General features: G+C 72.3%; 108 protein-coding genes (2 of these 108 cut by a window edge). 32 read left to right on the forward strand and 76 right to left on the reverse strand.

Annotated elements, in window-relative coordinates; translation table 11 throughout:
• Both AOM03_RS02110 and AOM03_RS02115 read left to right on the forward strand, forming a co-directional pair.
• Nucleotides 1-998, forward strand: partial view of an HNH endonuclease signature motif containing protein gene (locus tag AOM03_RS02110; protein ID WP_162197255.1) — the 3' portion only. It extends 502 nt beyond the left edge of the window; only the last 998 of its 1,500 coding nucleotides appear in the window; its start codon lies off the left edge, out of view; it ends in the stop codon at nt 996-998.
• A 22-nt stretch (nt 999-1,020) separates the two neighbouring features.
• Nucleotides 1,021-1,389, forward strand: a complete 369-nt coding sequence (locus AOM03_RS02115; RefSeq protein ID WP_062377818.1) for a hypothetical protein — start codon at nt 1,021-1,023, stop codon at nt 1,387-1,389.
• A gap of 78 nt (nt 1,390-1,467) precedes the next feature.
• Here AOM03_RS02115 and AOM03_RS02120 read toward each other — a convergent pair whose 3' ends face one another.
• Nucleotides 1,468-2,943: a helix-turn-helix transcriptional regulator gene (locus AOM03_RS02120; RefSeq protein ID WP_227589850.1), complete on the reverse strand. Its 1,476-nt coding sequence runs from the start codon at nt 2,941-2,943 to the stop codon at nt 1,468-1,470.
• Nucleotides 2,944-3,077: 134 nt separating this feature from the next.
• On the opposite strand from AOM03_RS02120, the gene aceA reads away from it, so the two are divergent.
• Nucleotides 3,078-4,388 carry an isocitrate lyase gene (aceA, locus tag AOM03_RS02125; protein ID WP_227589851.1) on the forward strand — a complete coding sequence of 437 codons (1,311 nt, stop codon included), beginning with the start codon at nt 3,078-3,080 and terminating at the stop codon, nt 4,386-4,388.
• 23 nt (nt 4,389-4,411) lie between these two features.
• Entirely contained in the window at nt 4,412-6,031 is a 1,620-nt protein-coding gene (aceB, locus tag AOM03_RS02130; RefSeq protein ID WP_062377822.1) for a malate synthase A, read from the forward strand.
• Here aceB and AOM03_RS02135 read toward each other — a convergent pair.
• Nucleotides 5,998-6,711, reverse strand: coding sequence for a Pr6Pr family membrane protein (locus AOM03_RS02135; protein ID WP_062377824.1), 714 nt, complete (start codon nt 6,709-6,711; stop codon nt 5,998-6,000). The genes aceB and AOM03_RS02135 overlap by 34 nt on opposite strands.
• 152 nt (nt 6,712-6,863) lie before the next feature.
• Here AOM03_RS02135 and AOM03_RS02140 point away from each other — a divergent pair, with 152 nt between their 5' ends.
• Complete coding sequence (locus AOM03_RS02140; protein ID WP_227589853.1) at nt 6,864-7,931, forward strand: tRNA-dihydrouridine synthase; 1,068 nt, start codon at nt 6,864-6,866, stop codon at nt 7,929-7,931.
• Nucleotides 7,932-8,016: 85 nt separating this feature from the next.
• Here AOM03_RS02140 and AOM03_RS02145 read toward each other — a convergent pair whose 3' ends face one another.
• Complete coding sequence (locus AOM03_RS02145) at nt 8,017-9,687, reverse strand: M15 family metallopeptidase (RefSeq protein WP_156157577.1); 1,671 nt, start codon at nt 9,685-9,687, stop codon at nt 8,017-8,019.
• A gap of 368 nt (nt 9,688-10,055) precedes the next feature.
• Between AOM03_RS02145 and nrdD the strand changes: the two genes are divergently transcribed.
• The 3 genes from nrdD to AOM03_RS02160 all read left to right on the forward strand — a co-directional run bounded on the left by nrdD (nt 10,056) and on the right by AOM03_RS02160 (nt 14,285).
• Entirely contained in the window at nt 10,056-12,338 is a 2,283-nt protein-coding gene (nrdD, locus tag AOM03_RS02150) for an anaerobic ribonucleoside-triphosphate reductase (protein ID WP_227589854.1), read from the forward strand.
• A gap of 5 nt (nt 12,339-12,343) precedes the next feature.
• Nucleotides 12,344-12,907 (forward strand): anaerobic ribonucleoside-triphosphate reductase activating protein, encoded by a 564-nt coding sequence (gene nrdG / locus AOM03_RS02155; RefSeq protein WP_062377830.1) that lies wholly within the window; start codon nt 12,344-12,346, stop codon nt 12,905-12,907.
• Between the two features lie 217 nt (nt 12,908-13,124).
• Nucleotides 13,125-14,285: an aminotransferase class I/II-fold pyridoxal phosphate-dependent enzyme gene (locus tag AOM03_RS02160; protein ID WP_062379099.1), complete on the forward strand. Its 1,161-nt coding sequence runs from the start codon at nt 13,125-13,127 to the stop codon at nt 14,283-14,285.
• Here the strand turns inward: AOM03_RS02160 and AOM03_RS02165 are convergent, their stop codons facing one another.
• From AOM03_RS02165 to AOM03_RS02190, 6 genes are all read right to left on the reverse strand, one after another.
• On the reverse strand, nt 14,286-15,251 hold the full coding sequence (locus tag AOM03_RS02165; protein WP_062377831.1) for a glutaminase: 966 nt from the start codon (nt 15,249-15,251) through the stop codon (nt 14,286-14,288). It lies immediately after the preceding gene.
• Between the two features lie 97 nt (nt 15,252-15,348).
• A complete protein-coding gene (locus tag AOM03_RS02170) occupies nt 15,349-17,100 on the reverse strand; it encodes an AMP-binding protein (protein WP_227589855.1) in 1,752 nt (583 codons plus the stop codon).
• On the reverse strand, nt 17,100-17,642 hold the full coding sequence (locus tag AOM03_RS02175) for a thioesterase family protein (RefSeq protein ID WP_227589896.1): 543 nt from the start codon (nt 17,640-17,642) through the stop codon (nt 17,100-17,102). Before AOM03_RS02175 ends, AOM03_RS02170 begins: the two co-directional genes overlap by 1 nt.
• Before the next feature lie 2 nt (nt 17,643-17,644).
• A complete protein-coding gene (locus AOM03_RS02180) occupies nt 17,645-18,499 on the reverse strand; it encodes a MaoC family dehydratase (RefSeq protein WP_062377838.1) in 855 nt (284 codons plus the stop codon).
• The gene (locus AOM03_RS02185; protein WP_062377840.1) at nt 18,499-19,860 is read right to left on the reverse strand and encodes a 3-oxoacyl-ACP reductase; all 1,362 of its coding nucleotides are present in this window, start codon (nt 19,858-19,860) and stop codon (nt 18,499-18,501) included. The genes AOM03_RS02180 and AOM03_RS02185 overlap by 1 nt, the downstream gene beginning before the upstream one ends.
• Nucleotides 19,860-21,128, reverse strand: a complete 1,269-nt coding sequence (locus AOM03_RS02190) for an acetyl-CoA C-acetyltransferase (RefSeq protein WP_062377842.1) — start codon at nt 21,126-21,128, stop codon at nt 19,860-19,862. The genes AOM03_RS02185 and AOM03_RS02190 overlap by 1 nt, the downstream gene beginning before the upstream one ends.
• 77 nt (nt 21,129-21,205) lie before the next feature.
• Here AOM03_RS02190 and AOM03_RS02195 point away from each other — a divergent pair, with 77 nt between their 5' ends.
• On the forward strand, nt 21,206-21,838 hold the full coding sequence (locus tag AOM03_RS02195) for a TetR/AcrR family transcriptional regulator (protein WP_062377844.1): 633 nt from the start codon (nt 21,206-21,208) through the stop codon (nt 21,836-21,838).
• A gap of 44 nt (nt 21,839-21,882) precedes the next feature.
• Nucleotides 21,883-23,832, forward strand: coding sequence for an acyl-CoA dehydrogenase family protein (locus AOM03_RS02200; protein ID WP_082092028.1), 1,950 nt, complete (start codon nt 21,883-21,885; stop codon nt 23,830-23,832).
• A 281-nt stretch (nt 23,833-24,113) separates the two neighbouring features.
• Here AOM03_RS02200 and AOM03_RS02205 read toward each other — a convergent pair whose 3' ends face one another.
• A complete protein-coding gene (locus AOM03_RS02205) occupies nt 24,114-24,593 on the reverse strand; it encodes a glutathione peroxidase (RefSeq protein ID WP_062377846.1) in 480 nt (159 codons plus the stop codon).
• A gap of 62 nt (nt 24,594-24,655) precedes the next feature.
• On the opposite strand from AOM03_RS02205, the gene AOM03_RS02210 reads away from it, so the two are divergent.
• Nucleotides 24,656-25,948 (forward strand): DUF2254 domain-containing protein, encoded by a 1,293-nt coding sequence (locus AOM03_RS02210; protein ID WP_082092029.1) that lies wholly within the window; start codon nt 24,656-24,658, stop codon nt 25,946-25,948.
• Complete coding sequence (locus tag AOM03_RS02215) at nt 25,945-26,844, forward strand: NUDIX domain-containing protein (protein WP_062377850.1); 900 nt, start codon at nt 25,945-25,947, stop codon at nt 26,842-26,844. Before AOM03_RS02210 ends, AOM03_RS02215 begins: the two co-directional genes overlap by 4 nt.
• A gap of 40 nt (nt 26,845-26,884) precedes the next feature.
• On the opposite strand, the gene AOM03_RS02220 is transcribed toward AOM03_RS02215, so the two are convergent.
• The gene (locus AOM03_RS02220; protein WP_062377852.1) at nt 26,885-28,267 is read right to left on the reverse strand and encodes a DUF2252 domain-containing protein; all 1,383 of its coding nucleotides are present in this window, start codon (nt 28,265-28,267) and stop codon (nt 26,885-26,887) included.
• A gap of 93 nt (nt 28,268-28,360) precedes the next feature.
• Nucleotides 28,361-28,981, reverse strand: a complete 621-nt coding sequence (locus tag AOM03_RS02225) for an alpha/beta hydrolase (RefSeq protein WP_062377854.1) — start codon at nt 28,979-28,981, stop codon at nt 28,361-28,363.
• A gap of 71 nt (nt 28,982-29,052) precedes the next feature.
• On the opposite strand from AOM03_RS02225, the gene AOM03_RS02230 reads away from it, so the two are divergent.
• The gene (locus AOM03_RS02230; protein WP_062377856.1) at nt 29,053-29,259 is read left to right on the forward strand and encodes a hypothetical protein; all 207 of its coding nucleotides are present in this window, start codon (nt 29,053-29,055) and stop codon (nt 29,257-29,259) included.
• Between the two features lie 31 nt (nt 29,260-29,290).
• On the opposite strand, the gene AOM03_RS02235 is transcribed toward AOM03_RS02230, so the two are convergent.
• Nucleotides 29,291-30,367 carry an excalibur calcium-binding domain-containing protein gene (locus tag AOM03_RS02235; RefSeq protein WP_062377858.1) on the reverse strand — a complete coding sequence of 359 codons (1,077 nt, stop codon included), beginning with the start codon at nt 30,365-30,367 and terminating at the stop codon, nt 29,291-29,293.
• A gap of 129 nt (nt 30,368-30,496) precedes the next feature.
• Between AOM03_RS02235 and AOM03_RS02240 the strand changes: the two genes are divergently transcribed.
• From AOM03_RS02240 to AOM03_RS02250, 3 genes are all read left to right on the forward strand, one after another.
• The gene (locus AOM03_RS02240; RefSeq protein ID WP_062377860.1) at nt 30,497-31,345 is read left to right on the forward strand and encodes a Cof-type HAD-IIB family hydrolase; all 849 of its coding nucleotides are present in this window, start codon (nt 30,497-30,499) and stop codon (nt 31,343-31,345) included.
• Between the two features lie 107 nt (nt 31,346-31,452).
• Entirely contained in the window at nt 31,453-31,905 is a 453-nt protein-coding gene (locus AOM03_RS02245; RefSeq protein WP_062377862.1) for a hypothetical protein, read from the forward strand.
• 110 nt (nt 31,906-32,015) lie between these two features.
• Nucleotides 32,016-32,444 carry an OsmC family peroxiredoxin gene (locus AOM03_RS02250; protein WP_062377864.1) on the forward strand — a complete coding sequence of 143 codons (429 nt, stop codon included), beginning with the start codon at nt 32,016-32,018 and terminating at the stop codon, nt 32,442-32,444.
• Nucleotides 32,445-32,453: 9 nt separating this feature from the next.
• Here the strand turns inward: AOM03_RS02250 and AOM03_RS02255 are convergent, their stop codons facing one another.
• Complete coding sequence (locus AOM03_RS02255) at nt 32,454-33,935, reverse strand: amidohydrolase (RefSeq protein WP_062377866.1); 1,482 nt, start codon at nt 33,933-33,935, stop codon at nt 32,454-32,456.
• A gap of 41 nt (nt 33,936-33,976) precedes the next feature.
• On the opposite strand from AOM03_RS02255, the gene AOM03_RS02260 reads away from it, so the two are divergent.
• The gene (locus tag AOM03_RS02260; RefSeq protein ID WP_062377868.1) at nt 33,977-34,780 is read left to right on the forward strand and encodes an EI24 domain-containing protein; all 804 of its coding nucleotides are present in this window, start codon (nt 33,977-33,979) and stop codon (nt 34,778-34,780) included.
• A gap of 58 nt (nt 34,781-34,838) precedes the next feature.
• Here the strand turns inward: AOM03_RS02260 and AOM03_RS02265 are convergent, their stop codons facing one another.
• Nucleotides 34,839-35,723: a LysR family transcriptional regulator gene (locus AOM03_RS02265; RefSeq protein ID WP_062377870.1), complete on the reverse strand. Its 885-nt coding sequence runs from the start codon at nt 35,721-35,723 to the stop codon at nt 34,839-34,841.
• A 100-nt stretch (nt 35,724-35,823) separates the two neighbouring features.
• Between AOM03_RS02265 and AOM03_RS02270 the strand changes: the two genes are divergently transcribed.
• Nucleotides 35,824-39,234, forward strand: a complete 3,411-nt coding sequence (locus AOM03_RS02270) for a proline dehydrogenase family protein (RefSeq protein WP_062377872.1) — start codon at nt 35,824-35,826, stop codon at nt 39,232-39,234.
• Nucleotides 39,235-39,247: 13 nt separating this feature from the next.
• Here AOM03_RS02270 and AOM03_RS02275 read toward each other — a convergent pair whose 3' ends face one another.
• The gene (locus AOM03_RS02275) at nt 39,248-40,336 is read right to left on the reverse strand and encodes an NAD(P)-binding domain-containing protein (protein WP_062377874.1); all 1,089 of its coding nucleotides are present in this window, start codon (nt 40,334-40,336) and stop codon (nt 39,248-39,250) included.
• 83 nt (nt 40,337-40,419) lie between these two features.
• Between AOM03_RS02275 and AOM03_RS12605 the strand changes: the two genes are divergently transcribed.
• The 9 genes from AOM03_RS12605 (at nt 40,420) to AOM03_RS02315 (ending at nt 49,040) form a co-directional block, all read left to right on the forward strand.
• The gene (locus AOM03_RS12605) at nt 40,420-40,569 is read left to right on the forward strand and encodes a hypothetical protein (RefSeq protein ID WP_156157578.1); all 150 of its coding nucleotides are present in this window, start codon (nt 40,420-40,422) and stop codon (nt 40,567-40,569) included.
• Between the two features lie 20 nt (nt 40,570-40,589).
• Nucleotides 40,590-41,240 carry a CDP-alcohol phosphatidyltransferase family protein gene (locus AOM03_RS02280; RefSeq protein ID WP_062377876.1) on the forward strand — a complete coding sequence of 217 codons (651 nt, stop codon included), beginning with the start codon at nt 40,590-40,592 and terminating at the stop codon, nt 41,238-41,240.
• Nucleotides 41,237-41,659 carry an FHA domain-containing protein gene (locus AOM03_RS02285; RefSeq protein WP_062377878.1) on the forward strand — a complete coding sequence of 141 codons (423 nt, stop codon included), beginning with the start codon at nt 41,237-41,239 and terminating at the stop codon, nt 41,657-41,659. Before AOM03_RS02280 ends, AOM03_RS02285 begins: the two co-directional genes overlap by 4 nt.
• Before the next feature lie 5 nt (nt 41,660-41,664).
• Nucleotides 41,665-42,393, forward strand: a complete 729-nt coding sequence (gene ftsR, locus AOM03_RS02290) for a transcriptional regulator FtsR (protein WP_062377880.1) — start codon at nt 41,665-41,667, stop codon at nt 42,391-42,393.
• Nucleotides 42,394-42,467: 74 nt separating this feature from the next.
• Nucleotides 42,468-43,031 carry a MerR family transcriptional regulator gene (locus AOM03_RS02295; RefSeq protein ID WP_156157579.1) on the forward strand — a complete coding sequence of 188 codons (564 nt, stop codon included), beginning with the start codon at nt 42,468-42,470 and terminating at the stop codon, nt 43,029-43,031.
• Nucleotides 43,032-43,236: 205 nt separating this feature from the next.
• Complete coding sequence (locus tag AOM03_RS02300; protein ID WP_062377884.1) at nt 43,237-44,229, forward strand: DUF4349 domain-containing protein; 993 nt, start codon at nt 43,237-43,239, stop codon at nt 44,227-44,229.
• 126 nt (nt 44,230-44,355) lie between these two features.
• A complete protein-coding gene (locus AOM03_RS02305) occupies nt 44,356-47,763 on the forward strand; it encodes a pyruvate carboxylase (RefSeq protein WP_062377885.1) in 3,408 nt (1,135 codons plus the stop codon).
• 80 nt (nt 47,764-47,843) lie between these two features.
• The gene (locus AOM03_RS02310) at nt 47,844-48,341 is read left to right on the forward strand and encodes a flavodoxin domain-containing protein (RefSeq protein ID WP_062377887.1); all 498 of its coding nucleotides are present in this window, start codon (nt 47,844-47,846) and stop codon (nt 48,339-48,341) included.
• A gap of 240 nt (nt 48,342-48,581) precedes the next feature.
• Nucleotides 48,582-49,040 (forward strand): hypothetical protein, encoded by a 459-nt coding sequence (locus tag AOM03_RS02315; RefSeq protein ID WP_062377889.1) that lies wholly within the window; start codon nt 48,582-48,584, stop codon nt 49,038-49,040.
• A 229-nt stretch (nt 49,041-49,269) separates the two neighbouring features.
• On the opposite strand, the gene AOM03_RS02320 is transcribed toward AOM03_RS02315, so the two are convergent.
• The 3 genes from AOM03_RS02320 to AOM03_RS02330 all read right to left on the reverse strand — a co-directional run bounded on the left by AOM03_RS02320 (nt 49,270) and on the right by AOM03_RS02330 (nt 51,808).
• Nucleotides 49,270-50,094 carry an SH3 domain-containing protein gene (locus AOM03_RS02320; protein ID WP_082092033.1) on the reverse strand — a complete coding sequence of 275 codons (825 nt, stop codon included), beginning with the start codon at nt 50,092-50,094 and terminating at the stop codon, nt 49,270-49,272.
• Nucleotides 50,095-50,177: 83 nt separating this feature from the next.
• The gene (locus tag AOM03_RS02325) at nt 50,178-51,167 is read right to left on the reverse strand and encodes a hypothetical protein (protein ID WP_062377893.1); all 990 of its coding nucleotides are present in this window, start codon (nt 51,165-51,167) and stop codon (nt 50,178-50,180) included.
• 65 nt (nt 51,168-51,232) lie between these two features.
• Nucleotides 51,233-51,808 (reverse strand): hypothetical protein, encoded by a 576-nt coding sequence (locus AOM03_RS02330; protein ID WP_062377895.1) that lies wholly within the window; start codon nt 51,806-51,808, stop codon nt 51,233-51,235.
• Between the two features lie 125 nt (nt 51,809-51,933).
• On the opposite strand from AOM03_RS02330, the gene AOM03_RS02335 reads away from it, so the two are divergent.
• Both AOM03_RS02335 and AOM03_RS02340 read left to right on the forward strand, forming a co-directional pair.
• The gene (locus tag AOM03_RS02335) at nt 51,934-52,455 is read left to right on the forward strand and encodes a hypothetical protein (protein WP_156157580.1); all 522 of its coding nucleotides are present in this window, start codon (nt 51,934-51,936) and stop codon (nt 52,453-52,455) included.
• A gap of 129 nt (nt 52,456-52,584) precedes the next feature.
• Nucleotides 52,585-52,821: a hypothetical protein gene (locus AOM03_RS02340; protein ID WP_062377904.1), complete on the forward strand. Its 237-nt coding sequence runs from the start codon at nt 52,585-52,587 to the stop codon at nt 52,819-52,821.
• A 208-nt stretch (nt 52,822-53,029) separates the two neighbouring features.
• Here the strand turns inward: AOM03_RS02340 and AOM03_RS02345 are convergent, their stop codons facing one another.
• Nucleotides 53,030-53,530 (reverse strand): MarR family winged helix-turn-helix transcriptional regulator, encoded by a 501-nt coding sequence (locus AOM03_RS02345; protein ID WP_062377906.1) that lies wholly within the window; start codon nt 53,528-53,530, stop codon nt 53,030-53,032.
• A 454-nt stretch (nt 53,531-53,984) separates the two neighbouring features.
• Here AOM03_RS02345 and AOM03_RS02350 point away from each other — a divergent pair, with 454 nt between their 5' ends.
• On the forward strand, nt 53,985-54,317 hold the full coding sequence (locus AOM03_RS02350) for an RNA polymerase-binding protein RbpA (RefSeq protein ID WP_062377908.1): 333 nt from the start codon (nt 53,985-53,987) through the stop codon (nt 54,315-54,317).
• Nucleotides 54,318-54,398: 81 nt separating this feature from the next.
• On the opposite strand, the gene AOM03_RS02355 is transcribed toward AOM03_RS02350, so the two are convergent.
• From AOM03_RS02355 to aroQ, 36 genes are all read right to left on the reverse strand, one after another.
• Entirely contained in the window at nt 54,399-55,136 is a 738-nt protein-coding gene (locus AOM03_RS02355; RefSeq protein WP_439645025.1) for a polyprenol monophosphomannose synthase, read from the reverse strand.
• On the reverse strand, nt 55,136-56,659 hold the full coding sequence (gene lnt, locus AOM03_RS02360) for an apolipoprotein N-acyltransferase (RefSeq protein WP_062379108.1): 1,524 nt from the start codon (nt 56,657-56,659) through the stop codon (nt 55,136-55,138). Before lnt ends, AOM03_RS02355 begins: the two co-directional genes overlap by 1 nt.
• A gap of 92 nt (nt 56,660-56,751) precedes the next feature.
• The gene (locus AOM03_RS02365; protein ID WP_062377910.1) at nt 56,752-59,502 is read right to left on the reverse strand and encodes a DEAD/DEAH box helicase; all 2,751 of its coding nucleotides are present in this window, start codon (nt 59,500-59,502) and stop codon (nt 56,752-56,754) included.
• A 9-nt stretch (nt 59,503-59,511) separates the two neighbouring features.
• Complete coding sequence (locus AOM03_RS02370) at nt 59,512-60,435, reverse strand: diacylglycerol/lipid kinase family protein (RefSeq protein ID WP_062377912.1); 924 nt, start codon at nt 60,433-60,435, stop codon at nt 59,512-59,514.
• Nucleotides 60,432-61,214, reverse strand: a complete 783-nt coding sequence (tatC, locus tag AOM03_RS02375; RefSeq protein WP_227589857.1) for a twin-arginine translocase subunit TatC — start codon at nt 61,212-61,214, stop codon at nt 60,432-60,434. The genes AOM03_RS02370 and tatC overlap by 4 nt, the downstream gene beginning before the upstream one ends.
• Nucleotides 61,198-61,446, reverse strand: coding sequence for a twin-arginine translocase TatA/TatE family subunit (gene tatA, locus AOM03_RS02380; RefSeq protein WP_062377916.1), 249 nt, complete (start codon nt 61,444-61,446; stop codon nt 61,198-61,200). The genes tatC and tatA overlap by 17 nt, the downstream gene beginning before the upstream one ends.
• A 33-nt stretch (nt 61,447-61,479) precedes the next feature.
• On the reverse strand, nt 61,480-62,394 hold the full coding sequence (locus AOM03_RS02385; RefSeq protein WP_062377918.1) for a helix-turn-helix transcriptional regulator: 915 nt from the start codon (nt 62,392-62,394) through the stop codon (nt 61,480-61,482).
• Nucleotides 62,387-63,361 carry a helix-turn-helix transcriptional regulator gene (locus tag AOM03_RS02390; RefSeq protein ID WP_062377919.1) on the reverse strand — a complete coding sequence of 325 codons (975 nt, stop codon included), beginning with the start codon at nt 63,359-63,361 and terminating at the stop codon, nt 62,387-62,389. Before AOM03_RS02390 ends, AOM03_RS02385 begins: the two co-directional genes overlap by 8 nt.
• Entirely contained in the window at nt 63,361-64,203 is an 843-nt protein-coding gene (gene hisG / locus AOM03_RS02395; protein ID WP_062377920.1) for an ATP phosphoribosyltransferase, read from the reverse strand. Before hisG ends, AOM03_RS02390 begins: the two co-directional genes overlap by 1 nt.
• A 14-nt stretch (nt 64,204-64,217) precedes the next feature.
• Nucleotides 64,218-64,481: a phosphoribosyl-ATP diphosphatase gene (locus AOM03_RS02400; RefSeq protein WP_062377921.1), complete on the reverse strand. Its 264-nt coding sequence runs from the start codon at nt 64,479-64,481 to the stop codon at nt 64,218-64,220.
• 25 nt (nt 64,482-64,506) lie between these two features.
• A complete protein-coding gene (gene ribH, locus AOM03_RS02405; protein ID WP_062377923.1) occupies nt 64,507-64,971 on the reverse strand; it encodes a 6,7-dimethyl-8-ribityllumazine synthase in 465 nt (154 codons plus the stop codon).
• On the reverse strand, nt 64,968-66,218 hold the full coding sequence (ribA, locus tag AOM03_RS02410) for a GTP cyclohydrolase II (RefSeq protein WP_082092035.1): 1,251 nt from the start codon (nt 66,216-66,218) through the stop codon (nt 64,968-64,970). Before ribA ends, ribH begins: the two co-directional genes overlap by 4 nt.
• Nucleotides 66,215-66,844, reverse strand: coding sequence for a riboflavin synthase (locus AOM03_RS02415; RefSeq protein WP_062377926.1), 630 nt, complete (start codon nt 66,842-66,844; stop codon nt 66,215-66,217). Before AOM03_RS02415 ends, ribA begins: the two co-directional genes overlap by 4 nt.
• The gene (ribD, locus tag AOM03_RS02420) at nt 66,845-67,858 is read right to left on the reverse strand and encodes a bifunctional diaminohydroxyphosphoribosylaminopyrimidine deaminase/5-amino-6-(5-phosphoribosylamino)uracil reductase RibD (protein WP_227589858.1); all 1,014 of its coding nucleotides are present in this window, start codon (nt 67,856-67,858) and stop codon (nt 66,845-66,847) included.
• 13 nt (nt 67,859-67,871) lie between these two features.
• Nucleotides 67,872-68,540 (reverse strand): ribulose-phosphate 3-epimerase, encoded by a 669-nt coding sequence (rpe, locus tag AOM03_RS02425; protein ID WP_062377930.1) that lies wholly within the window; start codon nt 68,538-68,540, stop codon nt 67,872-67,874.
• A 9-nt stretch (nt 68,541-68,549) separates the two neighbouring features.
• Nucleotides 68,550-69,464, reverse strand: a complete 915-nt coding sequence (locus tag AOM03_RS02430) for a carbohydrate kinase family protein (protein ID WP_062377933.1) — start codon at nt 69,462-69,464, stop codon at nt 68,550-68,552.
• Nucleotides 69,461-70,714 (reverse strand): AGE family epimerase/isomerase, encoded by a 1,254-nt coding sequence (locus AOM03_RS02435; RefSeq protein WP_062377935.1) that lies wholly within the window; start codon nt 70,712-70,714, stop codon nt 69,461-69,463. The genes AOM03_RS02430 and AOM03_RS02435 overlap by 4 nt, the downstream gene beginning before the upstream one ends.
• A gap of 4 nt (nt 70,715-70,718) precedes the next feature.
• Nucleotides 70,719-71,696, reverse strand: a complete 978-nt coding sequence (locus AOM03_RS02440; RefSeq protein WP_062377937.1) for an acetylxylan esterase — start codon at nt 71,694-71,696, stop codon at nt 70,719-70,721.
• An 11-nt stretch (nt 71,697-71,707) separates the two neighbouring features.
• Complete coding sequence (locus tag AOM03_RS02445) at nt 71,708-73,051, reverse strand: RsmB/NOP family class I SAM-dependent RNA methyltransferase (RefSeq protein WP_156157582.1); 1,344 nt, start codon at nt 73,049-73,051, stop codon at nt 71,708-71,710.
• On the reverse strand, nt 73,048-73,983 hold the full coding sequence (fmt, locus tag AOM03_RS02450; protein WP_062377941.1) for a methionyl-tRNA formyltransferase: 936 nt from the start codon (nt 73,981-73,983) through the stop codon (nt 73,048-73,050). The genes AOM03_RS02445 and fmt overlap by 4 nt, the downstream gene beginning before the upstream one ends.
• A 44-nt stretch (nt 73,984-74,027) precedes the next feature.
• Nucleotides 74,028-76,076, reverse strand: coding sequence for a primosomal protein N' family DNA-binding protein (locus tag AOM03_RS02455; protein WP_062377944.1), 2,049 nt, complete (start codon nt 76,074-76,076; stop codon nt 74,028-74,030).
• Nucleotides 76,077-77,237, reverse strand: coding sequence for a methionine adenosyltransferase (gene metK / locus AOM03_RS02460; protein ID WP_062379112.1), 1,161 nt, complete (start codon nt 77,235-77,237; stop codon nt 76,077-76,079).
• A gap of 48 nt (nt 77,238-77,285) precedes the next feature.
• Nucleotides 77,286-78,515: a bifunctional phosphopantothenoylcysteine decarboxylase/phosphopantothenate--cysteine ligase CoaBC gene (coaBC, locus tag AOM03_RS02465; RefSeq protein WP_062377945.1), complete on the reverse strand. Its 1,230-nt coding sequence runs from the start codon at nt 78,513-78,515 to the stop codon at nt 77,286-77,288.
• 3 nt (nt 78,516-78,518) lie between these two features.
• On the reverse strand, nt 78,519-78,791 hold the full coding sequence (gene rpoZ / locus AOM03_RS02470) for a DNA-directed RNA polymerase subunit omega (protein WP_082092151.1): 273 nt from the start codon (nt 78,789-78,791) through the stop codon (nt 78,519-78,521).
• Nucleotides 78,792-78,826: 35 nt separating this feature from the next.
• Complete coding sequence (gene gmk, locus AOM03_RS02475) at nt 78,827-79,381, reverse strand: guanylate kinase (protein WP_062377961.1); 555 nt, start codon at nt 79,379-79,381, stop codon at nt 78,827-78,829.
• Nucleotides 79,378-79,692, reverse strand: coding sequence for an integration host factor, actinobacterial type (gene mihF / locus AOM03_RS02480; protein WP_062377964.1), 315 nt, complete (start codon nt 79,690-79,692; stop codon nt 79,378-79,380). The genes gmk and mihF overlap by 4 nt, the downstream gene beginning before the upstream one ends.
• A 20-nt stretch (nt 79,693-79,712) precedes the next feature.
• Nucleotides 79,713-80,552 (reverse strand): orotidine-5'-phosphate decarboxylase, encoded by an 840-nt coding sequence (pyrF, locus tag AOM03_RS02485; RefSeq protein WP_062377965.1) that lies wholly within the window; start codon nt 80,550-80,552, stop codon nt 79,713-79,715.
• A gap of 84 nt (nt 80,553-80,636) precedes the next feature.
• Nucleotides 80,637-83,927, reverse strand: a complete 3,291-nt coding sequence (carB, locus tag AOM03_RS02490) for a carbamoyl-phosphate synthase large subunit (protein ID WP_062377967.1) — start codon at nt 83,925-83,927, stop codon at nt 80,637-80,639.
• Nucleotides 83,924-85,033 (reverse strand): glutamine-hydrolyzing carbamoyl-phosphate synthase small subunit, encoded by a 1,110-nt coding sequence (carA, locus tag AOM03_RS12935; RefSeq protein ID WP_439645026.1) that lies wholly within the window; start codon nt 85,031-85,033, stop codon nt 83,924-83,926. The genes carB and carA overlap by 4 nt, the downstream gene beginning before the upstream one ends.
• Nucleotides 85,034-85,038: 5 nt before the next feature.
• Nucleotides 85,039-86,349, reverse strand: a complete 1,311-nt coding sequence (locus tag AOM03_RS12940) for a dihydroorotase (protein WP_062377971.1) — start codon at nt 86,347-86,349, stop codon at nt 85,039-85,041.
• Nucleotides 86,346-87,401 carry an aspartate carbamoyltransferase catalytic subunit gene (locus AOM03_RS02505; RefSeq protein ID WP_062379114.1) on the reverse strand — a complete coding sequence of 352 codons (1,056 nt, stop codon included), beginning with the start codon at nt 87,399-87,401 and terminating at the stop codon, nt 86,346-86,348. The genes AOM03_RS12940 and AOM03_RS02505 overlap by 4 nt, the downstream gene beginning before the upstream one ends.
• Nucleotides 87,401-87,943, reverse strand: a complete 543-nt coding sequence (gene pyrR, locus AOM03_RS02510; protein ID WP_062377973.1) for a bifunctional pyr operon transcriptional regulator/uracil phosphoribosyltransferase PyrR — start codon at nt 87,941-87,943, stop codon at nt 87,401-87,403. The genes AOM03_RS02505 and pyrR overlap by 1 nt, the downstream gene beginning before the upstream one ends.
• Nucleotides 87,944-88,208: 265 nt before the next feature.
• Nucleotides 88,209-89,624, reverse strand: a complete 1,416-nt coding sequence (locus AOM03_RS02515) for an HNH endonuclease (RefSeq protein WP_062377975.1) — start codon at nt 89,622-89,624, stop codon at nt 88,209-88,211.
• Between the two features lie 235 nt (nt 89,625-89,859).
• Nucleotides 89,860-90,282: a transcription antitermination factor NusB gene (gene nusB / locus AOM03_RS02520; RefSeq protein WP_062377977.1), complete on the reverse strand. Its 423-nt coding sequence runs from the start codon at nt 90,280-90,282 to the stop codon at nt 89,860-89,862.
• Nucleotides 90,282-90,845, reverse strand: coding sequence for an elongation factor P (gene efp / locus AOM03_RS02525; protein ID WP_062377979.1), 564 nt, complete (start codon nt 90,843-90,845; stop codon nt 90,282-90,284). Before efp ends, nusB begins: the two co-directional genes overlap by 1 nt.
• A 44-nt stretch (nt 90,846-90,889) precedes the next feature.
• Entirely contained in the window at nt 90,890-91,333 is a 444-nt protein-coding gene (aroQ, locus tag AOM03_RS02530; protein WP_062377981.1) for a type II 3-dehydroquinate dehydratase, read from the reverse strand.
• Between the two features lie 127 nt (nt 91,334-91,460).
• Between aroQ and AOM03_RS02535 the strand changes: the two genes are divergently transcribed.
• Together AOM03_RS02535 and AOM03_RS02540 are read left to right on the forward strand one after the other, a co-directional pair.
• Nucleotides 91,461-91,745 carry a type II toxin-antitoxin system Phd/YefM family antitoxin gene (locus AOM03_RS02535; protein WP_227589859.1) on the forward strand — a complete coding sequence of 95 codons (285 nt, stop codon included), beginning with the start codon at nt 91,461-91,463 and terminating at the stop codon, nt 91,743-91,745.
• Nucleotides 91,742-92,017: a type II toxin-antitoxin system RelE family toxin gene (locus tag AOM03_RS02540; protein ID WP_062377986.1), complete on the forward strand. Its 276-nt coding sequence runs from the start codon at nt 91,742-91,744 to the stop codon at nt 92,015-92,017. Before AOM03_RS02535 ends, AOM03_RS02540 begins: the two co-directional genes overlap by 4 nt.
• A gap of 55 nt (nt 92,018-92,072) precedes the next feature.
• Here AOM03_RS02540 and aroB read toward each other — a convergent pair whose 3' ends face one another.
• The 20 genes from aroB to AOM03_RS02640 form a co-directional block, all read right to left on the reverse strand.
• On the reverse strand, nt 92,073-93,170 hold the full coding sequence (gene aroB, locus AOM03_RS02545; protein WP_062377988.1) for a 3-dehydroquinate synthase: 1,098 nt from the start codon (nt 93,168-93,170) through the stop codon (nt 92,073-92,075).
• The gene (locus AOM03_RS02550; RefSeq protein WP_369345436.1) at nt 93,167-93,724 is read right to left on the reverse strand and encodes a shikimate kinase; all 558 of its coding nucleotides are present in this window, start codon (nt 93,722-93,724) and stop codon (nt 93,167-93,169) included. Before AOM03_RS02550 ends, aroB begins: the two co-directional genes overlap by 4 nt.
• A gap of 8 nt (nt 93,725-93,732) precedes the next feature.
• Nucleotides 93,733-94,920: a chorismate synthase gene (gene aroC, locus AOM03_RS02555; protein ID WP_062377990.1), complete on the reverse strand. Its 1,188-nt coding sequence runs from the start codon at nt 94,918-94,920 to the stop codon at nt 93,733-93,735.
• Between the two features lie 110 nt (nt 94,921-95,030).
• Complete coding sequence (locus tag AOM03_RS02560) at nt 95,031-95,870, reverse strand: hypothetical protein (RefSeq protein ID WP_062377992.1); 840 nt, start codon at nt 95,868-95,870, stop codon at nt 95,031-95,033.
• A 28-nt stretch (nt 95,871-95,898) separates the two neighbouring features.
• Nucleotides 95,899-96,639 (reverse strand): PilN family protein, encoded by a 741-nt coding sequence (locus tag AOM03_RS02565; RefSeq protein WP_062377994.1) that lies wholly within the window; start codon nt 96,637-96,639, stop codon nt 95,899-95,901.
• Nucleotides 96,636-97,667, reverse strand: coding sequence for a pilus assembly protein PilM (gene pilM, locus AOM03_RS02570; protein ID WP_062377996.1), 1,032 nt, complete (start codon nt 97,665-97,667; stop codon nt 96,636-96,638). The genes AOM03_RS02565 and pilM overlap by 4 nt, the downstream gene beginning before the upstream one ends.
• Nucleotides 97,668-97,757: 90 nt before the next feature.
• Nucleotides 97,758-98,552 carry a prepilin peptidase gene (locus AOM03_RS02575; RefSeq protein ID WP_062377999.1) on the reverse strand — a complete coding sequence of 265 codons (795 nt, stop codon included), beginning with the start codon at nt 98,550-98,552 and terminating at the stop codon, nt 97,758-97,760.
• 3 nt (nt 98,553-98,555) lie between these two features.
• Nucleotides 98,556-100,406: a pilus assembly PilX N-terminal domain-containing protein gene (locus AOM03_RS02580; protein ID WP_062378001.1), complete on the reverse strand. Its 1,851-nt coding sequence runs from the start codon at nt 100,404-100,406 to the stop codon at nt 98,556-98,558.
• 37 nt (nt 100,407-100,443) lie between these two features.
• Nucleotides 100,444-101,055, reverse strand: coding sequence for a PulJ/GspJ family protein (locus AOM03_RS02585; RefSeq protein WP_062378003.1), 612 nt, complete (start codon nt 101,053-101,055; stop codon nt 100,444-100,446).
• Nucleotides 101,052-101,513, reverse strand: coding sequence for a PilV family protein (locus AOM03_RS02590; RefSeq protein ID WP_062378005.1), 462 nt, complete (start codon nt 101,511-101,513; stop codon nt 101,052-101,054). The genes AOM03_RS02585 and AOM03_RS02590 overlap by 4 nt, the downstream gene beginning before the upstream one ends.
• 93 nt (nt 101,514-101,606) lie before the next feature.
• Nucleotides 101,607-102,053: a prepilin-type N-terminal cleavage/methylation domain-containing protein gene (locus tag AOM03_RS02595; RefSeq protein WP_062378007.1), complete on the reverse strand. Its 447-nt coding sequence runs from the start codon at nt 102,051-102,053 to the stop codon at nt 101,607-101,609.
• 84 nt (nt 102,054-102,137) lie between these two features.
• A complete protein-coding gene (locus AOM03_RS02600) occupies nt 102,138-103,385 on the reverse strand; it encodes a type II secretion system F family protein (RefSeq protein WP_062378009.1) in 1,248 nt (415 codons plus the stop codon).
• A 5-nt stretch (nt 103,386-103,390) separates the two neighbouring features.
• Nucleotides 103,391-104,701, reverse strand: coding sequence for a type IV pilus twitching motility protein PilT (locus AOM03_RS02605; protein WP_304524055.1), 1,311 nt, complete (start codon nt 104,699-104,701; stop codon nt 103,391-103,393).
• Between the two features lie 92 nt (nt 104,702-104,793).
• Nucleotides 104,794-106,458: a GspE/PulE family protein gene (locus AOM03_RS02610; RefSeq protein ID WP_062378012.1), complete on the reverse strand. Its 1,665-nt coding sequence runs from the start codon at nt 106,456-106,458 to the stop codon at nt 104,794-104,796.
• A gap of 109 nt (nt 106,459-106,567) precedes the next feature.
• Complete coding sequence (locus AOM03_RS02615) at nt 106,568-107,413, reverse strand: shikimate dehydrogenase (protein ID WP_062378014.1); 846 nt, start codon at nt 107,411-107,413, stop codon at nt 106,568-106,570.
• Nucleotides 107,406-108,548, reverse strand: a complete 1,143-nt coding sequence (gene mltG / locus AOM03_RS02620) for an endolytic transglycosylase MltG (RefSeq protein ID WP_062378017.1) — start codon at nt 108,546-108,548, stop codon at nt 107,406-107,408. The genes AOM03_RS02615 and mltG overlap by 8 nt, the downstream gene beginning before the upstream one ends.
• On the reverse strand, nt 108,541-108,996 hold the full coding sequence (ruvX, locus tag AOM03_RS02625; RefSeq protein WP_227589860.1) for a Holliday junction resolvase RuvX: 456 nt from the start codon (nt 108,994-108,996) through the stop codon (nt 108,541-108,543). Before ruvX ends, mltG begins: the two co-directional genes overlap by 8 nt.
• Nucleotides 108,997-109,019: 23 nt before the next feature.
• Nucleotides 109,020-111,686 (reverse strand): alanine--tRNA ligase, encoded by a 2,667-nt coding sequence (gene alaS, locus AOM03_RS02630; RefSeq protein WP_062378020.1) that lies wholly within the window; start codon nt 111,684-111,686, stop codon nt 109,020-109,022.
• Between the two features lie 138 nt (nt 111,687-111,824).
• Complete coding sequence (gene rpsD, locus AOM03_RS02635; protein ID WP_062378023.1) at nt 111,825-112,451, reverse strand: 30S ribosomal protein S4; 627 nt, start codon at nt 112,449-112,451, stop codon at nt 111,825-111,827.
• 649 nt (nt 112,452-113,100) lie between these two features.
• Nucleotides 113,101-113,400, reverse strand: partial view of a replication-associated recombination protein A gene (locus tag AOM03_RS02640; RefSeq protein WP_062378025.1) — the 3' portion only. 1,047 nt of this gene lie beyond the right edge of the window; the window shows 300 of its 1,347 coding nt (coding positions 1,048-1,347); its start codon lies beyond the right edge, outside the window; its stop codon occupies nt 113,101-113,103.

The raw sequence follows: 113,400 nt of genomic DNA on the forward strand, positions 1-113,400 counted from the left end.
CCGTGGATGCCGCGTCGAGGGTGCGTCTGACGCTGACGCGATTGCAGCCGGTGCTCGACGGGGGCGCGCTGTGGCAGGTGGAGCTGCGGCTCGTGAGGAAGGCGCAGGTCATGACGCTGCGGGATCTGTGGCAGGCCTGCCTGTGGGAGGAGGCGCACGGCGACCCTGAGGGGTGGAAGCAGAAGGAGGCACGCCAGCGCAAGGAGAGGTACCTGTCGATCCAGGCCGATCGCGACGGGATGGTGCAGGTGCGCGGCCAACTCGATCCCGCATCGGCCGCGCCCTTCATCGCGTACCTCGACGCGGCCCGTCGCCAGGCGTTCCAGCAGGCCCGGCGCGCCGGCGAGAACGAGGAGCGCACCGCCGGCCAGCTGAACGTCGACGCGCTCGCGGTGCTGGCCTCCCACGCGACAGGCTGCGAGGCGGGCGGCGGCGTGAGGGCGACCGTGACCGTGACCATGACGCTCGATCAGCTCACGGGCGGGGGCGGGCTCGCGTCCTGCGACCAGGCGGGTGGACCGGTGTCGGCCGGGTTGGCGCGGCGCCTGGCCGCGGACGCGCAGGTGATACCGGTGGTGCTCGGGACCCGGTCGGAGGTGCTCGACGTGGGTGCCGCCGCGAGGTTCTTCACCCATGCGCAGCGGCGGGCCCTGGCGGTGCGCGACGGTGGCTGTGCCTGGTGCCATGCGGCGCCGTCGTGGTGCGAGGCCCACCACATCCTCCCCGTCAGCGCCGGAGGCCCCACGGATCTGTCCAATGGCGTGCTCCTGTGCCGGTCGTGTCACATGCGGCTGCACGACACCGACTGGACCATCGAGGTTCACGACAACACCGTCTGGTTCCGTCCGCCCGGGAGCCACGATCCCGCGCGCACGGCCGTCCTCGGCGGTCGCCATCGCTTCGACGCCGCCGCACTCCCTGATCCACCTCCACCACCGCCTGCCGGCACGGGCGTGCGTGGCGGCACAGGCGAGGCTCATGCGCCCTTGCGCACATGACCACGCGGGCTAGGGTCGAACCATGAGCATCGGGGCAGGCAAGGACGGGCGGCGCTCGTGCCGCAAGGACGCATCGACGCAGGCGCCCGCGGAGGCGGGTCCTCGGCCGCGCTGGAAAGGCGGGGCCACGAGGGGCGTCGAGAAGTGCGCCAAGAACTCCGCGCCGCCCACCTACTCGGGGAGCGTCACGATCGAGGGTGGTGCGGGAGCGGCGATTCTGCTCGGTGGCCTGGCGATCATCGTGGCCGGGTTCGTGACTGCGGTGGCCGCGACGACCGCCATCCGGGCGCGGGCGCGCGCCGCCGCGGCGGAGGACGCGCTGTGGGGAGACGACGTGCTTCCGGAGGGCTGGGTGGCTGACGACGTGCTGCCCGAGGACCTGTCGGAGTAGACCCGCGCTGGGACGGGCGGGGTCCGCCGTCTACCTGGCCACTCGTTGTCTGCTCGGTCCCGGCTGCTCGATCTCGGCCTACTCGATCACGGCCGGCGCGTGCTCCTGAAGGAACTCGTAGACCGCCACCCGGTCGATGCCGGTGGCGGACTCGGCGGGCGTGGCCGCGAGCAGCGACGAGTTGATCCTCGCGGACGGCAGCGACAGCCCGTCCCAGCGGGTGGCAAGCTCCGGCCGCGGCGCCTTGCAGCAGGCCGGCTCCGGGCAACTCGAGTAGCGTCGCGTGGTGGTGTCTCGACCCCGGAACCACTTCGAGTGCGCGTACTGCGTGCCCACCGAGACGGAGAAGTCGCCGGTGGTGTCCGTCTGCACCGCGGAGGTGCACCAGTAGGTCCCGTTGGGCTTGTCCGTGTATTGGTGGTAGATGCCGTAGCGGTCGGACCGCTCGAACACCTGCCGGGCGCTCCACTGGCGACAGACGCGCTGGCCCTCGACGTGGCCGAGCGGATCCTGCGGAAACTTGACCCCGTCGTTCTCGTAGACCTTGGTCACCACCCCGGAGGCGGAGACCTTGAGGAAGTGCACCGGCAGGCCCAGGTGCTCGGTCGCGAGGTTGGTGAAGCGATGCGCGGCGGCCTCGTAACTCACCGCGAACGCGTCGCGGAGATCCTCGACGGAGAGGTCCCGCTCGGCCTTGGCGCGCCCCAGCATCTCCGCCGCCGACTGCTCCGGCATCATCAGGGCACCGGCGAGGTAGTTGGCCTCGACCCGCTGGCGCAGCAGATCCCCGTAGTCGCGGGGCTCCTCGTGCCCGAGCACCGATCCGGCGATGGCCTGGAGCAGCACCAGCCTGCGCCCGCCGCCGGAGCCCCGGATGGGCAGGTAGATCCGGCCGTGGCGCGCGTCGGTGACGGAGCGGGTCGTGACCGGGAGGTCGTGGACGTAGTGGAGGTCGAAACCGAGGTGCCCGGCCAGGCGGGAGACCGCGGAGTGCGACAGCGGGCCGCCCCGGTGGTCGATGGCCTCGAGCAGCTCCCGGGCCCGGGCCTCGAGGTCCGGGTAGTAGTTGTGACGCTCGCGCTGGTCGGCACGCAGTTCCGTGTTGGCCCGGCGGGCCTCCTCGGGGGTGGCGGCGCGTCGCTCGTGGAGCCTCACCAGTTCCGCATGCAGCGCGAGGATCGTCTCGATGGCGGCATCGGGCAGGGACTTGCGAGCCGCGAGCGCGGGAAGCTCGAGCGACGCATACAGCGGCCCGTCCTGAATCTGCGCAAGCTCGATCTCGAGGGCATCGCGCCTCGAGGGCGGGCGCGGATCCAGCAGATCGTCGAGCGTCGCGTCGAGCGCCTCGGCGAGCCGCTTGAGCTCGCCCACGCGGAGCTCGCGTCGCCCGTTCTCGATGACGGAGATCTGGGAGGCGGCCCTCCCGATTGCCTCGCCCAGCTGCTGCACCGTGAGTCCGCGCGCGAGTCGGAGCCGACGCACCTGCCGGCCGATGGTCAGGGGAGTGGGCCCGGCCTCGTCCTCGAGGCGCGTGCCGTGCATCGGCGTCTCCATGACCCCACCCTGGCACGAGGGAATTGCGAGCGCCAGAAAACGGGCGGAAATTCTTGGTCACGGGCCCCGAAAAGGCGCCCGCGCGTTGCCTACGTTCGAGGTGTCACCCACCGATGCACGCGAAGGAGCACCGAATGTCCCCCATGATCCGCCCCGGCGACCAGACCCAGACCGCGGCCGACCTCGAGGCCGAATGGGAGTGGAGCCCCCGCTGGGCCAACGTCCGTCGCGACTACTCGGCCCAGGACGTCATCGCCCTGCGCGGGCCGGTCCGCGAGGAGGCCACCCTGGCCCGCCGCGGCGCCGAGGCGCTGTGGGACATGGTCGAGACCAACCGCGACCGCCGCGACGAGTGGGTCGCCGCGCTCGGCGCCCTCACCGGCAACCAGGCGGTCCAGCAGGTCCGCGCCGGCCTCAAGGCCATCTACCTGTCGGGATGGCAGGTGGCCGCCGACGCCAACCTGTCGGGTCAGACCTACCCCGACCAGAGCCTCTACCCGGCCAACTCGGTGCCCGCGGTGGTGCGTCGCATCAACAACGCGCTCAGCCGCGCCGCCCAGATCGAGTTCGCGGAGACCGGCACCACGTCGCGCGAGTGGATGGCGCCCATCGTGGCGGACGCGGAGGCCGGCTTTGGCGGACCGCTCAACGCCTACGAGCTCATGCACGGCATGATCCAGGCCGGCGCCGCGGGCGTCCACTGGGAGGACCAGCTCGCCTCCGAGAAGAAGTGCGGCCACATGGGCGGCAAGGTGCTCGTCCCGACCGGCCAGCACATCCGTACCCTGAGCGCGGCCCGGCTCGCCGCGGACGTCGCCGACGCTCCGTCCGTGATCATCGCCCGCACCGACGCGCTCGCCGCGACCCTCATCACGTCCGACGTCGACGAGCGCGACAAGCCCTTCCTCACCGGGGAGCGCACCGCCGAGGGATTCCACGTGATCCGCAACGGGATCGAGCCGGTCATCGCACGCGGCCTCGCCTACGCGGAGTACGCGGACATGCTGTGGGTCGAGTCGGCCGCGCCCGACCTCGAGCTCGCGCGCCGCTTCGCCGACGCGATCCACGCGAAGTTCCCCGACCAGCAGCTGTCCTACAACTGCTCGCCCAGCTTCAACTGGCGCCGTCACCTGGACGACGACCAGATCGCCAAGTTCCAGCGCGAACTCGCCGCGATGGGCTACGCCTTCCAGTTCATCACCCTGGCCGGCTTCCACTCGCTCAACCACGGCATGTTCGAGCTCGCTCAGGACTACGCGGCCACCCAGATGAGCGCGTACGTCCGGCTCCAGGAGGCCGAGTTCGCCGCCGAGCCGCGCGGCTACACGGCGACCAAGCACCAGGCCGAGGTGGGCACGGGATACTTCGACCGCGTCGCCACCGCGCTCAACCCCGCAGCGTCCACCCTCGCGCTGGTGGGATCCACCGAATCCGAGCAGTTCTAGCAGGCCGCCGAAAGGAGCCCGCCATGTGCAACACCCACATCGAGATCGCCGCGCCGATGGGCGAGCGGTACCACGAGGTCCTCACGGACGAGGCGCTCGAGTTCCTCGCGAAGCTGCACCGCCGCTTCGCCGGCACGCGCGCCGACCTGCTCCAGGCCCGCCACGAGCGCGCCCGGGCCGTGTCCGACGGCGCCGACCTGGGTTTCCTGCCCGAGACCCGCGCCGTGCGCGAGGACCCGGACTGGCGCGTGGCGGGCCCCGGCCCCGGCCTTCACGACCGTCGCGTCGAGATCACCGGCCCCACCGACCGGAAGATGACCATCAACGCCATGAACTCCGGCGCCAAGGTGTGGCTCGCGGATCACGAGGACGCCAACACGCCCACGTGGGAGAACGTCATCGAGGGCCAGCTCAACCTCGCGGACGCCATCCGTCGGCGCATCGACTACGTGAGCCCGGAGGGCAAGGAGTACCGGCTCGGCCGGACGACGCCCACGATCGTCTTCCGCCCGCGCGGCTGGCACCTCACCGAGAGCCACCTGCTCCACGTGGACCCGCACGGCCACCGTCACCCCACGTCCGGCGCGCTCGTCGACTTCGCCCTCTACTTCCTGCACAACGCGGAGGCGCTCATCGCGACCGGCACGGGGCCGTACGTCTACCTGCCCAAGATGGAGAGCCACCTCGAGGCGCGGCTGTGGAACGACGTGTTCACCTTCGCCGAGGAGTTCACCGGGCTGCCGTACGGCACCATCCGCGCGACCATGCTGATCGAGACCTACCCGGCCGCCTTCGAGATGGAGGAGATGCTCTACGAGCTGCGGGACCACTGCGCCGGGCTGAACGCCGGCCGCTGGGACTACATCTTCTCGATCATCAAGACCTACCGGGAGCGGGGCGAGGCGTTCGTGCTGCCGGACCGTGCATCGGTCACGATGACCGTGCCGTTCATGCGGGCCTACACGGAGCTGCTGGTCTCCACGTGCCACCGCCGCGGCGCGCAGGCGATCGGCGGCATGAGCGCCTTCATCCCCAACCGCCGCGACCCCGAGGTGACCGAGCGGGCCCTCGCCCAGGTGGCCGCGGACAAGCGGCGCGAGGCCGGCGACGGCTTCGACGGATCCTGGGTGGCGCACCCGGGCCTGGTCGCGGTGGCGCAGGCGGAGTTCGACGCGGTGCTGGGCGACCGGCCCCACCAGATGGACCGCCGACGGGACGACGTGCACGTCACCGCCGCGCAGCTGCTCGACGTCGCCGTGCCCGGGGGAAAGGTGACCGATGCGGGGGTCCGGGCCAACGTGCTCGCGGGCCTGCGCTACCTGGAGAGCTGGCTGCGGGGCACCGGGGCGGCCGCGATCGACAACCTCATGGAGGACGTCGCGACCGCGGAGATCAGCCGCTCGCAGCTGTGGCAGTGGGTGCGCAACGGCGTCGAGACCGCCGACGGCACGCGGGTCACGGCGACCTATGTGGAGGCGGTCCTGACGGACGTCCTCCAGCAGGCGCCGCGCTTCGACGGCGACCGGCTCGAGGAAGCGGCCGAGCTGCTCCGTGAGGTGGCGCTGGGGGAGGAGTTCCCCACGTTCCTCACGGTGCCGGCCTACACGCGCTACCTGCCGCGCGAGGAGCCGGTGGCGGTCTGAGCCGTCACGGCGGCGACGGGGGTGGCGCCGCCGCGGGGGGACGATGCGGGAGTCGCCGCACGCACGGCGCGGAGCGGGGCCGGGAACGGCCTCATCCGCGCCGTGCCGTGCAGCACGGCCGCGACCGCCAGGCCCGCGGCGGAGATGGCCGCGAGCGTCGCGGTGATCGCCAGGACTCCGCGCGCCGGGTCCAGGAAGGGATACGGCACCCAGCCGTCGAGGAAGGCCCGCACCATCAGGTAGGACACCCACACGGCCGGCAGCGACAGCACGCTCCACAGGCTCGACAGCGGCAGGCGGACCCGCGGCCGCACGAGCAGCCAGTCGGCGGCGAGCATCACCCCGGCGCCGCCGTGGAGGATCGCGTTCGCCCACGGGAACAGCGGCTGCGCGTACGAGGCGAGCATGGCCCAGTACACGGCGCCCACGATCACCAGATACGTCGCGGCGTTCACCCGGAGGAGCGCGACCCACCGCGGCTCACGCCCGCCCACGACCGCGGCGGCGACCAGCGCCACGATGCCCGCGAGGTTCGCCAGCGGCGTGAAGTAGCCCGGCAGCTGACCCCACGTGAACGTGCCGTACGTGAGGTCCGCCCAGGCCTGGACGGCGAGGGCGAACGTGATGATGGCGGCTCCGAGGAGTCGCAGGATTCTGGTGAAGGTGGCTTCGTTGCTCACCCCACGGACTTTACGCTTCCTTGGCGCGAGCAAGGCTCAAGCGCGCATATTTTGTGACTTTCCCGACACGATCTGCGCGCGAGGAGGCCCGCGACACGTGGGACGGGCACGGGGCGGCGCGGACGGGGTCGCGCGCGATATCTTTGATGCTCGTGCGCTGGTTCTACGATCCCACCCTGACCTACGAGGACAACTACGCGAACGGCCCCTTCGGCGCCTTCGCCGGGGACGATGCGGTCCTTGCCGCGGACTCGCCGCACGAGGTGTTCCTGGGTCACCCCGTGCATCGTCCCTTCGGAATCCCCGCGGGGCCGCTGGTGAACGCGGCGTTCTGCGAGGCGGCCTTCCGGCAGGGCTTCGACGTCAACGTCTACAAGACGGTGCGCACCGGCGCCTACCCGTGCCACCCGTTCCCCAACGTGCTGAATGTGCACGTGGAGGGTCAGCTCACCCTCGACAAGGCCGGGGCGCCGCTGCTCGCGGACGGCGACCTGAGCCGGGCGACCTCGATCTCCAACTCCTTCGGCGTGCCCTCGCGCGATCCCGACGTCTGGCAGCCCGACATGGCCGCCGCGGTCGCGGCCGCGGGGGAGGGGCAACTGCTCGTCGGCTCCTTCCAGGGCACCCACCCCGCGCCCGGCGTCGCCGACCGTGCCGCCGCCTACGTCGCCGACCACGTGACGGCCGCCCGCCTGGCCGCGGAGACCGGCGCGCGCGTGCTCGAGGTCAACCTCAGCTGTCCCAACGAGGGCACCGGCAACCTCCTGTGCTTCGACACGGAGTCCGTGGTGCGCATCGCCGCGGCCATCAAGGAGGAGATCGGCGACCTTCCGCTCCTGCTCAAGATGGCCTACTTCAGGGACGATGCGGCGCTCGCCGGGTTCGTCGAGGCCACCCGGGGGATCGTGGACGGCTACGCCGCGATCAACACCATCCCCGCGCGCCTGGTCGATGCCGACGGCGCCCAGGCGCTGCCCGGCTCCGGCCGTGAGGTGGCCGGGGTGTGCGGCGGCGCCATTCGCTGGGCGGGCCTCGAGATGGTCGAGCGGCTCGCGCGGCTGCGCGAGGCCGGCGACGGCTTCACGATCGTGGGCGTGGGCGGCGTGCTCACCGCGGACGACTACTCGGCCCTGCGCGCGGCGGGCGCCGACGCCGTGATGAGCGCCACCGGCGCCATGATCGACCCCGCGCTGGGCGCCAAGGTTCGCGCGCTCGGCTGAGCGGCTCGCGCGCTGCCGCCATGAAACCGCTCGGTCGCGCGTACTCGCTCGGTTGTGCTGAACCCGCTCGGCAGGGGCGCCCAGGTCAGCCGAGGACGTTCTCGACCGGGTCGAGGAGCTCCGGCTCCGCGGGGACCTCCGCGGCCGGGACGTGCGGGGCAACGTACTCGAGGTGCCACGACTCGGGCTTCGAGCCGCCGGGCCGCGCCCACCTCGGGTGGACCCAGCCGTAGTCCTCGCCGTGCGCGCGCAGCCATGTCGCGGAGGCCGCGTCGAGGTCGACCGCGAGGCCCCATCCGTGGTTCGAGGTGCCGGGGACGGCGGCGTAGCCGCCCCGTCGCGCGCGGGTGGTCACCTGCGCCGCGTACGAACGGTACGAGCTGATGAGTCCCAGGTGGCGCCCGGACTGTGCGAGGTACGCGGCGTCGGCGTCGGCCAGCGCCTGCGCGGCCGCGCACTCCAGCTGGTGGGCGGTCGCGAACGGGACGGCGCAGAGCTCGTGAGCGGGCAAGCGACCGTTGCGGTAGCGGGTCCCAGGAGGGGCACCCTCCCAGCCATCCTGGTGCTCGGCGACGGCCTCCGCCAGCGCCGACCGACGCCCGGCCCTGGCGCGGGCGACCGCCTGGCGATGCGCCTCGGTGCGGGCCTCGTTCTCCGCCTCGCGGCGCGCATTCTCCTGCTCCACCCATGCCTCGTGCGAGTCCGCCACCGCCTCCTCGGCGGCCACGAGCGCCTCATGCGCGTCGCCCAGCTCCGCGGCGAAGGCGGAGACGTTCTCGTGGTCGGTGCGGTCGGCCTCCTCCTCGGCGACCTTGACGAGCGCCTCTCGCGCCGCGTCGAGACGATCGACAGTGCCCTCCTGCGCCACCTCGCCGGCGACGGCGGCGATCGTGTCCGTCGCGCCTGCGGCGGAAGCGGCGGCGGCGTCCAGCAGGTCGTCGAGTTCGACGACGGCGCGCTCCAGGAGCGCCCCCGCTGCCGCCTCCTCGAGCGCGGCCGCCGAGCCCTCGACGTTGCGCGCCTCCTGGTCGAGCGCGACGGCGGCGTCCTGCAGCTGCGCGAGGGCCTCCCTCGCGGTGGCGAGGTCGGTGTCGCCCGCCAACACCTCGCGCAGCGTCTGGTCGGCCAGGATGGCGGCGGGGCCCTCCTCCTCGTCGGACGATGCGCCGGTGGCCGTCTGCTCGACCGTGGGGAACGGCGTGGCGGCCGCGGGCGTCGTCGCGGTCCCGCCGAGCGTGGCGGTGGCCGTGGCGTTGGGGGAGGCCGGCGCGGCCGACGGCGAGGCGGAAGCGGTCGGCGAGACGGATGCGTCCGGTGAAGCGGCGGCGCCCGGTGAAGCGGCGGTGGCCGGCGAGGCGGAAGCAGCCGGTGAAGCGGATGCGGCCGGCGAGGCGGTCGTCTCGACGGTGCGGCTCGTCAACGAAACCGGTGCGTCGATGACCACCGCGTGCGCGGTCGCCGTGCGGGCGGCCTCCGAGGCGGCCGTCTCGAGTTCGGCCGCCGCCTCCGCGACGGCGTCGTGGCCGGTGACCTCGACCGCGTCGTCGGCGGCCTGGCGCGCGCGGGCGAGCGACAGCTCCAGGCTGGCCCGGCTCTCCGCGACCGCGGCCGCGAGCACGCGGGCCTCGGCCACCGTCTGGTCCACCCGGTACCGGTGGACGCTCGCCGGCAGGCCCACGCCGAGCCCGAAGCACGTGGCGATGGCGATGGCGGCGGCCACGGGCGGGCTGGGGCGGCGCGGAAGGCGTGAAATCATCGAGGCTCTCGGTCGTGGGCGGGGCGCGGACCGGGAGCCTGCGGGCGCGGGACTCCCGCGCCGGCGCGAAACTGCATCGACGGTAACGCCGCTATCGCGCCGGACGTCGGGACCTCGGACCATGGCGAGGTCGCGACACGCCGTGGGGTGCCGGATCTGGCGCGACGCCCGGCTCGTTCGCGAGGGCTGCAACACGCCAGGGTCGCCCGGAGTGTCGGGCGCGCCGCCCGCACGCCAGGGACCAAGGTCCCAGAATGCCGGAACCCCCGCATCTAGTGTTCTCGGGACCGGGCTGGCACTAGATATAGTGGTTGAGGGCCTTGGCGAGGGAAGAGGAGCGCGGCCGAGGCCGCAGGAGGAGGAGACCCGTGAGCACCACCGAGATCGACCCGACGACCGAAGCCCCTGGACAGGCGGCGTCTGAGGCGACCACCGCATCGGCCCGTGCGACCGAGCGTCCGCACCTCGCCGTCATCAAGCGCGACGGACGCACGCTCACCTTCGACGATGCGCGCATCCGCAACGCGATCACCAAGGCGTTCGCCGACGTCTACGGGGACCTCACGCCGCTGCACACGAGCACGATCGACCGGCTCGTGGCCGAGATCGACGCGGAGCTCGACGCCCGCTTCAGCGAGACCGTGAAGATCTACGAGATCCAGTCCGTGGTCGAGCACATCCTGCTCGACTCGGGGGAGTACGACGTCGCGCGCTCCTACATCGACTACCGCGTCCAGCGCGACTTCGCGCGCTCGAAGGCGACGGACATCAACCACACCATCGGCAAGCTCCTGGGCAAGGACTCGTCCGTGGTGAACGAGAACGCGAACAAGGACGCGGACGTGTTCAACACGCAGCGCGACCTCACCGCGGGCATCGTGGGCAAGTCGATCGGCCTCAAGCTGCTGCCGCCGCACGTGGCGAACGCCCACCAGAAGGGCGACATCCACTACCACGACCTCGACTACCACCCCTATTCGCCCATGACGAACTGCTGCCTCATCGACTTCAAGTCGATGCTGTCGGCCGGCTTCCGCATCGGCAACGCCCAGGTGGAGCCGCCCAAGTCGATCCAGACCGCCACCGCGCAGATCTCCCAGATCATCGCCAACGTCTCCTCGAGCCAGTACGGCGGCTGCACCGTCAACCGCATCGACGAGCTGCTCGCGCCCTACGCCGCCGCGAACTTCGCGAAGCACGAGGCCGACGCCGCGCAGTGGATCGACGACCCCGCCAAGCAGCAGGCCTTCGCGGAGGAGAAGACCCGCAAGGACATCTACGACGCGATGCAGTCGCTCGAGTACGAGATCAACACGCTCTTCACCTCGAACGGCCAGACCCCCTTCACCTCCGTGGGCTTCGGCCTGGGCGAGGGCTGGTACGAGCGCGAGATCCAGAAGGCGATCCTGCAGATCCGCATCCGCGGCCTGGGCCGCGAGAAGCGCACCGCGATCTTCCCCAAGCTCCTGTTCACGGTGAAGCGCGGTCTCAACCTCGAGTCCGAGGACCCCAACTACGACATCAAGCAGCTCGCCGTCGAGTGCGCCACCAAGCGCATGTACCCGGACATGCTCAGCTACGACAAGATCGTCGAGATCACCGGCTCGTTCAAGGCGCCCATGGGCTGCCGCTCGTTCCTGCAGGGCTGGACCGACGGCGACGGCAACGACGTGGTCGACGGCCGCATGAACCTGGGCGTCGTGACGCTCAACCTGCCGCGCATCGCCATCCAGTCGAAGGGCGACCTGGGCGCCTTCTGGAAGCTGCTCGAGGAGCGCCTGGACATCATCCACGACGCGCTGACCTTCCGCATCGAGCGTTGCAAGGAGGCCAAGCCCGGCAACGCGCCCATCCTGTACCAGTACGGCGCGTTCGGAAAGCGCCTGGAGAAGGCCGACGACGTCGACGAGCTGTTCCGTGACAAGCGCGCGACCGTGTCCATGGGGTACATCGGCCTCTACGAGGTGGCGACCGTGTTCTTCGGTCCCGCGTGGGAGTCGAACCCCGAGGCCAAGGCGCTGACCCTCCGGGTGCTGGGCACCATGAAGGCCAAGGCCGCGCAGTGGGGCGACGAGTCCGGCTACCACTTCTCCGTGTACTCGACGCCGTCCGAGTCGCTCACCGACCGCTTCGCCCGCATGGACAAGGAGCAGTTCGGGTCCATCACGGACATCACCGACAAGGACTACTACACCAACTCGTTCCACTACGACGTGCGCAAGAACCCCACGCCGTTCGAGAAGCTCGACTTCGAGGCCGAGTACGCCCCCTTCACCTCGGGCGGGTTCATCCACTACGTCGAGTACCCCGTCCTGCGCCAGAACCCCAAGGCGCTCGAGGCCGTCTGGGACTACGCCTACGACCGCATCGGCTACCTGGGCACCAACACGCCCATCGACCGCTGCTTCGAGTGCGGCTACGCCGGCGACTTCGACCCGACGGCCCGCGGCTTCGCGTGCCCCGCGTGCGGCAACGCCAACCCCGCCACCTGCGACGTGGTCAAGCGCACCTGCGGCTACCTGGGCAACCCCCAGCAGCGGCCCATGGTGCACGGCCGTCACCAGGAGATCGCCTCGCGCGTCAAGCACCTGCCGGGTGACGTGCGCGTGCCCCCGGCCCTGGTCGACCGCATCGCGACGCCGGAGGCCTGAGGCCTATGCACCGCGCGCCCGAGCCGACCTGGCTCGCCGACAGGGTGAGCCAGGGATACGTGGCGGACTACAAGCCGTTCACGTTCGTCGACGGCGAGGGCGTGCGGTGCAGCCTCTACGTGAGCGGGTGCCTGTTCGCGTGCGACGGGTGCTTCAACGAGGACGCGTGGAGCTTCCGCTGCGGGGCGCCCTTCGACCGGGAGCTCGAGGATCGGATCCTCGCGGACCTCGCGCACCCGGGCGTCCAGGGGCTGTCGCTCCTGGGCGGCGAGCCGATGCTCAACACCGGCGTGTGCCTCGCGGTGGTGCGGCGCATGCGCGCCGAGCTGCCCGGCAAGGACGTGTGGTGCTGGAGCGGCTACCGGTTCGAGCAGCTGCTGGCGGACAGCGCGGACAAGCGCGAGCTACTCGAGCAGATCGACGTGCTGGTCGATGGGCCGTTCAACATCGCTCAGCGGGACCTGACGCTGGCCTTCCGCGGCTCGCGCAACCAGCGAGTGGTGGACGTGAAGGCGTCGCTGGCCGCCGGCGAGGCCGTCGAGTGGGCGGGGCTGGCGCAGCTGGGCTGACTCCCCAGTCACCTCTCCACACGTGTGCGACAACCAGCTACCCCTGGCGCGCGAGCATCTGCTGAGAGCGACCAACAGATGCCCATTCCGGTGGGGGCGTGTGGAGAGGTGACGTCCGAGGGTCGAGCGGTGGACACGCACCCGGCCGCGGGGTGAGCATGGCCCGAGGGGCGGCATCCTCCCGCCTCGCAAGGGGGCGGTCGGGGTGGAGCTGTCGATGCGGGCGCGCGGCGCGCAGGAGGACATCGCGAAGGTCACGGCCTTCTTCGACGAGGTGGCGGCCGCGACGCAGAGACCCGGCGTCGTCGACCTCACGTTCGGCAATCCCCACGAACCCCCGCTGGAGGGTCTCGTGGGCGCGATCCGAGCGGCGGTGGAGCCCCGCACCGACGAGTGGTTCGCCTACACGACGAGCCAGCCGTCCGCGCAGGAGGCGATTGCCGCCGGGCTGACCCGGGAGCTGGGCGCGCCCTTCGCGCCCGCGGACATCGCGCTCACCCAGGGTGCCTTCGGCGCGATCGAGCTGGCGCTCCACCTGCTCACGGAGCCGGGCGACGAGGTGATCATCCCCGTGCCGGGGTGGTTCTGCTACCCGCCCATGCTGCGCACGGCTGGGCTCACGCCGGTCGCGGCGGCCCTGGAACCGCCGGACTTCGACCTCGACGTCGAGGCGATCCTCGCCGCCGTCACGGCCCGCACGCGCATCGTGATCGTCAACTCGCCGCACAACCCCACGGGCCGGGTCTACCCGCGGGCCCAGCTCGAGGCGGTGGCGAGGGCGCTCGACGAGGCCTCCGCGCGCATCGGCCGACGCATCTGGCTGCTGTCCGACGAGCCGTACCGGCGCCTCGTCTACGGCGGTACCTCGTTCGTGAGCCCGGCCACGGTGTACCCGTGGTCGCTCATCGACTACAGCTACGGCAAGGTCCTGCTCGCGCCCGGACAGCGGCTGGGGTATCTGGCGCTCGGGCCGGCCCTGCCCGACGAGGATCGGGCAGATCTCGCAGGCGCGCTCTTCACCACCCAGCTCGCGATCGGGTGGGGATTTCCCGACGCGGTCATGCAGTACGCGGTGCCCGAGCTCGAGCACGTCTCCATCGACGTCGCGGCACTCGAGCGCCGGCGCGACCTCGCCGTGCCGGCGCTGCGCGCGGCCGGCATCGACGCGATGACGCCCGAGAGCACCTTCTACGTGTGGGCGCGGGCGCCCCGCGACGACGGCGACGCCTTCGCGCGGGAGCTCGCCGCCCGCGGCGTGCTGGTCATGCCCGGCAGCCTGTTCGAGCGCCCGGGCTGGTTCCGCATTTCGCTCACCGCGACGGCGGACATGCTCGAGCGCGCGCTGCCGGTCATCGCGGAGGTGGCGGCGGAAGCGTAGTCAGGCGATCGGCGCGCGCAGCGCGGGCGCCACGGCCCGCGCGATCGCCTGCGCTCCCACCGGGTTGCCGGCCACGTCGAGCGGCGGCGAGTACGCCGCGAGCGCTCCCACGCCGGGGGAGACCATGACCAGCCCGCCCGCGATGCCGCTCTTGGCGGGCAGGCCCACCGTTCCCCGCCACGACGCCGAGGCCTCGTACAGGCCCGCGAGCGTCATCGCCGCGAGCGCCACCTCGGCCGCCTCCGCCGACACCACCCGCGCACCCGTGACCGGATCCATCCCGCCGCCGGCGAGCACCGCGCCCATCCGCGCCAGGTCCTCGACCGTCACCTCGACGCAGGACTGCAAGGTGTACAGGTGGAGCGCGTCCTCGAGGTCGCAGCCGAGCAGCCTGCGCTCGGCGAGCAGTCCCGCCAGCAGCCGGTTGCGGTGGTTGGAGGCGTGGATCGCGTCGACCATCGTCTCGTCGGCGTCCAACGAGCGCCCCGCGAAGCGCGACAGCCCGTCGAGGATCCGGCGTTCCCCGAGCGCCACGGATCCCCGGCCCAGCAGGCTCGCCACCGTGATCGCCCCCGGATTGACCATCGGGCTGGTGCGCCCGTCCGGGCTCGCGGTGATGGCGGCCGGGTCGTTGAACGCGTAGGGCGACTCGGCCATGCCGGTGAGCGCCTCGACCGCGTCGGCGCCGAGCGCGTCGACCGCGAGCGCGAGCGTGAGGGGCTTGGCCACGGACATGAGGATGAAGGGTGCGTCCGCGTCACCGGCCGTCGTCGAGGCACGCACCGCGGCCGGCACCGCGGGTCCCTCGCCCGCCGCGGAGGACAAGGGTCGCGCCCCGCACATCGCGGCAGCCCGCAACCCGGGATTCACGCGCGACAGCGCCGGGTAGACGTCCGTGACGCGCCCGTCCCGCGTGCCCCGGGACGCGCGGACGGCATCGCGAAGGCGGGCGGCGAACTCGGACACCCACGCATGGTGCCACGGAAGACCGGCCCGGACGTGCATCGTCCCCCCGAAGGTGGCCTTCGAGGGGACGATGCGACGCGCACGGGGCGCGGACCGGTCAGGACGAGGCGGGAGCCTCCGCGGTCGCCTGCGCCTCGCGCTCGCGCAGCGCGCGGCGCAGGACCTTGCCCACGTTGGTCTTGGGCAGCTCGTCGATGAACTCGATGTAGCGGGGGCGCTTGTAGCCGGTGAGACGCTCCTTGAGGAAGGCCTTGAGCTCGGCCTCGGTGAGCGACTCGTCGCGGCGCACCACGAAGAGCTTGGGCACCTCGCCGGCGCGCTCGTCGGCGATGGGGATGGCGCCCGCCTCCGCGACCTTCGGGTGCAGCGAGGCGACGTCCTCGATCTCACCCGGGTACACGTTGAAGCCCGAGCAGACGATGATCTCCTTCTTGCGGTCCACGATGGTGAGGAAGCCGTCCTGGTCCAGCGTCGCGATGTCGCCGGTGAGGAGCCAACGGTCGTCGGTGATGACCCGGTGCGACTCCTCCTCGTTGTTCCAGTAGCCGCGCATCACCTGGGGGCCCCGGACCCACAGCTCGCCGGGCGTGCCCAGGGCGACGTCGTTGCCGTCGTCGTCGCAGATGCGGATGTCCGTGGACGGCAGCGGCACGCCGATGGTGCCCACCCGCGGCGGCATGTGGGTCGGGTTGACGCTCACCACGGGCGAGGCCTCGGTGAGGCCGTAGCCCTCGGTGATGTCCGAGCCGGTGACCTCGCGCCAGCGCTTGGCGACCGCCGTGCGCACGGCCATGCCGCCCGCGACCGTCAGCCGCATGCGCCCGAAGTCGAGGTCCTTGAAGCCCGGGGCGTCGAGGAGCGCGGCCGCCAGCGTGTTGACCAGGATGAGGCCGTCGGGCTGCACCTTGCCCAGCGTCTTGACGAAGGCGGGCAGGTCGCGCGGGTTGGTGATGAGCTCGTTGCGCGCGCCGAACCGGAAGAAGCCGATGAGATTCACCGTGAGCGCGAACACGTGGTAGAGCGGCAGCGCGGCGATGATGGTCGACTGCTTCTCCTCGCCCAGCGTGTTGCGGATCTGGGCCATGAACTGCTCCTGGTTGGTGAGCAGGTTCCCGTGGGTGAGCACGGCCGCCTTCGCGCCGCCGGTGGTGCCGCCGGTGTACTGGAGGAACGCGACGTCGTCCTTGGTGAGGCCGGGGTCGGTGACCTGGTGGCGCTCGCCCCGGGCGAGGGCGTCCGGGAAGCGGATCTCGCCCGGGATCGAGTACTCCGGGACCATCTTCTTCACCTTCGCGGCGAGGAAGTTGATGAGCGCGCGCTTGGGCTGGGGGAGCATGTCCGCCACCTGGGTGACGATGACGTGCTCGATGGTGGTCTCCGGGAGGACCTCCTCGATCTTGTCCGCGAAGTTCGCGAGCACCACGATCGCCTTGGGCTTCGCGTCGCGGAAGACGCCGGCCAGCTCGGTCACCGTGTACAGCGGGTTGGCGTTGACCACGATGAGTCCCGCGCGCAGCGCGCCGTAGAGCGCCACCGGGTACTGCATGAGGTTGGGCATCTGGATGACGATGCGCTCGCCCTTGGCCAGCCCCAGGTCGTGCTGGAGGAAGGCAGCGAACTTGCTCGCGAGCCGGTCGACATCGTTGAACGTGAGCTGGCCGCCCAGGTTGGTGAAGGCCACCTTGTCGCCGTGGCGGGCCGCGGTGTGCGCGACCATCTCGCCCAGCGACGCCTCGGGCGGCACCTCGATGACGCGGGGCACCTCGGGGGGATAGAACGCGTACCAGGGGCGGTCGGCGCCGTTCACGGGGTCGCCGATGGGGGGCAGGGAGTCATTCATGCTTCTCATCACTCATCTCCGTTGATGTGCGAATTCCGGGTATTCGGCACGCGGGTCCATCTGGTCCACTCTGCCACCCACGAGGGCACCTCGAGGTGATCCGGGATCTCACCGGCGAGTCGCGCGAGCTCGGCGGTGTCGACCGTGCCTCCGCCGCGGCGGAGGAAACGGGCGCGGATGACGGCGTGGGCGTGCACCGCATCGTCCACCCGGAACTGCTGCTCCAGGTAGCACCACCGGTCGTCGAAGCCGACCACCGCGGTGTGGACGTCGTAGCGCTGGCCCAGCTCGAGCGAGCGGCGGTAGGTGATGGTCTGTCCGGCCACGACCGGATACCAGCCCGCCTGCTTGAGCCGCTGCCACAGGCCGGACCGGACCATGAGGTCCAGCCGGCCCAGGTCCAGGATCGACAGGTAGCGCCCGTTGTTCATGTGCGCGTACACGTCGAGATCGGTCGCGTGGACACGGAACGGGGTCACCGCCGTGTCCCACAGGCCGAGGCGCGGGCGCAGGGCGGCGGTCAGCCGCACCCACAGGACCCGCCACAGCATGTTCACCGGCCCACGGCCTCCACGGTCATGAGCATGTGAGGCTTGGAGCCGTCGCGGTTGGTGACGGCGGTGCTGAATCCGCGCTCGGTGGGCGCGGCCGCGAACCCGACCGTGCCCGGGAGCAGGACGGGCTTCGCGAAGCCGACGGTCGCCGTGTAGGCGTCCGGCAGCCGGCCCTCCAGCGCCGCGAGGGCCCGGGCGTGGGTCCACATCCCGTGGATGATGGGCCGCTGGAACCCGAACGCCTTCGCGGCGAGCCTGTTCGTGTGGATGAGGTTGGGATCGCCCGACACGTCGCGGTAGCGCCGGCCCAGGTCGGACGGCAGGCGCCACAGGGCCTGGGGCTGGCCCGGCTCGAACGGCAGCCGCTCGACGGGCTGCGGCTCGCCCGCGACCTTCGCGGAGCTCGACAGGTACGTGCTGACCCCGTCCCACACGGGCTCGTCGCCCACCCTGACCTGGCCCACCAGGTCGATGAGCGCGCCCTTCGCGTGGGCGCGGGGGTTGCCCACGCCCACCTCGAGCGTGAGCGTCTCGTCGAACCGCACGGGCCGGTGCAGGGTCATCGCGTTGCTCACGTGCACCGCGCCCATGAGCCTGATCGACGACGCCTTGTCGCCCAGCAGATGGATGTGGAGCGGGAAGGTGAGGACGTGCAGCCACGTGGGGGCGACGTGATCGCGCAGCGTGAAGCCGCACACCCGGTTGTAGGCGGCGAGCCGCACCGGATCCTGGTCCACGCGCGAGATCACGATCGAGTGCTCGGGCAGGCGGACCGCCGCACCCCGCGTGGGCACCATGGCGCGCGCGAACGCGGCGCCCAGCGGGGGAATCTCGGACAGGACGACCTGCGCCATCACTGCCCCATGAGGTTCTGACCGCACACGCGGATGACCTGCCCCGTGACGCCGGCGGCGCGGGGGTCGAGGAAGTACCCGATGGTCTCCGCGACGTCGACCGGCTTTCCGCCCTGGTCGAGGCTGTTGGTGCGGCGCATCACCTCGCGCTTGACGAACGGGATCAGCTGCGTCATCTCCGTCTCGATGAAGCCGGGGGCGACCGCGTTGATGGTGATGCCGCGCGCCGCGAGGTCCGGGGCCATGGCCCGGACCAGGCCGATCACGCCGGCCTTGGAGGCCGCGTAGTTGGTCTGTCCCGCGTTGCCCCCGAAGCCCACCATCGAGGACACGCCCACGATGCGTCCCCCGTCGACCAGGCCGCCCTGGGTGGCCGGGTCGAGCAGGACCTTGTTGATGCGCAGCTGCGCCGCGAGGTTGATGTCGAGCACCTGGGCCCACTTCTTCTGGTCCAGGTTGGCGAGCATCTTGTCGCGGGTGACGCCGGCGTTGTGGACGATGCCGTGCAGGCTCCCGCCCCGGCCCGCCACGAGCGCCGCGATCCTCTCGCCCGCATCGGGCGCCGTGATGTCGAGCTGCAGCGCGACGCCGCCGATGTCGTTGGCGACGTTCGCGAGCGCCTCGCCCGCGGGCGGGATGTCGATCGCGATGATCTCCGCGCCGTCGCGCGCGAGGGTGCGGGCGATCGCCTCGCCGATGCCCCGGGCCGCGCCCGTGACGGCGATGGTGAGCCCCGCGAGCGGGCGCTCGGCGGGCCCTCCCACCGTGTCGGCCTCCTCGAGGCCGGCCGCGCGCACGGTCCACGCCTGGCCATCCACGAAGGCCGAGCGGCCCTCGAGCAGGAACGCGAGCGTGGGCAGCAGGTCCACCGCCGTGACGTCGGGGTCGACGTAGACGAGGTTGGAGGTGGCGCCCTTGCGCAGCTCCTTGGCCACGGTGCGGTTGATGCCGTCGAGGGCCTGCGTGAGCGCGAGCCGCTCCCAGTCGCCCTCGGGGGACGAGCCGACGATGATGACGCGGCCCGAGCCCTCGATCGCCCGCATCGCGGGGCGCAGCACCTGGCGGAGTTCCTCGAGCTGGGTGAGATCGGTCAGTCCCGTGGCGTCGAGCACGACGGCGCCGATGCGGTCGCCGTAGCCCGGCGCCTTGTCGCCGCCCGTGTCGAGCACCGGCGACTCCGAGGTGCGGCCCAGCAGTTCGAGCGCCTCGGCCACGAGCGTGGATCCGGCCGGGGCCGCAAGCACCACCGGGCCGCGCGGGTAGTCGCGCCCCCGACGCAGCCGCGGCGGCTCGGACAGGCCGGCCTTGGCCGCGACCTTCTTGCCGACGGGGGAGTAGTACGCCTTCTCGATCACCTTCATCACACAGCCTCCAGAATCGCGACGACACCTTGACCGCCCGCGGCGCAGACGGAGATCAGACCCTTGGACCCCGGTCCCCTGGCCGCGAGCATCTTGGCGAGGGAGGGGACGATGCGCGCGCCGGTCGCCGCGAAGGGGTGACCGGTGGCGAGCGACGAGCCGTTGACGTTGAGACGGGACGTGTCGAGCGTCCCGATGGGGCCGTCGAGGCCCAGCGACCGGCAGTAGTCTGCGTCCTCCCAGGCCTTGAGCGTGGCGACCACCGTGGCGGCGAAGGCCTCGTGGATTTCCACCAGGGCGAAGTCGTCGACGGTGAGCCCCTGGCGGGCGAGCAGGCGGCCGGTCGCGCCCACGGGCGCCATCAGCAGGTCCGAGCCCCCGGGGTGGTCCACGGCGGCGACCTCGGCGTCGACCACGCGGGCGAGGACGGGCAGGTGGTTCTCCTCGGCGTACTCGGCCGACGCGAGCAGGACGGCCGCGGCGCCGTCCGACAGCGCCGTCGAGTTGCCCGCCGTCATGGTGCCCTCGGGCCCGCCGAACGCCGGCTTGAGCTTCGCGAGCTTCTCCATCGACGAGTCGGGCCGCATGATGCCGTCGCGGGCGAGGCTCAGGTACGGCGTGACCAGGTCGTCGAAGAAGCCCTCGTCCCAGGCCCGGGCGAGGTTGCGGTGCGACGCGACCGCGATCTCATCCTGCTGCTCGCGCGTGACACCCCAGCGCTTGGTGGTGATCGCCTGGTGCTCGCCCATCGTCAGCCCGGTCCGAGGCTCGGAGACGCGGGGCGGCACGGGGGCCAGGTGCGAGGGGCGGATCTTCGCGAGGATGCCGATGCGGTCCTTCGCGGTGCGCGCGCCGCTCGCCGCGTGGAGGATGCGGCGCAGGGAGTCGGAGACCGCGATGGGGGCGTCCGACGTGGAGTCGACGCCGGCCGCGATGCCCACCCGGGCCTGGCCGAGCGCGATCTTGTTCGCGATGTACATGGTGGTCTCGAGGCCGGTGGCGCAGGCCTGCTGGAGATCCACCGCGGGGGTCTCGGGCGCGAGCGCGGAGCTCAGCACCACCTCGCGCGTGAGGTTGAAGTCGTTGGCGTGCTTGAGGACCGCACCTCCCGCGACCTCGTCGAGGCGGGTGCCGGCGAGGCCGTAGCGGGCGACGAGCCCGTCGATCGCGGCGGTCAGCAGGTCATGATTCGAAGCCTCGGCGTAGTGCGTGCCTCCCTTGGTGAAGGGCACGCGGTTGCCGCCGACGACCACGACGTCGTGGTTCATTGTTCCTCCGGGGACGTTGAGGGGACTAGCCGATACCGAACGTAGCAGATACCCCGAGTATCGGGTAGTGTCCGGATATGGCCACTTCCGACGGTCGCGACACGCGCTGGGAGCAGCACCGGCAGGACCGCCGGCGCGAGCTCGTGTCGCACGCGCTGCGGGCCATCCGGAGCCAGGGCGCCGGGGTGGGCATGGAGGAGATCGCCGTCCGGGCGGGCACCTCGAAGACCGTGATCTACCGGCACTTCGGGGACCGCGCCGGCCTCTACGCGGCCGTCGTCGAGTCGGTGCACGACTACATCCACGCGCGCATCTCGGAGCGGCTCCTGCTCGCCGACGCCGCGGACCTGGGCAAGCTGGTCGCGGACCTCGCCGACGCCTACCTGGGCCTCGTCGAACGCGACCCCGAGATCTACCGGTTCGTCCTCGCCCGCCCGGCCACCGCATCGTCCCCCGAGACGGACGCCACCGTGTCCCTGGTGGACATGATCGGCAACCACGTCACCGCCGCGATCGCCGGCCACCTGGCCGCTCGCGGGCTCGACGACACGGTCGCGACCACGTGGGGGCACGGGCTCACGGGCTTCATCCGCGCGGCCGCGGACCACTGGATGGCGTCGCCCGAGCGGCCGCCGCGCGCGCAGGTGGTCCAGCACATCTCCAGTGTCTTCACCCCGGGATTCGCGGGAGCGATGACCGGCGACACGTAGTACCGCAGTAACCACCCGGCAGTCCCCAACCCGAAGGAGCAACGATGACGTTGACCGACCACGGTGCCTCCCCGCTCGCCGAGGAGCGCCTCACGACCCTGGGCAGCCGCCTGCGCACCGCGCTGGACGGCCGCTTCGCCGCGGAGCGAGCCGTCGCCCGCGCCACCTTCCCGTCCGAGAACCTCCACCGCGACCCCGAGATGGGCATGCATGAGGCCCGCGAGTGGACGCTCGAGCGCCTGGTGGAGGTGGCCGGGGCCGGCTTCGGGTCCTCGGGAGTGCCCGAGCGCGCCGGGGCCCCCGCCGACCCGCTGGCCGCGGTGGTGACCTTCGAGATGCTCGCGCACGGCGACCTGTCGACCACGATCAAGTCGGGCGTGCAGTTCGGGCTCTTCGGCGGCGCGATCACCAACCTGGGCAACGACTGGCATCACGACACGTTCCTCCCCGGGGTGTGCGACATGTCCCTGCTGGGCGCGTTCGCGATGACGGAGATGGGCCACGGCTCCGACGTCATGAACGTCGAGACGACCATCACCTACGTCCCCGAGACCGACGAGTACGAGGTCGACTCGCCCACGCCGGGCTCGAAGAAGGCGTACCTGGGCAATGCGGCCAAGCACGGGACCATGGCGGCGGTGTTCGGCCAGCTCATCGTCGACGGCGAGCGTCACGGCGTCCACACCATCCTGGTCCCCATCCGCGACGGCGAGGGCAACGACCTGCCCGGCGTCACCACCGGGGATCACGGTCACAAGGGCGGCCTGCTGGGCATCGACAACGGCACCATCGTGTTCGACCACGTGCGCGTGCCCCGCACCTGGCTGCTCGACCGCTTCGGCGGCGTGGGCGAGGACGGCACGTACCGCTCGCCCATCAAGAACCAGAACGCGCGCTTCTTCACCATGCTGGGCACGCTGGTGCGCGGCCGCGTGTGCGTGGGTGGTGCGGGCGCCATCGCCGCACGCCGGGCGCTCTCGATCGCGACCCGGTACGCGCTGCAGCGGCGCCAGTTCCCGGCCGCGGGCCGGCCCGACGGCGTGCTGCTGCTCGACTACTCGGTGCACCAGAAGCGGCTGCTGCCGCGCATCGCGCGCTCCTACGCCCTGGGCTTCGCGCAGGACGAGCTGGTCGCGGACCTGGTGCGCATCCAGGGTGGCGGCGAGTACACCGACCGCGAGCAGCGCGACCTCGAGACCCTCGCGGCCGGGCTCAAGTCGATGCAGACGTGGTTCGCCAACGACACGCTGCAGGCGGCGCGCGAGGCGTGCGGCGGTGCCGGCTACATGTCCGAGAACCGGATCACGGAGATGCGTCGCGACGTCGACATCTTCGCGACCTTCGAGGGCGACAACACGGTGCTCATGCAGCTGGTGGCGAAGGCCCTGCTCACCGACCTCAAGCAGTCGTGGAGCGCGCTGGACCGCGGCGGCCTGGTGCAGGCGAGCGCCCGTGTGGCGGGGGAGACCGTCATGGAGCGCACGGCCGCCGGGCCGCTGCTCGACCGGCTCGCCAACGCGGTGCGGGGCCGCGCCGAGGAGACCACCCTGGTCGACCGCGGCTGGCACGCGCTCATGTTCGAGGAGCGCGCCCACCACTCGCTCGAGTCGCTCGGCCGTCGCATGCGGGCCGCGGGCAAGGGCCGGGGCGACCAGTTCGAGGCGTTCAACCGCCTGGGCGGGCACGTCCAGTTCGTGGCGCGGGCGCACATGGAGCGGGTCATCCTCTCCGCGTTCATCGCCGCGATCGACGCCTGCGAGGACAAGGAGACGCGCGGCGTGCTCGAGCGCCTGTGCAGCCTCTACGCCCTCCAGTCGATCCACGAGGACCGCGCCTGGTACCTCGAGCACAACCGCATCTCCGCCGGCCGCTCGAAGGCGATCGGCGCGCAGATCGACTCGCTGTGCCGCGAGCTCCGTCCCCACGCGCTGCCGCTGGTCGAGGGGCTCGGCGTTCCTGAGTCCTGGCTGGGCACGGTGATGCTGGAGGACTGATTCCCGACTGCACCGCGCATCGGCCCCGGGTCAAGCCCGGTCCGCGACGCTCCCGCCCGGGTCCCACCCCGGTCCGGGACAGTGTGGACCGCTGATCCGGGTCCGATGCGCGCCACGGGACAGTGAGGACCGTGCGCTCGTCGCGCGAGCGGTCCGGAGTGTCCCGCAACGCGCAGCGGGTCGCGAAGAGCGGTTCTCAGCGTCCCGAACGACCAGGGGGCTACATCCCGAACGAACAGTGGATGGCGCGCGCGCCGCTGGACGATCGACGCCAGAAGTGGCTACGCGAGCGCGGCCCGGATGTCCTCGGCGATCGCGGAGGGCGCCGTCGTCGGCGCGTAGCGCTTGAGGACGCGGCCGTCGCGACCCACCAGGAATTTGGTGAAGTTCCACTTGATCGCGCTCGAGCCGAGCCCCTTCTTGGAGGTGCGCAGCCACCGGAACAGGGGGTGCGCGTCGGGCCCGTTGACGTCGACCCGCGCGAACATGGGGAACTCCACGCCGTAGTTGGCGGAGCAGAACTCGCCGATCTGCTCCTCGTCGCGGCGCTCCTGGTTCGCGAACTGCGCGCAAGGGAAGCCCAGCACCACCAGGCCCTGCGCGGCGAACTCGTCGTGGAGCTCCTGGAGTCCCTTGAACTGCGGGGTGAGGCCGCAGGCGGTGGCGGTGTTGACCACGAGCACCACGGATCCCAGGTGCTCGGAAAGGTCGCGCTCGGTGCCGTCGAGCGCGGTCGCGGTGAAGTCTGCCAGCGTCGTCATGCGCCCAGTGTCCCACCCGCACGGGCCGCGGCAGGGCATGATCGGGGCATGGGGACGGACCGATGAGCGCGTGGCGGATGGCGGCGGCCCGCATCGTCGAGCGGATCTGGTTCCGCGCGGGACTGTTCACGGTGGCGGCGATGGCGATCGCGCTGGCCGTCGGGATCGCGGAACCGGTGCTGCCGCAGATCGACGTCGACCTGGGCCAGGAGGCCGTCGCCACCATCCTGCAGATCCTCGCGACGTCGATGCTGGCCGTCACCACCTTCTCCCTGACCGCCATGATCCAGGCGTACATCTCCGCGGCGCAGGTGGCCACGCCCCGCGCGACGCAGCTGCTGGTCGCCGACCGCACCTCGCAGAACGCGCTGTCGACCTTCCTGGGCGCGTTCGTGTTCGCGATCGTCGGGCTCGGGGCCCTGTCGACCGAGTACTACGGCCACGCGGGCCGGACCATCCTGTACGGCTGCGCGCTGGTGGTCATCGCGATCGTGGTCATCACGCTGCTGCGCTGGATCCAGCACCTCACCACGTTCGGCCGGATGGCGGACGTGATCGACCGCGTCGAGCGCGCCGCGACGGACGCGGCCCGGGAGGCCGCCCGCCACCCGCACCTGGGCGGCGAGGCGCCGGTGGATCCGCCCGCGCACTGCACGCCCGTGACCTGCACCCGCTCCGGGTTCGTGACGGCGGTCCACGTGGAGGATCTGGCCCGGCTCGCGGGGGAGCACGACGTCCTCATCCACGTGATCACGCTGCCAGGCGGCCCCGCCGACGCCGCCGCGCCCCTCGCCCTCATCGAGGGCCGCGCCTCCACCGAGGTGGAGGACGCCGTGCGCGACGCCTTCCTGGTGGAGGCCCACCGCACGTACGAGCAGGACCCGCGGCTCGGATTCGTCGCGCTGGCGGAGATCGCCTCCCGCGCGCTCTCGCCCGCGGTCAACGACCCGGGCACCGCGATCGACACGCTCGGGTCGCTCCAGCGGGCCATGACGGTGCTGCTCACGACGGAACCCGACCCCGAGGTCCGCCACCGGGGCGTGCACGTGCCCCGCGTCGACGTCGCCGACGTGGTCGAGGACGCCTTCCGCCCCGTCGCGCGCGACGGGGCCGCGATGGTCGAGGTGGGGTTGAGGATCCAGCGGGTGATCGCCGGTCTCCTGGCCGTGGCCGATGCACCATCTGCCTCCGCGCTGCGCCGCGCCTCGCGCGCCGCTGTCGAGCGGGCGGCCGACGCCCTGTCCGAGGCCGACGCCGCTCTGGTGGCCCGGGCCGCCGAGGAGGCGCGTGCCCACGGGCCGGCCGAGGCGCGCCGCGGGGACCGCGGCGAGGCGGACGCAGGGGGCGACGCATGAACGGACTTCCGCCCGACTGGCGCGGCGGCCGGCCCCGCAACGAGGCCGACGCGTGGGTCGAGGGCCCCGGCGGGGAGCGCTACTGGGGACGCTACGGCGCCGCGGGCCTGCTCGCCCATCACGACGGCGACGACGGGGGGCGGATCCTCCTCCAGCACCGGGCCACGTGGAGCCATCACGGCGGCACCTGGGGCGTGCCGGGCGGCGCGCGCCACCGGGACGAGTCGGCCACGCAGGCGGCCCTGCGCGAGTCCGACGAGGAGGCCGGAGTGCCCGCGACGGCCGTGCACCCCTTCGCCTCCGTCGTGGTCGACCGCGAGGTGTGGAGTTACACCACGGTGCTGGCCCGGGTCTCGCGGCCCTTCGAACCCGTGCTCGCCGACGCCGAGAGCGAGGAGCTCGCCTGGGTGCCCGTCGACCGCGTCGACGACCTCCCTCTCCACCCCGGATTCGGCGCGGCCTGGCCCCGGCTGCGCCCCATGCTCGCGCGCCGTCCCCGCCTCGTGGTCGACGCCGCGAACGTCGTGGGCGCCGTGCCCGACGGGTGGTGGCGGGACCGGTCCGGTGCGGCCGCCCGCCTGGCCGCCCGTCTAGGTGCCCTGGTGACGGCGGGCGTGCCCGCATCGGCGCTGGGGCTCGAAGGCGACCTGTGGCACCCGGAGGTGACGCTCGTGCTCGAGGGCCGCGCGCGCGGGGCGGCGGTCGCGCCGCCGGTGACCGTCCTCGAGGCGCCCGGAGCCGGGGACGATGCGCTCGCCGCCGAGGCCTCGCGCCGAGCCGACGAGGGGGAGACCGTGGTGCTGGTCACCTCGGACCGCGGCTTGCGCGAACGCGTGCCTCACGTGAGGGCCGAGGGCGCGCGGTGGCTGCTCGACCTGCTGGAGCGAGTGAACTGACTACCGACCGGCGAGCGTGGCGGCCGCCCACCCGTCACTCCTACTCCTGCGCCAGCTCCACGCGGCCGGCCGCGATCGCGTCCTCGTGGGCGGCATGGTCGCGCTCGTTGAGGTCCGCGTAGCGCTCGGCGTAGTCGGCGAACACCGCGTCGGCGTTGTCGTCGTCGCCCAGGTAGCCGAAGATCGCGGCGCCGTCGCCGGTGCGGGCGTGGGCCAGCGCCAGGGTGGCGCCGCAGGCCCCCGCGTACCGCTTCAGTCGCTTCGGGCCCATCTGGTCGACGTCGACGGAGCCCTTGCCGTCCCACATCTGACGGAAGTAGAAGTCCGTGGTGCCGTCGCCGTCCTCGGCGTAGGACCAGCCCAGCAGGATGTCTCCCGTGGACTGCATGAGGCGCTGTCCCCGCACCACGCGTTCACCGGCGCGCGGGTACCGGCTCGGCCCGGCGTACGGTTCGAGAACGGACCGGGTGGCCTCCTTGAACTGCAGGAAGAGCGGGGCACCCTGGTCGGACTCGAGCAGCAGGATCAGGCACCGTGTTCCCACGCTGCCGACGCCGACCACCTTGTGGGCGATGTCGACGTAGCGGTACTGGTCGAGCACCGCCGCCCGGTGCGGAGGCAGGGAGCGGCGATAGCGCTCGAAGAAGGTCCGTGCCCGGTCCGCACCCTCGTCGTCGATCGAGTGCCCCAGCGGGACGATGAGCGGGGGCCGGGCGACGATGCGCCTCCTGCCGTCCACGACCTCGGTCAGCTTCCCGAGCGCGCGCACGCTGTCCTTGCGCGTCGCCTTGTCGATGGCTCGGCGCGAGCGCTTGCGCAGCTCCTCCTGCTCGGCGGCGAGCTTCGCCACGTCGACGCGGTAGTAGTGGACGTCGAGGGGACTCATGGACAGGGTCGCCGCGAGGACCTCACGGTAGCCGCGGGTCACCGCGCGGGTCGCGGCGCGGTTCTGCTTCGCCGACAGCTCGTTGTTGCGGCCGGCGATGGTGACGCTCGCGGCCAGGCGCTTCAGGTCCCACTCGAACGGACCCGGAGCGGTCTCGTCGAAGTCGTTGACGTCGAAGACCAGCCGCCGGTCGGCCCCGTTGAAGATGCCGAAGTTCGACAGGTGGGCGTCGCCGCACAGCTGGACGCCGATGTCGGTGCGTGGTCCTCGGGAGAGGTCGGACGCCATGACGGCCGCCGCCCCGCGGTAGAAGGTGAAGGGCGTGGCACGCATGCGGGCGTGCCGGATGGGCACCAGCCGAGGGATGCGGGAGACATCCTGTGCCGCCAGCAGGTCCACGGCCTCGGGACGGCCGGCCTCGTCCGGGAGCTCCGCGTGCGACTCCAGGGGGACCGCGTCGCGGTGCGCTCGGCCCACATCCACGCGCGTGCGCACGGCGGGCGTCACATCCGGCGCCGGAGACCGGTTCTTCGCCATGCGATTCAGGCTAGCGCGCGGCCCTGACGGCGGCTCGGCGAGAGCGTGAGGCGCGGGACCGCCCGGATCCGCCCCTGCGAGGGGAGCGCCGCCCTAGATGTGCGCGCGCAGGAACGCCTTGACGTCGTCCATCTCCTCCTGCGCGACGGAGTGCGCGAGGCCCGGGTAAAGGCGGGCCGTGACCGTCGTGTGGCCGTCGACGAACTCCTGGGTGCGCGCGATCGCGTCGGGCCAGATCACGGGATCCGCGTCGCCGCGCCCCCAGAAGACGGCCGGCCGCGAGGTCGCGAGCTCGGCGTCGGCCGGCTGCGGGTCCCGGCCGACGAAGCCGGCGAGGACCACCGGCGCGAGCACCCGTGCCGGCCGGGTGCGCAGCAGCTGCAGGGCCATGAGGCCGCCCTGCGAGAACCCCACCGGGATGACCGGCGCCTCGTCCGGCACGTGGGCGTCGATCCAGTCCCACAGCGCGTCGGTCGCGGTGGTGATGGCGTGCTCGTCCATCGCTCCCGACGGGTCGAGCGGGAACCACGCGGCGGCGCCGTAGCCCATCTCGAGCGGCGCGCGCACGGACGCCCAGGGCAGGTGGGCGGGCAGCCACGCCGCGAGCGACGGCAGGTCCCGCTCGTTCGAGCCGAAGCCGTGCAGGAGCACGACGCGCGGGGTGGCCGCGGGGGAGGATGTCCAGGAGGGCGAGAGCACGGCGGTGAGGGTCACGCCCTCAGTATCCCGCACGGGACCATCGGCCCAGGTGCATGGCATGATGGCGGCGTCGGAAGGGGAGCGACGTGTCCAAGGAGCTGATCGACCAGGGCCGCGCGATCGAGCGCGAGCGCATCGTCGCCTATCTGGCGCACCACGAGGCCCGTGCCCGCGCCGCGGCCGCAGAGGCGACCACCGAGGAGTCGCGGACCTACCAGGCCACCATCGCCAACGCGATGAAGGCGATGGGCGAGGCCGTGGGCGGCGAGTTCCACTGGCGCGCGAGCCTCTGAGGCTCGCCCCGCCGACGGGCCGCCCGGCGCGCTACTCGCAGCCGATGCCGTCGCCGTCGCGATCGAGCGCCTTGCGGTACCCGGGCTCGCCGCGGTGGATCGGGGCCGCGCCGGCCTCCCGCACCGCGGTGCAGTTGGCGTAGTACACGTCCTCCGCGGGGGCGGTGGCCTGGCTGGTCTCCTCGGGCTCGGCCTCCACGGGGGCCGATGCGGCGGTCTCCGAGGGTGCGGGCCCGCCGGTGTTCTCGGCGATCACCGGGTGGGTGCCCTCGTCGGGCAGGGGCTCGCCCGGGCAGGTGTCGAGGACGCGGAGCACGGCGTCGAGCTCGGCCTGGGTGACCCACACCTCGTACTTGGTCTTCACGGCGACCTGCCGCGCGACGTACTGGCAGCGGAAGTCCTTGTTCGGGGGCAGCCAGGTGGCCGCGTCGCCATCGCCCTTGGAGCGGTTCTGCCCGGCGTCGACGGGCTCGAGGTTGAGCGGGTCGTTCGCGAAGGCGACGCGCTGGGCGTACTCCCACTGGAAGGCGCCCTTCTGCCAGGCATCGGACAGGGCGACCAGGTGGTCGATGTCCACCTCGGAGGCGCCGCCGCGCTCGAACGCGATCCACTCGCCCGTGAAGGGGTCGAGCAGGTCGCCGGACATGACCTTGCACGTGCCCTCGGCGACGACGTTCTCGAGACGGAGCGCGAGCATGTCGTTGCGGGTGTCGCAGCCGTTGCGGTCGGTGTCCACCCATCCCGAGCCGAACTCCTCGCGGGCGTAACCGGTCTTGGGGGCGCGGCCCTTCACCGTGAGCGCCTCGGCGGCCGCGCGCGCCGTGCCCGCGGCGGCCGGGCTCGGCTCCGGCTCAGGGGAGGCGGGGGACGAGGCCTCGGGCGCGGCCTCCTCGGTGGCAGCGGCCTCGACGAGGTCCGCGTCCGCGTCCGAGTCGAGCTCGGGCTCCGCGGCGGCGGTGGGGCTCACGGAGGGCGACGCGGCCGGCACGTCGCCGGGCTGCTGCGTCTGGGCGACGTCGTCGGCGCGCTCGGTGCACCCCGCGACCAGCGTCGCTCCCAGCACGGCGGCGACCAGGGTGTGCAGCGTGCGCGCGCGCAGAAGTTCCATCACGGTCGGGCTCCCTCAGCTCTCGGTGAGTCACCCATGGTGCCAGCGGGCCGGCCAGAAACCGGGGCAGCGCGCCGGGACTACCCTGAGAGCGCATCGTCCCGCGCCCCCATCCCGCCAGGAGGCACCATGACCCACGCCCACGACGCCTTCCACGTCCCGGAGGGTCCGCACGACATCCGGCTGGTCGTGTGCGACATGGACGGCACGCTGCTGGACGCGGCCAAGACCGTCCCGGACGCGATCTGGCCGCTGATCGACGGCATGGAGCGGCGCGGGATCATGTTCGCGCCCGCGAGCGGCCGGCAGTACGCGACGCTCGCGCGCCAGTTCGCGCGGTTGGGCGACGGGCTCGTCGTCATCGCGGAGAACGGCGCCTACGTGCGCCGGGGCGGCGACGAGGTGTCGTCGTCCCCCATCCCTCTCGAGGCCATGCGGGGGATCGTCCGAACCGTGCGGGGGCACGCGGCCGGGCACGACGTGGGCGCGGTGGTCTGCGGCAAGCGCTCGGCCTACGTGGAGCGCGCGGACGAGCCGTTCATGGGCAAGGTGCGCCCCTACTATGCGGCGCTCGAGGTGGTCGACGACCTGCTCGCGGTCGAGGATGACATCCTCAAGGTGGCCATCTACGACTTCGGCGACGTCGCGCACGACACGGCGCCGGCGCTGGCGGACTTCGACGGTCCGCTGCGCGTGGTCGTCTCCGACCGCCACTGGGTCGACATCATGGCCCGGGGTGTGAACAAGGGGGTCGCCGTGCGCGCGCTGCAGGCATCCCTCGGAGTGACGCCCGCGCAGACGGTGGTGTTCGGCGACTACCTCAACGACCTCGAGATGATGGACGCCGGCCACCTGTCCTTCGCCATGGCCAACGCGCATCCGCAGGTGGCGGAGCGCGCGCAGTACCGGGCGCCGTCGAACGAGGACGCCGGGGTCATCAGCACGCTGAGGCGACTGCTCGAGCACCCGCAGGGCTGAGGAAGGGCCCGCGGGGTCCGGTCCCGGTCCCGGTCCCGGTGCCGCGGGTCGCGGGCAGGGCGTGCCGGCCGCACCCCGCGGCATACCCCCATGGGTATACTCTCCGCATGTTCCTCACCTCGCTGCGCACCTGGCCCGCGCGCCGATGGCTCGTCGCCGCGGGCTCCGCGATCGCGACCTACCTGGTCATCGCGATCCCGACGGCGCTGATCCCCACCCCGATCTTCGGCCGCGAGATCCCGCCCACCTCGTGGTCCCACGCGGCCCTCGCCGCCTCCGCGGTGCTGGCGGGGCTGCTCGCGGCCACCTACGTCGCGCCGCCGGACCTGCCCCGCCCCGAGCGGGAGAGCCGGTGGGGGATGGCGGGCGCCTTCGTCACATTCTTCGCGGTGGGCTGCCCGGTCTGCAACAAGCTCGTCCTGCTCGCGCTCGGGTACACCGGCGCGATCCAGTTCTTCGAGCCCATCCAGCCGTACCTCGCGGTCGGCGCGATCGGCCTGCTCGGGTGGGCGCTCGTCGCCCGGGTGCGCCGCGAGGACTCCTGTCCCGTCCGGACCTGATCCCTGCATCGTCCCTGGCGGGGAATGTCTGGCGACCCGCGGGCGTGTCACCCATGGCGGGCGCGCGCCCGCCCGGCGGGTGAGCCCGCCGCGCGACAGGGGAGGCGACCATGGCAGTCACCAGCAGGGCCGATGCGCAGTGGAGCGACGGATTGGCGAGCGGCAGCGGGAGCGTGGCGCTCGCCTCGGGCGCCGGCGAATTCTCCATGACGTGGAAGGCGCGCTCCGAGGGCGTCGACGGCGCGACCACGCCGGAGGAACTGCTCGCCGCCGCGCACTCCTCGTGCTTCTCGATGGCGCTCACGCACGAGCTCGAGGGCAACGGCACCCCGCCGGCCTGGGTCAAGACCTCGGCCCAGGTGTCGTTCGTGCCGGGCACCGGCGTGACCGCGTCCGTGCTGACCGTCGCGGCGAAGGTCCCCGGCATCGCCGACGAGGACTTCCAGCGCATCGCCGCGGCCGCGAAGGACGGCTGCCCGGTGTCGCAGGCGCTCGCCGGCGTGGAGATCACGCTGTCGGGAGCGACGCTGATGGACTAGCGCCGGGGCTCACCGGGCGTCGTGCGTGACCCGGCCGCCCAGCAGCGTGAGGGCGACCGGCATCGCGCGCAGGGTGGCGCGGTCCGCGATCACGGGGTCGGCGTCCAGCGCGATCAGGTCCGCGGGCCCTCCCGGCGCGAGGCGGCTGCGGGCCGAGCACGCCAGCGCCTCGGCGACCGTGAGCGACTGCTCGGGGTGCCAGGGTGCGTCGTCGCCGTCCGCCCGATGCACGGCGGCGGCGATCGCGACCCACGGATCCAGCGGCGCGACCGGCGCATCGGAGCCCAGCGCGACCCGCGCGCCCGCGTCGAGCAGCGATCGCAGCGGGAACGCCCGCCCCGTGCGCCCCGGCCACAGCCGTGCCGCCACCTCGCGGTCGTCGAGGGCGTGGGCCGGCTGGACGCTCGCGGTGACGCCCAGGGCGGCGAAGCGCGGCAGGTCCGCGTCGGCGATCAACTGCGCGTGCTCGATGGTGCCGCGCGCACCGGTGGCTGCGAAGGCGTCCAAGGCGATCCGTACGGCCGCGTCGCCCAGCGCGTGCACCGCGGCGCGGATCCCGGCGGCCCGGGCGCGGGCCAGGAGCGCGGCGAGCTGCTCGGGCGCGACGTTCTGGACCCCGCGACTGCCGTCGTCGTAGGGATCCAGGCAGTGCGCGGTGCGGGAGTTCAGCGACCCGTCCGAGATCACCTTGAGAGGTCCGTGGCGCACCAGGCCTCGCGTGCCGGGCACGTCCGCGCCGGTGGTCGCTCCCGCGGCGATGCGCGCGTCGAGCAGGTCGGGGTAGAAGCCGGCCTCGACGCGGAGCAGGTCCACGCCGTCCGCGACGCGCGCGGACCACGCGGTCGCGTTGTCCGCGAACTCGAGGTCGACGATGCCCACGACCCCGCGCGTGGCCGCGGCGCGGGCGGCCCCGTCGACGCCGCGGATCGGGTCGGGGTCGATGCCGGCCAGGCGGCGTTGGGCCAGGAAGGCGTCGCCCTCCACGAGCAGGCCCGCCCGCGGCAGCCGGAGCGCCGCGGCTGCCGCGGAGTTCACCCAGGCCGAGTGCAGGTCCCCGCTGAGCGCCACCGTGGGAGCCGCGCGGGCGGCGTCGAGGGCGGCGAGCGTGGGCGGCGACGGCCATCCGGCCCAGCGGAAGCCCGCGGCGATCAGCGGGCCGTCCTCGGGCGCGACGGCCAGCGCGGCGCACACGTCCGCGGCGGAGGCGGCGCCGGACACGTCGAGCTGCCCGCGCGAGCGCGCCCACTGCGCGACGTGCACGTGGGCGTCCCACAGCCCCGGCCGCAGCCAGCGGCCGTCGAGCGCGACGATCCGCGGGCTCGCGCCCCGCGCGGCGCCGGCGGTGCCGGTGGTGCCGGCGATGGCGTCGACGGTGCCCCGTCGGTCCGCGCCGGCGGGCCGGATCGCGAGGATCCTGCCCCCTCCGAGCGCGACATCCGCGACGGAGCCGTCGGGAAGTCGCGCATCGGTCAGCAGCACGCGCGCGTCCACGGTCCCCCCTCCGCCGACGGCCAGGCTATTAGTCTCGCGGCATGAACGACGACAGCGGCCGCGGCCCGGGGCGCCCCGGCCCGAGCGGGCCGAGCGGGCCGCGCGCGGCGCTGGCGGGCGCGGGGCTCGCGTGGCGGGGGCTCCGGGTGTGGTCGCGCTCGCCGCGGATCATGGCGATCGGCGTGCTGCCCGCGCTGGCGACCCTGGCGCTGCTGGCGGCGGCGCTGGTCGCGATCGTGTCCGAGGCGGGGCACGTGGGCGACTGGGCCGCCGACCGCCTCGTGGGGGACGGGGACCTGCACGGAGTGCTGGGCGCGCTCGTCGCGATCGCGCTGGTGGGCGGCGCGGCCCTGATCGCGGTGACCACGTTCACCACGCTCGCCCTCGCGCTGGGCCAGCCCGCGTACGAGGCGATCTCGCGGCGCGTGGACGACGACGCCGGCGGGGTCGATCCGGCACCCGAGGAGCCGTGGTGGCGCGCGCTCGCGCGCGGCCTGGGCGAGGGTGTCGTCACGCTCGCGGTGTCGCTCGTCGTGTCCGCGCTGCTGTTCGCCATCGGCCTGATCCCGGTCGCCGGCACCGTCACCGCCGCCGCGACGGGGGCGATCGTGGGCGGCCGGCTGCTCGCGCTCGAGCTCACGGCGTACCCCATGGCCCGCCGCGGGATCGTGGCGCGCCGGGACCGCATCGCCGCGCTGCGGCCGCACCGCGTCCTGGTGGGCGGCTTCGGCGCGGCGGCGTTCCTCGCCTTCCTGGTGCCGCTCGGCGCCGTGGTGGCCATGCCCGCGGCCGTCGCCGGAGCGACGCTCCTGGTCCGCAGGGTGCTGGGAGAGGATCCGGCGTGACGGGGGACGATGCGGGGCTTGGGGGCGGTGCGGCGGTCCCGCCCGGGGACGGGCGGGGCTAGCGGCCGCTCGCGGTGCGCTCGAGCGCGTCCCGCACCGCGGCCACCGCGGGATCCAGGCGGCTCGACTCGCGGGTGGCGGTGAAGACGGTGCGGTGCGGGTCTCCGGGGAGCGGCAGCGTGCTCAGGTCCGGTCCGGCCAGGTCCGCCATGAGGCTGGGCAGGAACCCGACCGCGAGGCCCCCTCGAATCATCGCGACGTGCGCCTGCAGGTCGGGAGTCTCGAAGCGCACGTCCGGCTCGAAGCCCGCGGTGCGGCAGGCCTGCTCCGCGAAGTGGCGCGACGCCGTGCCGGCGGGCTCCATGATCCACTGCGCCTGGGACAGCGCGGGCAGCGACGATGCGGCGGCCCCCGGCGCGACCGCGAGGAGCAGGCGGTCCCTCAGCAGCGGACGCCGCACGATGCCCGGATGGTGGGGCGCCGAGTGGTGCGGGTACTCCTCGGCCACCACGAGGTCGGAGTCGCGGGCCCAGGCGTCCGCGAGCGCGGCGGCGGGCTCGCTCTGGACGGCGAGCACCCGCAGCCGGGGGTGGGCGGTGCGCAGCTCGTCCAGCGCCGCGGGCAGCAGCGTGAGCAGGGCGGACTGGAACACCGCCACCCGGACCGTGCCGGAGGGCTTGCCTCCCGCGCTCGTGAGCTCGTCCTGGGCGAGCTCCATGGTCGCCAGCAGGTCGTGGGCGCGCGCGACCAGCCGCTGACCCGCCGGGGTGAGCACCAGTCCCCGCCCGGACCGTGCGGTGAGGGGCACCCCGGCCTCTCGCTCGAGCGCCGCCAGCTGCTGCGAGACCGCCGAGGGGGAGTACCCGAGCGCCTGGGCGGTCGCGGCGACGGTGCCGCGCATGCCGAACTCGCGGAGGGTGGCCAGCCGGGTGAGGTCGAGCATGGATCAATGTTTAGCAGTGCTTCATGAAAATCGACAGTAATCCGCGCTGGTGCTGGATGGATGGCGTGTCGACACTGTAGACCTGACCGAGAGGACGCGCATGACGATCACCGCACCGCAGCACACCGCCGACGCGACCGTGGCGATGGTTCGCCGCTGGCTCGACGAGGCGGCCGGGACTCCCACGGACGGGCGCGCGGCCATGCTCGCGCGGCTGCTCGAGGCGCCCCAGGGGCTGAGCTTCCTCACGGGCTTCGTCGACGCGGTGGTGAGGCCCGAGGACGCCCGGGAGGCGGCGCGCGGGCTGCGGCGCACGGTGGAGTCGGATCACGCCTTCCTGCCCGCATACCAGCGGGCGGCCCTGCGCGTGGGCGCGCTCGCCTCGGTCCCGCTGCCCGGCCTCGTCGTGGGCGTGTGCCGCGCGACGGTGCGTCAGATGGTGGGCCACCTGATCGTCGACGCCTCCGAGCGGCGCCTGGGCGGCGCGCTAAAGCGCCTGCGTTCCGGGGGAGACCGCCTCAACCTCAACCTCCTCGGCGAGGCCGTGCTGGGCGCCCAGGAGGCGGACCGACGCCTGGCGCGCACGCTCGCGCTCATCGAGCGCCCGGACGTCGACTACGTCTCCCTCAAGGTCTCGGCGGCGGTCGCGCCGCACTCCGCGTGGTCGGTCGAGGAGACCGCGGCCGCCATCGCGGACCGCCTCGCGCCGCTGTACGACGCGGCCGGGCGCACCGGCACGTTCGTCAACCTCGACATGGAGGAGTACCGCGACCTCGAGCTCACCCTCGACGTCTTCGAGAACGTCCTGAGCCGTCCCGAGCACCTCGGGCTCACCGCCGGCATCGTCCTCCAGGCGTACCTGCCCGACGCGCTGGGCGCCCTGCATCGTCTCCAGGCGTGGTCCGCCGCCCGCGTCGCGACCGGCGGCGCGCCCATCAAGGTGCGCCTGGTCAAGGGCGCGAACCTGTCGATGGAGCGCGTCGACGCGGAGCTGCACGGCTGGCCGCTGGCCACCTGGGGCTCGAAGGAGGAGTCCGACGCCCACTACAAGCGCCTGGTCGACGCCGCCCTCACCCCGGAGAGCACCGCATCGGTCCGGGTGGGGGTCGCCGGCCACAACCTGTTCGACATCGCGCACGCCCTCCTCACCGCGCAGGAGCGCGGCTGCGCCGAGCACGTCGACGTGGAGATGCTCCTGGGCATGGCCGCGCCGCTCGCGCGGGCGGTCGCCGAGGACGCGGGCCCCATCCGCCTGTACACACCCGTGGTCCACCCCCAGGAGTTCGACGTCGCGCTGGCCTACCTGGTGCGCCGCCTCGAGGAGGTCGCGAACCCCGCGAACATCGTCGCGTCGCTGCACCGGCTCGGGTCCGACCCCGACGCCTTCGCACGCGAGGAGGCCCGCTTCCGGCGGTCCCTCGCCCAGACGGGGAACGATGCGCGGTCCGGGGTGGGCGCGGCCTTCCCGGTCCCCGCGCGGCACCGGGGCGAGCCGCTGCCCGCGGCCGTGGACTTCCGCAACCAGCCCGACTCCGACCCCGCCGTCGTGGAGCAGCGGCGGGCCGGACGGGCCGCGCTGGCCCGATCCCGCGCATCGTCCCTCGGGGTGGCCGCGCTCACCGAGCACTGGGTCGAGACCGAGGACGGGGTACGGGCCGAGGTGGCCGCCGCGAAGGCCGGCGCCGCCGGGTGGCAGGCGCGCGGACCCGAGGGGCGGGCGCGAGTGCTGGAGCAGGTCGCCGACCGGCTCGAGGCCCGCCGCGGCGACCTGCTCGAGGTGATGGCCGCGGAGGCGGGCAAGACGCTCGACCAGGCCGACCCCGAGGTCTCCGAGGCCGTCGACTTCGCCCGCTACTACGCGGCCCGCGCCCGCGAACTGGCGACCTACCAGGGAGCCCGCCAGGTCCCGCGCGACGTCACGCTCGTCACTCCGCCGTGGAACTTCCCCGTCGCGATCCCGGCGGGATCCGCGATGGCGGCGCTCGCCGCCGGCTCGGCGGTGGTGTTCAAGCCCGCCGAGCAGTCGCCCCGCTGCGGCTCGCTCGTCGCGGAGATCCTGTGGGAGGCGGGCGTGCCACGCGACGCGCTGCGCCTGGTCCACCTGGACCCCGAGGCCACGGGCGCGGCCCTCGTGTCGCACCCGGACGTCGAGCAGATCGTGCTCACCGGCGGCTACGAGACGGCGTCGCTGTTCCACCGCATCCGGCCGGGCGTGCGCCTGCTCGCGGAGACGTCGGGCAAGAACGCGCTCATCGTCACCCCGAGCGCCGACCTCGACCTCGCGGCCCGCGACCTCGCGCAGTCCGCCTTCGGCCACGCGGGCCAGAAGTGCTCCGCGGCGTCGCTCGCCATCCTCGTGGGCCCCGTCGCCCGCTCGCGCCGCTTCCTCACGCAACTCGAGGACGCCGTGCGCTCGATGCGCGTGGGACCGGCGAGCGACCCGCGCACCCAGGTGGGCCCCATCATCGAGCCCGCCCGGGGCAAGCTCGAGCGCGCCCTCACCACCCTCGAGGACGGCGAGGAGTGGCTGGTCGAGCCGGCGCTGCTCGACGGCGACCGGCTGTGGTCGCCCGGCGTCCGCCGCGGGGTGCGACCGGGATCGTGGTTCCACCTCACCGAGTGCTTCGGGCCCGTGCTGGGCCTCATGGAGGCCGCGACGCTCGACGAGGCGATCGCGCTCGCCAACGCCGTCGACTACGGCCTCACCGCCGGCATCCACGCGCTCGACGCCGACGAGATCGCCCGGTGGACCGACACCATCGAGGCCGGCAACCTCTACGTCAACCGCGGCATCACCGGCGCGATCGTGCAGCGCCAGCCGTTCGGCGGCTGGAAGCGCTCGGTCGTGGGTCCCGCCGCCAAGGCCGGCGGCCCCGCCGCGCTGCTCGCGCTCACCGGCTGGGAGCGGGCGGACGATGCGGGGGAGACCGGGGCTCCCGGGTCCGGCGGGGCGTGGGGCCGGGCCCTCGACCCTCGCGTCGAGGCGCTCGTCGCCGGCGCCGCACCCTGGGTGCGGACCGCGGCGGAGCGCGACGCGGCGTGCTGGGAGGAGCGCTTCGCGCCGCGCGACCGCAGCAGCATGGCCGCCGAGCGCGACGTGCTCCGCCACGTGCCGGCGCCCACCGAGATCCGCTGGGACGGCCACGACGCCGACGCGCTGCTCCGCGCGGCCGCGGCGCGGGTGCGCGCCGGGGGAGTCGGGGGCGTGTCGTGCGGGCAGGAGCCGCCGGCGGTGGTCCGCGAGGCGCTGGACGCCGCCGGGCTGGTGGTCACGGTCGAGACCGTGGACGCCATGACCGCGCGGCTGCGGGGCACGCTGGGCGCCCGCGTGCGCGCGGTCGGGGAGGCGGTGGCGCAGTCGGTCGACCTCGCGGTCTACGACCAGCCCGTCACGGGTGCGGCCGAGGTCGAGCTGCCCCCGTTCCTCCACGAGCAGGCGGTGGCCGTCACGGCGCACCGGTACGGCACCCCGTGGGCCGTGGCCGATGCGGTGGTGGAGGGACTCGGCTGAGAAGGGCGCCGGGTCAGCCGAGCAGCTCGAGCACCTGACGCGCGGTCGACCGCGCGGCCCGGTTGGCGGAGATGGTGCTCGCCTGGGGGCCGTAGCCGGCCAGGAACAGGCCGGGCTGGGCCGCGACGCGGCCGTCGACCACCTCGACGCCGCCCGCCTCGCCCACGACGTCCAGCGGGGCGAGGTGGCGCAGCTCGGGCCGGAAGCCGGTGGCCCAGATCACCGCGTCGATCTCGAGCTGGTCGCCGTCCGCGGTGACCAGCCCGTGGTCGGTCATCTCCGTGAACATGGGCAGGCGCTCGAGCAGCCCCCGCTCCCGCAGCGACCTCACGAGCGGCGACGACGGCAGTCCCGTCACGGACACGATCGACGGCAGGGGCCGACCGGCACGGGCGGCCTCGTCCTGGATCGAGACGGCGACGCGGCCCCGGTCGGGGGACAGGTCGACCTCCTCGTCGTGGAAGACCGGGCGGCGCCGCGTGAACCAGAGCGTCGATGCCGCGACGTCTCCGACCTCGTCGAGGAAGGTCAGCGCCGAGGTGCCGCCGCCCACGACGGCGACGCGCAGGCCCGCGAACGCCTCGGCGCCCGGGTAGTCCGGCGTGGCGTACTGCCGGCCCCGATAGCGGTCGCGGCCGTCGACGAACGGGATCCGCGGGCTGGTCCACGTCCCCGTGGCGGAGACCACCACGCGGGCCTCGAGCCGCGGCACCGGGCCGCCGGGTGCGCACTCGAGCACGTACCGGTCGCCCTCGCGCGTCACGGAGGTCACCCGCGCCGGTCGCACCACCGCGAGCCGGTGCGTGTCCTCGTAGGCCCGGAAGTACGCGGGCACCACGTCGTTCGCGGGGCGGTCCGCGGGCGCATCGTCGAAGCTCAGCCCCGTGTCGCGCATCCCCGGCAGGTCGTGGATCCGGTGCGCGCCGCCCAGGGTGAGCGTGCTCCAACGGTGGCGCCAGGCGCCGCCGGCGTCGGCCTCGGCGTCGAGCACCACGAGCCTCTCCCCGGTCGTCACGCCGCGTCGGGCGAGATGGTGGGCGACGGCCAGACCGGCCTGCCCCGCCCCGATGACGACGACGTCGACGGAGGGCGGCACGGGCATGGGCCAACTCTAGGGCGCGATCCCGGCGTGGCCGGGTAGCACCGCGCCGGGCATCGGCCTAGGCTGGTCGCAGGAGGTGCGTCATGGCAGACGAGACCGTGCGGGACACCCGCCACTACAAGTTCGAGCAGATCCGCGCGCGGGAGCTCGCCCGGGGCGCGAGCGAGGACGAGGCCGCGCGCATCGCGGCCGAGACCGTCGACAAGGTCAAGGACGCCGAACCGAACGACTGACGCACCCTAGACTGGCCCCCGTGACTGCGCAGAGGGACGGCCAGGAGGGCCTCGACGGGCGCCCCGTCGACGCCGTGTGGACGGTGCCTAACGCGATCTCGGCGTTGCGCATCGTCCTCATCGTGGTCTTCGGCGCGCTGCTCGCCGCCCGCCAGGACACCTGGGCGATCATCGCGCTCATGCTGGCCGGCTTCAGCGACTTCCTCGATGGGTGGCTCGCGCGCCGGTGGAACCAGGTCTCGCGCATCGGCCGCCTGCTCGACCCCGCCGCGGACCGGCTCCTCACGGTGGTGGTGGTGCTCGGCCTCGCCGCCCGGGGCATCGTCCCGTGGTGGCTCGTGGCGGTGCTGCTCGTCCGCGACCTGGTCGTGGCGATCGCGCTGGTGCACTCCCACCGCCACCACATCGAGTCGCCCCAGGTCACCTTCACCGGCAAGGCGGCGACGTTCGGACTCTACGTCTCGCTGCCCCTGGCCTACCTCGCCTTCGACCGCTGGGACACGTTCCACACGGTCACGATCATCGGCGCCGCCGTGGCCGCGGTCCTCTACTGGATCTCCGGCATCGGCTATGTGCGCGACATCATCCGCAGATCCCGGCGCGGGGGGTTCGGCGAGAGCCCCGGACGGGCCTACGATGAGGGGCAACAGCATGAACAGGAGGCGTCATGACCTATGACGAGAGCCCCGTCGAGCGCACCATGTCGCTCGACTCGGTGGGCCACGTCGACGAGTCGGTTCCCGTCCGGCTCGGCCCGCAGGATCACGCCGCGGTCGAGGCGCTCGGCCCCGACCACGCGTTGCTGATCGTGCACCACGGCCCCAACCTGGGCGCGCGCTTCCTGCTCGACGTCGACGTGACCACGGTCGGCCGCTCGGTGCGGTCCGACATCTTCCTCGACGACGTCACCGTGAGCCGCGAGCACGCGCAGTTCCTGCGTGCCGGCACGCAGTTCTCCGTCAAGGACCTGGGCTCCCTCAATGGGACCTACGTCAACCGCCAGAGCGTCGCCGAGTCCCCGCTGCACGCGGGCGACGAGGTGCAGATCGGCAAGTACCGGCTCACGTTCTACCCGGGCTCCCAGGCCTAGGCCGCATGGCGCGGGCCGCGCGACGCGAGGACCTGCCCGAGGCCGCGCCCCTCGAGGCGCTCGCCCCGGGCGGGACCTGGCCGCACGCGCTGTCCCACGAGCCCATGCTGCGCGTGAGCGACGTGCTGGCGCTCGTCCAGAGTCAGTTCCCCACGCTCAGCGCCTCCAAGCTGCGCTTCCTCGACGCTCACGGACTGGTGTGCCCGCAGCGCACCGGCTCCGGGTACCGCCAGTACTCGCCGGCCGACGTCGAGCGCGTGCGCTTCGTGCTGCGACAGCAGCGCGACCACTACCGGCCGCTCACCGTCATCAAGGACCAGCTCGCCGCGCTCGACGAGGGCCGCCTGCACGAGCCGGTGACGCTCACGGAGATCGCGGACGCGCCCGACGACTACGTGGGAGCCGCCGCGCTCGCCGAGCGTGGGGGAGTTTCGGAGGAGGTGCTCGCCGCGCTCGTCGAGGCGGGCATCATCGCTCCGACGGTGCCCGGCGGCTTCGAGCCGGGCACGGTGGACATCGTGGTCGCGGCCTCTGCGTACCTGGCGGCCGGCGGCGACGTGCGCGCGCTGCGCACCCTCACGCTGTCCGCCCGACGGGAGGCGGATCGCGCCACGCAGGCCGCCGCGCCCCTGCGCCGCAAGGCCGGGGGAGAGGCGGAGGCCCACGCCCACGACTTCGCCGAGGCCGCCATCGCCGTGTTCTCCGCCACAGTGCGCCGCGGAGTGGGAGGATAGTTCCCGCGCGTGTCGTTGCCCGACGCGCCGCCGCACCGCTAACGTTGAACCACAGGTCGAAGGTAGGAGGAAGAATGTCGGACACCACGGGTCGTCCCGCCCCCTCCGATCAGGGCATCCTCTTCGACGACGGCCTGCCCCCGCTCGACGAGCACGCCGGCTACCGCGGCCCGACGGCGTGCAAGGCCGCGGGCATCACGTACCGCCAGCTCGACTACTGGGCGCGCACCGGCCTGGTCGAGCCCACCGTGCGCGGCGCGACCGGATCCGGCACGCAGCGCCTGTACGGCTTCCGCGACATCCTGGTCCTGCGCGTGGTCAAGCGACTGCTCGACTCCGGCGTCTCGCTCCAGCAGATCCGCACCGCCGTCAGCCACCTGCGCGAGCGCGGCATCGACGACCTCTCCGGCATCACCCTCATGTCCGACGGCGCCTCCGTGTACGAGTGCACCTCGGACGACGAGGTCATCGACCTGGTCCAGGGCGGCCAGGGCGTCTTCGGCATCGCCCTCGGGCGGGTCTGGCGCGAGCTCGAGGGCTCGCTGGCCTCCCTCCCCGCGGACCGGGCCGATGCTCCGGCCACTCCGCAGGTCGACGAGCTCGCCGCGCGCCGCGAGCGCCGCACCCAGGCCGGCTAGGGCTCGACGGCCGGAGCCGGGTCGGTCGGGTGACCGGCCGGCGCCGCGCGCGCCTGCGCCCGCGCCACCCATGATCGCGGCCCCGTGCCTCGCGCTGGTCCCGGTGCGTCACGCGGATCCCCCTCCATCACGCCTGATCACAGGGCGGTTACGGGTTGGCAACCAACGTTATGCCGCCGCCGTGCGTCTCCCTAGTATGAGCGTCATGAGCACACGGGCCCTCGCGCCGCGGAACCTTCTCCAGGTCGCGCTCGTCGCGGCGATCCTCGCGCTGACCGTCCTGCTGGCGGGCTGCACCTCGAGCGGCGAGGACTCCGCGACCGTCGGCGGCGCGGAGCCGGCCTACGATCAGGCGGCGCCGGCGGAGATCGGCGCCGACGAGGCGTGGGAGGAGTCCGCCGACGGCGAGGCGGGCACGTCCACGAGCGACACGGGCGACTCGACCGACCGCGCGGTGATCGTCACCGGCGCGATGTACATGACCGTCGAGGACCCCCTCGGCGCCGCGGACCGCGCCACGACGATCGTCGAGGACGCGGGCGGCCGCGTCGACGCGCGCAACGAGCGCGCGGCGAGCGACTACGACGGCGGCTCCGCCTACCTCACGCTCCGCATCCCGGCTGTCGGACTCGACGTGGTGGTGGAGGACTTGCGCGCGCTCGGGACGGTCGACGAGTTCCAGACCTCCTCCTACGACGTCAGCCGCGAGGTGACGGACCTCGACCTGCGGATCTCGACCCTGCGCGCGTCGACCGACCGCATCGCGGCGCTCCTGGACGAGGCGCAGGACATCGAGGACATCATCGCCCTCGAGACCGAGCTCGCGCAGCGCCAGGCGGAGCTCGAGAGCCTCGAGGCGCGCCAGCGCGGCCTCGACGACCAGGTGTCGATGTCGACCATCGACCTGTCGCTCACCACCGAGCCGATCGTGATCGTCGACGACTCTCCGCGCTCCTTCTGGGATGGCCTCGTCTCCGGCTGGGAGGCGCTCGTGAGATTCCTCGAGGGAGCCCTGGTGGTGACCGGCGTCCTGCTCCCGTGGCTCGGAGCGGCGCTCCTGGTCGGTATGGCGGCGCTGCTGGTCGTGCGGTCGGCACGGTCGCGCCGGCGCGCGGCCCGCGAGGCGTCGGCCGCCGCGGGCGCCGCCCCCGGCGGGCGGGACGCGCTCGGCGGCCAGGATCCGCCCGCCTCTCGCTGACGCCCACCCCGGGACGATGCACGGCGGGAGGCCGCGCATCGTCCCTTGGCATGGCTGACCGTCACCGGGAAACCTGGCAGGATGGCGACCAACGTCCCGCCCCATCCCCCCGCTGAAGGGAAGCAGATGTTCGAGAAGATCCTCGTGGCCAACCGCGCCGAGATCGCGGTCCGCGCGTTCCGCGCCGCCGTCGAGAACGGCGCCCAGACCGTGGCCGTGTTCCCCTACGAGGACCGGATGTCCGAGCACCGCGTCAAGGCGGACGAGTCGTACGAGATCGGCGAGAAGGGCCACCCGGTCCGCGCCTACCTGGACGTCGACGGCATCATCGAGGTCGCCCAGCGCGCCGGGGCGGACGCGATCTACCCCGGCTACGGCTTCCTGTCGGAGAACGTCCAGTTCGCGCAGGCATGCGCCGATGCGGGGGTCACCTTCATCGGCCCGCCGCCGGAGGTGCTGGCGAAGGCGGGCGACAAGGTCGCGGCGCTCAAGGCGGCCCGCGAGGCGGGCGTGCCGGTGCTCGACTCGTCCGAGCCGTCGCAGGACGTCGACTGGCTCATCGAGGAGGCCGATCGGATCGGCTACCCGGTGTTCGTCAAGGCCGTGGCGGGCGGTGGCGGACGCGGCATGCGTCGCGTCGAGCGCCGCGAGGACCTCCCGGAGATGCTTGCCGCGGCGATGCGCGAGGCGGAGAACGCGTTCGGCGACGCGACCGTGTTCCTCGAGCAGGCGGTGCTGGGCCCGCGCCACATCGAGGTGCAGATCCTCGCCGACGCCCAGGGCAACGTGGTGCACCTCTACGAGCGCGACTGCTCGGTGCAGCGTCGGCACCAGAAGGTCGTGGAGATCGCGCCCGCGCCCAACCTGGATCCGGCGATCCGCGACGCGCTGTGCGCGGACGCCGTGAAGTTCGCGACCTCGCTGGGCTACGTCAACGCGGGCACCGTCGAGTTCCTGGTCGCGACCGAGGGCGAGCGGGCCGGCCAGCACGTCTTCATCGAGATGAACCCGCGCATCCAGGTCGAGCACACGGTGACCGAGGAGGTCACGGACGTCGACCTGGTGAGCGCCCAGATGCGCATCGCGTCGGGGGAGACCCTCGAGGACCTGGGGATCCGCCAGGAGGACGTGTCCGTCAAGGGATACGCGATCCAGACCCGCATCACCACCGAGGACCCCACCAACGGGTTCCTGCCCGACACCGGGCGCATCGTCGCCTACCGGTCGCCGGGCGGCGCCGGCGTCCGCCTCGACGGCGCGACCGGCATGGCCGGCAACATCATCACCGGCCACTTCGACTCGATGCTCGTGAAGCTCACGTGCCGCGGCCACGACTTCGACGCGGCCGTGCGCCGCGCGCAGCGCGCCCTCGCGGAGTTCCGCATCCGCGGCGTCACCTCGAACATCCGCTTCCTGCGCGCGGTGACCTCCGACCCCGCGTTCAAGGAGGGCGGCGTCACCACCGCGTTCATCGACGAGCGCCCGCACCTGCTGCACGTCCCGGAGAGCCAGGACCGCTCGACCAAGCTGCTCGCCTTCCTGGGCGACCGTACGGTCAACCGGCCGTACGGCCACCACGTCGAGAACGTGGTCCGGCCCGCGGAGAAGCTGCCGCCGCTGGACTCCACGGGTCCCGTGCCGGACGGCTCGCGCCAGCGCCTGCTGCAGCTGGGGCCCGAGGGCTTCGCCGCCGCGCTGCGGGCCCAGGAGGCCCTCGCCGTCACGGACACGACCATGCGCGACGCGCACCAGTCGCTGCTCGCGACCCGCGTGCGCACGTACGACCTGCTGCGCGTCGCGGACCACGTCTCGCGCACCACGCCGGAGCTGCTCTCGCTCGAGTGCTGGGGCGGCGCCACCTACGACGTGGCGATGCGCTTCCTGTCCGAGGACCCGTGGCTGCGCCTGCGCGACCTGCGCGAGAAGGTGCCCAACATCGCGCTGCAGATGCTGCTGCGCGGCCGCAACACGGTGGGCTACACGCCCTACCCGGACGAGGTGGCCGTCGCCTTCGTCGAGGAGGCCGCGGCCACCGGCATCGACATCTTCCGCATCTTCGACGCGCTCAACGACATCGACCAGATGCGTCCCGCGATCGAGGCGGTGCGCCGCACCGGCACCGCGATCGCCGAGGGCACGCTGTGCTACACGGGCAACATGATCTCTCCGGACGAGGATCTGTACACGCTCGACTACTACCTGCGCCTCGCGGACCAGCTGGTGGAGGCGGGCGCCCACATGCTCGCCATCAAGGACATGGCGGGCCTGCTGCGCCCGGCGGCCGGCTTCATGCTCGTCAGCGCGCTGCGCGAGCGCTTCGACGTGCCGGTGCACCTCCACACCCACGACACGGCCGGCGGGCAGATCGGCACGCTGCTGGCCGCCGCCGAGGCCGGCGTCGACGCGGTCGACGTGGCCAACGCCGCGATGGCCGGCACCACGTCGCAGCCGCCCATGTCCGCGCTCGTCGCCGCGCTCGAGCACACCACCCGCGACACGGGCATCTCGCTCGCCGCGGCGCAGGACCTCGAGCCGTACTGGGAGTCGGTCCGCAAGCTCTACGCGCCGTTCGAGTCCGGCCTGCCCGGTCCCACGGGCCGCGTCTACCACCACGAGATCCCGGGCGGCCAGCTGTCCAACCTGCGCCAGCAGGCCATCTCGCTGGGCCTGGCGGACAAGTTCGAGCAGATCGAGGACATGTACTCGGCCTCGGACAAGATCCTGGGCCGCCTGGTCAAGGTCACGCCGTCGTCGAAGGTGGTGGGCGACCTGGCCCTCAACCTGGTCGCCAACGGCGCGGATCCGAAGGACTTCGAGGAGAACCCCGCGTCCTACGACCTGCCCGACTCGGTGATCGGCTTCCTCGCCGGCGAGCTGGGCGACCCGCCCGGCGGCTGGCCCGAGCCCTTCCGTTCGAAGGCGCTCGAGGGCCGCGACGTGTCCCGCACCATGGCGGAGATCACCGACGAGGACCGGGCGATCCTCGCGAAGCCCGGCGAGGAGCGCCAGCGCCGCCTCAACCACCTGCTGTTCCCCGGGCCGGCCAAGGAGTTCGACGAGGCGGTCGAGAAGTACGGCGACATCTCCGTCGTGGACACGTTCCACTACCTCTACGGGCTCACGATCGGCTCCGGCGAGGAGGCGGTCATCGACCTCCACCGCGGCGTGCGCATGATCGTCACCGCGGAGGCCGTGGGCGAGCCGGACGACCACGGCGAGCGCACCGTGATCTTCCACTTCAACGGCTCGATCCGCCCCATCCAGGTGCGCGACCACGCCGCCAAGGTGGAGGTGAGCTCGCGCGAGAAGGCCGACCCGCATCGTCCCGGGCACATCGCCTCGCCGTTCTCCGGACTGGTCACCCCGCGCGTCGCCGAGGGCGACACCGTGGAGGCCGGCCAGACCGTCGCGGTCATCGAGGCGATGAAGATGGAGTCCTCGATCACCACCCCCGTCGCGGGCACCGTCAGCCGGGTCGTTCTCAATCTCGCCGAGCAGCTCGACGGCGGCGATCTGGTGCTCGTGGTCGACTAGTCTGTTCCGGGACGATGGTCCCGCCCGCGGCAGGCGCGGCGCGGGACCATGGGGTCCCGCTCATCGAGGAGGAAACGCCAATGAAGGTGCTGGTCGCTGTCGGTTCGAAGTATGGGGCGACGCGGGAGGTGGGGCGCCGCATCGCGGACGCCATCGCCGCGCACGGCTTCGAGGTCGACTTCGAGGATGCGTGCGACGTGCACGGCATCCAGTACTACGAGGCGGTCATCATCGGCTCGGCCGTCTACGGCGGCCTGTGGCGCCGCGACGCCTCCGGCCTGATCAAGGCGCACCGCGACGAGCTGCGCGCCAAGGACGTGTGGATCTTCTCCGTGGGCATGGAGACCGTGGTCAAGCCCGGTCAGCCGCTCGACGAGGCCGACGGCTTCGCCACGGAGGTCGCCGCCCACGACCACGCCCGCTTCCCGGGACGCATCCTCTACGACCGTCTCAACGTGGGGGAGAAGGCGCTCATCAAGGCGCTCAACCCGCCCAAGGGCGACTTCCGCGACTTCACCCAGGTGGACGACTGGGCCGAGGTGGTCGCCAAGCGCCTCGAGGAGCTCGCCGCCGCCTGACCCGGCCGGCGCGGCCCACGCCGCACCACGCCCACCGCGACCCCCGCATCGGTGACCGATGCGGGGGTCGCGTCGCGTCCGGCCCGCACCTGTCGCGTCGCTCCTGGACTGGGCGCATGTGACCCTCGTCACACGACACAACGATGCACCCGGTGCCGACCGTCTCCCTTGCGAAGGCCGAACACCACCGGCCGCCACCCACACCGCCTCGACCCGAGGCCCCACGCAAGGAGAATGCAGATGCGCATCGTCAAGGCCGCCGCCGCCATCATCGCCACCGGAGCCGTCGTCATCCTGGGCGCCCCCGCCGCCCACGCCGAGGAGGAGGCCGTCCTGCTGAGCGTCGAGCCCATCTCCGTCGACGCCGGCGAGGGCATCGCGCAGATCTCGATCGACATCGACGACGCGCCGGTCGCCGAGCAGATCTCGGTCGAGCCCATCTCCGTCGAGCCCCGCGCCGGCGAGGAGGTCGCCCAGATCTCGGTCGAGCCCGGCGTCGAGCAGATCTCGGTGGACCCCGAGGTCGAGCAGATCTCCGTCGAGCCCGTCATGGAGGAGCCCGTCGCGGAGCAGATCGCCGAGAACCCGGTCGAGGTCGAGGGTGCCGCCTCCTACGCGACCGTGCTGTGGGTCGCCGCCGCCGCCGTCGTCGGTGGCGCGATCGCCTGGTTCATGACGCGCGCGCTGCGTCGCCGCTGACACAAGCGTGCGGGCCTGCGGGCCCGCGTCCCCGGTCATGAGGCCCGGATCCCGCGAGGGGTCCGGGCCTCATGGCGTTCGGGGGTCCTCCGCCGGCGTGCGGCGGGGTCTCCCGCCAGGATTCGGCGGGTCTTCCGCGAGGGAGGGGCCGCGCGCCCGGGGCCCTCAGCAACCCGGGCGCGCGGAGATGGTGGGGGACGACGGGCGGCCGCGCATCGTCCCGGGTGGGTCAGGCGGGGACCAGGAGCACCAGTCGCTCCACGACTCCCGAGGCGTCGACGCACGAGGCGAGGGCGCGCAGGTAGCCGCCCTCGCGCGCGACCTTGACGAGCTGCTTGGTGGGGGCGTCGGCGACCTCGGCGGCGCGCCACAGCTCGCCGTCGATGGTGACGTAGTCGCCCACGCCCACGCGGTAGAGCTGGTCGCCGTCGCAGTAGGCGTGGCGCTGCAGGAGCGCCGAGTCGTGCCACGTGCGGGTGCGGGTCCAGCCGTCGGCGCAGCGGTCGAGCACGGCCTGCCCGCCGGCGTTGACCACGTTGACCTCGAAGGTGATCGGGGGAGCGTCGCCGGTCGCGGAGGCGGCGGCCCAGGCGGTGGTGCCGTGGTGGCGCACCTCGATCCAGCCGTCACGCTCCGTTCCGGTCACGGCCAGGCTCGCACCCTCCTCGAGCCGGGCGACGGCGGTCGCGGTGGCGGCGGGCTGGGCGCGCAGGGTGGTCGTGGCGGTGGTGACCCACGCGACGCCGCGGTGCGAGGGGTGGAGGATGCGGCCCCGGCGGCGCTGGGCCGCGCGGGACGAGTCGACGCTGCGGACGTCCGCCGGGTCCGTGACGACGCCGTCGCTGGCGGAGGCCGTCATGGCGCCGTCGAGCTCGAAGGGCGACGAGGAGACGACGCCGCGTGCCGCCCTGGCGGTCTGCGGTGCGGAGATCGCGGCCGTGGCGCGGCGCGGCGCGAAGGCGACGAGCGCGCCGGCGATGAGGGCGATCAGCGCGAGCACCGTCGCGGCGTACGCGAGCGGGCGCAGGAAGACGGCGGGCACGGCAGAAGGCATGGCTCTCCAGGGCGGGGGAGTCGGAGGGGGACTGAGGCGGGGCCGATCGTGGGCCCGCACGCCAATAACGAGATTAGGTGCCGCTATTGCGCGAGGACAGGGTCGGGGGTCCCGGGCAGAGAGTCCCGGTTGCCCAGGCGCTCGACGTCGTTCCAGGTGCGAATGGTCTCGAGCACCCAGTAGACGGCGAACAGGCCGATCTCCCACCACTCGACCACGAGCACGGTGTGCTCCCACGGAGTGACGCCGGCGAAGTGCCCGGCCAGCACGACGCCGCCGCCCGCCATGAGGGCGAAGATGACGATGTAGTGGGGGCGGGGCCGGTCCCCGGCGGCACGGCCGGACGGCCAGGCCCGGCTGGCGACCGCGGTGCCCAGGCCGGCGATGAGCAGCGTCGCGGAGGCCTCGTGGATGCCGGAGAACGAGTCCTGCTCGATGAGGCGCCACGCGAGGAGCGCGACGAAGGCGACGGTGGCGACGGTCATGGTCACGAAGAACAGGCGGGTGAGGCGGCCGCCGGTGAGGATCCGGGCCTCGTGCTTGCCGGGGCGCTGCGTCACCATGAAGGCGGCGGCGACCATGAGCACCACGATGCTCGCGACGGTGATCGCGATCCTGACCTGGTGCTGGTCGGTGGCGCAGGCTGCGGCCCACGCATCGGCGTCGATCGCCGCGTCCGCGGGCAGGCCGAGCTCGGCGAGGCGCGCGGTCGGGTCGCACATCTGGGGGAGCGTCTCCTCGAGCCGGAAGGGCACGAACGCGACGAACATCGCGTAGAAGCCCGCGAGGTTGAGGGCGTAGTCCTCGAGCGGCTCGCCGCGGTGCACGACGAGGCAGACGCCGATCGCGACGAGGGAGCCGACGAACACGTCCCGGAGCGGACCCTGGTAGTAGGCGCTGAGCGACGTGGCGATGCCGCCGCCCGCGAGGAACCAGCCGATCATGCTGACGAACAGCAGCAGCGGGAGGCCCACGAGGACCATGCGGAGGTGGCGGTAGGTGCCCGCGGCGGCGGCGGACTCCTCGGCGAGGGCGCGCCGCGACGCGTGGAGGGGCATCTCGTCGTTATTCACCGGGATACCGTAACGGTTGGTCGGACGCAAGACTTGGGTCTTGTGGCCGGGTTGGGGGTGTGCGCTCAGCCGCAGTGCTCGAAGGCGGCCCGCGTCACGCCGGCATGGATCGCCGCGTGGGAGGCGTACTCGCGCGCCTCCTCGAGGTCCCCGGCGGCGAGCGTCAGGGTCGCCCAGCCGACCACGCGCCGCGCGTGGGACGGCAGGGACGGGAAGGTGTTGCGACCCGGCGCCCAGGATTCATAGGCGGCGAGCGCATCGTCCCAGGTGCCCGCCTCGACGTCGCGGGCGACGCAGGGGAGGGCGCTGCCGGTCGCGAGCCCCGGGGTGCCGTCCAGGCCCGCCAGCAGCCCCGTGTCGACCGCGCCGGCGACGGCACCGTCTCCGTCGGCGTCGCCGTAGAGGGGGCCCGCGGGGCCGACGATGAGGTTGCGGGCCGCCTCGGCGCCCGCCCGGGCCTCATCGAGGGACGATGCATCGGCCCAGGCCTCGATGGCGTCGTCCAGGGCGTCGAGCCGGTTCGTAACGTCCGCGGGGACCGCGAGTGCCCGGGCGGCCGGTGCGGGATCGGGGGCCGGGTCGGGAGCGACCGTGCAGGCGGCGAGGCAGGCCAGGAGGGAGCCGGCCGCGAGAGCGCGCATAGGGGAACCGTAGCGCGCCGGGGGCGGGAGCGGCGTCGACGAGTCGGGCCGGCTTGAAGCCGACACTGGAGATGGCGTGGCGCGGGCGCTAGATTGCCGGAAGGACCCACGGGGGGAGGGCCAGGATGCGCACGCTCGTCACCGCGACTCGGCGGATCGGGAGACCGCCGCGGCGGCGACGTGCGGTGTGCGTCTCCGCGCTCGGGGTCGCTCTCGGGGCTGCGCTCGGGCTGGCCGGCTGCTCGGGCGAGCCTGCGAAGGATGCGACGGTCGCCGAGGGGGGAGCGATCGCATCGGCGGCCTGGGTCGAGCTCGACATCTCGGAGGGCGCGTGTGACCGCGACGACTGCCGGACCAGCCTGGCCGTCGCGGCGGACGGCGCCTGGGCGCTGACCGAGGACGGGGAGACCACCGCGGGCGCGCTGACGGAGCAGGAGCTGTCGGCGCTTCGGGAGGCGGTCGCTCGGACCCGGCTGCTCGAGGCGATGAGCGACACCTGGGTCGACTGCCGCCTGGACCCCGACGCACGATCCGTGAGCTACGCGTGGTTCACCGACGGCGTGCGACGGGTGGTGGCCTCCTGCGAGTCCTCAATTCCGGAGGACGACCCGCTGGTGGAGGCGCTGCACGACCTGATGGGCGAGTAGCCCAAGAATCCCTGGGGTCACACAATTTCTGCCCACAGTGCGAAAAATGTCCGGCATTTCTCGGTAGCCTGAGCCCGGGACCCGCGCGGGTGCCCGACAGGATTCAGTGGCGCATCGAGGGGGAGGCCCATGTCTGCACGGCTGCTGGTGGGCCTGTTCGTGTTCGTCGGCGCCTCGTGGCTGAGCCTGGAGATCTTCCAACCGGGGCCCAAGGCCTCGGTTCACGAGGTCGCCGTGACCCGCCCGGTGTTCGTCATCGTGGTGACGATCATCGCGGTGGCCGTGACAACCGAGATCGTACGGGCGCGGACGGCGGCGCGTGAGCGCAGCGGGCTCGACGACGTGGGAGCACCCGAGCTCGATTGAGTCGGCCGGTCGCGGTGTGGTGCGACACGGCCAAGCGCGGCGCGTCGCGGTGTGGCGAACCGAAGCGCAGCGAGGTCAGGCGCGACCGGAAAGCGGGCGGGGAGCGCGTCCGACTGGCCAGATTCCACCGGACTTAACATAATGTGCATTATCGGCGGTGTGCACTGTGGGGCGGGAAGCGGTCATAGCGGTGCGCGCCGCGACGGCGTCACGCGTCCGGTGGCGCATCTCTCAGTACGCGCCCCAGTGCGCGCAGCCCCGTTGTGAGGGCATCCTGCTCGTGCGTCTCGAGTGCGTCGAGCGCCCGCCGCTGGCGCTCCAGCAACGCCTCGAGCGCCGTGACGCAGGCGGCGCGTCCCGCATCGGTGAGAACGACGTTGACGACCCGCCGGTCGTCGGCGTCGCGCGATCGCGTCACGTAGCCGCGCGCCTCGAGCCGACCGATGCGATGCGTGGTGGTTCCCGACGTGATGAGCATCGCGCGCTCCAGGTCGCCGGCCGTCAGGCTGTACGGCGCGCCCTGGCGCGTGAGCGTGTCGAGCACGTCGAGCTCCCAGGCGGCCAGACCGAGCTCCGCGAGCACCCGATCGTTCATGACGGCGAGCATCTGGGCGTATCGCGCCAGCCGTCCGAAGATCAGCGTCGGCGCGTGGTCGAGCGTCGGCGCCTCGGCGCGCCATTGTCCGACGGCGAACGCGACGGCGTCCATCACGGGCTCCTCTTCACGTCAAGACTTCCCTCCTGCGTATTATCTTGATGTCAAGATAATGCGTCGAGTGGCCCTGTGCCAGGTGGATGCCACGGCGCGCCGTGGCATCGACCGCCTCCGTCGTCAGCCTGCCGTCCATGCGGGGCGCTCGTCGAGACGAGGCCCTGGTGGCGGAGCGACGCCGCCCGGGTGCACAAACGCCGCCTCCCCTCCCCTGCTTACCTGGCATGACGGCGAGATGGTCGTCGTGATGGCCGGCCCGACGGAATCGCGCTAAATATGGCACCGGGCCCGGGACTGTTGCCCCGCGCGCGGCTCGCGCATCTCTGGCACTCTTGTGAGGAGATTTGCATCAGAGCAGGTGGAACGCGCCGGGCGCGAGGTTCGTTGACGGCTTTGGACAGGGCGAACGCGCCCGCACGAGCAGACGCCCGCACGAGAAGAGGAGACCCAGATGGCAGACCGAGCACTGCGCGGAATGCGACTCGGCACGCAGAGCATGGAGTCGGTGCACAGCGCCGAGCTCGCCGAGCGCGTCGAGGTCCACTACGACTGCCCGAACGGCCACCACATCGCCATGCCGTTCTCCGTCGAGGCCGACGTGCCGCTGTCGTGGGAGTGCCAGTGCGGCGCCCTCGCGCTGCTGCGGGACGGCGACAAGCCTGAGGCGAAGGACATCAAGCCTCAGCGCACCCACTGGGACATGCTGCTCGAGCGTCGCAGCATCCCCGAGCTCGAGGAGCTGCTCGCGGAGCGCCTCGAGGTCTTGCGCGCCTCGCGCCGCTGAGCCGGTTCCGACACCGCGCCCCGACAAGCACACGGCCCCCGCCTCGGCGGGGGCCTTTGTCATATCCGGCGGGCGACGGCCTCAGCCGCGGCGAAACAGCCCGGCCAGCTGCCGGGCGCGGTGCACCAGGCCCCACCGGGTGACCTTGACGAGGGCCTCCCCCACGATCGCCCGGCTCATTTTCGAGGCGCCCGCGTCGCGCTCGACGAAGGTGATGGGCACCTCGACCACGGTGCCGCCGGCGCGCAGCACGCGCCACGTCATGTCGACCTGGAAGCAGTATCCCTGCGACTCGACGGCCGTGAGGTCCAGCGATCGCAGCGTGGAGGCGCGGTAGACGCGGAAGCCGGCCGTCGCATCGTGCACGGCGATCCCCAGCGCGAGGCGCACGTACCGGTTCGCGCCCGTGGAGAGCACCAGCCGGTGCCGGGGCCAGTTCACCACCGAGCCGCCGGGCACCCAGCGGGACCCGATGACCAGGTCCGGGACCTCGGGGGACGATGCGGCGGCCAGCAGCGCCGGCAGGTCGCCGGCCCGGTGGGAGCCGTCCGCGTCCATCTCGCTCACGAGGTCGTAGCCGCGCTCGAGCGCCCAGGCGAAGCCCGCCAGGTAGGCCGCGCCCAGGCCCTGCTTGCCCGGCCGATGGAGCACGTGCACGTGCGCATCCTCGCCGGCCCGCGCATCGGCCCACTCCCCCGTCCCGTCGGGCGAGGCATCGTCCACGACCAGGATGTGGGCGTCCGGGGCGGCCGCGCGCACGCCGTCGACCTGGCGCGGCAGGGACGCCCGCTCGTTGTAGGTGGGGATGATGACCAGGATCACCAGTCGTACGCCTCCAGGACGCGGCGGCGCATCGCGAGCAGGACGATCGCGGCCGGCACGAGCAGCGCCGCCCATCCCAGGAAGAACCCGATCCGCACGGCGGGCGTGATCTCCGAGCGCAGGTTGATGCGCTCGACCATGTGGGCGGCCTCGAACAGCTCGGTCTGCGCGATGACGTGGCCGCGCGAGTCGATCACGGCGCTCACGCCCACGGTCGAGTCCTGGATGGTCCAGCGGCCCGTCTCGATGGCGCGCAGGCGGCTCATCTGGAGCTGCTGCGTCGACTCGGCGGTGCGGCCGAAGGTCGCGTTGTTGGTCTGCACCACGAGGAACTCGGCGCCCGAGGCCACGGACTCGCGCACGATCGAGTCGTACGCGACCTCGAAGCAGATCACCGAGCCGACGCGCACGGTCCGGCCCAGGGACTCGACGGGGGCGTCCATGACCGCCACCTCGGTGCCCGCGAGCATGTCCGTGACGCGGTCGACCACGTCGGTCACCTGGCGCGCGATGTCGCGCAGCGGGATGTACTCCGCGAACGGCGCGGGGCGCTGCTTCGAGTAGGTGTCGAGCACCGCGCCCTGCGTCGACATCAGCAGCGACGTGTTGTAGCGGCCGTCCTCGGGCGTGTAGTCGACCGTGCCCAGCAGGATGGGGGCGTCGACGGCCTGGGCGGCGCGGGTGACGTCCGCCATGGTCTCGCCGTCGACGCGCGGGTCGATGTCCGCCGCGTTCTCGGGCCACACGAGCAGGTCGACGGTCGCGCCGGACTCGGCCACCCGCTCGGTCTCGGCGACGTGGTTCTTGGTGACCTCGCGCGCCTGGTTGAAGGAGTCGAGGCCGCGGTCGGGGACGTTGCCCTGGACGGCCGCCACGTGCATCGTCCCCTCCTGGGCCTGCGCGTCGAGGGGCACCAGGTACCCGACCGCGAGGACGCCCACGGCGGCGACGGGCGCGACCGCGGCCACCAGGAAGCGGCGGGTGCGCAGCGCCTCGAAACCGAAGCCCAGGGCTGCGCCGGCGAGCGCCACCGCGAAGGTCACGAGCGGCACGCCGCCCGCCCACGCGAGTCGTGCCACCGGGGCGTCGACGAGCGCGTAGCCCAGCCGGCCCCACGGGAAGCCGCCGAACGGCACCATGCCGCGCAACTGCTCCGCGCCCGTCCAGATCAGCGCGAACACCACCGGCGTGGACCAGGGGCGGTCCTTGAGCATGCCGGACCGGCGCACGTGCGCCCACCCCGCCGCCGCGAGCCCGATGAATGCGCCCTCGACCACCGAGAGGGCGAGCCACGGCACCAGGCCGACCGCGAAGTCCGCCCACGCGAGGTGCGGCAGGAAGAACGCGGTGCCGAACACGGTGCCCAGCGCGAACGCGGACCAGGCCGTGACGCGCTCGAGGGACCACCACAGTCCCGCGATCGCGAGGATCGCGAGCGGCCACCACCCGGTGTCCGGGAAGGCCAGGTCGAGCGCGAATCCGGAGACGGCCGCGAGCAGGAGGTTGCGCAGGCCGGTCATCACGGGGGAAAGCCTACGGCCCGGGTCCGACGCCCCCGACCACCGCCCGGCGCGCGCCGCCGGCCGGGGGCGCGCCTTCGTTCCGGAGCCGCTCAGTACGCCACCACTCCCCTGCGCATCGCGTCGATCGCCTGCAGCGCCGCGCGCCGCACGGCGACGCTGGACGCGACGTCCGCGATCTGATCGAGCGCGTCGATCACCTGCTTGCACCAGCGCACCATGTCGCCGGGCGCGACGTCCGTGCCCTCGAGGGACGCGTCGAGGCCGCGGCCCTGGGCCCAGCGGTGGATGGGCCCCACGATCCCCCAGTGCGGCGCGGGCAGGTCGGGCAGGCCGCGCTCCTTCTGGAGGTCGTCGATGCGCGACCAGTGGCGCACCGTGTCCTGCAGCGCGGCGCCGAGCACGCCGTGCGGCCCGCCCGGGATGCGCGCCGGACGCGCCTCGTCCTCGCGTCGCCCCTGGTAGAGCAGGGTGGAGACGGCCGCCGCGAGGGCCGGCGGGTGGAGCCGCTCCCACGTGCCCGCGCGCAGCGCCTCGGCGATGACGATGTCGTTCTCCGCGTACAGGGTCCGCATCATCTCGCCGGGCCCGGTGAGCTCGGGCTCGCCCTCGTGCCGCTCGACGTACCCGAGCGCCTCGAGCACCCCCACGCGGCGATCGAACACGCGCGCGATCGATCCCGTCGCGCGGTTGATCTCGCCCATGAGGCGGTCCTTGTCGCGCAGGGTGCGGTGGTAGCGCTCCGCCCACCGCGCGTGCGCCTCCCGGTCGGGGCACTGGTGGCACGGGTGGTCGCGCAGCTGCCGCCGCAGGGCGTCGATCTGATCGTCGGGGGCCGATGCGGTGCGGGCGTTCTCGTCCCGCCGCTGGGTGCGCGACGTGGGGGCCTGGAAGGTGGCGCGGGCCTCCTCCATCACCTGGGCGACCTCGCGGCGCGAGCGCGGATTGCGGGGGTCGAGGCGGCGGGGCAGCCGGACGGAGCCCACCGTGTCGAGTCCGTGGCGCAGGTCCGCGACGGCGAGGCGGTAGGACCGGGCCTGGTCCGTGACCACGGTGGGACGGGGCGCGACGGGGTCGTTGTCGGGCGTCACCACCACGGCGAGGCCCGAGCGCTTGCCCCCGCCCACGCGCACCACGTCGCCCTTGCGCAGGGTCGCGAGCGAGGCCGCGGTGGCCTCGCGGCGCTCGCGCGACGCGGCCTTCTGGGCGTTCTTCTGGGCGCGGTTGAGCCGTTCCCGCAGCGCCGCGAACTCCATGAAGTCGCCCCGGTCGCACGCGGCGGCCTCGCGGTAGCCGGCGAGCGCCTGGTCGAGCTCGCGCGCCCGGCGGGCCTTGCCCACCACGGACTGGTCGGCCTGGTACTGCGCGAAGGACATCTCGAGCACCTCGCGGGCGCGCTCGGCGCCCAGGGTCGACAGCAGGTTGACGGCCATGTTGTAGGTGGGCTGGAAGGAGCTCACCAGCGGGTACGTGCGCCGCGAGGCGAGGCGCCCCAGCTGGGCGACGTCGAAGCCGGGGTGCTCGACCACCACGCCGTGGCCCTCGATGTCGATGCCGCGGCGGCCCGCGCGGCCGGTGAGCTGGGTGTACTCCCCCGCCGTGAGGTCCTTGTGGCCCAGCCCGTCCCACTTGACGAGCTTCTCGAGCACCACGGAGCGCGCGGGCATGTTGATGCCCAGGGCCAGGGTCTCGGTCGCGTAGACCACCTTGATGAGGCCGGCGGCGAAGAGCTCCTCGACCACCTCCTTGAACAGGGGGATCATGCCCGCATGGTGGGCCGCGATTCCCGCCTCGAGGTGGTCGCGCCAGCGCGTGAACCCGAGCGCGCCCAGGTCCTCCGCGGGAAGGGCCGCACAGCGCTGGTCGACGATCTGCCCGATGCGGGCGCGCTCCTCGTCCGTGGTGAGCACCATGCCCGACGCGCGCACCTGGTCGACGGCGTCCTCGCAGCCCACGCGGGAGAAGACGAAGACGATCGCGGGGAGCAGGCCCTGGGCGTCGAGCACGTCCACCACGGCGAAGCGGGGCGGGCTGCGCCGGGCCGCGGGCTTGCGCGCGCCCCGGCCGGGTCCGCGGCCGCGGCCGCCCTCGGTGAGGCGCGCGTGCTTGGCGATGGCCTCGAGCTCGGGGTTCAGCGCGGGCGTGGGGCCGGGGTCGAGCGGATCGACGCCGGGCGCGTAGAGGTCGAACATCCCCTCGCGCAGCAGCACGTGCGGCCACAGCGGCACGGGCCGGCGCTCGGAGACGATCACCCGGGTGTCGCCGCGCACCTCGTGGAGCCAGGCGCCGAACTCCTCCGCGTTGGACACGGTGGCCGACAGCGCGACGATGCTGGTGCGCTCGGCGAGGTGGATGATCACCTCCTCCCACACGGAGCCCCGGAAGCGGTCGGCCAGGTAGTGGACCTCGTCGAGCACCACGACGCCGAGCCGGTCGAGCGTCGTGGAGCCCGCGTAGATCATGTTGCGCAGGACCTCGGTGGTCATGACGAGGATGTCCGCGTCCGGGTTGACGGCGGTGTCCCCGGTGAGCAGGCCCACCGCATCGTCCCCGTAGGCACGGCGCAGGTCCCCGAACTTCTGGTTCGACAGCGCCTTGATGGGAGTCGTGTAGAACGCCTTCTCCCCGCGCTCGAACGCGTGGCGGACCGCGTACTCGCCCACCAGGGTCTTGCCCGCGCCGGTGGGCGCGGCGACCAGCACCGAGCGATCCTCCGCGACGGCCTCGCACGCCTCGCGCTGGAACGGATCGAGCGGGAAGGGCAGCGACTCCTCGAACGCGGTGAGGTCGGGATGGCGGTTGCGGCGCCGCGCGGCGGCGTAGCGCTCGGCGGGGCTGGTCATGCGGCCAGGCTACTGGCCGCCCAGGACGGTGACGGCACCGGGCACCACGGAGACGCTGAGCGGAGCGGCGCCCACGAGCTCGCCGTCGGCGAAGGCGACGGGCAGGGGCGCGCCGTCCGGGTGGGGCTCGAGCCGCACCTCCCGCACGGGGACGATGCGGACGCGGGGGTCGTCGACGTGGGTGCCCCGCTGGAGCCGGCCCAGCAGGGCGAGCACCTCGCGGCGCGGCATCGCCTCGGCGGTGACGAGCTCGAGGGCGCCGTCGGTCACCGCGGACTCCGGCGAGAGCCGCAGCCCGCCGCCGAACACGTGCGCGTTCGCCACCGCGACCAGGGTGCAGGTCTGGGACCACCGCCGCCCGTCCACGGTCAGGGTCGCGCCGTAGGGGCGGAAGCGCGCGATCTCCCGCAGCGCCGCGTAGATGTACTTGAGGGGGCCGCGCGGGACGGTGATCCCGCGCGCGTAGGCGGCCGCGGCCGCGTCGAGGCCCGCGGACAGGATCGCGCCGAAGTACCGGGGCGTGGCGGGGTCCTCGACGCCGCCGCCGGTGACGGCGCCCACGTCCATGGCGAGCGTCCGCCCGCGCAGCCCGTCCTCGATGCGGGCCACGGCGGCGGGGATGTCGTGGCGCACCAGGCCGGCGACGGTGGCGACGTCGTCGCCCGAGCCGGCCGGGACGATGCCGAGCGGCAGCCGGTGCCGCGCGCACACCTGCAGCCCCAGGTGTGCCATGCCGTCCCCGCCGACGACCACGAGCGCGTCGAGGTCGTCGCGGTGCGCCATGGCGGCCTCGTACGAGGCGATCCAGGAGCCGTGGGAGAGGTCGACGATGCGATGTCCGCCCGCCGCGAGGGCGGACTTGGCCTCGACGCCCCAGCGCGCGCCGCGCCCGGAGCCCGAGGTGGGGTTGGTGACCAGGCCGATGGTGCTCACGCGGGCGCCTCAGTGGGTTCGGCCGGGGCGCGCCTGCGCACGGCGCGCTCCCGCAGGGCCCCGATTCCGATCGCCGCGAAGTAGAGGGCGACCATGGGGAAGGCCATGAACAGCATGGTGATCGCGTCCGGCGTCGGCGTGAGGATCGCGGCCGCCAGGAAGATGAGGAACACGGCCCAGCGCCAGCCCTTGAGCCACACGCGCGTCTTGACGATCCCCACCCACGTGAGGGCGACCATGACGACCGGGAAGACGAAGGCGAGGCCGAACGCCAGGACCAGGCGCATCGCGAACGTGATGAACAGCTGCGCGTCCAGGAAGTTCGCGGCGCCCTCGGGCGTGAAGCCGGTGAGGATGACGATGGCGTTGGGGAACACGAGCCACGCGAACGCGACGCCCGCGAAGAACAGCGGCACCGCGGCGGCGAGGAACCCGAAGGTGTAGCGCTTCTCCTTGCGGTGCAGGCCCGGCGCCACGAAGGCCCACAGCTGGTAGAGCCACCACGGCGCGGAGACCACCAGTCCGAGGATCGCGGCGACCTTGAGCTGCATGTCGAGCGCGGTCGCGACGCCGGCGAAGTTCACCTTGACGTCCGCGTCCTGCTCGCGCGCGAGCTCGAGCACCGGCTGCTGCAGGGCCTCGAAGACGGGCTGGTAGAGGAACCAGCCGACGATCATGCCGACGACGATGCCGGCCGCGGCCAGCATCAGCCGCTTGCGGAACTCGCGCAGATGCTCCCTCAGGGGCATCCGCGCCTCGGGATTACTGCCTCGGCTCACGCGGCTCGTCCGACGACGGCGCCTGGTCCCCATCCGCGTCGGTGGCCGGGCCGCCGGTGGAGGCGCCGGAGCCGGCGTCCTTGCCCTCGGAGCGCATCTGGCTCGTCTCGTCCTTGAGGATGCGCATCGACTGACCGAGCGAGCGCGCCAGCTGCGGGAGCTTGGGCGCCCCGAACAGCAGGAGCACGATCACGAGGATGATGAGCATCTCGCGTGCGCCGAACGAACCCATGATGAAACTCCTTGAATGGGGGTGTGGGCAAGTTTAGCGGGCGTGCGCGGCGCGGACGGCGACCGCCTCGCGGCGCACCGCGTCGGCGAGGCGACGCGGCTGGATCTCGCGCAGGTGCGGCGCGATCGCCAGGAGCCTGCCCGCGACCCACTCGGGGTCGACGACGCCGAAGGTGACCGTGACATCGTCCCCGGAATCCTCGACGCGGGCGCCCGGGATGTCCTCGAGCGCCCACCGGCCGGCGCGCGCGAGGCGCACGGTCCCGGTGAAGGAGGCGGACATCTGGAAGCCGGCCGTGTCCGTGGGCGGCTTGGTCACGGCGTCGGCGAGCACGCGGGCGGAGTCGATGCGGTCGAGGCGCAGCGTGCGGTAGTCCTCGGCGCGGCGGCACCAGCACTCGAGGTACGCGTGGCCGTCGATGACGACGATCCGGTGCGGCTCGACCACACGCGTGCTGCGGCGATCCTGGGCGTCCACGTAGACCAGCTCGACGCAGCGGTAGCGGCGGGCCGCCTCCGCGAGGGCGTCGCGGACGGACTCGTCGACGCCGTCGTCCTCCCCCAGCACGATGACCGGCTCGGACAGGGCGCCGCGCAGCTTGTCGAGCATGGTGCGCCCGGCGTCGGGCAGGGCGCCGGCGGAGTCCATGGTCTGGAGCGCGCCCACGAGCGCCACGGCCTCGCGCGGCGAGAGGCGCACCTGGGTGAGGACGTCGTTGCGCACCAGCGCGGCGACGCCCTCCTCGAAGTCGACCGCGGAGAACTCGACCGGCGTCCAGCCGGGATCCGTGTCCGCGGCAAACCACAGCGTGGAGACGTCCTCCCTGATGCGTCCGACCGGCACCCCGAAGTGGGCGGCGAGGTCCGCGAAGGGGGTGGCGCCGTGGCGCTCGACGTACGCGAGGATGCTCAGCATCCGGACCAGGCGGTCGCGGGCGGTCTCAGCCATCGGTGGCCTCCAGGGCGGCGTCGACGTGGCGGGTGACGGCGGCGACCAGCTCGGGCGGGGCGACGATGCGCGCGGAGCCTCCCAGCCCCAGCACCTCCGCGAGCACGGAGTCCTCGTGGGCGTAGGGGATCTCGAGCAGGTCCCAGTCGCCGTCGATGTCGACCACGGTGCCGCGGCGGCGCAGCACGTGGCCCGACTCGGGCCGGAGCGCGACGGTGGCGGTGTGGACGTCGCCCGAGTCGGCGAGGAGCCCGAGCGGGATCTCGTCGGGGATCTCGTAGGAGCCGGGCGTGGCGATGCGCGTGACCCGGCCGCCGATGCGCTGGACGCGGAACGTGCGCGGCGCCTCGCGGTCGCGGTCGAAGCCGATGAGGTACGCGACGCCCTGGCGGAGCACCACGGTCCACGGCTCGACGACGCGCGTCGCGAGCCCGGTGCTCGCCGAGGAGTACTCGAAGCGCACGGGCTGGCGCTCGGCGACCGCCTCGACGAGCACGCCGAACGCGGCGGAGGCGCGGGTGGCGCGGCCGGCGAAGGGAAGCTCGACGCGGGGGCCGTGCTCGGCGGAGGAGGTGAGCTTGACGACGGCCTGGCGGGCGTCGCCTCCCAGCACCGCGTCCTGCCAGTAGTCGGCGGCGAGGTTGAGGATGGCGAGCTCGGGGCTGGTGAGCTCGATGGCGGGGAGGGCGGCCTCGGCGGGCCGGACCCGGTAGCCGATCTCGTCGCCGTGGGCGTCCATCACGGTCTCGACCGGGATGCCCAGCTCGCGCAGCTCCTTCTTGTCGCGCTCGAACTTGCGCTCGAAGCTCTCCGCCGCCTTGCGCGACTCCTCCTCGTCCGCGTGGAGCGGGACGGGGTCGTAGCCGGCGACCGTGTTGCGGATCTGGTCGCGCGTGAGGCGGTGGCGCGTCGAGCTGAGGGCGACGATGAGGTTGAGCAGCCGCTCCTCCTTCGCCAGTTCGGCCATCAGACCCGCACGGCCAGCAGCTCGGTCGCGAGGATCGCCCGCGCCCCGACCGCGTAGAGCCGGTCCATGATGTCGTTGATGTCGGCGCGCGGCACCATCACGCGGACGGCCTGCCAGTCCGAGCCGTGCAGCGGCGTCACCGTGGGCGCCTCGAAGCCGGGCGAGACGGCGATGGCCTCCTCGAGGCGGTCGCCGGGCACGTCGTAGTCGACCAGCACGAAGCGGCGGGCGGTGAGCACGCCGCGCAGGCGGCCGGTGAGCACCGCGATCTTCTCCGCGTCGGAGCGCTCGTCGCGGATGAGCACGGCCTCGGACTTGAGGATCGGGTCACCGAAGATGTCCAGGCCGGCGGCCCGCAGGGTGGTGCCGGTCGAGACCACGTCGGCCACCACATCGGCCACGCCCAGACGCACCGAGGACTCGACGGCGCCGTCCAGGCGGACCACGTCCGCCTCGACGCCGAACTGGGCGAGGTGCTCGGTCACCAGGCGCGGGTAGCTGGTCGCGACGCGCTTGCCGTGGATGTCCTGGACGGAGGCCGCGACGCCCGCGGGGGCGGCGTAGCGGAAGGTCGAGCCGCCGAAGCCCAGCTCGAGGTGCTCGATCGCCGGGGCGCCCGAGTCGATGAGCAGGTCGCGGCCGGTGATGCCCACGTCGACGATGCCCTGTCCCACGTACACCGCGACGTCGCGCGGGCGCAGGTAGAAGAACTCGACGTCGTTGCGCTCGTCCACGTGGACCAGCGCGCGGCCGTCGCGGCGCTGCGAGTAGCCGGCCTCCTTCAGGAGCTGGACGGCAGGCTCGGACAGCGAGCCCTTGTTCGGGACGGCGATGCGCAGCACTGGTGTGTTCTCCCCTACAGCTTCTTGTACACGTCTTCGAGCGTGAGACCCCGGGCGACCATCATGACCTGGGCCCAGTAGAGCAGCTGCGAGAGCTCCTCCGCGGCCTCGTCGTCGGTCTGGAACTCGCACGCCATCCAGGACTCGGCGGCCTCCTCGACCAGCTTCTTGCCGATCGCGTGGACGCCCTTGTCGAGCATCTTCACGGTGCCGGAGCCCTCGGGGCGCTCGACGGCGCGCCGCTGCAGTTCCTCGAACAGGTCCTCGAAGTTCTTCACGCTGCCAGCCTAGGCGAACGCGGTCCTAGAGGGCCCGCAGCACCACGGCCGTGGCGAGCGCGGCCTCGACGGCCTCGGCGCCCTTGTCCTCGCTGGACTCGGGCAGGCCGGCGCGCGCGAGGGCCTGCGCCTCGTCGTCCGTGGTGAGGATGCCGAAGCCCACGGGGGTCGCGTGGGTGCGCGCCACGTCGGTGAGGCCGCGGGTGACGGCGTCGCACACGTACTCGAAGTGGGGCGTGCCGCCCCGGATCACGACCCCCAGGCAGGCCACCGCATCGGCCCCCGTGCGGGCGAGCGCCTCCGCGACGACGGGGAGCTCGAAGGCGCCCGGCACGCGGGTGACGCGGTAGGAGGCGCCGGCGGCCTCGGCGGCGCGCACGGCGCCGGCGACCAGGCCGTCCATCACCTCCGTGTGCCACAGGCTGGCGACGATCTCGATGGTGAGGTCCGAGGCGTCGACCTCGACCGTGGGTGCTCCGGCGCCGCTCATGCGTTGTCTCCCAGCAGGTGGCCCATCCGCTCGACCTTCGTGCGGCGGTACATCTCGTTCTCGGGGTGCGCGCCCACGTGGTGGGCCACGCGCTCGACCACGTCGATGCCGGAGGCGCGCAGGCCCTCGACCTTCGCCGGGTTGTTGGTGAGCAGGCGGATGCGCGTCATCCCCAGGTCGTGGAGGATCGCGGCGGCGGCGCCGTACTCGCGGCGGTCCACGGGCAGGCCCAGTTCGGTGTTGGCGTCGACGGTGTCGAGGCCCGAGTCCTGCAGGCCGTACGCCTGGATCTTGGACACGATGCCGATGCCGCGGCCCTCCTGGCCGCGCAGGTACACCACGGCGCCGCCCTCGGCCGCGACGCGCTCGATGGCGCCGTCCAGCTGAGGGCCGCAGTCGCAGCGCACCGACGAGAAGGCGTCGCCGGTGAGGCACTCGGAGTGGACGCGAACCACGGGCACGGCGCCGTCCGCGACGGGCGCGGTGAGGGCGACGTGCTCGTCGCCGGTGCGGGCGTCGCGGTAGCCGCGGATCGTGAGGTCGCCGTGCGCGGTGGGCAGGCGGGCCTCCCCCTGGGCGAGCACCCGGTGGGGGCGCGCCGTGGTGGGCGGCGGGACGTCGCCCGTGGCGCGGCGGTACTCGATGAGGTCGCCGATGGTCAGGAAGGTGAGCCCGTCGCGCTCCGCGATGGCCGTGGCGTCGCCCTGGCGCATCATGGTGCCGTCGTCGTTGACCATCTCCCCGATCACGCCCACGGGCTCGAGGCCCGCGAGGCGGCACAGGTCGACGCACGCCTCGGTGTGCCCGGGACGATGCAGCACTCCCCCGGGCACGGCGCGCAGGGGCAGCACGTGGCCGGGTCGGATGAGGTCGTCCGCGGTGGCGTCGGGGTCGGCGAGCACGGTGAGGGTGCGGTGGCGGTCGGCGGCGGAGATGCCGGTGGTGACGCCCACGGCCGCGTCGACGCTCACCGTGTAGGCGGTGCGGCGCGGGTCCTGGCTCGAGGGGACCATGAGGGGCAGGCTGAGGGCGTCGGCGCGCTCCGACGGCATCGGGGCGCACAGGTAGCCGCTCGAGTGGCGGATGCCCCACGCGATCCACTCCGTGGTGGAGGTCTGGGCGGCCATGATGAAGTCGGCCTCGTCCTCGCGGTCGCGCGAGTCGGACACCAGCACGGGGCGGCCCTGGCGCAGGTCCTCGAGGGCCCGCTCGACCAGTTCGACGGTGGTCATGTCGGTGGTGGTCATGCGCGTGCCCCCAGCATCTTCTCCACGTACTTGGCGAGCACGTCGACCTCGACGTTGGCCCGGGCGCCGGGTGCGAAGCCGCCGAAGGTGGTCTCGCTCAGGGTGGTGGGGATCAGGGAGACGGTCACGCGGGTGCCGTCGAGCTCCGCCACGGTGAGGGACACGCCGTTGAGCGCGATCGATCCCTTGCGCACCACGTAGCGCTCGAGGTCGGCGGGGATCTCGAAGGTGAGGTCGTCCCACTCGGGGTGCGAGTCGCGGGCCACCAGGGTGGCGACGCCGTCGACGTGGCCCTGCATGATGTGCCCGCCCAGGCGGCCACCCGCGGGCAGGGCGCGCTCGAGGTTGACGCGGTCGCCGGGCTCGAGGTCGCCCAGCGCCGTGGTCTCGAGGGAGATCTTCATGACGTCCGCGGTCCAGGTGGAGCCGGGCGTTGCCGCGTCGGCGCCGGCCGTGCCGGTCGCCTCCTCGTGCGCCGCGACAGTGAGGCACACGCCGTTGACGGCGATGGACTCGCCGTGGACCAGGCCGGTCAGGCCGGGGGCATGGATGGTGAGCCGCGACTGGGCCCCGGAGGGCTCCACCGCGGCGACGACGCCGAGCGACTCGACGATGCCGGTGAACATCTACTGGTGTCCTCTCGTGAAGAAGGCGGTGACCAGCGTATCGGCACCCAGATGCGTCGCGGTCACGTCCTGGCCCCTCAACGCGTCGCTCATGGTCCCGATTCCCAGGTCGCCCACGGCCCGCGTCCCCGCGCCGAGCAGTGCCGGGGCGATGTACGCGTGCACCTCGTCGACGAGGCCCGCGCGCAGGAAGGCGGTGGTCACGGTGCCCCCGCCCTCGACCACGACGGTACGGACCTCGCGCGCGGCGAGCGCGTCGAGCGCCTCCCGGGGGTCGCGGGTGGCGAGCCGGAGGGCGGTGCCGTCCTCCCAGATCCGGGCCCCGGGCGTGTCGGTCAGTCCCATGACGGCGCGCAGGGGCTGGTGGGGGTCGGGCACCCCGGCCGGGCGCGCGGTGAGCAGGGGGTCGTCCGTGCGGACGGTGCCTGTGCCGACGAGGATGGCGTCGACCTGGGTGCGGACGTGGTGCGCGTGGTCGCGGGCCTCGTCGCCGGTGATCCAGAAGCTGGTGCCGTCGGCGGCGGCGGTGCGGCCGTCGAGGGTCTGGGCCCACTTGGCGATGACCCAGGGGCGGCCGAGAGCCACGGAACCCAGCCAGCGGCGGTTGACGTCGGCGCAGCCCGCGTGGGGCGCCAGCGACGCGTCGATGCCGCGGCCCCGGAGCACCTCTCCCCCGCCGGCGGCCTGGGGGTTGGGGTCGGCGACGCCGTAGCGGACGGCGCCGATGCGCGCCGCGGTCAGCGCGTCCGTGCACGGCCCGGTGCGGCCGGTGTGGGCGCAGGGCTCGAGCGAGACGTACGCGGTGGCGCCGGCGACGTCGTGGCCGCGCCGGGCGGCGTCGGCGAGGGCCGCGGGCTCGGCGTGGGGGGTGCCGGCGCCGCGGTGCCAGCCCTCGCCCAGCACCGCGCCGTCGGCGCCCACGATGACGCAGCCGACGCGCGGGTTGGGGCCGTGGGCGGGTCCGTGCAGGGCGAGCGCGGCGGCGCGGTCGAGCCAGGACTCCGCTGCGACCACGGCATCGTCCCTGTTAGACGTGATGGTCGGCCTCCGCGCCCAGGCGGCGCAGCTCCGCGATCTCGGCGGCGCGGTCGGCGGCGCCGTACACGGACGAGCCCGCCACCACCACGTCGCAGCCGGCCTCCACCACGGTGGCGACGGTGTCGCGGGCGATGCCGCCGTCGGTCTGGAGGCGCAGGTCCGTGCCGGCGTCGGCCGCCGCGGCGCGCAGGGTGCGCAGCTTGGGCATCATGTCGGGCATGAAGGCCTGGCCGCCGAAGCCGGGCTCGACCGTCATGACGAGCACCATGTCGAGGGTGTCGAGCAGCGGCAGCACCTCCTCGACGGGGGTGCCGGGCTTGATGGCGCAGCTCGCGCGGGCGCCCAGGCTGCGCAGGTCGCGGGCGATGGCTCGGGGGTCCCGGGCGGCCTCGAGGTGGAAGGTGACCGATGCGGCGCCGCCCTCGGCGTAGCGCGTCGCCCACCGGTCGGGGTCGTCGATCATGAGGTGCACGTCGCACGGCAGCGGCGAGACCTGGGCGATGCGCTCGACGACGGGCAGCCCGAACGTCGTGTTGGGCACGAAGTGTCCGTCCATGACGTCGACGTGGAGCCAGTCCGCATCCGCGACGGTGAGGATGTCCCGCTCCAGGTTGGCGAAGTCCGCCGAGAGGATGCTGGGGGCGATCTGCAGGGCCATTCGCCGAGCCTAGCGCGCGGCCGAGTCGGCGAGTTCCGGCAGCGTGGGCGGGTTGGCGCCCGCCCGCGAGACCGTGATGGCGGCGGCGCGGGCGGCCCGCTCGAGCACGTCCTCGACGACGTCCGGGTCCACGGTGGCGAGGCGCTCGCGCCCGGCGGGGCCCAGCAGCCCGGCGCGCTCGAGGCCGTCGAGCAGCGCGGCCATGTAGGAGTCGCCGGCGCCCACGGTGTCGACCACCTCGACGGACACGGGTCCCACGCGGAGGATCTCCCCGCGCAGGGACGCGACGGAGCCGGCGCCGCCGAGCGTCGCCACCGCGAGGGGCGGGCCCGCCTGGGTCCACGCGCGCAGCGCGTCCTCGACCTCGACGCCGGGGAAGAGCCAGTCGATGTCCTCGTCCGAGGCCTTCACCACGTCCGAGAGCCCCACGAGCCGCGCGGTGCGGGCGAGCGTCGCCTCGCGGTCGCCCACGAGGCTGGGTCGCACGTTGGGGTCGTAGCTCACGGTGGCGCCGTCGCGGCGGGCGGCGACGATCGCGGCGACCGCCTCCGCGCCCGGCGGGATGTGGGAGGCGATCGAGCCGGTGTGGACGTGCTGGGCGGCGCCGATGGCGTCCCCGGCGTCGGGAGCGAGGGTCCAGGCGATGTCGAAGTCGTACTCGGCGGAGCCGTCGGCACGGAGGCGGGCGCGGGCCTGAGGGGTGCGGTCGCCGTCGGCGACCGTGGCGACCCCCGACTCGTCCAGGTGGGCGGCGATCTGCCGGCCCGGCGCATCGTCCCCCAGCTCGGTGAGCAGGGTGACGTCCTGGTCGAGGCGCGCGAGACCCACCGCGACGTTGGCGGGGCTGCCGCCGGGGTGCGCGGCGACCGCGCCGTCCTCCGACTCGACCACGTCGAGGACGCATTCACCGATGACGAGGATCATGAGAGCCCTCCCTGGGCCTTGAGCGCGGATGCGAAGGACGGCACGAGCGGCAACTCGGGCAGGAGCGCCGCCTGGTAGGCGTGGTAGACGTCGGGCTTGCCGGGCCACACGGAGGCCGCGGGCCGGTTGGACGTGTCGAGCTCGTGGTGCCACGAGCCGTAGCGGTGGTCGATGAGGAAGCGGTCGGCGTAGTCCCACCAGCGCTCGACGTCGGCGGCGTAGCGGGCCTCGCCGGTCGCGCGGGAGAGCGCCTCGGCGGCGCCGATCGCCTCGGCCACCACCCAGTGCATGCGCTGGCGGACCACCGGGTGGCCGGTCCAGTCGGTGGTGTAGACGAAGCCGGGCGCGCCGTCCGCGTCCCAGCCGTCCGTGACCGCGCGGTCGTACAGGGAGACGGCGGCCTGCCGGAATCCGGAGTCACGCCCGTCGTCGACCCCGTCCACCCCGTCCACCCCGTCCCCCAGGGTGCCCTCGATGGCGAGCAGCAGCCGCGCCCACTCGAGGCCGTGGCCCACGGTGGCGCCGTAGGGGCGGAACGGGTGGTCGGGCTGGTCGCGGTGGTGCTCGAGCAGGGGCGTCCAGTGCTCGTCGAAGTGCTCGGGGATGCGCCAGTCGTTGTCGCGCGCCCAGCCGACCACCTGGTCCGCGATGCGGTCCGCCCGGAGGTGCCAGTCGCGGTTGCCGGTGACGTCGCCGGCGGCCAGGTAGGCCTCGACGGTGTGCATGTTGGCGTTGACGCCGCGGTAGCCGTCGAGCGTGGCCCAGGCGGCGTCCCACTCCTCGACGGACAGGCCCTCGTCCTCGTCCCAGAACCGCGCGAGGGAGGTCTCGAGCGCCTCGTCCAGCAGCGCATCGGCCCCGGGGGTGCCGGCGGCGACCGCGGACGATGCGGCGAGCACCACGAACGCGTGCCCGTACGCCTGCTTGGCGGTCACCGTGGGGCGGCCGTGCTGGACGGCCGCGAACCAGCCGCCGTGCGCGTCGTCGTGGAGGGCGCCGGTCAGGGACCGGACCCCGTGCAGGGCCATGCCCCTCAGCGCGGCCCGATCGGGGCCGCCGGGGGCGGGCGGCTCGCCCGCCAGCACCCCCAGCGACGCCACGTGGGTCATGCGGCACGTGATCCACAGCTCGACGGGCCGATGCGCGTCGACGGTGCCGAACCTTCCGAGCCAGCCGAAGCCGTCCGGGCGCTTGGACCGGGCGGCGAAGCGCAGCAGGTCGGCGCGCTGGTCGCGAAGGTTCGGCGTCATCGGTTCATCCCCACAGCCTCGTCAGGAAGTCGGCCTGGCGGCTCTGCTGGTAGCGCTCGCCGCCCTCGTGTCCGTTGTACCGGTAGACGGCCATCTCGGCATCACCGGACCAGGCGTGATACGCAGAATAGACCGTCGACGCGGGGGTGATGCCATCCATGAGCGCCACCGAGAACAGCGCCGGGGCGGTCGCGCGGGCGGAGTGGTGGACGCCGTCCACGTAGGACAGGGTGCGCAGCACGCGCTCCTCGTGCTCGCGGTGGATCGCGAGGTACCGCACGATCTCGAGGTAGGGGTCGGTCTCCGCGATCATCATGCCGCGCTGGATGTGGCACAGGAACGGCACGTCGACGAGCGCGGCGGCGACGTCGGCGAGGCCGGCCGCCGCGATGGCGAGGCCGCCGCCCTGGCTCGCGCCGTGCACGGCGATGCGGTCGCTGTCGACCACGTCGAGGGCGCGGGCGGCGTCGACGGCGCGGGCGGCATCGGTCTGGACGCGGCGGAAGTAGTACGAGTCGAAGTCGAGGATGCCGCGGGTCATGAAGCCCGGGTGCGCGGGGGTGCCGCCGTCGCCGCCGCCCGACGCGTCGGCCGTGTGGCCGCCGGTGCCCCAGGCCGAGCCCTGGCCGCGGGTGTCCATGATGAGGTGCGCGTAGCCGGCCGCCGACCAGAAGAGCCGCTCGTGGGGCAGGCCGCGGCCGCCGCCGTAGCCGATGTACTCCACCACCGTGGGCATCGGCTCCGTCGCCCCGCGCGGGGTGAGCAGCCAGGCGTGGATGCGGTCGCCGCCGAAGCCGGCGAAGGTGACGTCCTTGACGTCGACCGTGCGCAGCGGGTGGTCGACGGGGCTGACACGCACGTCGATGTCGTGGGCGCGCGCCTCCTCCATGGTGCGCGCCCAGCGCGCGTCGAAGTCGGCCGGGGCGACGAGGCCGGGGCGGTAGGCCTCGAGCTCCTCGAGGGTCATGTCCATGTACGGCAAGGGGCGCCTCCTCAGGCGGGTTTCTCCAACAGGGCCAGGAACATCGCGTCCGTGCCGTGGACGTGCGGCCACAGCTGGACGAATGGTCCGGCACCCCATGCCTGGGGGACGGTGCCGGTGACGGCCGCGACGGCGTCGCGGGCGTCGAGGACGGTGAGCGTGGTGCCCGCGACCACCTCGCGGGTCTCGGCGAGGACGGGCGAGCAGGTGATGTAGGCGAGCAGGCCGCCGGGGGCCAGGAGGCGCTCGGCGTTGGCGAGCAGCCTCTTCTGGAGGGGGACGAGCTCGTCGAGATCCTCGGGCCGGCGCCGCCAGCGCGACTCGGGGCGGCGGCGCAGGGCACCCAGGCCCGAGCAGGGGGCATCGAGGACGATGCGGTCGTACGCCTCGCTCTCGCCCCACGTGGTCCCGTCCCCGGTGTGGACGGTCACCGTGCCCTCGGGGACGGCGCGGGTGGAGTCGCGGACCAGGTCCGCGCGGTGGGGGTGCAGCTCGAGGGCGTCGAGGTAGGCGACGCCCTCGGCGGCGATGGCGCCGAGGAGGCCGGCCTTGCCGCCCGGCCCTGCGCAGAGGTCGAGCCAGCGCTCGCCGGGCTCGATGTCGCGCGCGGCGGCCAGGGCGCCGGCGACGATCTGGCTGCCCTCGTCCTGGACGGCGGCCGCGCCGTCGGCGACGGCGGGCAGGTCGCCGGGGCGACCGCCCGGAAGCACCACGGCCCACGGGGAGTACTCCCCCGCCTCGCCGTGGGCCTGGCGGACCAGCTCCTCGCGGTCGACCAGGCCGGGACGCGCGACCAGGGTCACGCGGGCGGGAGTGTTGTCCGCCTCGAGCAGGCCCTCGGCCTCGCCGGCGCGGCCCTCGGCGCCCAGGGCCTCCTCGATCGCGTTCGCGACCCACTCCGGGTGGGAGTGGCGCAGGGCGCGGGCGGCCCGGGAGTCCCCGGGGGCGACGACGGCAACCCAGCCGGCGTGGTCGCGCTCCGTGACGCGGCGCATGACGGCGTTGGCGAACTTCGCGGCGCCCTGACCGCGCTCGCGGCGGACCTGGTCGACGGTCTCGTTGACGGCGGCGTGCGGGGGCACGCGCATGGCGAGGTGCTGGTGCACGCCGAGCCACAGGGCCACGCGCACCTCGGGGTCGAGGTCCTGCGGGTCCCGCCCGGAGGCCTTCGCGATGATGGCGTCGTAGAGGCCGCGCATGCGCAGCGCCCCGTAGGCGAGCTCCGTGGTGAAGCCGGCGTCGCGGCCCTCGAGCCGATGCTTGGCGAGCAGCTGCGGCAGCAGCAGGTTGGCGTAGGCGCCCTCGGTGGAGACCGCCATCACGCAGCCGTAGGCGACGTCCCGCGCGCGGCTCATGCCTCTCCCAGGCGCGAGCCCTCGGGAAGGCGGGCGCCCCGCCACCAGGCCGCGGCGTCCATCGGCTTCTTGCCCGCGGGGGCGATGGTGCCCAGGGCGACGGGGTGCGTGCCGGTGCCCACCAGCACCTCTCCCTCGACCAGGGCAACCTGGCCCGGCACGGTCGTGGGCCGCTGGGGCCGCGGCGAGACGGGGCCCAGCTTGGCCACCGAGCCGTCGGGCAGCGTGGTCCAAGCGCCGGGGGCAGGCGTGCAGCCCCGGATGCGCCGGTCGACCACGTGACCGGCCAGGTCCCAGGCGACGTACGCATCGTCCCGGGTGAGCTTGTGGGCGTAGGTGATGCCGTCGGCCTCCTGGGGGCGGGGGTCCGCCCGCCCGGCAACCAGGGCCTCGAGGGACTTCACCATGAGCGGCGCGCCGGCGTGGGCGAGACGCTCGAGGAGGACGCCCGAGGTGTCGGTGGCGCGGATGCGCTCGGTCAGGACGCCCAGGATCGGGCCGGTGTCGAGGCCCTCCTCGATGATGAAGGTCGAGGCGCCCGTGATGTCGTCGCCCGCCATGAGGGCGCGCTGGACGGGGGCGGCGCCGCGCCACGCGGGCAGTAGCGAGAAGTGCAGGTTGACCCAGTGGGTGCGGACGGCGTCGAGCAGCGCGGGCTTGAGGATCTGGCCGTACGCGACGACGGCGGCGGCGTCGGCCTCGAGGGCGGCGATGCGCTCCACCACCTCCGGTTCGGAGGCGCGCTCCGGGGTCCACACGTCGAGGCCGCGCTCCAGCGCGTAGGCCTTCACCGGCGAGGGGTGCAGGGTGCGGCCGCGGCGTCCGCGGGCGTCGGGCTGGGTGAGCACCGCGACCACCTCGTGGCCCGCCTCCTCGAGCGCTCCCAGGGTGGGGACGGCGATATCGGGGGTGCCGGCGAAGACGATGCGCATGGGGACCATCGTAGGGCGCCCCTCCGACATCGCCGCCCGGGGCGTCAGCGCAGGTCGAAGGGCGCGTCGACCCGCATGCGCAGCTCCCCCTCGCGCGTCTGCGACAGCTGCCGCTGGAGGGCGCGGAGCGCGTCGACCACGGACTGCGCGGCGCCGCGGCTGGTCAGCAGCCGGGCGCCGTCGGGCGCGTCGAGGACGTCCACCTCGGGGTGGTCGCGCAGGGACGATGCGCGGCCTCCCTGGGCGCCCCCGATCGGCAGGTCGAGGGCCCGGGCGACCACCTCCGGGGTGCCCTCGAGCCGGATCGAACGGCGGGCGGGCGGCAGGCCCAGGTCCGCGCGTTCGGCGTAGGCGGCCTCCCCGGCGGAGCCGGCGTCCCACGCGACCATCGCCTCGCGCACGCTGGGAGGGAGCTCGCCGACGGCGATGACCTCTCCCCCGTCGCCCCGGGGGCGCACGAGCGCGGCGGCGGTGAGCCACAGGCGCAGGGCGTGGAGCTCGGCGCCCAGCCCGCCGGAGGCCGGGGCGTCGGCGCCGACGATCACCAGCGCCGCGTAGCCGCCGGGCGTCGCGGGCAGCGCGGAGGGGGTCGCCACGACGAATCCCTCGCTGACCGCGCCGTCGTCGAGGACCCCGGTCGCGCCCGCGGAGACGGCCACGGGGGCGGCGCCGGCCATGGCGCGGACCTGCTCGGCGATGCGCTCGACCCCCTGGCGCAGCTGGCGGGTCTCGTAGCCGTGGCACTCGGGGCAGTGCCAGTCGGGGCGGTCGGCGGCGCACTCGTCGCAGCGCAGGGGCGCGGAGGCACGCGGGCGGCTCAGCGGCCCCTCGCACACCGGGCAGGCGGCCCACTCGCCGCAGCGGGCGCATGCGGTGGCGTTCACGTAGCCGGCGCGCGGGACCAGGATCGCGACCGGACCCCGGCCGAGCGCCTTGCGGGCGCGCCGCCAGGCCGAGCCCGGCATCCAGTGGAAGCCGCCGGGGCCCTCGGCCTCGCGGCGGTCGTCGGTGAGGACGTCGACGTGGGGCGTGGCGGCGCGCACCTGGGCGCGGGAGGCGCCGATGCGCCGGGCCCACCCGTGCGCGACCAGCGCCATCGCGTCGACGGAGGGGGCGAAGGAGCCGAGCAGGAGCCCGGCAGGGGCGTCGCCGGCGCCGGCCCGCATCGCCGCGACGGTTCTGGCGTGCGGATACGGGGCGTGCATCTCCTCGTAGACGCCGTTGCCCTCGTCCCACACCGCGATGAGCCCCAGGTCCGGGACGGGCTGGAGCGCGGCGGGCCGGGTGCCGAGCACCAGGCGCACGTCACCCCGCATCCCGGCGAGATAGTTGTCGAAGCGGGCGGTGGCGCCGTCGTCGGCGTGGACGACGGCGAAGTCGCCCCTGCCCGCCTTCCACCGCGTGAGACCGGCCCCGGTGAGGGCCGCCGTCGCCGCCGCGAGGGCACGCGCGTCGGGCAGGACGACGATGGCGCTGCGTCCCTGCGCCGCCACCGCGAGGGCGGGGGCCAGCAGCGTGGCGACCGGGTATCCGGCGGTGGGATCGGGCAGGGCCTCCCACACGAGGCGGGCGCCCGGGGTCGAGGCGGCCTCGAGCACGGTGGGGTCCGCTCCGGGCAGGGGCGTGCGGTAGCGGTCGGCGGGGCCTTCGGGAGACGCCGTGGCGATGGACTCGCCACCGTCCTGCGCACGCCGTTCCGCGGCGTCGGCGCGAGCGGGTGCGCCTCGCTCCGCGTCCGCCGCCGCGTACCGCTTCTCGACCGCGGCCACCCGGGGCGGCGCCATGAGCCGCAGCACGTCCCATAGGGACCCGCCGTAGCGCCGGGCCACCTCGCGCGCGAGCGAGATCGCGCCCGCGGTGTAGGACGGGACGGCGCTCGCGGACTTGACGGGCGCGAGTTCGCCCCCGAAGTCCGAGTCGTCCGCCACCTCGACGACCACGCCGCTCGTCAGCCGCCCGGCGAAGACAACCCGCACCCGGGACCCGACCTTGACCGCCATCCCGTCGGGGATCGCGTAGTCGAAGGCGCGGTCCAGGTGCGGCAGGGGGCTGTCGACGCAGACGCGCGCGACGGCCCGCGGCAGGAGGGACACCTAGACGGCGGCGCGCAGGGCGTCCGCGCGGTCGGTGCGCTCCCAGGTGAAGCCGTCGCGGCCGAAGTGGCCGTAGGCGGCCGTCGAGCGGAACACCGGCCGGCGCAGGTCGAGGGCGTCGATGATGGCGGCGGGACGCAGGTCGAAGACCTCGCGGATGGCGGCGGCGATCCGCTCCTCGGCGACGGTGGCGGTGCCGAAGGTCTCGACGTAGAGGCCCACGGGCTGCGCGGTGCCGATCGCGTAGGCCACCTGCACCTCGCAGCGGTCCGCGAGCCCCGCGGCCACCACGTTCTTGGCGACCCAGCGCACGGCATAGGCGGCGCTGCGGTCGACCTTGGACGGGTCCTTGCCGGAGAAGGCGCCGCCGCCGTGGCGGGCCATACCGCCGTAGGTGTCGACGATGATCTTGCGGCCGGTGAGCCCCGCGTCGCCGGCGGGTCCGCCGATCTCGAACCGTCCGGTGGGGTTGATGAGCGAGCGATGGCCCGTGGCGTCGAGCTCGAACCCGGCGAGCACGGGCGCGATCACCTCGGCCTCGAGCGCCTCGCGCAGCTCCCCCATGTCCCAGCGGGGGTGGTGCTGGCTCGACACCACCACGGTGTCGACGGTGCGGGGCGCGTCGCCGTCGTAGCCGATGGTCACCTGTGCCTTGCCGTCGGGGCCGAGCCCCTCGACGATGCCCTCCTTGCGGACCTGCGCGAGCCGCGCCGTCAACGCGTGCGCGATGGAGATGGGCAGCGGCATGAGCGACTCGGTGTCGCGGCACGCGTAGCCGAACATGAGGCCCTGGTCGCCGGCGCCCAGCTCGTGCGCGTCGGAGTCGGTGGCGTTGCCCACGCCCAGCCAGATGTCCGCGGACTGCTCCCCGATCGACACGGAGACGCCGCACGAGTCGCCGTCGAAGCCGATCTTCGAGGACGTGTACCCGATGTCGCGCACCACGGATCGGATGGTCCCGGGGATGTCGACGTACGCCTCGGTGGTGACCTCGCCGGCCACGTGCACCAGCCCGGTGGTGACCATCGTCTCGACGGCGACGCGCGACAGCGGGTCCTGGCGCAGCATCTCGTCGAGGATCGCGTCGGAGACCTGGTCGCAGATCTTGTCGGGGTGGCCCTCGGTGACGGATTCGGACGAGAACAGCCTCAGGGAACTCATGGCGGTCAGCATATCCGTGGCCACCGACACCGCCGTCGCGCCTGGTAGCTAGGGGGTGCGCAGCGCGGCGACCGCGTCCAGCACGGCGTGCGCGACGTGCAGCTTGGTGCCGGCCGCGTGGCCCACCTCGGCGCCCGAGGCATCGAGCAGCGTCACCTCGTTGGGCACGTCGCCGAAGCCGCGGTTCTCCCCCACCTGGTTGAAGACCAGCAGGTCCGCCCCCTTGCGCCGCGCCTTGGCGCGGGCATGGTCCAGGGCGGACGATGCATCGTCCCCCGTCTCGGCGGCGAAGCCGACCACGGTGCGTCCCGGGACGGCCTCCCGGACGAGCGAGGCGAGCACGTCCTCGGTCTCGACGAGCTCGAGCGTCCACGCGCCCGAGCCGTCCTTCTTCACCTTGGTCGCGGAGACCTCGCGCGGCCGGAAGTCGGCCACGGCGGCGGCCATCACCACCAGATCGGCGGTGGACGATGCGTCGCGGACGGCCTCGGCGAGCTCCGCCGCGGTCGTGACGTCGACGCGGGCGATGCCCTCGCTGAGCGGGAGGGCGACGTTGGCGGCGACGACGGTGACGTGCGCGCCGCGCTCGTGGGCGGCCTCGGCGAGGGCGAAGCCCTGGAGCCCCGAGGAGCGGTTGCCCAGGAAGCGCACGGCGTCGATGGGCTCGCGGGTGCCCCCGGCGGAGATCACCACGCGCAGCCCGTCCAGGTCGCCCCAGGCCCGTTCCGAGAGGCGCGGATAGTCGGGCACCTCGCCCGCGGCCACGGCGTAGGCGGCCGCCACGATCTCCTCGGGCTCGGGCAGGCGTCCCGGACCGGAGTCGGGCCCGGTGAGGCGCCCCACGGCCGGATCCAGCACCGTGAAGCGCCGCGCGCGCAGGGTCGCGACGTTGTCCTGCGTGGAGGCCTTCTCCCACATCTCGGTGTGCATGGCGGGGGCGACGACTACGGGGGCGCGGGTGGCGAGCACGGCGTTGCCCAGCAGGTCGCGGGCCTCCCCGTGCGCGAGCTGCGCGAGGAAGTCTGCGGTGCAGGGGGCGACGAGCACCAGGTCGGCCTGCTGGCCGAGCCTGACGTGCTCGACGGCGGGGACGTTGTCGAAGGTGTGCGCGGTGGCGGGCAGCCCGGACAGGGCCTCCCAGGTCGCGCGCCCGACGAACTCGAGCGCGGCCGGGGTGGGGACCACCCGCACGACGTGGCCGTCCTCCTTGAGGCGGCGCAGCACGATGGCCACCTTGTAGGCGGCGACGCCGCCGGTGACGCCCAGGAGGACGCGCATGCCTTACTCGACGGGGGTGTTGTTGCCGATCTCGAGCAGGTCGCCCTGGTTGATCTCGCGCAGCGCGACGGACAGCGGCTTGTCGGTCGTGTCGGCCTCGACCAGCGGGCCCACGTTCTCGAAGTGGCCCTCGCCCAGCGCCTCGTAGTAGGAGTTGATCTGGCGGGCGCGCTTGGACGCGTAGATCACCAGGGCGTACTTCGAGTCCACCTTCTCCAGCAGCTCGTCGATGGGCGGGTTGGTGATACCCACGGGTTCGGCGACAGTTCCAGCCACGATCACTCCTCTTTGTTCACACAGATTTCGCTAGTCTACCGTGACTCGTGCAGGACGCCGGAGAGCTCCCGCGCGGCGCGCTCGACCGTGTCGTTGACGATCACCTGGTCGAACCAGCCCTCGGCGGCGAGCTCCTCGCGCGCGGTCGCGAGGCGGCGCTCCCGCTCGGCCTCGTCCTCGGTGCCGCGGCCCACCAGGCGGTTGACCAGCTCGTCCCAGGACGGGGGCGCGAGGAAGACGAAGTGCGCGTCCGGCATGGTCTCCTTGACCTGGCGGGCGCCTTGGAGGTCGATCTCGAGCAGGACGGGCTCGCCGCGGCTCAGGCGCTCGTCGACGGGGCCGCGGAGGGTGCCGTACTTGTTCGTGCCGTGCACGGTCGCCCACTCGAGGAACTCCCCCGCCTCGATGCGGCGGTCGAAGTCGTCGCGATCGATGAAGTGGTAGTGGACGCCGTCGACCTCGCCGGGCCGCGGGGGCCTCGTGGTGGCGGAGACGGACAGGTAGAGGGTGGGCTCGATCTCGCGCAGGGCGCGCACCACCGTGCCCTTGCCGACCGCGGTGGGGCCGGCAAGGACCACGAGTCGGCTCATCGACGCTCGCGCTCGAGGAGGGCCTCGACCTGGTGCTGTCCCAGCCCGCGGATGCGGCGGGCGAGGGAGATGCCGATCTCCTCCATGACCACCTGGGCGCGCTTGGGCCCGATGCCGGGGAGGCACTGGAGGAGGTCGCGCACGCGGATGCCGGCCAGGGCATCGTCCTTCTTGGCGCGGCGGATCGCCTCCGCGAGGGTCATCTCGCCGCGGGCGAGCTCCTCCTTGAACACGCGACGTGCGGAACGCACGGCCGTCGCCTTCACGAGCGCAGCGGCGCGCTGCTCGTCAGTCAACTCCGGGGTGGCCATCGCCTCTCCTTTTTCCCCTGCTAGCGCAGGATGGACGCAGCGGACTGGGCGGCCTCGACGACCGCCTCCCGCAACCTCTCGACATTCGGGCCTGCGGACAGCACGCCCCTCGACTGATTGACGAGCACACGAGGCCTCGCGTTCCCGAAAACCAGGGACAACTCCTCCGCGCCCGCCCCCTGGGCGCCCACGCCGGGCGACAGGATGGGGCCGTTGACCCTCTCCAGGTCGAGCCCCAGCCGCTGGACCGCGTCGCCCACCGTGGCTCCCACCACGAGGCCGACGCTGCCCATCGGGCTGGCGCCCTCGTTGAGCGCCGCCGCCTCGTCGGCGACGACCTTCGCGACGGCCCGGCCGTCCGGCCCGACCGCGTGCTGCACCGACGCACCCTCGGGGTTCGAGGTGAGCGCCAGCACGAACAGCCCCTTGCCGTGCTGGGCCGCGAGCTCGACGGCCGGGGCCAGCGAGCCGAAGCCCAGGTACGGCGACACGGTCAGTGCGTCGCACTCGAGCGGGGCCCCGGGACGCAGGAAAGCGTCCGCGTAGCCGGCCATGGTCGAGCCGATGTCGCCGCGCTTCGCGTCGAGGATGGTCTCGATGCCCAGCTCCCGCGCGTGGCGCAGGACCAGCTCGAGGGCGGCCATGCCAGCCGCGCCGTGACGCTCGAAGAAGGCCGCGTTGGGCTTCACGGCGGCGGCGTGACCGGCCGATGCGGCCAGCACCCGGTCGCCGAACTCCGCCAGGGCCTCGGGAGTGTCGGGAAGCCCCCAGGACGCCAGCAATCCCGCGTGCGGGTCGATGCCCACACACAGCGGTCCGAACCGATCCATCGCCTCGGACAGGCGAGCGCCGAACGTCATTCAAGTCCTCCTCGTGGACACTCCTTCGTCAGAATACCTGCGCAATTACGGGTCTGCTGGGTGAGAGTCCTGGCACCGGGTGTGCTACCGGGCGTCCTGCAGGCTCAGGACGCCGTAGGCGCCCGCCTGCCGGGCCTCGATCGCGAGCACGGCGGCGGACAGCTGCTGCGTGGTGGTGACGGTGGCGATGTCCGCCGCGGTGGCGGCGGCACGGATCTCGTAGCCGTCGGCTCGCGCGCCCTGGCCGGACGGCGAGTTGAACACCAGGTCCACCTTGCCCTCGTGGATGAGGTCCACGATGGTGGGCTCGCCCTCCGGTCCCCTGCCCTGCGAGTTCTTGCGCACCAGGGTCGAGGGGATGCCCATCCGGGCGAGCACCTGCTGGGTGCCGGCGGTCGCGAGGATCTCGAAGCCCAGCTGCTGGAGGCGCGCCACCGGGAAGGTGATGGAGCGCTTGTCGCGGTCGGCGGCGGAGATGAAGGCGCGACCGGACTCCGGCAGGCCGCCGAAGGCGGCGGTCTGCGACTTCGCGAAGGCGAGCGGGAAGGTCTCGTCGAAGCCCATCACCTCGCCGGTCGAGCGCATCTCGGGGCCCAGCACCGAGTCGACCGCGATGCCCTCGTGGGTGCGGAAGCGCTTGAAGGGCAGCACGGCCTCCTTGACGGCGATGCGCTGGGTGAGGTCCACCCGGGCGGCGTCGTGGCCCGGGAGCAGGCCGGCCTCGCGGAGGGAGGCGATGGAGGCGCCCGCCATCACCTCGGCGGCGGCCTTGGCCAGCGGGATGCCGGTGGCCTTGGCGACGAAGGGCACGGTGCGGGAGGCGCGCGGGTTCGCCTCGAGGACGTAGAGCACGTCGGAGACGAGCGCGTACTGGACGTTCATGAGGCCGCGCACGCCGATGCCGCGGGCGAGGGCCTCGGTCGAGGTGCGGATGCGCTGGAGCTCGGCCTCGGAGATGGAGAAGGGCGGCAGGACGCAGGCCGAGTCGCCGGAGTGGATGCCGGCCTCCTCGATGTGCTCCATGACGCCGCCCAGGAACAGCTCCTCGCCGTCGAACAGGGCGTCCACGTCGATCTCGATCGCGTCGTCGAGGAAGCGGTCCACCAGCAGGGGCGCGTCGGTGGCGTGGTCGCCCACGTCAGCCATGCGGGTGCCGTAGTCCTCGAGCTGGTGGCGGTCGTAGACGATCTCCATGCCGCGGCCGCCCAGGACGTACGAGGGGCGCACGAGCACCGGATAGCCGATGGACTCGGCGATGTCGATCGCCTCGCCGATGCCGTGGGCGGTGCCGTACGCCGGCGCGGGCAACCCGGCGCCCTTGAGGACGCGGCCGAAGGCGGCGCGGTCCTCGGCGTTGTCGATCGCCTCGGGCGAGGTGCCCAGGATGGGGACCCCCGCATCGGCCAGCCGCTGCGCGAGCGACAGGGGCGTCTGCCCGCCCAGCTGCACGAAGACGCCCTTGACCGGCCCGGCCGCGAGTTCGGCCTGGTAGACGGCCATGACGTCCTCGAAGGTGAGGGGCTCGAAGTAGAGGCGGTTGGCGGTGTCGTAGTCGGTGGAGACGGTCTCGGGGTTGCAGTTGACCATGACGGTCTCGTAGCGGTCCTTGAGCGTCAGGGCGGCGTGGACGCACGAGTAGTCGAACTCGATGCCCTGGCCGATGCGGTTGGGGCCCGAGCCCAGGATCAGCACCGCCTCGCGGTCGCGGGGGGCGACCTCGTTCTCGGCGTCGTAGGAGCTGTAGTGGTACGGGGTGCGGGCCTCGAACTCGGCGGCACAGGTGTCCACGGTCTTGAAGACGGGGTGGACGCCCAGGGCGGCGCGCAGGCGGAAGATGTCGTCGGCCTGGAGGCCGCGCAGGTCCGCGATCTGCTGGTCGGCGAGGCCGTGGGACTTGGCCTCGCGCAGGACGTCGGCGGTGAGGACGTCGGCGCCCGCGACGGCGGTAGCCACCTCGTTCATGAGCAGCATCTGGTCGAGGAACCAGGGGTCGATCCTGCACGCGTCGTAGACGGCCTCGAGGGTGAGGGTCCCGGCCTCGACGGCGCGGAGCAGCTGCTGCACCTGGATGAAGCGCTTCTCGGTGGGGATCTGGACGGCGGCGAGCAGCTCCTCGACCCGGGCGCGGTCGGGCACGGGGCCGTCCCAGTGGAAGTTCATGCCCTTCTTGTCGATCGAGCGCAGGGCCTTGCCCAGGGCCTCGGTGAAGTTGCGGCCCAGGCTCATGGCCTCTCCCACGGACTTCATGGTGGTCGTGAGGACGGGGTCGGCGGCCGGGAACTTCTCGAAGGCGAAGCGGGGCACCTTGACCACGATGTAGTCGAGGGTGGGCTCGAAGGAGGCGGGCGTGGAGCCGGTGATGTCGTTGGGGATCTCGTCGAGCGTGTAGCCGATGGCCAGGCGCGCGGCGATCTTCGCGATCGGGAAGCCGGTGGCCTTCGAGGCGAGGGCCGAGGACCGCGACACGCGCGGGTTCATCTCGATGACGATGATGCGGCCGGTGTCCGGGTGGACGGCGAACTGGACGTTGCAGCCGCCGGTGTCGACGCCCACCTCGCGGATGATCGCGATGCCGATGTCGCGCATGCGCTGGTACTCGCGGTCGGTGAGGGTGAGGGCGGGGGCGACGGTGACGGAGTCGCCGGTGTGGACGCCCACGGGGTCGACGTTCTCGATCGAGCACACGACCACGACGTTGTCCGCCTTGTCGCGCATGAGCTCGAGCTCGAACTCCTTCCAGCCCAGGATCGACTCCTCGAGGAGCACCTCCGTGGTGGGCGAATAGTGCAGCCCGGCGCCGGCGATGCGGCGCAGGTCGTCCTCGTCGTAGGCGAAGCCGGAGCCCAGGCCGCCCATGGTGAAGGAGGGACGCACGACGACGGGGTACTTGAGGTCCTCGGCCGCGGCCAGGCACTCGTCCATCGTGTGGCAGATGACGGAGCGGGCGGAGTCGGCGCCGCAGCGCTCGACGACGCCCTTGAAGAGCTCGCGGTTCTCGCCCAGGTGGATGGCCTCGAGGTTGGCGCCGATGAGCTCGACGCCGTACTTGTCGAGCACGCCGGCCTCGGCGACCTCGATGGCGGCGTTGAGGGCGGTCTGGCCGCCCAGGGTGGGCAGGAGGGCGTCGGGGCGCTCCTTGGCGATGATCCGCTCGATCACCTCGGTGGTGATGGGCTCGACGTAGGTGGCGTCGGCGAACTCGGGGTCCGTCATGATCGTGGCCGGGTTGGAGTTGACCAGGATCACGCGGATGCCCTCGGCCTTGAGGACGCGGCAGGCCTGGGTGCCCGAGTAGTCGAACTCGCAGGCCTGCCCGATGACGATCGGCCCGGAGCCGATGACGAGGACGGAGTGGATGTCGTCGCGGCGCGTCACTGGCGGGCACCCTTCATGAGGTCGAGGAAGCGGTCGAACAGGTACGAGGCGTCGTGGGGTCCGGCGGCGGCCTCGGGGTGGTACTGGACGGAGAACGCGGGGACGTCGAGGCACTCGAGGCCCTCGACCACGTCGTCGTTGAGGCACACGTGGCTCACACGGACGCGCCCGTACCCGTGCGGGGAGGCGGACTCCCCCTCGAGCGGCGCGTCGACGGCGAAGCCGTGGTTGTGCGCGGTGATCTCGACCTTGCCGGTGGTGCGGTCCATCACGGGCTGGTTGATGCCGCGGTGGCCGAACTGCAGCTTGTAGGTCCCGTAGCCGAGCGCGCGGCCCAGGATCTGGTTGCCGAAGCAGATGCCGAAGAAGGGCACCCGCGCGTCGAGCACCTCGCGCAGGGTCGCGACGGCGCGCTCGGCGGCGGCGGGGTCGCCGGGGCCGTTCGAGAAGAAGACGCCGTCGGGGTCGCGGTCGAGGATGTCCCCGGCCGATGCGGTGGCCGGCACCACGGTGACGCGGATGCCGCGCTCGGCCATCTGGGCGGGGGTCATCGCCTTGATGCCCAGGTCGACGGCCACGACGTGGGCGACCTCCTCCCCCACGGCCGGCACCTCGTAGGCCTCGTCGGCGGAGACCTCGTCGGCCAGGTGGGCGCCCGCCATGGGCGCCGCCTCCCGCACCTTGGCGACCAGTGCATCGTCCCCGGGCAGGTTCTCGCCGGAGAAGATGCCGGCGCGCATCACGCCCGCGGTGCGGAGGATGCGGGTGAGCTGGCGGGTGTCGATGCCGGAGATGCCCACGATGCCCTGGGCCTCGAGGTCCTCCTCGAGGCTGCGGGTGGCGCGCCAGTTCGAGGGGCGGCGCGCGGGGTCGCGGACCACGTAGCCGGCGACCCAGATGCGGCGGGACTCGTCGTCCTCGTCGTTGACGCCGGTGTTGCCGATGTGCGGCGCGGTCATCACGACGATCTGCCGGTGGTAGCTCGGGTCGGTGAGGGTCTCCTGGTAGCCGGTCATGCCGGTGTTGAAGACGATCTCGCCGAGCGTCTCTCCGAGGGCGCCGTAGGGGCGGCCCTCGAACGTCTGTCCGTCCTCGAGGACGAGCACTGCCTTCACGCGAGGACTCCTTCGAAACGCGGGTCGAGGTGGGTGGGGGCGCCGCGCAGGAAGGTCGCGACGGCGCGTCCGGGCAGCTCGATGCCGCCGAACGGGGTGTTGTGGGCACGCGAGTGGAGGCCGTCGGGGGTGACGGTCCAGGCGGCGTCGGGGTCGACGAGGGTGAGGTTGGCGGGCTCGCCGGGGGCGATGGGTCGGCCGTGCTCGGCGTCGATGCGGCCGATGCGGGCCGGCTTCTCGCTCATGATGCGGGCGACGTCGCGCCAGGTGAGCGCCCCGGAGTCGACCAGGACCTTCTGGATGATGCCCAGGGCGGTCTCGAGGCCGAGCATGCCGAAGCTCGCGGAGGCCCACTCGCAGTCCTTGTCCTCGGCGGCGTGGGGGGCGTGGTCGGTGGCGACGATGTCGATGGTGCCGTCGGCGACGGCCTCGCGGAGGGCGTCGACGTCGGCCTGGGTGCGCAGGGGCGGGTTGACCTTGAAGAGGGGGTCGTAGCCTCGGGCGGACTCGTCGGTGAGGAGCAGGTGGTGGGGGGTGGCCTCGGCGGTGACGTCGATGCCGCGGGACTTGGCCCAGCGGATGATCTCGACGGAGCCGGCGGTCGACAGATGCTGGACGTGGAGGCGGGAGCCCACGTGGCCGGCGAGGAGGACGTCGCGGGCGACGATCGACTCCTCGGCGACGGCGGGCCAGCCGGCGAGGCCGAGCTCGGCGGAGATCTCGCCCTCGTGCATCTGGGAGCCCTCGGTGAGTCGCAGGTCCTGGGCGTGCTGGACCACGGCGCCGTCGTACGTCTTCACGTACTCGAGGGCGCGGCGCATGATGACGGGGTCGTAGACGCAGATGCCGTCGTCGGAGAAGAGGCGCACCCGGGCGCGGGAGTCGGCCATGGCGCCCATCTCGGAGAGGCGCTCGCCCTTGAGGCCCACGGTGACGGCGCCCACGGGGTAGACGTCGACCAGGCCCACCTCCTTGCCGCGGCTCCACACCTGCTCGACGACGCCGGCGGTGTCGGCGACGGGGGTGGTGTTGGCCATGGCGTGGACGGCGGTCCATCCGCCCACGGCGGCGGCGCGGGAGCCGGTCTCGATGGTCTCGGCGTCCTCGCGGCCGGGCTCGCGCAGGTGGGTGTGCAGGTCGACGAGGCCGGGCAGGAGGATGAGCCCGTCCGCGTCGAGGCGGGTGGCGTCCTCGGGGGCTTCTTCCACGGGGACGATGCGCCCGTCCAGGATGGCGATGTCCTGCGGCTCCTCGCCGTAGGGGCGGGCGCCGACGATGACGAGGGCGGTGGGCTGCTGGTCGGTCACTTCTGGTCCTCTCCGGCCAGCAGGAGGTACAGCGCGGCCATGCGCACCGCCACCCCGTTGGCTACCTGCTCGACGATGACGGAGCGGGGCGAGTCGGCCGCCTCCGCGCTGATCTCCAGGCCACGGTTCATGGGGCCGGGGTGCATGACGATGGCGTGGTCGGGCAGGCGCCGCAGGCGCTCGCCGTCCAGGCCGTAGAGCCGCGAGTACTCCTCGGGGCTGGGGAAGAAGGCTGAGCGGCCGCCGGTCATGCGCTCGCGCTGGACGCGCAGCATCATGATGGCGTCAAAGTCGTGGGCGTCGAGTGCCTGGTCCAGCGTGTAGTGGATGTCGAGGCCGTCGCGCTCGCGCAGGCTCACCGGGAGGAGGGTGGGCGGGGCGACGAGGGTGACCTTTGCGCCCAGGGTGGTGAGGAGGGGCACGTTCGAGGCGGCGACGCGGGAGTGGAGGACGTCGCCGACGATCGCGACGCGGAGTCCGTCGAGGCCCTTGCCGGTGGGGCCTTCTCCCCCGCGGTCCCCGGCCTCGCCGTGCCCGGAGCCACCGGAGCGCGTGGCCCCACCGGAGCCGTTGGCGCCCCCGGCCGCCCGGTCGCCCCCGCCCACGAGGTGCCGGCGCATCGTGAAGGCGTCGAGCAGGGCCTGGGTGGGGTGCTGGTGGGTGCCGTCGCCGGCGTTGAGGACGCTGCCGTGGAGCCAGCCGCCGTGGGCGAGCTGATGCGCGGCGCCGGAGGCCCAGTGGCGGACGACCACAGCATCGGCCCCCATGGCCTGGAGGGTGAGGGCGGTGTCCTTGAGGGACTCGCCCTTGGACAGGCTCGAGCCCTTGGCGGCGAAGTTGATGACGTCGGCGCTGAGGCGCTTGGCGGCGGCCTCGAAGGAGATGCGGGTGCGGGTCGAGTCCTCGAAAAAGAGGTTGACCACGGTCTTACCGCGCAGGGTGGGGAGCTTGCGGACCTCGCGCTCCTGGGTGGCGGCCATCTGGGCGGCGGTGTCGAGGATGAGGATCGCGTCCTCGCGGGACATCGCGTCGGTGCCGAGGAGGTGGCGCATCACTCCCCCTTCCTCAGGATGACGGCGTCCTCGCCGTCGAGCTCCTCGAGGTGCACGTTGACGCGCTCGGAGCGGGAGGTGGGGATGTTCTTGCCCACGTAGTCGGCGCGGATGGGGAGCTCGCGGTGGCCGCGGTCGACCAGGACGGCGAGCTGCACGGCGGCGGGGCGGCCCAGGTCGCGCAGGGCGTCGAGGGCGGCGCGGATGGTGCGGCCGGTGTGGAAGACGTCGTCCACCAGGACCACCACCGCGTCGTCGATCCCGGCGTCGGGGACGCTCGTGGTGCCGATGGTCCGGGTGGGGTTCTTGAACAGGTCGTCCCGGTACATGGTGATGTCGAGGGCGCCGGTGCGCTCCTGCGCGTCCCAGTCCGGCTCGACGGTCGCGATGCGCTCGGCGAGGCGTTCGGCGAGGGGGACGCCGCGGGTGAGGATGCCCAGGAGGACGATGCGGTCGGCGCCGTCGTTGCGCTCGACGATCTCGTGGGCGATGCGTGTGAGGGCGCGGTTGATGTCCGCGGCCCCGAGAATGGTGCCAGTCATCTGGCGACTCCTTCCCCGCCTCTCTGGACGGAACTTAAAGGATGCCGGTCGGGTGTCAGCGTACACGGGCGAATCGGGCAAGCGGGACCGGGGACGATGCGGTTTGCGTCACTTGGGCGCGTTTCCCCGCGGCCAGGGCGCGCGCGGCCTCCCGGGGCGTCCCCCACGTCGCCGTGGCGTGCGACCCTGCGGTCAGGGCGCGCGACCCCGTGGCGCGCGACCCCGCGGCCGGGGCACGAGGTGCCCGGCCGCCGGAGCGGGGCCGTCATGGCGCGGCCATGGCGAGTTCGGCGTCGCCGAGCGAGGTTCGCTCGCGATACGCGGCTTGGGGCCTCCGGAGCGGATCCGCCGAGGGCGGCGGCAGGAATTCGACCTTCCCGTCGCGGACCCTGATGTCCCAGCGCTCTCGATGAATCCAGTGGTGACAGCTCACGCACAAAAGAACGCCATTGTCGACGTTGGTGAGGCCTCCCGCGCTCCACCACGTGATGTGGTGGACGTCGCAATAGTGGACGGGCACGCCGCAGCGGGCGCAGCCCCCGTCCCGCTCGGCGATGGCCCGGCGCTGGGCCGTGGTGAACAGCCGCCGTGCGCGGCCGTGGTCGAGCACCTCGGAGCCTCCGCCCAGAACGGTGGGGATCACCTGCGCGTCCGCCGCGTGGCAGCGCAGGGAACCCGCGGTCATCGGCAGCGAGATCCCGTCGATCGTGCCGTATCCGGTGGCGTTCATGAGGTCGTCGAGCGTCATGCGGATGTTGATGGTGGTCTTGATGCCGTCGTGCGGGGCGTCGCACGAGGTGGCGTGCCTGCCCAGCCAGCCCAGTGCATCGGCCGTCATCTGCTGGGCCGTCCGGGTGTCCGACTCCGGCCCGTTGTCCCTGCGCGCACGGAAGGCGGCCTTCTTGAAGCCGTCGACCGCCGCGATGAGCGGCGCCGCGGTCAACGGGTCGAGCAGCGCCTCGAGCTTCACCATGCCGTCCCGCTGCTCGTGGAGCACGGCGAAGCGGCGGCGGTAGAGGTCCTCCTGCTGCTCCTCGGCGTTCTCGACCGGCGTGAGGTCCGCGGTCGCCTTGGCGACCAGTTGCCGCACCGAGCGCAGCGGCAGCCCCGTCGCCTTCTTGACCAGCACCTGCTCCACCGCCGTCAGCGGCAGCGCGCCCAGCCGGGTCTTGCGGGCCCGCGGGTCCACGCGAAGCCCGGTCGCCTCACGCGCCTCGGGGTGGAGCATGAGCACCTCCTCGACCAGCACGCCCGCGTCGGGGCTCAGCTCGCCGCGCTCGAGCGCGGCGGCCAGGAACGGCAGGACCGGACCCTTCTTCTCCCCTGCCCCGCCACCGGGCGGGGTCTTGGACTGCGACCCGGCCCCCGCATCGTTCCTTGCCTGCCTGATCCGCTCGCCGACGCGGCGCAGTCGCTCGGCCTCCGCCTTGGTGCCGCCGGACGCGGCGGCGTTGAGGTCGTCGGCGGTGCGGAAGCCGTTGCGGCGCGCGAGGCCGGCAGCCCCGTTCTTGGACCGCTCCGAGACGTCCGCGTTCACCATCGCGAGGAGCACGTCGAGCTCGCGCCGGCTCGCGACGATGTCCCGCTGCAGCAGGAGCAGCTCCTTCTCCGGCAGCGCGCTCGCCTCCAGCACCCGCGCGCGGAGCTGCGCGATGGTGTCGGTGGCGGTCGGATCGGCCATGACTCAAGTCAACTACGAGGGTCTGACACTGAACCGGACATACCGGACACGCCTTGGGGAGAACTTTCCAAGGGACGATGCGCGGGTCGCCACAGCGCCCGGGTCACCCCAGCGCGCGGGCCACCCGGGCGCCCAAGCCCGCCCACGCATCGGCCCGGGCCAGGCCCCACCACGAAGCGAAACGCCCGGCCCCGCCCCCGAAGAACGGAGGCAGGCGCCGGGCGCCCACAAAGAGTCAGGAGTCCGACGGCAGCGCCGGCGCCTCCCGCACGATCGCCCCGAGCACGCCGTTCACAAAGGAAGGCGAGTCGTCGGTCGACAGCTCCTTGGCCAGCTCCACGGCCTCGGAGATGGCCACGTTCGCGGGCACGTCCGCGGCCTTCAGGATCTCCCAGGTCGCGATGCGCAGCAGCGCACGGTCCACCGCGGGCATGCGCGGCAGGGTCCAGTCGGGCGAGTGCTGCTGGACGAGCGCGTTGATCTCGACCCACCAGCGGGCGACGCCGCGGACGATCTCCTCGGAGTACGCGGGCAGCGGCGTCTCACGGCCGGAGTTCCGCAGGCGGTCCTCCAGGACGTCGACAGCGTTGACCCCGCGCTGGTCGGCCTCGAAGAGGACGTCGAGGGCGCGCTTGCGGGCCTTGGTCCGGGCTCCCACTAGTCGTTGACGCGACCCAGGTAGTCGCCGGACTCGGTGTTGACCTTGACCTTGGTGCCGGCCTCGAGGAACAGCGGCACCTGGATCTCCTTGCCGGTCTCGAGCGTGGCGGGCTTGGTGCCGCCCGAGGAGCGGTCGCCCTGCAGGCCGGGCTCCGTGTAGGTGACCTCGAGGACCACGGACGCGGGCAGCTCGAGGAAGATCGGGTTGCCGTTGTGCGAGCCGATGGTGGCGGACTCGTTCTCGAGCAGGAAGTCGGTCGCGTTGCCCATGACGGCGGGCGAGACGGGCACCTGGTCGAAGGTGTTCGGGTCCATGAACACGTACGAGGTGCCGTCGAAGTACAGGTACTGCATGTCGCGGCGGTCGACGGTCTCGAACTCGACCTTGGTGCCGGCGTTGAAGGTCTTGTCGACCACCTTGCCGGACAGGACGTTCTTGAGCTTGGTGCGGACGAACGCGCCGCCCTTGCCGGGCTTCACGTGCTGGAACTCGAGGACGGACCAGAGGTTGCCGTCGAGGTTGAGCACGGAGCCGTTCTTGATGTCGTTCGAGGTCGCCACGGTATGCAGTTCCTTAAGTTTCGGGTGGAAGTCCGCAGACGATTCTAGCCGACCCGCCGCGCCACGGCCTCGAGCGCCAGGCGGTAGCCGTCGACGCCCAGGCCGGCGATCGTGCCGGTCGCGACGCCCGAGATCACCGACACGTGCCGGAACTCCTCGCGCGCCATCGGATTGGAGATGTGCACCTCGATGAGGGTGAGCCCGGCGTCGGTCACCATGGTGCAGGCGTCCCTTAGCGCGATCGAGTAGTGCGTGAACGCGGCCGGGTTGAGGACCACGTGCACCTGGTCGTCGACGGCGGTGTGCATCCACTCGACCAGGTCGGCCTCCTCGTTGGACTGGCCCACCTCGACCTCGAGACCGAGCCCCTCCGCCCAGGCGACCACCATGTCGACGAGTTCCGCATGCGTCGTGGTGCCGTACTTGTCCGGCTCGCGCGTGCCCAGCCGGTTGAGATTCGGGCCGTTGACCACCATCACCTTTGCCATGCGATCACCCTAGCGGTGGGGCCTGACATTGGACGATGCCCGGGCCGGGTTGGGGATGGACCGGGGACGATGCGTCGGTCGGTTTGCGCCTCGCCCGCACCAATACCCTCGCGCTAGAATTATGTACATGACAGTGCTATCCGTCGCAGACGCCCGCGCATCGCTGAGCAAGCACATCGACTCCGCCGAGCGCACCCACGAGCGGTTCGAGATCACCCGCAACGGCGCCCGGGTGGCCGTCCTCCTCAGCGCAGACGACTATGACTCTCTGATCGAGACCGTGGACGTTCTCAGCAACCCCGACGAGGTCGCTGCCGTGAACGCGGCCCTCGCGGATCTCAAAGCGGGCGACGTGTCTTCCGCGGATGAGGTGCGTGCCGCGCTGATCGCACGCGGGCGCCTCGCCGGATGACCCAACCGTACGAAGTCGTCTTCACCCGCAGCGCCCGGCGCGCACTCGAGACGACCCTGCCCGAGTCCGTCGCGGCGGCAGCGTTCGAGTTCATCATCGGCCCGCTCGCCGGCAATCCGCGGCGCGTCGGCAAGCCTCTGCGCGAGCCGCTCGCACCCATGTACTCGGCGCGCCGAGGCGAGTACAGAGTGCTCTACCTGATCGAAGACGCCCGGCTCGTCATTGAGATCGTGACCGTCACGCACCGTCGTGACGCCTACAGAAGCCGCTAGGCGACGCGACACCGCACTGGCTGCACGCGGCCGCCTTCAGAGCTGAAGCAGCGCCCTACGCACTCACGGCGTCGTACGCACCCAGCACCAGGGCCGGGTCCGGCCCCTCGAGCCGCACCGGGTTTCCGATCCCGGCGAGCACCACGAAGCGCAGCAGGTCGCCGCGGGTCTTCTTGTCGCGCCGCATCGCGGTCGACAGGGCATCCCAGCGGCCGCCGGCATAGGTCACCGGCAGTCCCAGCGAGGACAGCACGGACCGATGCCGGGCCACCTCCTCCTCGGACAGTCGCCCGGCCAGGTGCGCGAGTTCGGCGGCGAACACCATGCCCACGGAGACGGCCGAGCCGTGCCGCCACTGGTAGCGCTCGGTGTACTCGATCGCGTGGCCGAAGGTGTGGCCGTAGTTGAGGATCTCGCGCAGGTGGGACTCCTTGAGGTCCTGCGAGACCACGTCGGCCTTCACTGCCACGGCCTTGGTGATGAGCTCGACCAACACGTCCCGAGCGTCAGGCGACAGCGCCCCGTCCTCCTGCACCCGCAGCAGCTCCACATTGGCCTCGACCAGGTCCAGAATCGACAGGTCCCGGATGAAGCCGCACTTGACCACCTCGGCGAGGCCCGCGGCCAGGTCCAGGCGCGGCAGCGTGTCCAAAGTCAGAACGTCGCACCACACCGACAGCGGCTCGTGGAAGGCACCCACGAGGTTCTTACCCTCGGCGGTGTTGATGCCGGTCTTGCCGCCCACGGCGGCATCGACCATCGCCAGCAGCGTCGTCGGCACCTGGATCACCGACACCCCGCGCAGCCACGTCGCCGCCACGAACCCGGCGAGGTCCGTCACGGCTCCCCCGCCCAGGCCGATCACCACGTCCGAGCGCGTGAAGTCCGACTTGCCGAGCACCTGCCAGCAGAAGGAGAGCACCTCGGCGGTCTTGCCGGCCTCGGCGTCGGGCACCTCCGCGATGACGACGGTCAGCCCGCGCGCGTCGAGCAGCACACGCAGCTCCTCCACCCGCGCCCGCAACGGCGCCGAGCACACGATCAGGACCCGCGCGGCGCCCGAAGGCACCGACGCGGCCACGGACTCCAGCAGCCCCTCCCCCACGGTCACCGTGTAGGGCGAGGCGGTGCGGACGTCGATGGTGCGGGTCATGCGAGCTCCTCGGCGATGTGGCGGGCGATCTGCCCCGGCGTCATCTTGTCGGTCGACACGGTCAGGGTCGCGAGGCGCTCGTAGATGGGCCGGCGGGCCGCCATGAGGTCCAGCCACTGCTTGCGCGGGTTTCCCACCAGTAGCGGACGCGCCGCGTTGAGCCCCACCCGCGGCGCCGCCGCGGCCAGGGACACGTCGAGAAACACCACGCAGCCCCCGGAGGCCGCGTAGGAAGAAAGCAGATCCTGGGTCGCGGGAGAAAGAATCGCCCCACCACCCAACGAAACGACCCCAGACTCGGTCACCAGCGCATCGGCCACCGCCTCGCGCTCCATCTCCCGGAACACGGCCTCGCCGTCCTCGAGGAAGATGTCGGAGACGCGCTTGCCCGCGCGCAGCTCGATGTCCGCGTCCGTGTCCCGCCGCGACACGTTCCACGTGCGCGCGAGCGACTTGGCGACGGTTGACTTGCCGGACCCGGGCGGGCCCATGAGCACGGCACGCGGCCGCACCGCGGCCGAAGCGCCGGACCCCGAGGCAGCCGAGGAGAGCACCCCCGCCGTCACCGCAGGTGCTCGGGGATCGCGGCCAGGTACGCCTCGATGTTCCGACGCACCTCGCCCACGGAGTCGCCGCCGAACTTCTCGAGCACCGCATCGGCCACCGTGAGCGCGACCATCGCCTGCGCGACCACGGCCGCGGGCGCCACGGCGCACACGTCGGAGCGCTGGTGGATGGCCTTGGCGGGCTCGCCGGTCGCGGCGTCGATGGTGTCGAGCGCGCGGGGCACGGTGGAGATGGGCTTCATCGCGGCGCGCACGCGGAGGGGCTCGCCGTTGGTCATGCCGCCCTCGACGCCGCCGGCGCGGTTGGTCCTTCGGCGGACCCCACCCTCGGCCGCGTACTCGATCTCGTCGTGCGCCACGGAGCCACGGCGCGCGGCGGTCCGGAACCCGTCGCCCACCTCGACGCCCTTGATGGCCTGGATGCCCATGAGCGCGGCCGCGAGGCGCGCGTCCAGCCGGCGGTCCCAGTGCACGTGCGAGCCGAGCCCCACGGGCAGGCCGTACGCGACCACCTCGACCACGCCGCCCAGCGTGTCGCCGTCCTGCTGGCACTGGTCGATCTCCGCAATCATCGCGGCGGAGGTCTCCGCGTGGAAGCAGCGGATGGGGTCCTCGTCCAGCGCAGCGGTAGCCGATGCAGGAGGCAGCGGCGCGTCCTCCGGCACAGCCACGGGCCCCACCTGGACGGTGTGCGACACGAGCCGGACACCGGCGGCCTGCGCGAGGAAGGCCTCGGCCACCGTCCCCAGCGCCACGCGCGCGGCGGTCTCACGGGCGGACGCGCGCTCCAGCACCGGCCGGGCGTCCTCGAAGTCGTACTTGGCCATGCCCACCAGGTCGGCGTGGCCGGGGCGGGGCCGGGTGAGCGCGGCGGCGCGCGCGCCGGTCAGTTGCTCCGCGGGCACGGGGTCCGCGTTCATCACGGTCTCCCACTTGGGCCACTCGGTGTTCCCCACCATGACGGCGACGGGCCCGCCCTGCGACACGCCGTGGCGCACGCCGCCCAGGATGGTGACCTGGTCCTGCTCGAACTTCATGCGGGCCCCGCGGCCATACCCCAGGCGACGGCGCGCGAGCGCGTCCTGGATCTCCTGCGTCGTGACCTCCACGCCGGAGGGCAGCCCCTCGAGCGTGCCGACCAGCGCCGGGCCGTGCGATTCCCCTGCGGTGAGCCATCTGAGCATGACCGCCATTGTTCCACGGGTGCCCGGGGACGATGCGCGGGCCGGGGACACGCCGAAAGGCGCCGCCCGGATGGGCGACGCCTTTCGATTGGGGATCCGGACTTGGCCTGCTACGCGCCGGGCTGCGCGGGCGAGTTCGGCACGCCGCGGAAGACCGACTCGGTCGGCACCGACGCAGGCTCACCGAGCGACTCATCGAGAATCGAGGTATCCGCATCAAGCACATACATGAGTGCCCGGATGGTGGTCTGCACGTCGCCGTCCTGGGCATCCGAGACCCCAGCGATGGCGCCCGAAGACCCGGCGCGAGCGACCTGGAGCACGGAATAGACCTGGAACAACGGCTGGTTCGAGTCGGCGAGGTACTCGAGGAACCGATGCGTCTCCTCAGGCGTGCCCACCACGTTGAGCTCGTATTCGACGGCCCGCAAGTCGCTGACCACGGGGCCGGTGGTGGACGTCGCCGCCACCACAGGTGTCCATCCGCTCGGCACCGCCGCAGCATTCTCGCCCTCGGCGGCCGCGTCACCGGCCGTGCTCGCGGTCTGGGTGGACGCGACCGGACCCAGCTGGAACAGCGCCGCAACCTCATCTGCGGCGAGCGTGCCGGATTCGGCCTCCCATCCGTCGATCTGGCTGCCCGTGGACTGGCCGTACGACACGAGCTCGACGCGGCTCTCCTCGAGGCCGGCCCACAGACGGTCGCGCAGCGCGGGCACGTTCAGTCGTGCCGGGGCGTGGAGCGACACAACCTGCGCCGTCTGGTCCGCGTCGGCAAGCTTCACCTCCCACTCGTCGAGAAGCGCGGATTTCGCGTTGACCTGCTCGGTGTTGGCCTCGATGGCCGCCGTTTGACGGTCAAACTCTCCCGCCTCGTCGAGTTGCGGCTTGACGCCAAAGAACCAGCCGAGCAAGAGCACGGCGACAACTCCGAGTGCGGAGAGCGCCACGATGGGTGCATATCGAGAATTCATGGTCCTAGCCCTCCTCGCCCGAGTCCTGCTCGGCGTCCACTGCTTCGTCGGGCTCGGTGAGAGCGCCGATCCCAGAGATCGCGCTTGCCGGGATGAAGCGCTGCTGCAGCAACGTGTCGGTCAGGACGCCCGTCGCGTCCACCGCGTAGTACGTGTCCGCACCATCGCCCGCGTAGGCCTCGACCGTGCCACGGACGTTCGCCAGGCCCGGAATCGCGTCGAGCCGGCTGATCAACGCGGTCGCCGTGTCGAAGGACGTGGCCCGAGCGGTGATGGTGACGGTACCCACACCGTTGCCGTAGACGTCCGACTCGTGCTCGCCCAGGACGTCCCCGGAAGCGTTGGGGCCGACCACCTGGAACTGGTCCACACCCGTGTCCGCATCCATGGCGGACTGGATCGCGGCCGTCAACTGGGCGTAGTCGATGTCGCCGTAATCGATCTGGGCGAGGGCGTACTCCTCGCGCTCCGCGGCCTTCACCTGCTCGTAGATGTCGATCTTGGCGTCGCGTGCGTTCACCGCGGCGAGCTCCGCCTGAGCGGCTTCGTTCCGGGCGTTCTCGGAAGAGTTCTTCTCGAACATCCCCCACGCATAGCCGGCGCCTGCGACACCGACGGCGGCCACCACGGCGAGGGCCGACAGGGTTTGCACCCGTCGCAGCGTCTTCTGCTCCGCGATCTCGACGGGGATCAGGTTGACCGCGGCAAGCCCCGGGGCTCCGTACTTCTGGGCGATCGGATTCACTTCACACCTCCGGCCGCAAGGCCAATCGCTGTCGCAAACTCGATCTCGCGTCCCTGAATCGGGCCGGTGTCTGCCTTCTTGCCAATACGGATGCCCTGGAGCGGGTCTCCGATCATCACCGGCAGGCGGGTGGCGCTGGCGAGTGCCTGGCCGAAGCCCTGCAACTGGCTGCCTCCCCCAGTGAGCACGATCCGCGCCACAGCGGCTCCCGGGTTGCCGCTCGCGAAGTACACGAGCGTGTTGCGAACGGACTCGATGAGGGGGCCCGTCGCGTGTTCCACCGCGTCGGCGACCACCTTGCGGTCCGGGTCCTCGGACCGCACCATGCCAACGGCACGCTTGGCCAACTCGGGATCCGCATTCTCGCCCTTGAGCGCCTGCGCAACCGCCTTCGTCCCGTCGTGCCCGCCATGCGGCATCGCGCGTACGAGGCGCACGGCGCCCGCCTGCGAGATCACGACGGTCGTGGTCTGGGCACCCACGTCGACAAACGCAACGTTGTCCCGTGCGATATCGCCTCGACAGCCGATGCGCCACAAACCGAACGCCGAGTGATCCACCGCGGCGACCTTGACGCCCGCGGCGTGGAGCACGTCGGTAACGTCTCGCACGAGCGAACGTGGCGCCGCGACCAGGAGGCCGCGCAACGTCGCGCCGCCCTGGGCCTCGAACTCGGCGGTCGGATAGAAGTCCATGATGACGTCTTCCGCGGCCATGGGCAGTTGATCCTGCACGTGGAACGCGAGCGAGGATCGCACCTTGTCCATGGGCTGCGCCGGAATGTCGACCTCGCGGACAACGATGCTTGGGGATCCGAGCCCGAGCACCACGTTCTTGCTGGACGGCTTCGCGTGTGCCCACGCCTCGCGCACCACCTGCGCTAGAGCCGATGGCTCCTCCACGACGCCACCCCGGATCACGCCCGGCGGCACTTCCGCCTCCCCGAAGGCAAGCAGGGTGGCTCCGTCACGCGGGTCGGCGCCCGAGCCGAGCTCGACCTCCGCAACGCGGACCGCGGACGCCCCCACGTCTACTGCGACCGTTCTAGTTCCCACAGCTTCGTCCTTTCCACTCCACCCTCAGACCTGTATCGGCATACTCGCTCGTGTGCTCAACCCTCATGCGAGCATCACCAACTCGAGGTACCACTGCGTCACGGGCGCCCCGATAAGCACCCCCGTGGCGGCGCCGACGAACATCCATGGACCGAACGGCACCGCCACGCCGCGGGTGCGCCGCGCGCGGCGCATCGCGATCACGCCGGCGACGGCACCCCACACAAAGGCGGCGAACACGCCCACGGCGAAGAGCGGCCACCCAAGGAAGGCAAGGCTCGCGCCGATGCTCGGGGCAAGCTTCACGTCACCGAAACCCATGCCCTTGGGATAGATCACGAAGGCGAGTCCATATAGCGCCCCCAGAGCGGCCGCACCGATGACCGCCCGAAGGAGCGCGTCCCACTGACCGGTGAGCGCACAGGTGGCGGGTGCGAGCACGGCCACGCAGACGGCGAACGCCCCGGTGAGTGGATCCGGGAGCCGACGAGTCTCGAGATCGACCGCGCTGAGCACAATGCCGAAGTACACCAGGGCCAGCAGCATCGCCGTGCGCCAATCGGGGCCGGTCAGAGCGGTCACGCCGGCGAAGGCCAGGCCCGTCGCAAGCTCGACCGCCGGATAGCGCCCCGAGATGGGAGCGCCGCAGTCGGCGCACTTGCCCCGAAGCCATAGCCATCCGATCACGGGCACGTTGTGGCGCGCGCGGATCCGATGGCCGCAGGCCGGGCAGGCGCTCGCCGGGCTCACTACCGATACACCCTGCGGAACCCGATGGATAAGCACGTTGGCGAACGAGCCCAGTGCGAGTCCCAGGGCCCCGGCGAGCGCAGCCGCGACGAGAGAGATGCCAGTCATCGTCTATCCGAACAAGTCGTAGCGTGACAGGAGCTTGAGCTCTGCGAGCTCCTCGGGCGTCGGGTCGCCCGCCACCGCAGACGGAACGTCGACCTTCGCCATGCGCATGTCGAAGGAGTTGTGAATGTCGACGCTTCCCCCGTAGACCTGGCCGGTGAAGTAGTCGTTGTTGGCGCCCATGTCCCAACCGGTGTTGAAGTCAACGGTGCAGGGCGTGTAGACGAAGATGTCCGCGCCGTCGTTCTTGACCTTGTCGAAGTAGATGTCCTGGGTGACCGGAGCGTTGGCACCGTTCGCGGTCTTGCGGTCGTCCTCCGCCGTGCACGTGGGGCTCTCCTGCACGGGGTTGGTGCCCGCGACCTCGGTCCAGGTGACATTGGGTGATTCCGCGGGCACGATGAAGTGCAGGTCGGGGCGATCGGTGCCCGACGCGAGGATGTTCAACTGGTTGCTGAAGCGGAACCCCGACTCCGACACCAGTGCGAGATTGCCGCCCACGTTCATGTCCGACTTGCTGGAGAACATCACCGGCGTGTCGCAGCCTTGGAAGACGACCAGCAGGGAGCCGTCGCTCCAGTCCCAGCTGTTGATGTAGTCGAGCGGATCGGGATCGGCGCACAGGTTGACCTCGCGCACCGAGTAGCCGGCGACCTGCCAGAGGGTCAGGTCATCCGGGCCGAACTCGAGCTTGGGCATCGGTTCGCGAACCGGACGCTGTACCTCAGTCGGGTATCCCAGGGCGGGCGGTAGCCCAGCGATCGCAGGACGCGCAGCCGTGCCGATCACGGTGCTGCCCGCTACGAGTTCGTCCGCGATCGTTGGCGCCGTGGCCGTGCCGCCCACCTCGCTGTCCTTGTTGCCGCTCACCAGGATCTCGAGGTTGCTCGCCGCGTTGCCCACGACGCGCACGGAGTCCTGGCTGCCGGACGTCGTGAGCGTCAATTCTTGATCGCTGTGCACGCTTCCATGCACCACCCCATCGCCGGTCAACTGGATCGCGCCGGCAAGGGAGACCAAGTTTCCGCCAACGTACGCCGTCGTCGTGATTCCCCCGTTGGAGATCAGGCTGCCATCCACGATCGTGCCGGACTTGTCGGCCGAGATCGCCGTCGCAGCCGTCGACGCCGAATAGATGTTGCCGGCCACGTGCGTGTCGGAGTCGAACGTCACCGTGCCACGCGCCCACAGATCGGACGCGAGATTGCAGGCGCTCTTGAAGTACGCGTCGCCGTTGGCGGCGATCACCTCGCCCTCGATGCCCAGCTGGGTCTCGCAGACGATTCCACCATTCGTGTAGACGTTCGCGTCCGCGAGCCCGTCCGAAGACTCATCCACCTGGGTATTGCTCGTGATCTCCGTCGATCCCTCGGAGAAGATCGCCTTGTCCAGGCTCGCCTGCTCGGGTGCCGAGAAGAGCACGGCCTCGACCGTCCGGGTCAGGACCTCGTTCGCGACGGGCACGTTGGCCGAGGTCGCGGTCGAGCGGACCGTGAGGGCGCGGGTCACGTCGGTCGACGCCGGGCACGCCTTGGTCTCGGAGGCGCCCGAGGCAGTCACCACCGTGTACTCGGTCTCGACGACCACCGAGTCGTTGTTGATGGTGAACGTCGGCGAGCACACGGATCCGAGCTCCTCGTGCTTGAGCCCGTCGATCATGTTCATGACGAGGTCGATGCCCGCGTCGGCCGACGCGAGCACCCGCATCTCGGCGCGGGTCTTCGAGGTGACGCCGGAGTTGAACACCGCTACTGCGACGAGAGTGGCGACGATGATCGACCCGATCAGCATCAGCATGAGCGTCATCACGAGCGCGAGCCCGGCGTCGCTGCCGCTACCCGCCCGCCGGCTCCTCATTGACTTCCACATGATTTCCCCTCAGCCCCCACACTTTCTAGTTGCAGGACAGTGTCAGATCCGCCTGCTTGCGCAGGGAGATGCTCTTGACGAAGTCGACCGGGTTGCGCCCTTCGAAGGTGTCCGCACGCAGCTGGATCGTGACCGCCTTGCCGGCGGCGTACTTGTCGTCAAGGCCGAACACGGCTTCGGATTCGATGCTGCGCATATCGGTACGAACGAGAGGCCACGTGGCCGTGGCCGCCTGAAGGTCAGCGGCGGTCGAGGCGGCTATCGCCGGCGCCGTGTCGACGTTGGAGTCCTTGGTGGTGCGTCGAAGCTCGGAAGTCGTCTCGTCGTAGTAGTAGCCGACGCACCGCGCGCTGTTCTCGCCGCCGTCGACGGCCTTGCGCGTCAGAATGATGAGGAGGTCGCCCGATGAACTCACGTCCGCCCAGTCCGCGCTACGGAGGTCGTATTCCAGTTCCTTGAACACGATCTGGGCCTCATTGTTCGCCTCGGCCGTGGCCCGCGCATATCGCTCATGCTGGATGACGCTGATGAAGACGGTGCCGACCATGAGCATCACGATGGCGAGTACGACCATGTACACGATGAGCTCGGCGAGTGTGAAGCCGGCGTCCTTTGACGGCTTGACTGGGCGGTTCATGGCTGGAACTTCACAAGAATGTCGGTGGTCGTGGAGACCACGGGGTCCTGCGCGCCGGGCGCGTCCGACCGCGCGGTGACGGTCAGGCGCATGAGCTGCACGGGATCGCGCTCCTCCTCGGTGGCCGCGTGAGTGCACGAGTCTGCGGAAGTCCCGCCGATCGTGTACGTGGCGGAACCCTCGATCGTGTACGTGATTCCACGACCGTCGGTGACCGTTCCGGTGGGAAAAGCTGCGCCTTCGACCACGTCGCAGTCGCCGGCGACCGATGCGGCGCGCACGTCCTCGATACGCTGCTGGACGGCCTCGGCAGCCGTCGCAACAGTGAGGTTCGACGCTGTCGAATTGAGGGCGAGGACGACTGTCGTGATCATCGCCATCATGATGATTCCGAGAAGCACCATCGCGACCATGACCTCGGTGAGACCGAGCCCTTCGTCTGCCTTCGTCGACTGCATTCGTTCCTCCCTTCAAGTACCGAGCGCCGATCGACCATGGGGTTCCCCTGAGACCACCCGTGGTCCCACGGGGAACCCCATGGCGTCACTGCATCACTCCGATGCCGCGACCTCGACGCAGGTTGCCGACTTCGGGTACATCTGCCCGTTCTCGTCGGAGCTCACCGAGTAGTTCGTGCCGTTGGAGTAGTCATCGGTTCCACCTTCGTAGGTGGCGCCGATGCAGAAGCTGCCGTCACTCGTGGAGTACTCGGAGATAGTCATGGTGTTCGCCGGGCTACCGGTGAAGATCGTCGCCAGGTCGCCCTGGATCCCCGCAAGGTTGGTGGTCGGGTTCTCGACGACATACGCGGCGATCGCCGTGCGCATCGAAGCCAGGTCGGCCTCCGCGGCCGAGTCGCGGGCCTTCGCCTGCTGGTTGAGGTAGATCGGCACGGCGATCGCCGCGAGGATGCCGATGATGATGATCACGACGAGGAGCTCGACCAGGGTGAAGCCCTGGTCCTTCTCGTCGAGCTGCTTGCGGATGCGAGCGAGCATTGCATTCTCCTTTGATGAGCTGCTGTATGTGGTTGACGAGCTGATCCCTCAGCTCCCTGCCGTCCGGGGCCGGACGGAAGCCTGTTATTCGATGAGGTCGAAGATGTTGAACATGGGCAGGTAGAGCGCGATCACCATGCCGCCGATGATCGATCCGAGCACCGCGATCATCAGAGGCTCGATCAGGCTGGTGAGCTGCTCGGTGGTCGACTCGACCTCTTCGTCGTAGAAGTCCGCAATCTTGTCCAACATGGTGTCGAGAGCTCCGGTGTCCTCGCCCACGGCGATCATCTGGACGACCATCGGGGGGAAGACCGGGTGTTCGGTGAGGGGCCCGGCGAGCGAATCTCCCCGTCGAACGGAGTCCTGCACGTCGCGAGCGGCGCGCTCGATCACCACGTTGCCCGAGGCCTGTCCGACGATGTCGAGAGCCTGCAGGATCGGCACGCCCGCTCGCACCATGGCGGAGAAGTTTCGAGTGAATCGAGCGACGCCGATCTTCTTGATCAGGTTGCCGAACACCGGAAGCTTGAGGTAGATCGGCTCGACCTTGTCGCGGATGCCCTGCCGGTGCTTGTTCTTCTTCCACCACCAGCCGAACGCGACGAGGCCGATGGCGATGGGGATGGCCGCCACCGTTATGAAGTCCGACAGACTCACGAGAAGTTGCGTCGCGAACGGGAGCTCGCCGCCCAGATTCGTGAACATCTCCGCGAATACCGGCACGATGAAGATCAGCATGGCCGCGGTCGCGAGAATGGCGAGCACGAAGACCACGACCGGGTAGGTCATCGCCGACTTGATCTTCCCGCGCAGCGCGACTTCCTTCTCGAAGTTCTCGGCGATCGACACGAGCACCTGGTCGAGGAAGCCGCCGATCTCGCCGGCTCGCACCATGTTGATCATGATGGGAGGGAACACCTTCGGGTGCCGACCCAGCGCCACGGAGAACGCCTTGCCGGTCTCGACGTCGCCGCGGACCTCCGCCAGGACCTTCTGCAACGCCTTGTTCTCGGTCTGCTCGGTGAGGATGGTCATGGCCCGCAGGAGCGACAGTCCCGCGGAGATCATGGTCGCGAGCTGGCGCGACATGATGGCAATGTCCTTGAGACCGATCCTGTCGCCCAGGCCGGGGATGGTGATCTCGGTGTTGAGCCCCTTGGCGGTGGCGTCCTTGACGGACAGCACCGTGTAGCCGCGCTCGCGCAGGCGCGAGGCGACGGCGGCCTCCGAGACCGCCTCCATCTCGTCCTTGCGGATCTTGCCCGAGGCGTCGCGCGCCTCGTACGCGTACTTCTTGGTTGCCGGCTTCTTCGCCGTCGCGGTCGCCATGGCCGTTACCGCCCGTGCCTGCCGCAGAGGCGGTTGAACTCCTCGTACGAGTGGCACATCTCCACCGCCACGTCGTACGCGACCTTGCCCTGCTTGACCAACTCTGCCAGGTGCGAGTCCATGGTCTGCATGCCCATGGCCGCGCCGGCCTGCAGGGACGTGTAGATCTGGTGGGTCTTGCCCTCGCGGATGAGGTTGCGGATGCCGGGCGTCGCGAGCATGATCTCCACGGCCACCGCGCGTCCGGGCTGGTCCGAGCGCTTGAGCAGCGTCTGGCACAGCACGCCCTGGATCGCCGCGGCCAGCTGCGTGCGCACCTGGCCCTGCTGCTCCGGCGGGAACACGTCGATGATGCGGTCGATGGTCTGCGGCGCGGACTGCGTGTGCAGCGTCGCGAACACCAGGTGGCCCGTCTCCGCGGCGGTCAGCGCCACGGAGATGGTCTCCAGGTCGCGCATCTCACCGATGAGGATGATGTCCGGGTCCTGGCGCAGCACGTGCTTGAGCGCCTTGCCGAAGGACCGGGTGTCCGCGCCCACCTCGCGCTGGTTGACCACGGATCGCTTGTGGCGGTGGAGGAACTCGATGGGGTCCTCGACCGTCATGATGTGCGCGCTGCGCGAGCGGTTCGCCATGTCGACCAGCGAAGCGAGCGTCGTCGACTTTCCGGAGCCCGTGGGGCCGGTGACCAGGACCAGGCCGCGCGGCAGTTGGGCGAACTGGCCCACCACCTCGGGGATGCCGAGCGACTCGAGGGGCTTGATCTCGAACGGGATCACGCGGAAGGCCGCGCCCACCGAGTCGCGCTGGCGATACAGGTTGACGCGGAAGCGCGCCTCCCCCACCACCGAGTGCGAGAAGTCGAGCTCGAGCTCCTCCTCGAAGCGCTCGCGCTGGGCCTGCGTGAGGATGCCGTACAGCGACCGCTGCAGCGATTCCGGGGTGAGCCGCTCGTAGCCCTCAATGGGCTTGAGCGCGCCGTCGACGCGCAGCATGGGCGGCATGCCGGTGGTCAGGTGAAGGTCCGAGGCGCCGGCGCGCACCATGGTGCGCAGCGCGTCGTTGATGTCCAGGTCGCCCTCGCGGCGGTCGTCCTGCATGCCGATGCGCTGGGGCACCGCACGCTCCATGACCCGCTTGGGCTCGGGCGCCGGCCGCTTCGTGGGCGCCTCCTGCGGAGGCAGCTCCTGCGGAGTGAAGGAACGGGGAGGCAGCTGCGACTGGGCGGCGGCCGCGAAGGCCGTCCCCGCATCGGCCTGCGATGCGGTCGGTCCGTTGGACGGCTGCCACTCGCCGCCCGGCAAGAACTCGTTCACGTTGCCTCCCTCAGCCCCTCAGCCGATGCCCCCGGATTCGGGACCTTCGCACCTTCTATCGGCGCATTTCCCAAATCTTTAAGGCCTGTGACCTACTTCACTACGCGCAACAACTCCTCCAGCGAGGTGACGCCGTCGAGCACCTTCGCCCAACCGTCCTGCAGCAGCGTCTCCATGCCGTGACCCACGGCGGTGCGCGCGATCTCCGCAGAGCTCTCGCGTGCGACCGTCAGCCTCTCGATGTCCTCCGTGATGGTCATCACCTCATGGAGGGCAAGCCTTCCCCGGTACCCGGTGTTCGAGCACCGCGAGCATCCCTGCGGCCGGTAGATGGGCGGCACCGGAGTGTCCGGGTCCCACCCGATCGCGGCCGGCACGTCGTGCGGCTCGATGGTGTACTGCACCGCGCAGCGGTCGCACAGCCGTCGAGCGAGTCGCTGGGCGACCACGCAGTCCACCGCGGAGCCCACCAGGAACGGCTCGATGCCCATCTCCACCAGTCGCGTCATCGCGGACGGCGCGTCGTTGGTGTGGAGCGTCGACAGCACCAGGTGACCGGTGAGCGCCGCCTCGATGGCGATCTGCGCCGTCTCGTGGTCGCGGATCTCACCCACGAGCACCACGTCCGGGTCGGAGCGCAGGATGGACCGCAGCGCCGACGCGAACGTCAGTCCCGCCTTGGGGTTCACCTGCACCTGGTTGATGCCCGGGATGCGGTACTCGACCGGGTCCTCGACCGTGATGGTGTTGATCTCCGGCTTGGACACCTGGTTGAGCGTCGCGTAGAGCGTGGTCGACTTTCCCGAACCGGTCGGGCCGGTCACCAGGATCATGCCGTACGGCTTCTTGTACGACGAGGCGTAGGCCTCGAGGTTCTTCTCGCGGATGCCCAGGTCCTCGAGGTCGAGCCGCGCCGTCGAGTTGTCGAGGATGCGCATGACGATCTTCTCGCCCCACACCGTGGGAAGCGTCGCGACGCGCAGGTCGATCTTGCGGCCCTGGTGGTTGACGGAGAGTCGACCGTCCTGGGGCTTGCGGCGCTCGGCGATGTCGATGTCCGCCATGATCTTCAGGCGCGAGATGACGCCGCCCGTGATCGCGCGGGACGCGCGCTGCATCTCGTGGAGCACGCCGTCGATGCGGTACCGGATGCGCAGGTCCGTCTCGGTCGGCTCGATGTGGATGTCCGACGCGCGGTCCTGGATCGCCTGCGAGATGAGCAGGTTGACGAAGCGCACGATGGGCGCGTCGTCCTCGCCCGTAGCGCCCGCGAGGTCGTCGTCCGCGAGTTCCACCTCGCCCTCGATGGACTCCTGCAGGTCCTCGAGCTCCGCGTCGGAGCGGCAGTACCGGTCGATCGCGAGCAGCACGTCCTCGTGGGCCGCGACCACGGCGACCACGGGCATGCGCGCGATGGTCCGGATGTCGTCCACCGCGACCACGTTGCCGGGGTTGGACATGGCGACCTTGATGACGCCGTCCTCGATCGCGATCGGCAGCGCCGTGTGGCGGCGGCACACCGGGCCCGGCACCAGCGACACCGCGGCCCGGTCGACCGGATATTCGGCCAGTTCGACGAACTCCATGCCCACCTGCGTGGCGAGCGCCCGCACCAGCTGCGGCTCGGAGATGTACCCCATCTCGACGAGCGTGCGGCCCAGCGTCTGGCCCCTCAGCCGCTGCTCGTCGATCGCCTCGTCGAGCTGCTCCTCCGTGAGGGCGCCGTCGTCGAGCAGGATTGCACCCAACTGTTGCATAGCGCCCCCTCAGACGTTCGGCCCCGGGGTGGGCCGATGCCGAGCAAGGTAGCAGGGTCCTAGGTCCCTTGCATAACGTCGTGTGACAAGTTCCACACGGAATACTCGCCTAGTTAGCAGGCAAAACGGATTCCAGGGTACAAGCCCCTACAGAACGCCCCGTCATCAGCCGGACCTGCTCCGCGGCCTGGTGCGCCAGCATTCGCTCGCCGCCGATGCGCGTGCCACCCAGGTCCGCCCACCTCGCCCCCAGCGGGGTCACCAGCGGGTCGTAGATGGCGTCGAGCAGCGCGGCGCCCGGGCGAACGGACGCGAGGGTGCCGGCCACGCGCTCCCCGGCCGCGGCCGGAATGGTGGAGACCACCGCATCGGCCCCGGCCAGCGCATCGGCCGCGTCCTCGAATGTGACGAACCTGGGCGCGAGGCCCATCTTGGTGGCCGTCCGCATCAGCCCGCCGGCGCGGCCGCGCGAGCGCACCACCACGACCGGCGCGGTGACGCCCAGCGATCCCAGCGCGGCCAGCGCGGAGGTGGCCGTCGCTCCCCCGCCCAGGATGACGCCGGACAGGGAACGGCCGCCCTCGGACGACGCGCGCGTCACCCCGGCCTCGCGGAACGCCTCCTGGATGCCCCACACGTCGGTGTTGGCGCCCACGAGCGTGCGGACGCCGCCCACGTGCTGCACCAGCACGGTGTTGACGCCGCCCACCAGCTTGGCCATGCCCTCGACGTGATCCATCAGCGGGACGGCCTCGACCTTGAGCGGCATGGTCAGGGACAGGCCCGCCCACGACTCGTCGACGCCCTCGAGGAACGCGGGCAGTCCGCCGGAGTCGACGTCGTAGGCCTGGTAGTCCCAGTCGAGCCCGAGCTCCGCGTAGGCGGCACGGTGGAGCGCCGGCGAGAGCGAGTGACCGATCGGGTGTCCCAGGACTCCCGCCCGGCGACTAGCCATCGGTCGAGTCAGTCGACTCGCTCGAGTTCTCCCGGGTCCAGGCGCGCAGCTCCTCCACGTTGTTGAGGTGGTCGGAGTACTCGACCGCGTACTTGGTCTCGCCGGTGGTGAGGTTCACCGTGACGAAGAACAGGTAGTCGGTCTGCGCGGGCTGCACCGCGGCCTTGATCGAGTCCTCGCCCGGGCCGGCGATGGGGCCGGGGGGCAGACCCTCGTACATGTAGGTGTTGTACGGGGAGTCGATCGCGCGCTCCTCGTCGGACGTCCACACGCCCTCGGAGGGCGACAGGTACTTGACCGTCGAGTCGAACTCGAGCTTCATGCCGATGTCCACGCGGTTGTAGATCACGGACGCGATGAGCGGGCGGTCCTCGGACAGCTTCGCCTCACGCTCGACGAGCGACGCGACGGTGAGCACCTGGTTGCGGTCCTCCGCGGCCACGCCGTACTGGTCGAGCACCTTGACGGTCTGCTGCACCATCCGCTGGAGGACCTCCTGCGGGGTGACGCCGGGGTTGAAGTCGTACTTCGCGGGGAACAGCCAACCCTCGAGGTTGCCGTCCGCCTCCGCGGGCAGGCCCAGCGCCTCGGTGTTCTCCATGGCGTCCTCGACGTCCGCCTTGGACGCGCCGGTGAGGTTGGCGATCGACTGGGCGTAGTAGTCCAGCGTCTTGCCCTCGGGGACGGTGATGGAGCGCACGTCGCGGTTGGCGGGGTCGAGCAGCGCCTGCAGCGCGTACTCGGCCTTCATCTCGCGGTGCATGAAGTAGTAGCCGGGCACGATCGAGCTCGAGTCGGGGTTCGCGTTCGCCTCGAGGATGAACGCCTCGGTGGAGGCGACCACGCCCGCGTCGTAGAGCGCGGCCGCAATGTCCGCGCCCGTGTCGTTGGGCTCGACGATCACCTGGATGGTGCCCTGTCCGGGCCCCTCGAAGTCCGCGATGGTGGTCTCCTCGGGCGCCAGCGTGCCCAGGAAGTTCCACGCGATGGACGCGCCCAGGCCGAACAGCACGATGGCCATCGCGCTCACCAGCAGCGTCATGCGACGGCGCGCGGCGCGGCGCTTCGAGCGCTGCAGCCGGCGCATGTCGAGCGACGTGGTGGTGGTCGCCTCGGCCTCGAAAAGGTCAGTCATCGCTCCCCTTGCGCGGAACCTCGCTGGTCACATTCGCGAGGTTGCCGTTCCTGTCAATGTCCAGCGCGTTCTCGAGGATCACCACGGCCGCGGCCTGGTCGATCACCTGGCGCTGCTTCTTGGAGCTGCGCCCCGCGCTGCGCATCGCCTGGGATGCCGTCGCGGTCGAGAAACGCTCGTCGATCAAACGAACAGTCGAAGGCACCAGTTCCGCCAACGCACCCGCAAAGGCGCGCGCGTCCTCGGCACTGCTGCCTTCCAACCCCGACAGTTTACGCGGAAGTCCCACGAACACTGTCATCGCGTTGCGCTCGGCGACGATCGCGGCCACCCGGGCCACGTCGCCGTCGCCCCGCTGGACCGTCTCCACCGGGAACGCCATGAGCCCGCCGGGGTCGGAGGCGGCCACGCCCACGCGGACCGTGCCCACGTCGACGGCGAGCCGCACTCCCCTGTCCATGCCGGCCCCGATCAGCGGTTCGCCACGGCCGCGGTGACGGCCTCGAGCGCCTCGCCGATGCGGGTGGCGTCCTGGCCGCCGCCCTGCGCGAGGTCCGGCTTGCCGCCGCCGCCACCGCCCAGGATGGACGATGCGGTCTTCACCAGGGCGCCCGCCTTCAGTCCCGCGTCGCGCGCCGCCTGGTTCGTGGCGATGACGATCTGCGGGCGGCCGAAGTCGGCCGCGATGGCGACCACCGCGGGGCTCGACTCGCCCAGGCGGGCGCGCACGTCGGTGACGAGCGTGCGGAGGTCGTCGCCATCGGCCGCGTTCTCCGACTGGTGGGTGACCACCCGGACGCCCGACGCATCGTGCACCGCGTCGACCAGCTTGGCCGCGACCTGCTGCATCGCCTGCTGGCGGTACGACGCCAACTGGCGCTCCGCATCGGCCACCCGCTCGAGCAGCTTCTCGACCCGGCCGCGCAGCTCGCCCGGCTGGACCTTGAGGGCGGTGGTGAGCTCGGAGACCAGGGCGCGCTCGGCGGCGAGCTTCTGGAACGCCTCGATGCCCACGAAGGCCTCGATGCGGCGCGAGCCCGAGCCTACGGAGGACTCGCCGCTCAGCGCGACCATGCCCACCTGGCTCGAGTGCTCGACGTGCGTGCCGCCGCACAGCTCGCGCGACCAGGGGCCGCCGATCTGGATGACGCGCACCGTCTCGTCGTACGTCTCGCCGAACAGCGCGACCGCGCCCCAGTCCTTGGCCTCGGGCAGGGACATGTAGTGGTCGGAGACGTCGAGGTCGCGCCGGATGGCCCGGTTGGTGACCTCTTCGATCTCCGAGCGGGTCTCCGCGGACAGCGCCGAGGGCCACGAGAAGTCCAGGCGCAGGTAGCCGGGCTTGTTGTACGAGCCGGACTGCAGCGCGTCCGGGCCCAGCACCTCGCGCAGCGCGGCGTGGAGGATGTGCGTGCCGGAGTGCGCCTGGCGGGCGCCCAGGCGCCACTCGGGGTCGACCTCGGCGGACACCTGGTCGCCCTGCGCGAGCTCGCCCTCGATCACCTGGACCGTGTGGACGATGAGCCCCTTGACCGGGCGCTGCACGTCGATGACCTCGCCGGTGCCGTGCGCGGAGCGGATGACTCCCGCATCGGCCTCCTGGCCGCCCGACTCGGCGTAGAACGGGGTCTGCGGGAGGATCACCTCGACCGTGTCGCCCTGCTGGGCCACGGGGACGGTGACGCCGTCCTTGACGATCGCCGTGATCTCCGTCGCGGAGGTGAGCTCCTTGTAGGCGCGGAACTCGGTAAGGCCCGAGGCCTCCTTGATCCCGTTGTAGACGCCCACGTCCGCGTGGCCGCCCTTCTTGGCCTTCGCATCGGCCCGGGCGCGGTCCTTCTGCTCCTTCATGAGCTCGCGGAAGCGCGCCTCGTCCACCTGGATGCCCTGCTCGGCGGCCATCTCGAGGGTGATGTCGATGGGGAAGCCGTAGGTGTCGTGAAGCGTGAACGCGTCCGAGCCCGACAGCGCCGCGTCGCCCGCCTTCTTGGCCTTGGTGACGGCCGTGTCGAAGATGGTGGTGCCCTGGGCGAGCGTGCGGCGGAAGGCGTCCTCCTCCGTGTACGCGACCTGCTCGATGCGGGCGCGGTTGGCCTCGAGCTCGGGGTAGGTCGCGCTCATCGCGGTGAGCGACAGCGGGAGCAGCTCCGGCATGGTGCGGTCCTCGACGCCCATGAGGCGCATCGCGCGCACCGAGCGGCGGATCAGGCGGCGCAGCACGTAGCCGCGGCCCTCGTTGCCCGGGGTGACGCCGTCGCCGATGAGCATGAGCGCGGAACGCACGTGGTCCGCCACGACGCGCATGCGGACGTCGTCCTGGCCGCCCTGGCCGTAGGACTTGCCCGTGAGCTCCTGGGCACGCTGGATGACCGGGAAGACCTCGTCGGTCTCGTACATGTTGCCCACGCCCTGCTTGAGGAACGCGATGCGCTCCAGGCCGGCGCCCGTATCGATGGCCTTCTGGTCCAGCTCGCGCAGCAGGGGGTAGTCCTTGCCGGCGCCCTCGCCGCGCAGGAACTGGTCGAACACCAGGTTCCAGATCTCCAGGTAGCGGTCGCCGCCCGGGTCCACGGTGCCGCCCACGGCCTCGGGGCCGAACTCGGGGCCGCGGTCGTAGTGCCACTCCGCGCAGGGTCCGGCAGGACCGGGCTGGCCGGTGTCCCAGAAGTTCTCCTCGCGGGTGAGGCGGACGATGCGCGACTCGTCGACGCCCACGTTCTTGAGGTGGGAGAGCGCCTCGACGTCCTCGTTCCAGATGGTGACCCAGAAGCGCTCGGGATCGAAGCCCAGGTTGCCCTCCGCCTCGGGTCCCGTGAGGAACTCGTAGGCGAAGTTGATGGCGCCTTCCTTGAAGTAGTCGCCGAACGAGAAGTTTCCGAGCATCTGGAAGAACGTGCCGTGGCGGGTGGTCTTGCCCACCTCCTCGATGTCCTTGGTGCGGATGCACTTCTGGACCGAGGCGATGCGCGGGTGCGGCGAGGTGTCCGTCCCGATGATGTACGGGATGAACGGCACCATGCCGGCCACGGTGAACAGCAGGGAGGGGTCGGGCGACACGAGCGAGGCGCTCGGCTGGATGTGGTGATCCTGCTTGGCGAAGTAGTCGACCCAGCGCTTGGCGATCTCGGAGGTCTGCATGACCGGGATTATCTCCCTTGCTCGGGGCGCAGCCGCGCCTGGACACGGTTGCGCAGAAAAACGCCGCGGCGCACCACCCCCGTGAGGGCAGTGCGCCGCGGCAACTGCTATGGGCTCCCTAGAGCCTACTCGGTGCTCTTAGCGGGCGTAGTACTCGACGACCAGCTGGACCTCGCAGATCACGGGGATCTCGGCGCGCTTGGGGCGACGAACGAGGCGAGCGGAGAGCTTCTCGAGCGTGACGTCGAGGTACTCGGGCACCTCGGGCAGCACGTCGGCGTGGGCGCCGGCCGCGGCGGCCATGTAGGGCTCGAGGGTGACGGCCTTGGGCTTGACCTGGATGGTCTGGCCCGGCTTCACGCGGAACGACGGGCGGTCCACGATCTTGCCGTCCACGAGGATGTGGCGGTGCAGAACCGACTGGCGGGCCTGCAGGATGGTGCGGGCGAAGCCGGCGCGGAGCACGAGCGCGTCGAGACGCATCTCGAGCAGCTCGACGAAGGCCTCACCGGTCAGACCGGACTCCTTCTTCGCCTCGGCGTACACCGCGGTCATCTGCTTCTCGCGGAGGCCGTACTGGGCGCGAAGACGCTGCTTCTCGCGCAGACGAACCGCGTAGTCGCTTTCCTTGCGACGCGCGGTGCGGCCGTGCTCGCCCGGAGCGTAGGGGCGCTTCTCGAAGTGCTTGACGGCCTTCGGGGTGAGCGCGATGCCAAGAGCGCGCGACAGGCGGACCTGGCGACGTGCCTTCTGAACAGAGGTCATGATTTCCTTCACAGCTCCCCGGGCGCGCGGATGCGCACGGAGAAATGATCGATCTTTGCGAGTTCGCGGCGACAGCAGCCAACCGTCCGCGAGGGCTTAAAAAGTGTAGCAGAGCCGCCCCCTCCCCGCCCGGTGCTCCGCCCCCTATCCGTCCCCCATCCGAAATGGGTAGATCACCGTCGCATCTGGGCGTTTCCTGCGTCCCACGGGTAGATGGTTGTCGGTCTGCACCGCTTCGCCAGTCCGGCGCCCGAGGTCTACGCAAGTTTGCCGCCGGGGTTCGCGCAGGACATCGGCCGGGATCGGCGCAGGGCATCGACCAAGGTCTATACGCAGCGCCGGGTTTCCGACTCCCGACGCTAGCCGAATTTACGCGATGTGGGCGCGTCCGGGCCTACCTGCCCACCTTCCGCAAACATGGCTAGCGTGCCGCAGTGACACCGCCCTCGCGGCGCGGCACGGTAGGAGCCACCCTCTGCGGACCAGCCATGAGCGCCCCGCCGCACGCCACGGATGACGATGGGGCCGCGCTGGGTCCACGCCACCCGACGCCGAGCGGATCGACAACCAGCTACCCGCCAGGCGCGGTAACCTCGCGAAACCGACAATCACCTACCAATTCGGGACGGGGAGCGGCGGGCGAGCTGGCTCAGCGACCCAGCATCTCGCGGATGGCGCGCAGGCGCTCGCTCAGGGTGCGCTCGAAGCCGTGCTCCGTGGGCTCGTAGTAGCGGGCGCCCTCGAGCGCCTCGGGCAGGTACTCCTGGCGGGCGACGCCATGCGGGGCGTCGTGCGAGTACTGGTAGCCCTGGCCGTGGCCGATCCGCTCGGCGCCGGCATAGTGAGCGTCCCGCAGGTGCGACGGCACCACCCCGGCGCGGCCCACGCGCACGTCCGCGATCGCCTTGTCGATCGCGACGTAGGCCCGGTTCGACTTGGGTGCGCTGGC

The sequence above is a fragment of the Demequina pelophila genome, assembly GCF_000971175.1.
Taxonomy (GTDB): domain Bacteria; phylum Actinomycetota; class Actinomycetes; order Actinomycetales; family Demequinaceae; genus Demequina; species Demequina pelophila.

Coding starts and splice junctions, on each gene's coding strand:
- AOM03_RS02115 (WP_062377818.1), top strand. CDS start 1,021: ATGAGCATCGGGGCAGGCAAGGACGGGCGGCGCTCGTGCCGCAAGGAC.
- AOM03_RS02120 (WP_227589850.1), bottom strand. CDS start 2,943: ATGGAGACGCCGATGCACGGCACGCGCCTCGAGGACGAGGCCGGGCCC.
- aceA (WP_227589851.1), top strand. CDS start 3,078: ATGTCCCCCATGATCCGCCCCGGCGACCAGACCCAGACCGCGGCCGAC.
- aceB (WP_062377822.1), top strand. CDS start 4,412: ATGTGCAACACCCACATCGAGATCGCCGCGCCGATGGGCGAGCGGTAC.
- AOM03_RS02145 (WP_156157577.1), bottom strand. CDS start 9,687: ATGATTTCACGCCTTCCGCGCCGCCCCAGCCCGCCCGTGGCCGCCGCC.
- nrdG (WP_062377830.1), top strand. CDS start 12,344: ATGCACCGCGCGCCCGAGCCGACCTGGCTCGCCGACAGGGTGAGCCAG.
- AOM03_RS02160 (WP_062379099.1), top strand. CDS start 13,125: ATGCGGGCGCGCGGCGCGCAGGAGGACATCGCGAAGGTCACGGCCTTC.
- AOM03_RS02170 (WP_227589855.1), bottom strand. CDS start 17,100: ATGAGAAGCATGAATGACTCCCTGCCCCCCATCGGCGACCCCGTGAAC.
- AOM03_RS02175 (WP_227589896.1), bottom strand. CDS start 17,642: ATGCTGTGGCGGGTCCTGTGGGTGCGGCTGACCGCCGCCCTGCGCCCG.
- AOM03_RS02180 (WP_062377838.1), bottom strand. CDS start 18,499: ATGGCGCAGGTCGTCCTGTCCGAGATTCCCCCGCTGGGCGCCGCGTTC.
- AOM03_RS02185 (WP_062377840.1), bottom strand. CDS start 19,860: ATGAAGGTGATCGAGAAGGCGTACTACTCCCCCGTCGGCAAGAAGGTC.
- AOM03_RS02190 (WP_062377842.1), bottom strand. CDS start 21,128: ATGAACCACGACGTCGTGGTCGTCGGCGGCAACCGCGTGCCCTTCACC.
- AOM03_RS02195 (WP_062377844.1), top strand. CDS start 21,206: ATGGCCACTTCCGACGGTCGCGACACGCGCTGGGAGCAGCACCGGCAG.
- AOM03_RS02200 (WP_082092028.1), top strand. CDS start 21,883: ATGACGTTGACCGACCACGGTGCCTCCCCGCTCGCCGAGGAGCGCCTC.
- AOM03_RS02205 (WP_062377846.1), bottom strand. CDS start 24,593: ATGACGACGCTGGCAGACTTCACCGCGACCGCGCTCGACGGCACCGAG.
- AOM03_RS02210 (WP_082092029.1), top strand. CDS start 24,656: ATGAGCGCGTGGCGGATGGCGGCGGCCCGCATCGTCGAGCGGATCTGG.
- AOM03_RS02215 (WP_062377850.1), top strand. CDS start 25,945: ATGAACGGACTTCCGCCCGACTGGCGCGGCGGCCGGCCCCGCAACGAG.
- AOM03_RS02220 (WP_062377852.1), bottom strand. CDS start 28,267: ATGGCGAAGAACCGGTCTCCGGCGCCGGATGTGACGCCCGCCGTGCGC.
- AOM03_RS02235 (WP_062377858.1), bottom strand. CDS start 30,367: ATGGAACTTCTGCGCGCGCGCACGCTGCACACCCTGGTCGCCGCCGTG.
- AOM03_RS02240 (WP_062377860.1), top strand. CDS start 30,497: ATGACCCACGCCCACGACGCCTTCCACGTCCCGGAGGGTCCGCACGAC.
- AOM03_RS02245 (WP_062377862.1), top strand. CDS start 31,453: ATGTTCCTCACCTCGCTGCGCACCTGGCCCGCGCGCCGATGGCTCGTC.
- AOM03_RS02250 (WP_062377864.1), top strand. CDS start 32,016: ATGGCAGTCACCAGCAGGGCCGATGCGCAGTGGAGCGACGGATTGGCG.
- AOM03_RS02260 (WP_062377868.1), top strand. CDS start 33,977: ATGAACGACGACAGCGGCCGCGGCCCGGGGCGCCCCGGCCCGAGCGGG.
- AOM03_RS02265 (WP_062377870.1), bottom strand. CDS start 35,723: ATGCTCGACCTCACCCGGCTGGCCACCCTCCGCGAGTTCGGCATGCGC.
- AOM03_RS02270 (WP_062377872.1), top strand. CDS start 35,824: ATGACGATCACCGCACCGCAGCACACCGCCGACGCGACCGTGGCGATG.
- AOM03_RS02275 (WP_062377874.1), bottom strand. CDS start 40,336: ATGCCCGTGCCGCCCTCCGTCGACGTCGTCGTCATCGGGGCGGGGCAG.
- AOM03_RS12605 (WP_156157578.1), top strand. CDS start 40,420: ATGGCAGACGAGACCGTGCGGGACACCCGCCACTACAAGTTCGAGCAG.
- AOM03_RS02285 (WP_062377878.1), top strand. CDS start 41,237: ATGACCTATGACGAGAGCCCCGTCGAGCGCACCATGTCGCTCGACTCG.
- ftsR (WP_062377880.1), top strand. CDS start 41,665: ATGGCGCGGGCCGCGCGACGCGAGGACCTGCCCGAGGCCGCGCCCCTC.
- AOM03_RS02295 (WP_156157579.1), top strand. CDS start 42,468: ATGTCGGACACCACGGGTCGTCCCGCCCCCTCCGATCAGGGCATCCTC.
- AOM03_RS02300 (WP_062377884.1), top strand. CDS start 43,237: ATGAGCACACGGGCCCTCGCGCCGCGGAACCTTCTCCAGGTCGCGCTC.
- AOM03_RS02305 (WP_062377885.1), top strand. CDS start 44,356: ATGTTCGAGAAGATCCTCGTGGCCAACCGCGCCGAGATCGCGGTCCGC.
- AOM03_RS02310 (WP_062377887.1), top strand. CDS start 47,844: ATGAAGGTGCTGGTCGCTGTCGGTTCGAAGTATGGGGCGACGCGGGAG.
- AOM03_RS02315 (WP_062377889.1), top strand. CDS start 48,582: ATGCGCATCGTCAAGGCCGCCGCCGCCATCATCGCCACCGGAGCCGTC.
- AOM03_RS02320 (WP_082092033.1), bottom strand. CDS start 50,094: ATGCCTTCTGCCGTGCCCGCCGTCTTCCTGCGCCCGCTCGCGTACGCC.
- AOM03_RS02330 (WP_062377895.1), bottom strand. CDS start 51,808: ATGCGCGCTCTCGCGGCCGGCTCCCTCCTGGCCTGCCTCGCCGCCTGC.
- AOM03_RS02335 (WP_156157580.1), top strand. CDS start 51,934: ATGCGCACGCTCGTCACCGCGACTCGGCGGATCGGGAGACCGCCGCGG.
- AOM03_RS02340 (WP_062377904.1), top strand. CDS start 52,585: ATGTCTGCACGGCTGCTGGTGGGCCTGTTCGTGTTCGTCGGCGCCTCG.
- AOM03_RS02345 (WP_062377906.1), bottom strand. CDS start 53,530: ATGGACGCCGTCGCGTTCGCCGTCGGACAATGGCGCGCCGAGGCGCCG.
- AOM03_RS02350 (WP_062377908.1), top strand. CDS start 53,985: ATGGCAGACCGAGCACTGCGCGGAATGCGACTCGGCACGCAGAGCATG.
- lnt (WP_062379108.1), bottom strand. CDS start 56,659: ATGACCGGCCTGCGCAACCTCCTGCTCGCGGCCGTCTCCGGATTCGCG.
- AOM03_RS02365 (WP_062377910.1), bottom strand. CDS start 59,502: ATGACCAGCCCCGCCGAGCGCTACGCCGCCGCGCGGCGCCGCAACCGC.
- tatA (WP_062377916.1), bottom strand. CDS start 61,446: ATGGGTTCGTTCGGCGCACGCGAGATGCTCATCATCCTCGTGATCGTG.
- AOM03_RS02385 (WP_062377918.1), bottom strand. CDS start 62,394: ATGGCTGAGACCGCCCGCGACCGCCTGGTCCGGATGCTGAGCATCCTC.
- AOM03_RS02390 (WP_062377919.1), bottom strand. CDS start 63,361: ATGGCCGAACTGGCGAAGGAGGAGCGGCTGCTCAACCTCATCGTCGCC.
- ribH (WP_062377923.1), bottom strand. CDS start 64,971: ATGAGCGGCGCCGGAGCACCCACGGTCGAGGTCGACGCCTCGGACCTC.
- ribA (WP_082092035.1), bottom strand. CDS start 66,218: ATGACCACCACCGACATGACCACCGTCGAACTGGTCGAGCGGGCCCTC.
- AOM03_RS02415 (WP_062377926.1), bottom strand. CDS start 66,844: ATGTTCACCGGCATCGTCGAGTCGCTCGGCGTCGTCGCCGCGGTGGAG.
- rpe (WP_062377930.1), bottom strand. CDS start 68,540: ATGGCCCTGCAGATCGCCCCCAGCATCCTCTCGGCGGACTTCGCCAAC.
- AOM03_RS02430 (WP_062377933.1), bottom strand. CDS start 69,464: ATGATCCTCGTCATCGGTGAATGCGTCCTCGACGTGGTCGAGTCGGAG.
- AOM03_RS02435 (WP_062377935.1), bottom strand. CDS start 70,714: ATGACGCCGAACCTTCGCGACCAGCGCGCCGACCTGCTGCGCTTCGCC.
- AOM03_RS02445 (WP_156157582.1), bottom strand. CDS start 73,051: ATGAGCCGCGCGCGGGACGTCGCCTACGGCTGCGTGATGGCGGTCTCC.
- fmt (WP_062377941.1), bottom strand. CDS start 73,983: ATGCGCATCGTCTTCGCCGGCACCCCCGATATCGCCGTCCCCACCCTG.
- metK (WP_062379112.1), bottom strand. CDS start 77,237: ATGAGTTCCCTGAGGCTGTTCTCGTCCGAATCCGTCACCGAGGGCCAC.
- coaBC (WP_062377945.1), bottom strand. CDS start 78,515: ATGCGCGTCCTCCTGGGCGTCACCGGCGGCGTCGCCGCCTACAAGGTG.
- gmk (WP_062377961.1), bottom strand. CDS start 79,381: ATGAGCCGACTCGTGGTCCTTGCCGGCCCCACCGCGGTCGGCAAGGGC.
- mihF (WP_062377964.1), bottom strand. CDS start 79,692: ATGGCCACCCCGGAGTTGACTGACGAGCAGCGCGCCGCTGCGCTCGTG.
- pyrF (WP_062377965.1), bottom strand. CDS start 80,552: ATGACGTTCGGCGCTCGCCTGTCCGAGGCGATGGATCGGTTCGGACCG.
- AOM03_RS02505 (WP_062379114.1), bottom strand. CDS start 87,401: ATGCGCCACCTCCTCGGCACCGACGCGATGTCCCGCGAGGACGCGATC.
- pyrR (WP_062377973.1), bottom strand. CDS start 87,943: ATGACTGGCACCATTCTCGGGGCCGCGGACATCAACCGCGCCCTCACA.
- AOM03_RS02515 (WP_062377975.1), bottom strand. CDS start 89,624: ATGGCCGATCCGACCGCCACCGACACCATCGCGCAGCTCCGCGCGCGG.
- aroQ (WP_062377981.1), bottom strand. CDS start 91,333: ATGGCAAAGGTGATGGTGGTCAACGGCCCGAATCTCAACCGGCTGGGC.
- AOM03_RS02535 (WP_227589859.1), top strand. CDS start 91,461: ATGACAGTGCTATCCGTCGCAGACGCCCGCGCATCGCTGAGCAAGCAC.
- AOM03_RS02540 (WP_062377986.1), top strand. CDS start 91,742: ATGACCCAACCGTACGAAGTCGTCTTCACCCGCAGCGCCCGGCGCGCA.
- aroB (WP_062377988.1), bottom strand. CDS start 93,170: ATGACCCGCACCATCGACGTCCGCACCGCCTCGCCCTACACGGTGACC.
- aroC (WP_062377990.1), bottom strand. CDS start 94,920: ATGCTCAGATGGCTCACCGCAGGGGAATCGCACGGCCCGGCGCTGGTC.
- AOM03_RS02575 (WP_062377999.1), bottom strand. CDS start 98,552: ATGACTGGCATCTCTCTCGTCGCGGCTGCGCTCGCCGGGGCCCTGGGA.
- AOM03_RS02580 (WP_062378001.1), bottom strand. CDS start 100,406: ATGAGGAGCCGGCGGGCGGGTAGCGGCAGCGACGCCGGGCTCGCGCTC.
- AOM03_RS02585 (WP_062378003.1), bottom strand. CDS start 101,055: ATGAACCGCCCAGTCAAGCCGTCAAAGGACGCCGGCTTCACACTCGCC.
- AOM03_RS02590 (WP_062378005.1), bottom strand. CDS start 101,513: ATGCAGTCGACGAAGGCAGACGAAGGGCTCGGTCTCACCGAGGTCATG.
- AOM03_RS02595 (WP_062378007.1), bottom strand. CDS start 102,053: ATGCTCGCTCGCATCCGCAAGCAGCTCGACGAGAAGGACCAGGGCTTC.
- AOM03_RS02600 (WP_062378009.1), bottom strand. CDS start 103,385: ATGGCGACCGCGACGGCGAAGAAGCCGGCAACCAAGAAGTACGCGTAC.
- AOM03_RS02610 (WP_062378012.1), bottom strand. CDS start 106,458: ATGCAACAGTTGGGTGCAATCCTGCTCGACGACGGCGCCCTCACGGAG.
- AOM03_RS02615 (WP_062378014.1), bottom strand. CDS start 107,413: ATGGCTAGTCGCCGGGCGGGAGTCCTGGGACACCCGATCGGTCACTCG.
- mltG (WP_062378017.1), bottom strand. CDS start 108,548: ATGACTGACCTTTTCGAGGCCGAGGCGACCACCACCACGTCGCTCGAC.
- alaS (WP_062378020.1), bottom strand. CDS start 111,686: ATGCAGACCTCCGAGATCGCCAAGCGCTGGGTCGACTACTTCGCCAAG.
- rpsD (WP_062378023.1), bottom strand. CDS start 112,451: ATGACCTCTGTTCAGAAGGCACGTCGCCAGGTCCGCCTGTCGCGCGCT.